Below are 115343 nucleotides of genomic sequence, written 5' to 3'. Positions count from 1 at the left end.
AAGCGTCTGGGCAAGTTCAAATACACCTTTTGCTTCCGTTAGCCTGCCAACAAATGTAATAATCTTTTTATCCTCAGGGAGCCCAAGCAGCCGTCTCATTTGCTGCTTGGTTTGTTCCGGCTGCTGAAATTGGGAAAGATCAATCCCAATTGGGAGTACAGCACTTTCCCTGCCTGCCAGCTCCTTCGTTTTCCTTTGTAAATTTTCGGCAACCGTTAAAACCGAATCTGCCATATTGACTGATTGAAGAAATGCCTTTTTTGCACTAGAGCTGTAATGCGGATATACGTTTACATCACTACCGTGTAACGTTAAAATCCATGGCAGACCTTTTTCAGAGGCAACAATTCTTGCTGCCCCGCCAGATGGCATCGCAAAATGAGCATGAATTAAATCCGGAGCAAGCCCATAATCTTCTATGGTCTTCAGAACTGCTGCCGCAATCCGCCTGTCTGGCTGCGCCCATCTAAGCTGTCCGGGCAGTGCTAAATAATTTGGCCGATAAACCTTCACTCCATTTCGCTCATAGACCGCAGGGATTTGTTTATTGGCCTTATCGGCTTTACGAAAATTCCGAATAAATGTCAGACTGCGTGGTACCGGGCTAATGACCGTAACCTCTACTCCCAAACGGTGTAACGCCTGCACCTGCGTTTCATGAAAGACGCCGCTCCCTGGCTGACAACCACTTGGATACACACTTGTAATCCATAATGCTTTCATTCTTATCGCCCTCTAGCTAGTTTATTTACAATCCTCAAGAAGTAATTTGGATACACTTTTAACAAAAGCAGCAAGTATACTCCAGCACTAAATCCTACTGAAATCGTTAACGGCAAAATGGCAGTTGTTTGAAAAAACAAAGCGCTAAATACTTTCGTAACATACGCAATGGCTGTTATTAGAATCGAGAATAAAAGTGGAACCATAATGGTTTTCAGATAATGCTTCCATTGCAGCTGGATTAACCATGTTAATAACCACCTTCCAATTAGAAAGTTCACGATGCTTACCATTACATAAGTCCAAGCAACGACCTTCAAGCTGTTCGATGCAACGGCAAAATTTAACGATAAGCCATAAAGAACTAGCACACCAAGGTCCCAATAAAACGCAATATTGGCTTTGCCTTTTGCAAGAATAATAGAGCCATTCGGGTTCATCAAAACCCGAAGAATGCCGACGATCGACATGATTTGCAAAATCGGAACAGCATCCATCCATTTTTCACCAAATATGGCAGGAATAAAAACATTTGAAACTGCCGTTAGCCCCATTAAAAGCGGAAAAGTAACAAGACTTAAAAGCTTTGTCATGTGTAAGAAACCATCATTTAAAGCAGTATGACTTTGTTGATTTTTTGAAAAAACGGGAAAGGCCACCCTTGTAATAATGGGATTGATTTTCAATACCGGAATCGTAACGATTTGATAAACAAGGTTATAAACCCCCAATGCTTCTGCCCCCATAAACCTACCGATTAAAATCACATCGATATTTGATCCAATTCGGTTCACGATTCTTGAAAACAGCTGAAAGGCTCCAAATGAGAGAAAGCTTCTGCATTCTGAAAGATCAAATACCAATGAAGGTCGCCATACCCGTTGGTAACAGATAAAGTAAAGAATCCCTTTAAGCCCATAAAGCACTACTTGAGATATGACAAAGGCTTTTATGGGAGAAATCATAAAAATGAGGATGACAAGCGTAAAAAAAGAGATTATCGTTGCCGCTGCCTCAATTGCACCAAGCATGTTAAACCGTAATTCTTTTTGCATTAAATATTGGCTTTGCTGTCCAATGGGAGCGATCAGAAACATCATCGCAAGAATCTTAATAAGATCCGTTAGATCCTTGCGATGAAAGTAGTTAGCCAAAAACGGGCTTGTAAAGAAAAGCACTAAACAAACTCCAAGCCCCATCATCAGATTTAGCCAAAATAAAGTTGATAATGTCCTTTTATGGACCTCTTCCTTTTGGATGACGGCAGAACCAAGCCCCAAATCCAATACAATTTGTGCAAATACCACAATGGTAGTCAGCATGCCAACCAGGCCAAATTGGGATATACTCATAATTTTTCCAAGGATAGCAAACTGAAAGATTTGAATCCCTGTAATAAGTAGAGTAGAAATTCCTGTCCACTTTATCCCTTTATGCAGTTCTCTTCTAATTGCGGACATTTGTCTCCCCTGCCTCCATTACCGTGCACCTTCACCTGTAAAAACCACTCTAAAAGTTTTCAAGATAATTTTTATTTCAAGTGAAAACGAAAGATTTTGTATGTATTTCAAATCATATTGAAGCTTTTCTCTTGGGGAAATGTCATATCCCCCGCTAATTTGGGCTAGTCCTGTCAGCCCCGGTTTCACAAGCAGCCTATTGGAGAATCCTTTAATTTCCCGCTCAAATTGTTCGGTGAAACATGGCCTTTCGGGTCTTGGACCTATAATCGACATATCCCCTTTTAAGACAGAAATAAATTGCGGAAGTTCGTCAATCCTAGTTTTTCGAATAAACGCTCCGACTTTTGTAACACGCGGATCGTTTACCTCAGCCCACTTAGCCCCCTCTTTTTCAGCATCTATGGTCATCGATCGCAACTTGATCATGTTGAATATTTTTCCGTTTTTCCCCATTCTTTCTTGGACATAAAACGGGGAACCAGTTGTTTCTAGAACAATAAGGATGGCAAAAACAACAACAATCGGTAATGCGAAAATGATCCCTATTACAGCAAAGAAAACGTCTAAAGCTCTTTTTAAATAAAGATATTGCTCCGCTTCCTTCGATAAAAGCAGTTTAGGGGTTTGGGTCATAGTGTAATCATGGAAAAGATTTAAGCTTCTTTGTGTATTCACAATTAAACCCACCTTCAAAGATTATTTAATTCATTAAGCGGCCCGTTATGAAAGATTATAAGGAGGGAATTTAGAGGACTCGTTGAGCTGGGATTAAGAGTTAGTGAACAATTGTGAATCTTCGTTAAAATTGTTAATTTTTTGTAAAGAGAGTTACAAAAAATAGGTAAAACAACCCATGTAAAACTAAAACAATCTGGCTTACTTAAAAGCCAGATTGTTTAGAAGATGTTTTCTACTTATTTTCAGGCGTATTTGGATAAACTTTGCTCCTGGATGACAAGAAAATAATGCCCTAATAAATGTTCAAAAATCGTATCCCAGTTTTGGGATAATGCAAAATTTCTTCCCTCCCAACCCATTTGAATTCGCAAACTATCATGACTTAATAAATCCACAATTCTGTTGGTAAACTCCTTTACATTTCCCGGTGTGCATAAGAATCCTGTAACACCCGGATTAATAATATTTTTCACTCCACCTGCATTTGCTCCAATCACAGGTGTTCCGCTGGCTAATGCTTCAAGTACGACATTTCCAAACGTCTCTGTCGGAGAAGGAAATACAAACAGATCCGAAACCGAATAGATCTCTGCTAAATTTTCTCCTGTTAAGAACCCTGTAAATTTCATATTTGATGGAGCTTTTTCTTGAAGTTCTTCCTTTAACGGACCGTCACCAATTACCATCCACTCAATATTTTCGTTTATTTCAGCCGGTATAGATTTAGAAATAGCCAGCAGCTTATCGACGTCTTTTTCAGGCGCTAACCTGCCAACAAAAGTTAGGAGATATTTCTTTGAAAGTCTATATTTCTCACGAACAGTCTTTTTATGATAAAAAGGCTGAAAAACTTTACAATCTACCCCCCTTGGCCATATTTCTAGATTTGTAAAACCTTGTTGTTTAAGTTGGGAAAATGTTTCTTTTGAGGGAACGAACACTTTGGCACATGTGTGATGAAACCAATTCATGTATTTCCAGAGGAATTTAGAAAGAAATTGAAGGTCATAATAGTTTAAATATTGATTGAAATCCGTATGATAGGAACCAACAAGGGGTATGTTTAACTTTTTTGCAAAATAAACCCCAGAAAGGCCAAGACTAAATGGGGTTGTGACATGGATTAAATCCGGAGAAAACTTTAGTAATTCCGCTTTGATGTGAAGAAGATTTGGCAAAGCTAAACGGCATTCAGGATATAAGAAAAAGGATAGGCTTTTAAATCGATGAATATGGCTTGCAGCATAGTCCTCATTGTCAGATTCAGGCGCAAAGATTTTAAAGGTGATGTTTTTGGCTTCTAAATATTCGGTGAACCTTTTTAAGGTTCGAGCCACCCCATTAATGTCCGGATAAAAGGTATCTGTGAAAATGGCTATTTTCATATAATCCCTCCTCATCATACTTTCAAAAATAGAGTATATAGTAACTAAGAATACCAGTTAAACTTCCAAGGATGCCACCTACAAATACGTCTGAAGGATAGTGTAGACCCAAGTAAATTCTAGATACTCCTACACAAATCGCTAACGGAATAAAGACAAAAGCTAATGGAGGAACAAAAATTATAAATGGGGTGACAACCGCAAATATTGCAGTTGTATGACCCGAAGGAAAAGAATGGTCTTGTAATGGGTTATCAGGAAACTTTGTTTTTTCGATCATTAAATAGGGTCTTTTTCGTGGGAACATCTGCTTCACAATTTGAACAGGTATGTGACTAGCTGATAATGCAACTGCACTTGAAATAGCAATCAGTCTTGTCTCTCTAGGTGATAAAATCAGAAGGAGGAAAGTAGAAATGATGGTAAATTTCGCTCCTCCAAGGTGTGTAATGGCACGAAAAAAAAGATTTAATAGCTTCTTATCAAAATGACGATTTACCTTTTGAAATATTCTACATTCAAATCCATAAAACACATGAAACATTCTGCTCATAGTCCATTCCCCTTTTAACCGTTATCATTCTATCTCTACTCTACTGTTTAAGATTAAATTGCATATTTCATCATTTCTGCACCTAGGATGTCTGTGATGATGGTTGGGATTTTTAATGGCTCATAAATTTGTTTTATTATCGATGCAGACTCAAGGCTATCAGCCCCAATTACAATTCGTTCACCATAGAAGAAATCGTTAATGGCCGACCCCTTCCGAAGAAAATCTGGATTCGATACCACATCACAACGAAGATTAGGAGGTTTGCTTCTGTCGATGATTTTATTAATTAAATCATTCGTCCCTATAGGGACGGTGCTGATTATACATAAAACCACATTATTTTCAATAAAATGGGCAATCGTATTTGAAACTACATGTATGTTTCTTAAATCAATAGAATCGTCTTGTTTATTTTTTGTTCCGACTGAAATAAAAATGACTTCAGCATTTGAATAGGCTTGATAAGGGCTCATACTAAAATGTAGATTTCCGTTATTCAGATTTTTTTCTAAAAGAGGAGCAAGCCCAGGCTCATTAATTGGAGTACGACCGGTTTGAAGCAAATCAATTTTCTTTTTTTGTATGTCTATGCATGTCACCTGATGGCCTAATTCTGCTAATCCAGCGCTAGTTACTAATCCAACTAATCCTGCACCTGCAACGGTAATCTTCATCCAATCCCTCCAAACATTATTTATCTTTATTGTATTTGATTTTTCGGGAATTTTTCTAAACCTGGTGTAAAAGGATTGTAAATAAAATGTAAATAATACAGACGAAAAAAATCCCTGAATTTTTTTCAGGGATTAAGCCATTCCTATACTTTACTATTTATTGATTCAAGAAATTAATTGCTCATCTTTTCTATACGATACAGAAGAACCTTTTCGCAGTTGATATAACCAGCGAAAGCAAATTGGAATCATAAATAAACTGATAAAAGTGGAACTAATCATTCCTCCGACAACGACAATTCCAAGCGTTTGCGAGATCACTGAATCTGATCTCGAGGAAAATGCAAGTGGAAGCAGGGTTAAAACCGTTGTGAGTGCTGTTGTTAGGATTGGTCGTACACGAGACAGTGTTCCTTGTAAAATTGATTCATCTAATTTTATCCCACTTGCTAAATTCCTTTCAATTTTATCTACAAGGACAATTCCGTTTGTAACAACAATTCCTGTAAGCATCAAGAGTCCCACTAATGCAGCCAGATTCCATTCCAATCTAAACATAAACATACCAATCACTGAACCGATAAACGCGAATGGAATACAAAGTAATACCGATAGCGGCGCTTTCCATCCTCGGAAAACAGCACTAATGATGATCATTACAAGTAATATGGAGAAGAATAAAGCAAGTGCCATTTCATACATCATTTCATAAACCTGCTGCGGTGCACCTGCGAAAGAATAGTGAATCCCCTCAGGCAACGAAATCCTCTTAAGCGCGTTCTTAACCTCCTTCGTTACCTTTCCAATATCACTGGAAATGATGTTGGCCGTAACAACTGCATAAGGTTTTCCATCCTTCTCTTCGATCACGGATGAACCTGAAGGTATAAGGATTGCAAGCTGATCTAATGTTACTTCTTGTCCGTCCCTAGACTGAAATCTCTCCCCGCCCATCAAAGAAAAAATATCTTTCCCGGTGCTTTTTTGCACATCGGAATGAATCACAATTGGAAATGCAGCTTGGTTAATTGAGATTACTCCTTTTGTTCCTTCCGCGGTATATTGCTGGATTCGAGTTAATACATCGGTCAGTTTAATACCATATTTTTCAATTGCCTTACGATTCAGTGTAACCTCATACTGAGTGATCTGATTATCTGCATCGGCAACACCTTGTACAGACAGCCCCGGTACAAGCTTAAGCTGGTTTCGTATCGTTTGCGCCATTGTTTCCAATGTTTGACTATCCGACCCTGTAAGATTAATTTTTAATTGCGAATCATCGCCGGCAATACTTTGATTTGAAACTGTGTAAATAGCCTTACTAGATAGGGAGTTTAATTGTTTCTGCAGATTCTGCATAAAGGAATTAGCATCAATATCCTGCTTAACTGTTATCGATAAATTTGCAATATTTGGCTTCTGAATCCATCCTCCTCCTGCATCAAAAACATCATCGGACTGAGGTGTAAATGATGAGCCTAATCCAGAAGAGAATGAAGCGACTTTAGGGTTTGCTGCCAATAAAGCTTCCAATCTTTTTACTTCTGCATTAACCTCTGTTAATGTAGTATTTTGCGGCATTTCCACTTGAATTCCCAGTTGACCTGTACGATTAGTCGTTGGTAAAAAATTGACTGGGAGAAAAGCTGCTCCCAGAGATGTGAGCAAAAATAAAGCCAGCGTAATCAGCGCCACTTTCCCCTTTTGTTTGAACATCCATGTAAAAATTTTATGTCCAAATGGTTCTAGATTATCTTTTACGGCAACAGGTTCTCCCCTCCAAAAAAGATGATAAAGAGCCGGAACCACCATGATGGAAACAAACAAGGAAATCACTAATGCAATGACAACCGACCAAGCAAAACCGGAAAATGCCGCACTCACCATGCCGCCAATTAGGGCGATTGGGAGATAAACTGCAGTGGTTGTAGCCGTAGACGAGACAATCGCAGGAATCATTTCGGAAACAGCGCTCGTTAACAAATGAAGGCTATGTTTCTCTTTTGTCTCAAATACTTTTCGGTTCATGTTATCAAGAACGACAATCGAGTCATCGACCACTCTACCCATCGCAACAATAAGTCCTGATACGGTAAGCAGATTAAGACTGATCCCCATTGTTTTTAATAAGCCGGTTGTTGCCAATAAACAGATGGGTAATGAAATAGCGATTAATAGTGTTGAACGTACTTTACGGAAAAATAGATATACGCATATTACCGAGAATAAGCAGCCTAACACCCCTTCTTTTATGAGTCCTTTTAACGATGAATTGATCTGTTCTCCTTGATCAAATTGAATAGCAAGTTGTACATCCTTATTTTTCAATGCCGGAATATCCTTTATTCTGCTTTTAATGCGATTGGATACATCTGTAATATTGGATGAAGGTGTTTTCAAAATGTCTAAAAGGACACTAGGTTTCCCGTCCGTTCTTGAAATCGTCTGCAAATTGACAATCGAATTTGAGATGTCAGCTACAGAAGATAGAGGGACCGTTTTGCCTTCATTTGAATGAATTGGAAGTTGCATCAAGTCTTGCCTCGTCAACCCCCAACCTGAAACTTGGATGGGAATAGAAGTTTGTAGGTTTGACACCTGGCCCTCCAGTTCAGTTGTATAATTTTCTTCAAGTGATTGTTTTATGTCAGCAATAGATATACCTGATTTCTTTAAATCGTCCGTACGAAGATGAACCTCATAGCCTGCCATTCCACCACCGGAAACAAGAACATCTTTAACACCGGGAACAGTTTTTAAGCGATTGACAATATCTTCTTGAATGGATGTTCGGAGTGTATTTTCCGTAATATTGTCAGAAGAACTCATTAGACTTACTCTCATGATTGGAAGAGAGTGGGTACTTAGTCTGGTCACTAACGGTTTTTCAATGCCTGCCGGAAGCGAGGTCCCTTCTAAAGCTCTCGATACCTGTTCCTCAGCATTTTTCATATCAAAATTCATAGGAAAGTTGAGACTGACCAGTGATCCGCCATTAAAAGAATTTGTCTCAATATCTTGCAGGCCGTCCACTACCCGTACCGCCTGTTGGATTGGCTCCGTAATCTTTGCTCTTACTTGCTGTGCTTGGTAATTCTCTGCACGCACTGTGACCATCAAGGTTGGATTATTAATTTCGGGAAGATAATCCCGTTGAATATGTATGGCGGACATCCCACCCCAAACGAGGATTAAGACGATTAAGGTTACAATCAGAACGGCACGTTTTATTGTTTCATCTATAATTCGGCTCATTTTACTTTTCTCCGTGCAAGGCTGCCGGAAAAGTCCCCCCTTTTTTTGACTAAAACTACCAGATTTTTAAAATACAAATTATAACAATAGCTACCCGATTGGGCAGCTATTGTTATATTCGTTTAAATATCACGCCACATTAGTCATTATCAGCAGGTGATGGTGCAAAGCTTTCAGGCTGTTCTGCCACTTCATCCGGTGTGTGAACCTTTTTCTCACCAGGATATGGTTTATCAAATCCTTCTGTCGCGTACCAAACGGAATGGTTCAACATGTTTGCATTCACATCATCCGGTGATGCATGACGTCCAGTTAATTTCTTCTTGTTCTTATTGGACCATTCTGTCCATTTTTTCGAAAGTTCCTTTGCCTCCGGTGTAACCTTATCTGTATTAGCAAGTGCTGCTGTATTAGAATTTGGCGAACCATTTAAGGTATCAAGCGGAATTTGATTTGCTTCGAAATTGTACGGTGTAAAGTCAGGCTTATTGGTAAAAATCTCACTCATCGGTTCTGCAGCCGCATCATTTTGGTTCATGGCAGGAAGCCCGAGAATCTGCTCAATGCTGCGGACCATATTGATGACTGTCCAGTAATGGCTGTCCGTAATGCCTCTTTTTACCCAAGGGCTGATTACATACGCCGGTTCTCGATGGCCATCCACGTGATCTAAACCGTTTTGCGCATCATCCTCAGTAATAAAAATGACGGAATCTTTCCAGTACTTGCTATGGGAGATAAGGTCTACAATTTTACCAACAGCTAAATCATTGTCCGCTACCATGGCTTGCGGTGTGGGGGATCCTGTTGCGTTACCTGAAGTATGGTCATTGGTAATCCATAATGTATTCAATGCCGGTAAATCATCATTTTTAACATGCTTTTCAAACTGCTGCTTAAAAATTTCAAAACGATACTGATCTGGGATGTTCATATCAAAGGTTGGAAAGGTTTTATGCGTAATTGGTCCAAGCGACGGTATATCATAGGTTGCTTGATAGTTTCCAATTGGGACATGCAAGTCGCCTTCTTTTTGGCCAGAAAGCTTTAAGGCATCGTTATACCAATCTGTCCATGTTCCGAATGGTTCTGATCCAACAAAACTGATTGTATCTTCCCCAAAGTTTTCTACGGAAACGCCATGTTTAATCGCTTGGTCCCATAGATGTCCTGTAGGGGCATATGCCATCGGGTCTCCGGCACCGCCTGGGTAGCTTCGGATATTGGCTGTATCGGTCTCTTTATCTTCATAATCGGTATTGGTTCCTTGCATGACCCATTGATGGCCACTGGCGGACTGGATGCCTGAAACATACACATTATCTAAAAGCGGGAAGGTTTCGGCTAATTTATGAAAGTTTGGAGTCACAGCTCTAGGGAATTGTGTTAATGCCGGTTCCCCATTTCCTTTTCCTAAATCCCCGAGGACTTGGTCATAGGTACGGTTTTCTTTTATAATATAGAATACGTGTTTAATAGTAGAAGGCTCGCCCACCCGCTCAGGCATGGCAACTGGTTTCTTGTTATGTCTTGGCTTTGCATTCAGGTCTTTCAAGCCAAACCAATTGTTATTTGCATATACCTGCTTGGTTCCTTTAATGAGGGCCTCTTTTGTTGGGAAAGGAATTAACGAAAGAGAACCAATTTGTGCATAAGAAGAGTGACCTGATACTTTGATTCCTTGAATCGTTAAATCACGCGCTGGACCGCGGGAACCGATTCCGTCTGCATTCGCAACTACTAGATTTTTATTTTCCTGATCAACTGCTAAATCTACCGGGAACCATGCAGTAGGTAATAACCCTTGTAGTTCCGGAGTTTTATCTGGTCCCTGCCAGTCATATACGGCAACCGCATTATCCCGGCCAAGGCTGACCATTAACTTGTTATCGATTACCTTGACTGCATTCGGTGCTGCTCCTTTTGCTGCATCCGGGTATGGTTTAATATCAATAGTTTGGACAACTTTTTTTGATTTCGTATCAATAACAGAAACGGTGTCACTATTCGTATTGGTTACAAATATGTACTGACCCGACTGGGTCATCCGCTCTGGCTGGACGCCGACTTCAATATTTTTTTCTACCGTATTGGTGGCAAGGTCAATGACAGAAACAGTTCCTGTAGTAGTAGCACCTGTTTTCGGGTCAACAACCACTTGTGTTCCGGAGGAATCCACTGTCGTGTCGCTATTCTTTGCAATTCTACCACCCTGGTTGGTAACGTATGCCGTATTTCCATCTACTAAAACACTGGTTGGGGCATTTTCTACCGGAATTTTAGCAGTTAATGTTCCAGTTTGTGGATCTAAAACTCCAAGGCTGTTGTCCCGGTTGAGAGCTACTAGTAACTGGCCTTGCGGTCCCACTGCCAGATCAAGTGGGTTGATATTTCCACCTACAGCCGGCTTTGGAAGATTATAAGTTTTTTTAATTGAAGGATTACCATTTTCATCAATGGACATAACGACAACTTTACCTGTACCACTCTTAGAACCGGTTGCATAAAGCTGGCTTCCGTCTTTGGAATAAGCTAGTCCCCACATAGTAGTAAGGCCGATGGAAAAATCTGTTACGGCCATTTTTCCCGTTGCCAAATCTACAACATTGATACCTTTTCCGCCGTAATTATTTCGACCAACGATTGTTACAGCCGTCTTCCCATTTGGATGAATCGCAACAGAAATTGGGTTCCCGCCAAATTCAATTTGTTTTCCCGCAGGTGTGATCAATTGGTTTACAGGGGTCTGAACAGAACCATCTGCTTGTTCCCCTACAAGATTGCTTCCAAATGCCCCATCCTGTGCAGCATAGACACCTGCAGAACTAAGAAGGAAAGCTCCTAAGGTCAATCCAGCCAGAAGTCTTTTCTTTTTTCTAAACTTCTTTAACATTATCACCACTCCTATCTTTTAATACAAAAATAGATTACTCCTAATTTGTTAATCTCTTATGTAGTTCAAGTAAATTACAAATAAAGAAATTTCATCCTTTTAAACTATTACGATCGGACTAGTTTAGGTCGCTTAAACGAATAAAAAAGAGTAAAAAAGAACCCGATGTCAAAGATCGAGTTCCTGAATGATTGATTTAAAAACTATTTTTTTAAAAAGATGCTTTTTACATCACGATTTTTATTTTGTAAATCTTCTAGTGAAGGAAGACCCGAAATATAACCGACTCCACCCGTACGATTAATTCCGATTTGTTCTTCCATTGCCTTTTCTAAATCGCCTTTATCTACAGCTGTAATCTTCTTGCCATCAATTTCATCACCTGGATGTTGGAAATTGGACATGATATAGGAGAATCCGTTCCGGTTATCCGCTGCAAACAAACCTGTCGATTCAGCCCCGGCAGGAACCGATAGAATTCTCGATAATTCTTTTGTATCAACATTATAGGCCCATACAAAGTTATTCGTATGCATGCCGCTATCTTCTCCGATAAATAAGGTTCTTAATGCTTCGGAATAGCTTAAATTATCCGTATTGGCCACTGAATTTACATCTGCTGTATTCCCGTAAGCATCCGCTGACGGCATATCTTTACCAACGATTAAACCATTCATCGACGCGGCTACATACTTACTTTTAATTTTTTGTCCTTGACTGTCTTTTTGACCGCCTGCCAGATTTAATTGATAAGTTACACCCGATTTAATTTTTGGCAGTTGAATATCATCCGTTGGATCAGCAGCATTGGCCAGCATTCCATTGCTTTGGTCGGAGATTGCGATGTAAACTTTTTTATCCTTTTCGTTTAGTGTGACACCTTCCATTTTGTTAAATTCAGATGTCGCACCAAGCAGTGCTGCATATCGGCGTGATTCTAAAAACGCAGCCGCTTTTTCCATTCCAGGCTTTAACTTTAGGTACTCAGTTTTGCCATAGGAGTATTGTTTAATCGCTTTGAAACCTTCTTTCGGTTCGGCAGATGTTTCGAAAATATCGCTGAATTTAATGCCGCTATCGATAATAGCTTTTACTTCCTTGTCAGATGCATGACCTAACTTGATCCATTCCAAGTTTCCCGAACCGCCGTTTTCATTACCAGTTTGATGGAACTTTGCTGCATAAAGCGTTCCAGCAGAAAGATCTTTTGCTTTATCGGCTACATACATAAACATCGTCGTATAAGAACCATCGTCACCAAAGAACGCTGTCCGTTGATCCGGCATCATTTTCATTAATTCGTGAGAGAAACGGCCGATACTATAATGTTTTTCAACGGATGCATCCCCTTGTTTGTCGACTTTAATTTCGGGTACAAATCCATAGAAGTAAGGATTTGCTTTTGATTTGTCACCAAAATAAAGTTTTGCAAAGCTTTCCGTTTGAGTTCTTGCTGATGAATTTGCATCCATTTCAAAATTTCGAGCATCAGGTTCATATTCTTCTGAACCTAAATGGGTATTCCAAGGAGACAGTGAACCGTTACATGGGATCCAAAGTCCATTTACACTTGAAAAATCAATTTTCTTAACCTCTTTTGGTGTTAATTCCCCTGTTTTCTTACTTTGTTCAAGTGTTGATAAGGACATCGATGCAGGAACCACACCATATGCTGATTTACCTGCAGCATCAATGGTTTGATATTCATAATGGGTCACCATATAAAGTTGTCCATTAATTGGTTTCAATAAACTATTGGAGTCGGGAGCATCTGATACATAGTATGTAGGTTTTCCTTCTACACTGGTATCGATGATTGGATTACCGTTTACATCAATTGGTGTTCCTGCCGGAATTAGCTGCCCTTTATTTATTGCCACTTTATCTTCAGATTTAAAAAGCTTTTTATATGATAGTGGGAATTGCTTCACTTCACCATTGCTATACTTTACTTCAAGCGATGCGTTTGTATAGGTTTGAACCATCTGATCAATTGTCTTCGGTGCATCCATCCCATTAAAACGGACAGAGTCAATCGTCACATGCCCATTGCCTGCTGCGGCTGCAGGTGTTAAAGCTGGAATTGTTAGTGCGAATGCCAGTGCCAATGCTGCCCCTTTTTTATTAAAGCGTTTTTTCTTCATTTTTACTCCCCCTCGTAAAACGATTATTTATATATTCATTTAATAAAATGAATGTAAAGGTAGCATTTTCCCTTTGTAAAGATTTTGCTAACTAATTTTTAAGAGGGTGTAAATTTAAGAACTGAGGCGGTATTATATGGTTTATTGGCGACAATATAACTCCGTTTCCTTTTGGAATTGTCTTCTACCCGGGAAAATTCTCTTTAAATTAGGCTGTTGATTTTAAAAAACGTTGATTGGAGCGGAAGGTGCGAGACTCCTGCGGGAGCAGCGGGACAGATGAGCCTCCTGGAGCGGAAATCAACAACCAAGTTTAACAGAGCTTTATATTAAAAAAGCTGCGAGATTCCATAGTCCCGCAGCATTTATCTATTTCTCGTTTTGTTCATTCAGTTCATCCATCAACTGTTTTGTTCTTTTCGCATTTCCTTCTGCAAAATTTTCGAGGCGTTCTTTCAATTCTTCATCATCATGGACCCGCTCTGCTGCTATCAGATATGTACGCATTAGATCCTCTTCAACCTCAATCGAATGCTCAAGAACTTCTTCAAGTTTTTCCTTTTCTTCGCCCTTATCTCTATTAAATAAATTGGCACACATAGGGAAAACCTCCTTTACAGTTAGAGTTCTCCCTAAGATACCAGGATATTCATCTATAGTTATGGTATTTATCCATAGGGTAATGTCTTAAATAATGATTGCCAAACTGAGTTCACTAGTCTTTTAGTAAATAGCCCGAAGTTTATTTTCGATGGAAAGACCCTCTTTCTTATTCCCAAACACTACTAGATTTTTAAACTCGGCGTAAACTGTCTCCCCTTTTTCAAATGGTCCGATTTCCCGGTATTTATCCGTATTCATTTCTACTTCAAAAGAATCCTCCGAAAAAACTCGCCTTAATTCAATCCGGACAATGGAACCGACGGTATGAATATGCCTAACTTCAGATGGAACGCTGCCTGACTTCGCCACCTTGCTAAGAACAATTTCATGGGGCCTAATGTACCCTATTGCCTCCTCCGTTACCTCCATTTGATTACTGATATTTAATAAGACTTCTCCTCTAAATTCATTCACTCTGCCCAAAAAGCTATAAACAAATGCATTTACAGGATGATAATAGACATCTTCTGGTGAGCCTATTTGTTCAATTCTCCCGTTATTCATAACAACGACCGTGTCAGCCATTTCAAGGGCTTCTTCCTGATCATGCGTGACAAAAATGGTGGTAATGTTGAGTTTTTGATGGATTTCCCTTAACCAATGCCGAAGCTCGAGTCGAACTTTTGCATCTAATGCCCCAAACGGTTCATCCAGCAGAAGAACTTCCGGCTCGACAGCAAGAGATCTTGCTAACGCTATCCTTTGCTTTTGCCCTCCTGAAAGCTGGGATGGATACCGGTCAGCAAACTCCTCAAGCTTAACAAGTTTTAATAGTTCAAAGACCTTTTCCTTTATTTTTGTTTTGGACAAACGTAATTTTCTAGCTCTTACTTTTAGACCAAAGGCTACATTTTCAAAGATGTTCATATGTTCAAACAGGGCATAGTTTTGAAAAACAAACCCCACCTGACGTTCCTTTACGGTTTTATTAGTATAATCAACACCATGAAACAGAACATTTCCTGCATCGATATTCTCTAACCCGGCAATTAACCGAAGAAGAGTGGTTTTTCCTGAACCTGATGGCCCTAATAATGCGACAAAATCTCCAGTTTGCACTTCTAAATTTACATTATTAACTGCTGAAAAAGTACCAAATGATTTAGAAACAGCCTTTATGCTAATCCCCATTTTTTCATCTCCCAATTATACAAAAACATATACTTACCTTTTGGTCTTCCACTCCACGATGCTCTTTAGGACAAGAGTTAACAAGGCAAGAAGTGCCAGTATAGATGCAACCGCAAAAGCAGCAGAAAAGTTATACTCGTTATACAAAATTTCAACCTGGAGTGGGATCGTATTTGTTTCTCCTCTAATATGACCCGAAACGACGGAAACAGCTCCGAACTCCCCCATGGCCCGTGCATTACAAAGAATCACTCCGTAAAGCAATCCCCATTTTATATTTGGCAGGGTGACACGAAAAAACATCTGCCAACCGCTTGCTCCAAGCGTAATAGCTGCCTGCTCTTCTGATATTCCTTGTTCTTGCATGATTGGAATCAATTCCCGAACAACAAATGGGAACGTAACAAAGACAGTAGCGAGAACGATTCCAGGTGTACCAAAGATAATCTTGATATTGTTAGCTTCAAGAAAAGGACCTAATAAGCCTCTAGAACCAAACAACAAGACAAAAACTAAGCCTGCAATCACAGGGGAAACGGCAAAGGGGATATCAATCAGCGTAATGAGGATATTTTTTCCCTTGAAATTGAATTTTGCAATCCCCCAAGCTGCAATCACACCGAAAACGGTATTAACCGGAACAGCAATTACGGCTATGAGCAACGTTAACTTAATCGCGGCCAGTGCATCCGGCTCTATAAGGGATAAAAAGTATAACTGAATCCCTTTTTTCAATCCTTCAGAGAACACGGTCAGCAATGGCAGCAGGATAAATAAACCTAAAAAAACAAGGGCAATTCCGATTAGGAACCATTTTCGTAACTTGGCTGCCCAATCAGCCTGTATTCTTTTTTCATGAACTACTAATTCTTTAACCACCATTTATCATCATCACCTTTAGGTCAGTCGATGTTTTTTTGTTGTTTTCCACTGCCAAAAATTAATTAAGAATAATAGAATAAACGAAAAGACAAGCATGACACTGGCAATGGCCGCTGCGCCTGCATAATTAAATTGCTCCAGTTTCGTAATAATCAACAAGGGAACAATTTCCGTTTTCATCGGCATGTTACCGGAAATGAAGACAACTGATCCATATTCCCCTAATGCCCTTGCAAAGGCAAGGGCAAAACCCGTAAGGATGGCAGGGAAGATAGCAGGAAAGATTATTTTGAAAAAAAGCTGTATAGGATTAGCACCAAGTGATGCAGCTGCCTCCTCATATTGATAATCCAAATCCAGCAATATCGGCTGGACAGATCGGACAACAAATGGCAATCCGATAAAAGTCAGTGCAATCATAATTCCAAGCGGGGTATAGGCAACCTTCATCCCAATCGCAGCAAAATAATGTCCAATCCATCCATTTGGTGCGTAAATAGTCGTAAGAGCAATTCCCGCCACTGCAGTGGGTAAGGCAAATGGCAGGTCAACCGCTGCATCTATAATCCGATGACCAATAAATTCATATCGTACTAGAACCCAGGCAATCAAGGTTCCAAAAACAGCATTTATCAAGGCCGCGATAAAGGATGTATAGATGGTCAGTTTATAGGAAGCTACTACTCTCGCATCTGTTACAGTGTCCCAAAATTCCTTTATACTAAGTGTTGACGCCTTTAAAAAAAGAACCGCGAGTGGAATCAGGATGATTAAGCTTAAATAAATCAACGTATATCCCATAGAAAGACCAAACCCCGGCAATACCTGTTTCTGTTTGAATTTCTTAGCCATGAACATGATCTCCTTTATGGTTTATAGATTTGATCAAAAACCCCGCCATCATCAAAATAGGTTTTTTGTGCCTTTTTCCAACCGCCAAAAAGATCATCAATAGTAAATAGGTTGATTTTCGGAAATTGGGCAGCATACTTTTCAGCAACTTTTTGTGACCGTGGTCGGTAATAATTTTTTGCGGCAATTTCCTGGCCTTCATCTGAATAGAGATAGTCTAAATAAGCCTGTGCCACTTTTTCAGTCCCGTGTTTTTTCGCTACTTTATCTACAACAGAGACAGGTGGTTCTGCTAAAATACTTACGGATGGATTAACGATTTCAAATTTATCCTTCCCTAGTTGATTAATAGCAAGATAGGCCTCATTTTCCCATGCAATCAACACATCACCGATTCCTTTTTCCACAAAGGTAGTGGTTGAACCTCTTGCACCTGAATCCAATACAGGTACGTTTTTATATAGTTTTGCAACAAATTCCTTTGTCTTTTCAGGATTACCGTTGTTTTGCTTTAAGGCATATCCCCATGCAGCCAGGAAATTCCACCTTGCCCCTCCAGAGGTTTTCGGATTAGGCGTAATAACCGAAACGCCTTTTTTCACCAAGTCATTCCAATCCTTTATCCCTTTTGGATTGCCTTTGCGGACAAGAAACACGATGGTGGAGGTATAAGGCGAACTATTGGAGTCTAATCGTTTTTGCCAGTCCGCTGAAATTTTTCCGCTATCCGCAATTGCATCGATATCATATGCTAGCGCTAATGTTACAACGTCTGCCTCAAGGCCATCGATAACAGAACGCGACTGCGCTCCAGAACCGCCATGAGACTGTTTAATGGTTACTTTTTGTCCAGTTTGTTTCTTCCATTGAGCAGCAAAGCTTTTATTGTATTGTTCATAAAGCTCTCGTGTCGGGTCATAGGATACATTTAATAGTTCAATGTCCTTTTTGGCACCTTTTCCATGGTTCTCTTTGGTTGCCGTTTGGTTGGAGCACCCGACAGTCCCTATAAGAAGAAGGAATGTTAATAAAGCAATCCATGTTTTTTTCATGTTCATTTTCTCTCCTTTTAGGCTAAAAAAGCCAATATGTTTTATTACGGGCTTTCTTAAAATAAAAAAGCCCCATTAGTTACGTACATTATCACGTAAAACTAAAGGGCCTTCGGGCGTCCGATCGGCATCATATAATTAATTACCTACTTGTTTACCTGTTATAATCTGTGTGCTTTTTTTGCTTTGCAGCTGAAATCGATATTTTTCTAATCGATCAATTTGGGTGATTTGCGAATCATGGACCGTTATTTGAATAGACCCAAACTCCAATCCTTCTAATAAGCTAACTATTTTTTCCATCACTTCCTGATTAAAACGCCCTTTTACCATCAAAATATCATTCCTCTCTTTTTAATTTGGTCAATCATTGCAGTTCCCCTTTGAAGGTTAAAAAAAAGGGCACTTATCCGATGATGAGATAAGTGTCCTTCAGTTCGTCTGATCGGTCACAGTCTTTGTTTGATTCCAATTCCGATTAATCTTATATGATTACTTTTACATATCTTAATATGGATTTTTTGAAAAATCAATATCCTTTTTAAAATTTTTTCTAAACAAATAATTTTACTTGTTCAACTATTATAACCACATTTTAAACAACCCTTCTGCTATCCCTAAATTATACATGTAATAGATACCGAACACTGTACTGATTACTCCAGTAATTTGTGTAAGAGTTTTATTCAATCTTAATCGTTTGGCACTAAAAATAAACGGAATTCCAAGAATCGTTGTAAAGAAAAGCATACCAAACACAGTCCCAAAGCCAAAGATAACGATATAAACAGCTGCTTCCAAAACACTCTTAACGGTACTCATCGTTAAAAGCACCATTGCACCACTTCCGGCAAGACCATGAACGAGACCAATTACCATGGATTTTATATAGGATAGATTCCTTTGTTGGTTCCCATGTTTATTACGAGTATCACTATCATGTTCATGTTGATGAACGTGTATCTTTTTTAATGAAGTGATAGTCGATATACCAAGATAAACAAGCATTATACCTACCAAGAATTCAAATGACATAGCCCATTTTTCTGGTATTCGGCCTTTCAAAATCAGTAATATAATTCCAACTATTAATAATGTTGCAGTATGACCGATTCCCCAAAACACTCCAGCCAGAGAAGAACGGAATAACTTTTTACTTTGACTAGCAATAGTAGATACAGCTATGACATGATCCGGTTCAATTGCATGTTTAATTCCTAACACAAATCCTAATGCTAGAATGGATAAAAAGCTTACATCCATTTCGATACCTCCTAAAAATCATAAATAAACCATAAAACAAGGCATTACTAAGAGCAATGCCTTGTTTCCCTATTATTTCCTATTAAAATTGTAAGTTTATAAGCTGTTCCCGCTAAAGCAGATATAAAATTAGCATATATTACATCGGAAAGAAATAGCCTTCTTCATCAAACTTCATTTCATGTGGATTCTCTAATACCTCGATGTTTCCTTTGTCTTTCAACTCATTAAAAATTACTTCAGATACAAATAACTCCCCAATATGAAGAGTATTTGGGATCCTTACAATTCTTGCCTCTTCCCAAGCAATTCCCCAGTTAGCCCTTAGTGCAGCTTTTAGTGCTTCCTGGTCATTATCAAGGACAATTGGAATGCTTGCCCGTGCTAAAAATGTACTTGTTACAACATTTTCGTTCATTACTTTTAAATCGATACTTTCAAATAAACGCTTTGTTGTTAAATCAGCTAAGCCAATTCCCAGCGCATTGCCGTGGCTGACCTCACTTAAATTGGAGGCAATGACATATTTGATAGTTGGTTTTTTCGGCTCTTCTACGCCCAATACACGGATACGGCCGATGATGTTTGTATCCATACCAGTTCCGCTGTAGTTTTTGCCGATTTCATCGACGACCAAAATATCCATATCATCGACTGGAAGGCACGGCATTAAAGCAAATGCTTTTTTCAATAATTCTCTTTCGCGGTCTTCAATTTGATCTGGTTCGATGGCTTCAATGATGGCGGTTTCCTCATGAGCGTTTTCCACAATGGCAATACCAAATAAGGTGTTGGAATTCTTAATCGCCACTTTCCCTACTTCAGGCATCATTTCGCTGATTCCCTTAATGCCGTAAGTATGTAAAGCTAAGGCTTGTTTGTGCTTACCCATACCAATGGAAGCCATTTTTAAGACGCCGCTTTCAATTTTATTTTTAAAATCTGTATGCGGCTTCACACGGCCCATTACGATGATGCCATCTGCATTATAAGCAATCTTATCAACATAAACAGGGATCCCCTCCGACGTGATGCCAACTTCAACGACGTCCATGGAGGAACGAATTTCGCAGCCAGTATATTCTTCCGTTACACCCAAACTTTCCACCATTTCTTTTTGCCCTTCGGCTGTAGCGCCGCCGTGGCTTCCCATTGCCGGAATGATAAATGGAGTTGCGCCTCTCTTCTTAATTTCAACGGCAACACTTTTCACGATTAAAGGGATATTGTTAATCCCTCGGCTACCAACGGTTATGGCAATCTCCATGCCAGGCTTGATTTTTTCATCGGCATTGACAAGTTGAAATTGCTCTGAAATCGTTCCAGGGATATCCGTTAAACTTTCCACTTGAAATTTTTGTCTTATTTTTGCTATTTTCGGAAAAGACATCGTACTACTCCCCTTTCAAAAAATAAAAACTCTTACATACAAATGCAGCAAGAGATCATTTTAATAGAGACCTCTTGCTTGAAAACAAACATTCATTTTATTTTTCCAATTTCTCAGGAGCCAATTCAATCGCCATACGGATTGCTTCTTTTAACGATTGCTCATCCGCAATATTTTTTCCAGCAATATCAAAAGCAGTTCCGTGGTCTACGCTTGTACGGATTGTTGGTAGACCGACTGTGATATTTACTCCTGCTTCAAGACCTAATACCTTAATTGGTCCATGGCCCTGGTCATGATATTGTGCGACAACAATATCAAAATCGCCGCGTCTGGCTCTGAAGAATAATGTATCAGCCGGAAGCGGTCCTTGTACATTAATGCCTTCAGCTTGTGCTTTTTCGACGGCCGGAATAATCTTTTCTTCCTCTTCGCCATGTCCAAATAAGCCATTTTCGCCGGCATGAGGATTGATTCCGCAAACGGCAATGCGCGGAGATTGAATTCCTGCTTTTTTCAATGTTTCATGAGCAAGTTTGATAACAGTATATTGACGGTCAACATTAATTTTATTAATCGCGTCAAGAAGTCCAATATGGGTTGTAACATGAATGACGCGCAGTCCGGGCGCTGACAGCATCATCGCGAATTCTTTTGTATTGGTCAATTCCGCCAAGATTTCAGTGTGACCAGGGTACATATGGCCGGCTTTGTGAAGCGCTTCTTTATTTAAAGGAGCAGTACAAATGCCGTGAATTCTTTGTTCATTCGCAAAAGAAATAGACTTTTCTAAGTATCGAAATGCCGCATTTCCAGCATCAGCAGAAACTTGACCCCATGGTAAATCTTCTGATACCAAATCTAAATCGATAATATCGATTGTACCGTATTCGAACTTGGCATCTTCAGGATTTGAAATGGTGTTTAATTGAAGGCCAATATTTGTAACCCCTAAAGCTCTTTTTAAAATTTTTAGATCGCCAACTACAAATGGACGGCAATTTTCGTAGATGTTTTTGTCATTTAATGACTTAACGATAATTTCCGGTCCGACACCTGAGGGGTCTCCCATTGTTATTGCAATAATTGGTTTATTTGCTGCCATCTTTGTTTCCTCCTGTTATCACATCTTATTTCACCAAGCATATATCGAATGACAAATCAAAGGTTCCATATGACATATGTTTGGGATGTTCCTAGTTAATACTATTTCTTCAGCCAATATAATGTTTAGCTGCATACATAAGAAGTATCAGTATGGCGCCAATCGCAGTTTTTAACATGAGCATTTACATCCGTAATGGTCTGTAAAGCTTTGGCAAGGGCCTGGTCCGTTCCAAAGGCACCCGCTTTTGTCACAATCGGCATACCGTCATAGGTCCCTCCGAATAATTTCCCATAAGGAATACCGGCTTCCACCTCACCAATGACGCGAATTCCTTCACCGTTCAATACCTTACAGGCGGCTCCTGCGATATCTCCGCCTGTTAAAACCGCCCCGCAAATAGGCCTACTTTCAATCAATTCGCCAGCGATAACGCCCATCGATTCAGCAATGGTGTAACCTACATCAAAGTTCGATAATCGAAGTTTCTTCTGCAGGTCCTTCACCCGATTGATGGCCTCGCGCTCGCGATTGGTCGTGATCACTAAATCGCTTTTTCCAAGCAATGCTTGGCCAGCTTTCACAATCCGTTCAATTTCACACTTTCTCCTGTCCTTATAAAAGAATTCTTCCGGAGAAATGACAATTTCCTCGACTTGAAATTTGTCTCTTAGGACTTGAATTTGCCGGTCAATAACAGGATTCACACTGCCCGCTACGACAAGCACTGGAAGCCGTTGACCCGACTGTTGATGATGCAATGGGCTTTCACGCTGGCCAGTGTTAAACAGATGATAAGCAATTCCGGCTGAACCTACCCAAAGGAAATTCTCTTCTAAAAATTCCGCAGCCTCTACTATCATTTTTAGTTCTTCATCAGTCGTAGCATCAACGATGATAATTTTTGAAATGTCTCCTGAGGATAGCTCATTTATTTTTTCTGATAAATGGCTTTTTCCTTTTCGCACATCCGAAATGGAAATTAATGCGACTTCCCGATTACTTTGCTCTTGCAGCAACTTGGGCAGGTAGCTTTCTGTTACCGGGCAGACAGGATCCTGTGCAATGGGTGTTTCCTCTAAAAGGACACCATTCACATAATGATTTCCATTTATGGTCACTCGATTGCTATTTGGAAAAGCCGGAACCACAAACGAGGTTTTTAACTTAAATGCATCCATGACGGCATCAATTTCCGGACCAATATTCCCCCGCATAGTAGAATCAATCTTCTTGAAGACTTTTGAAACAGACAATTTATTCAATTGTGCGGCTAAATTAAAAACCGCTTCATAAGCCTTCTCAGACGTTAAGGCACGGCTATCAGAATTTAAGACAATCACATCTGCACCTAAATGTGCCGGCTGTAATTGCGTCTCGGAAAATAGCACTGCCGTGTTTAATCCTTGTTTAGCAAATTGGACGCCCGTATCATTGGCACCTGTTAAATCGTCTGCTATAACCGCTAGTTTCACCTGCATCCCGCCCCCCTTTTATGCTATTTCTAGTTTGTCTTGTATCGAGTTCTATTATTTTCATCCGATTTAAATCGCCTATTCTTATTGGTATGATAAATTCTGCAACACACCAATTTTTTATCTTAAAACGCTTTCAGTAATATTAATATTAAAACAAAATGTTGCATTTGGCAATACATATAGAAAAAATACTACAAGAAGTTTTTTTGTGTTTCTTTTTGCATCATTTAAGTGCATAAAAAAACGCAAGCTGTTATTTTAGCTTGCGCCACAGTGTGGAACGGTTAATACCTAGACGTTTGGCTGCTTTTGATTGGTTTAGCCCTTCCTCTTCCAAAACTTTGGTAATGACTTGTTTTTCGATTTCTTCTAATGTGCCGGATAAATCGATAGGAGTTAATGCTTCATCCTTTTTCTCAGGCTGCTCACATTTTGCTAAAACCGCCGCCACATCTTCTTTTTCAATATAATAAGAACTTGTTTGTTTAAACAATTGTTCGATTACTTGCTTTAGCTGCTCCACATTGCCCGGCCAATCATAACAGGCAAGCTCGTCCAAAGCATCATTGCGAATTCCGACGATAGCATTCCCATATTTCGGATGAAGATCAGATATAAAAACATGAACTAAATCCTCTATATCCTCCCGGCGCTCCCGAAGTGGCGGGATGTAAATTTTTTGTTGACCCAGTGTATAGTACAGGTCACGATCAAACGTGCCAGTTTTGACCTTTTCTTCCATATTGTTCCCGGATGACACTAGCCACTTTACTTTTGTATGATGGCCATTCTTGACGAAGTGGTATAGCTCTTTTTGCATATCCTCGCTCAATTGGTCAATGTTTTTTAAATAAATGACTCCATGAGCATATTTTTCAAAAAAGTCATTCATGAAGTCCTTCAGCTGCTCTGACCTTAAAATATCACCATGGAGCACAATAAATGGGGCGTACGCGTTATTCCTTTTCACATAAATCGTGTGGGCTGCTAATTGCTTTCCATTACCCTTTTCGCCTGAAATCCACACAGTTTCATCGTTTGCACAGTATTGATCAATTTGTTTTAACACCTTCTGAATCGGCTCGCTTTTTCCGGAAAAAAGGACATACGTAGCAGACGTATGGAATTCGATGGCATTTTTCGTTTTTCTCTCCCCATCCTGCACGGCAGCTTGGTTCGGAATATTTTTTTCGAAAAATAAAGCAATCGCACCATTTTGCGGACAAGCAGTGATATTCCAAAATGACTGATTAATGTGAATGGCTCTTGTTTGCTTTTCCTTCATTAACGCCGTTTCTTGAATCAGCTTTTTTATATCGTTGGAATTTTCAACAATCATCCAATGAAATTCGCGATTGAAACGTTCATTCCCGTAAACGAGTTTCTCCTCTCTGTTAAAAACACCGATTGGTTGTTCGTTACCATCGAGAATGGATTGAAATAATGAAACGTCCTGCTGCAGCTGCGAGAAGATGCGATGGGATCTTTTCGCTTCTTCCAATGCTTCCATAATCGCTTCCTTGCCGGAAGTGATCAGCACGCCCGTCAGTCCCAACTGCTTGGCAGCTTGTACCGTGACCACGTCACCGATAATCACTTCATAGCCATCCTTCTTTAAATTCGTTAAAATTTCTTTAACCTCAGTATCTTTTGAAATCGTTAGTGTTTTAATATCCAAATCAAGAATCTTACAGATTGTTGCAGCACCTTGGGTAATATTCGAAAATCCAACAATCGCTGATTTTCGAGAAAACCCTTTTACAAGAGTGATGATACGTAAAACATCATAGCCGGTCACCTGAATGTCAATCACGGGTATCGATACGGCCTCCTGAATCAAGGACGCTGTACCACCGCGGCTGATGATGACATGGTAGCCATTATTTTCGGCTTCCTTTGCAACAGCGACACCTTCATACAGGTTCCCTAATTCAATATCAAGTTGGAAATCTTTCACTTCCTGCTGTATCTCTTTCATCATTTCGTATAGCCCCTCATACGGGACAATAACCAACGCTTTAATCATATCCCCTCACCTACTAAATATCCTCTATTTTTTTATTTTCCATCAAGGACTCACCTTTAATAAAGCTTGGTGTTAGCACTTTATTCATGCTGCCGCTCACATAGCCTTGAAGATCAAGTGTGACATATTTATAGCCGAAACGCTGCAAATTTTCTTGGATTTCTTGATGGTTTGCTAAAATTAACTGCATATCTTGAGGTTCCACTTCAATCCTGGCAATCTCTTCATGAGTCCGGACGCGCACTTGTCGAATCCCTAGTAATTTCAGATAAGCCTCGGACTTTTCTACCTTAGTTAATTTTTCCTTGGTAATTCTTTCACCATAGGCAATACGGGATGATAGGCAGGCAAAGGATGGTTTTTCCCAAGTAGGCAGGTTTAATTGCTTTGAAAGCTCACGAATCTCTTCTTTAAAAAGATTCGCCTCCTGAAGCGGCCCGCGCACGCCATGCTCTCTCGCTGCGCGGACGCCAGGACGATGTTCACTCATGTCATCGGCAATTAAACCATAGACCACGTTTTGAAATCCCTTCTGGTGCATAATCGGTACGATTTCTTCGAACAACCCATTTTTACAAAAATAGCAGCGGTTTCGGTCATTTTCTGCGTAGCCAGGGATATCAAGTTCGGAGGTTTCAATCACTTTATGTGTGGCGCCAATCAGTTTGGCAAGCTTTTTCGCTTCTTCTAGTTCACTTGAAGGGTATGTTTCCGAATCAGCCGTCACTGCCAAAACGTTTTCAACACCTAAAACATCAACTGCTACTTTTAATAAAAACGTACTGTCGACACCGCCAGAAAAAGCAACGACCACATTGCCCATCTCATTTAAGATATCTTTCAAACGCTCGTATTTCTCGTTCATGCAGATTTCCACCTATCTATATTTTTCATATATATTTTATTGATCCAAAACAAGCTGTTTAAAAAACGTTTTTATTCTTTGCATTTTGCAACACATTTTAATTATAAGCAAATTTCTTCTAAAGTAAAAGAAATTACTAAAGCGATTTCAAGAATATATTTTTAATAAAAAAAGGGCCATTTCATAGAATCTCTATAAAACGGCCCCCTTCTGTTTTTTATAAGAACATATCTAATATTAAAGTAAATACTAATCCGCATACACCAACGATTGTGGAAAGAACTGTATAGGTTCCGAATGCTTCCTTCAAACTCATACCTAGCGATTCCTTAACCATCCAGAATCCTGCGTCGTTAACGTGTGATGCGATGGCACTGCCTGCACCTGTTGCAAGTGCAACTAGCTCTAAGTTAACATCAGGCATAGTAGCAAGCAATGGAAGCACTAAACCAGGAGTTGTTAAGGTTGCAACAGTTCCGGATCCCAGACAGACACGCAGTAAAGCTGCCACAATCCAAGCAAACAGAACCGGTGACATATGAGAACCTTCGAATAATTTAGCAACATAATCACCAACGCCGCCATCAACAATAACCTGCTTTAAGGCACCGCCGCCGCCGATAATTAATAGCAGCATTCCCAATGCATTTACTGCTGAACCACAGGAATCCATCAACGTCTTCATTGGAGTTCTTCTGCGCAATCCCATTGTGTAAATGGCGAATAAAACAGAAAGAATCATAGCCGTGTCAGAGTTTGTGATAAAGCGAATAATTGTGATGAACGTATTTTCTTTAAATCCTACCATATCGACAACGGCACCAATAGCCATTAAGATAACTGGGAATAAAGCTGTAAATACGCTGATTCCAAATCCAGGTGTTTCTTCTAATTTAAAAGATTTTGCAACACCAAAAGAGGCACTGCCCTCTCTAGTGAATGCTGTTGGGACAATTTTTTGAGCAATCTTTGGATACCAAATGCCAGCAATGATAACAGTTGGAATTGCAACAATGATTCCATAAAGTAACATTAATCCAACATTTGCATGATACTCTGCTGCAACTGCGATAGGGCCTGGATGCGGTGGCAAGAACGCATGTGCCACAAGAGCAGCGGTAACCATCGGAAGACCTAATTTTACAATAGAAACTTTTAATTCCTTTGCGATAGAGAAGATAATTGGAATTAATAATACAATCGTAACTTCAAGGAATAAAGCGATACCACAAATGAACGAAGCAATTAATACAGCCCATTGGATTCGTTTTTCCCCAAATCGGTTGATTAGCGTAGTCGCAATACGATTTGCACCACCGGAATCAGCGATTAATCGGCCAAGCATTGCCCCAAGACCAAATATGATTCCAATATGACCAAGTGTTCCGCCTAAACCGGTTTCAATTGATTTAACAACATCCTTCATTGGAATTCCCAATAATAAGGCAACGATAAATGAAACAATAATCAAGGATACAAATGTGTTCAATTTAAAGCGCATAATTAAAATAAGTAATAATAGTACCCCTATTGCAATTATTACTAAAGGCATAATTGATTCCCCCCAACTTCCTTGTTTAATTTTTAATATAAAAATGCTGATAATTGCTATTACACATGACGTATGGATGGTCTTTACATATAATGTTTCTTACTTAACCAATTTCATTTTCTTAGCAGAAGAACAAAATTGCAACACAATCTACCCAAAAGGATATCGATTCTAAAAAACTTGTTGTTTATCGCATCACATGTGAACGTTTTCATTTTATAATCTATGAATAATCTTGTCAATAGGACAGGGAGGATTATTTTTTGTCTCTTTTTTCAACATATATCTTAATTCACTGTTAGATTGCCATTTAATATGGCAATAAAAGAGTCAAAGATGTCTTGTTTGCAAGGACACTAGAGAGTTTCGTTTCTATTCTCTCCAAAAAAGTTCCAAGGCAATACGGCTTTTTTCACTCAAAAAAAATGCGGATAAAAGGCGTAAGCCTTTATCCGCATTAATCTTGATCTATTGTTTTCCATATATGTTCATACACATGTTTCAACGGGATGGTATGAAGCTTTGCCAATTCTTTGCATTCCTCATACTCTGGAGCTCTTTGCACAAGCTTGCCTTCGTAATATCCCTCCTTCACGGTGACAGGTCCCCACACTGTTTCTACACATTTAAACTGTCTTTCTAGCCTGTGGACCGTTAAGGGATAATAGCGTATACCCAATGTTGTTGTTTCTTTAAATAAAATCTCTTTCATTTTATCTAGTTTATGACGAGATGACAGGAGCTGAAGCAAAACTCCCGGTCGATTTTTTTTCATATAAATAGGTGTATAAAATACATCATTGGCCCCAGCTTCAAAAAGTAAATCCATGACATAACCGAGCCATTCACCTGGTATATCATCAAGATTTACTTCTATTTTAATCATTTCATCATCAATATGTTCGTTGTTATGAGGATGAGAAACCATTTTTACTCCTCCTATGGTCTATTCCCCAATGATAACACGAAGTACATTGGGATGGTCTTTAAAGGTTTTTGTTCCAGCACCATATCCAATTGATTCTACTTTCATAGAGGGAATCGGGCAATATTCTTCTGCCAGCACAGCAGCTATGGCTGCACCTGTTGGGGTTGTAAGTTCAAATCGTACATTGCTTTGTTCAATCGGTACACCCTTTAGTACTTCGAGTGTCGCTGGAGCAGGAACTGGATAAATCCCGTGATCAATATGTATTTTCCCTGCGCCGACAGGAACGGGTGAAGATTTTATTATCTTTATGCCCAACTGATGAATTAAAATGGCAGCTCCGACAATATCAATGATCGAATCTACTGCACCAACTTCATGAAAATGAACTTTTTCTAATGGCAAACCATGAATATGCCCTTCCGCTTCACCTATTTTCCGAAAGATTTTTAAGGAAGTCTCTTTCACTTCAGTTGCCAAGTCTGATGATTCAATCATTTTTACAATATCATTGTATGAACGGTGGTGGTGATGATGGTCATGTTCATGATGGTGATCATGCTCGTGATGGTGATGTACATGATCGTGGTCATGCTTATGTTCATGATGATGTTCATGATGGTGGTCATGCTCATGATGGTGATGTTCATGATCGTGGTCAGGTTGTGTTAACACTACATTAAACTTAGTACTGGTGATCCCGTTCTTCAAGATTTTCTTCCAAGTCAATTGATATTCATCTTCAAAATGAAGCTTTTTAAATTCTTCCACTAAAATAGCCGGATCTGCCCCTGCATCTAAAAGAGCTCCAATAAACATATCACCGCTGATCCCTGAAAAACAATCGATATATAGAGTTTTCATCCCTTTTTTGCTCCTTTTTTTGCTATGTTATCAATTAGTACAGCGTTGTAGGCAGCACCAAACCCATTGTCGATATTCACAACGCTAATACCAGAAGCGCATGAATTCAACATGGTCAGCAACGCGGACAAACCATTAAAATTGGCACCATAACCAACGCTTGTTGGAACTGCAATGAGCGGATGTGTTACGAGACCCCCAACGACACTTGGAAGAGCGCCTTCCATTCCTGCTACCACAATTGAAACAGTCGCCTGTTGAATTTGTTCAATATTATCAAATAAGCGATGAATCCCAGCGACCCCAACATCATAAAAACGACGAACTTCACTTCCTAATGCTTCAGCTGTAATTGCAGCCTCTTCTGCTACTCTTAGATCTGATGTACCAGCACAAACAATTGCAATATATCCTTGATAAGATTCCTTTCCATTTATGTTTTTTTTCCAGTAGAGAATCTGTGCGGTTTCATTATAAATAAATTCAGGATGTTCACGAAGGATATAATCAGCTTTTTCTTTTGAAATTCGTGTAACTAATATATTTTGATCTTTTGATCTGATTGCTTTTATAATGGAATGGATTTGTTCTTTCGTTTTCCCTTCCCCATAAATCACCTCTGGGAACCCTTGACGATTCTTCCGGTGGTGGTCGACTTTTGCAAATCCTAAATCCTCATATGTGGCTAACTTTTCTTTCGCCTCTGAAACACTTAATTTACCCGTCTGAACTTGCTGCAATATCTCTTCCAACATTTTTTTCACTCACCTTAAACGATCTTGTTCAATTCAAACCATATCAACTATTATTTTCTTTGGCCGTTCAAAAATACTATTTTTCAGCCCCTCCAATTATAGAATAATCTTTGCGTAAATGCATAGTTGACTTTATTATTAAATAAATATTAAAACCGTTTCTATTATGTATAACGTACCCGTAAGTATTTAAATATGTTTTTCTTAATGTGATTTTATGGTAATCCCTGTCGGTTATACAAGCCGATTTGGAATTTTGTTTACACTTAATTGAGCAGTAAATTTATAGAACAAAGCTTGTTCCAGTATTGTCACTGGAACAGGTTTTGTTTATTATTGTAGAATACTTTTTAACTCCCCAATAGATTCAATTGAAACAACCATTTCATCACCGGATTTTAACCAGTTTTGTTTTTCCTCTGGATATCCCAGGATGACACCATCAGGGGTCCCTGTAAAAATAAGATCTCCAGGCTTTAAAGTCATATGCTGCGAAATATAACTCACCAAAGTTGCGCAGTTAAAAATCATATCCTTTGTATTCGCTTTTTGGCGAACTTCTCCATTCACTCGGCATTCAATCGTTAAATGGTTGGGATTGATTTCATCACTTGTCACAACATATGGGCCAATAGGAGCGAACCCGTCCGGAGTTTTTCCAAGAAGCCATTGTCCAGTTTTGAATTGCCAATCTCTCGCAGAAACATCATTACCAGCTGTATAACCAAAGACATAGGACAATGCTTCTTCCTCTGAAACATTTTTGACTGTTTTGCCGACTACAAGAACAAGCTCCGCCTCATAATCCATTTTTCCAACACCTTCTGGAATAATAACAGGCTCTTGGTGGGCCGCTAAAGTATTATTAAATTTACTGAATAAAATCGGTGAAGTTGGAATATCCATATTAGACTCTTTGGCATGATTAATATAGTTTAAGCCGACACAAATAATTTTTTCCGGATTCGTCACAACTGGTGCGTAGGTTACAGCATCGTCCGAAATAAATAATTCATCATTTCTGTGTGATATAGACCGTTCTACTAAACTTGTAAGTTTAGCCAGCCCTTCCTCAGAATGAGAGATTACCTCTTTTAAGGTAACTGGAACGGACTGCTCGAAGGCTTGGGCTGCTTCTTTAATATCTAAAATCCCAAAATCTGTTTTCACCCCTAAACAAATCTCATCGTTTTTCTTAAATTGAAGCAGTTTCATCGTGCCACATCTCCTCTTAGTTTTATGACTTTTCAAATAATATATTGGTACATACTTTACTCAAAATCAACTTATAAAAAAATTTGCCCCCTCAGAAACTCACTTCTAAGGGGACAAGACTCAATTAACTTGCACCAATATGCTGCTCGATTTCATTTAAAATACTCTCAAGAGAAGTTACAACACCCTTTTCATCCTTGTAACTAATATGTCTAGGCTTAAAATGTACGGGTGAGTCAATACCGGCTGCGGCTGCAACCCGAAATAAACCCTTACGTAGTGTGACAAGATAGTTCACAACACGGTATTTCTTTTCATCGATTACAAGTGCCTTTTGCAGGTCGGGATCAGTTGTTGTAACCCCAACTGGACAGGTATTGGAATTACATTTTAAGGTCTGAATACATCCAACCGTTATCATAAAACCACGGGCAATATTCACCAAATCTGCTCCCATGGCAAGCGCAATCGCAATGCGGTCAGGGGTAAACAGTTTCCCTGATGCGATGATTTTCACCCGGTCGCGTACCCCATATTTATGAAGCGTGGAGACCAAAATTGGAAGAGCTGACTTTAGTGGTAATCCAACGCTATCAATCAGTTCCTGGTAGGATGCTCCTGTGCCACCTTCACCGCCATCTACCGTAATAAAGTCCGGGCCTTTTCCGGTTTCTTTCATATATCTTGCTAATTGTTCTACACTGTCATTCCCACCGACAACAATCTTCATTCCGACTGGTTTTCCTGTTGTATCGCGGATTTTTTCAATAAACTCACACATTGAAGGAACATCACTGAACTGATGGAAACGGTTCGGGCTATCTACCGATTTATACGGTTCAACCTTCCGAATTTCGGCAATTTCAGGGGTGACTTTTTCTCCGTCAATATGACCGCCCCGCGTTTTCGCTCCTTGGGCAAGTTTAAGTTCAAATGCTTTTACCTGCGGAATCTCACTCTTGCGTTTCAACTCATTCCAATCCACGCCCCCATCTTTATCACGTACTCCAAAAAGACCAGGGCCAATCTGCATAATAATATCTACTCCGCCCTCTAAATGGTATGGGGATAAGCCGCCTTCACCTGTATTCATCCAGGTCCCTTTTGCTAAGGCCAGGCCTTTAGAAAGGGCGGTAACTGCATTTTTTCCAAGAGCACCATAGCTCATCGCAGACATACCGATTAACCCCTTTAATACAAAAGGGTGCTTACAATTAGGACCTACCACTACGGCATCATCATCGTGCAATAAATAGGCAAGTGCCTCTTCATCCTCCCATTTTTCCTTTCTTTGTGAAAAAAGCGGATCTCGCAGTAATAGATACCTTTTTGTGTTCACCTTTGTTTCCCGATCCATTTTCTCTTCTTCCGCCAATTTTGGAAACATATCATTACGGACAAAAAGCCCTTCTTCCTCAAAATCACGTTTCGACCCAAAGGCAACAACATCCCGTTTGTACTTGGCACTTTTTACGATATGTTCATATTCATCCCTTGAAAAGGGCTTTCCCTCTGTATCGCTGTTGAACCAATATTGGCGAAACTCCGGACCGACTTTTTCTAAAAAATAACGCATCCTTCCTAATACCGGATAATTCCTTAAAATGGAATGCATCTTTTGATTTCGATCCAACCTTAACAAATAGACAAGTAAAATCAAAAGTCCAATAATAATAACAACAAAAACGATAAATCCAATAATCGTGAAGACATCCGCGATATTCATCCAAATCCTCCTTGACATGAGTTGAATTCTTTATAATTTGCTCTGTATTGGAAAAATTTATGCTTTCCTTTATTTATGTATTTAACCTTTAAGGACTGATTTTTATTCAATGCATGTGAAAACTTCGAAAGAAATTGTCTATGCGATATTTGCTGGTGAGGGGAGGGTACGGTAGGAGCTTTCTGATGGATGTTTTTCTTTATGATGAATAAGTTGCATTCCAAAAATATATTTTATCATCTGGTCCTATGCGGGAGCGTCGGATTCTCATAATAAAAGGGCTGATGGCGTTGTTATTACTTCACCATCAGCCCTTTTTATTAAGCAATATTTTGCTTTTTATTTGAATCCTCTAACGGAACACGTTTACCCATTTTAAAAAGATAAAAGCTGCCCGCAACAATGGCAAGGAATACCAGACCTACAATTAACGAAACACGAGTATCAGTATTGATCCACATTCCCACAAGGACGAATAGTAAAAATACAATCGTCAAATAATTGCTGATTGGAGAAAATGGCATCTTGAAAGAATGGCTGGACATTTCAGCAGCTTTTTCTTTTCTAAATTTAAGCTCACTAATGATTATGACAACCCAAGGCACCATTCCTGGGAGAACACTGGCACTATAAACATAAAGGAAGAGACCTTTTGGAGCAATATAGTTCAAAATTACCCCAATAAATAAGCCGATCAGTGTTGCGTAAATGCAGTTTGCCGGAACCCCACTTTTTGAGATTTTAGCAAAACTTTTTGGTGCTTGGCCGTTTATGGCTAAAGTATAAAGCATTCGACCTGCACTATAAATTCCACTATTTGAACCGGATAAAGCTGCTGTGATGACAACAAAGTTAATAATACCCGCAGCAGCTGTAATTCCTACCTTAGCAAAGGTCGAAACAAACGGGCTGCCAATTGTCCCTAATTGATTCCAAGGATACACAGTAACAATGATAAAAATTGCACCAATATAGAAAATTAAAATTCGCCAAATGATATTATTAATTGCCTTTTTTAAGGTTTTAGTCGGATTTTTTGCTTCCCCTGCCGTGATACCGATGAGTTCCACTCCCTGATAGGCAGCTACTACAAGAGATAATGCAAAGAAGAATCCTTTAAAGCCGCCTGTGAAAAAGCCGCCATGTTTCCAAATATTCGATAACCCGATGGCATGTCCATGGTTCCCTAATCCAAAAAATATTAAACCAAGACCTGCAATAATCATGAGGACAATCGTTACTACTTTAATAAGAGAAAACCAAAATTCAAATTCTCCATAAAACTTAACTGAAACTAGATTCGCAAGTCCTAAGATGACCATCGCAATGATTCCTGGCAGCCATTGAGGAAGATTCGGAAACCAATAATTCATATACATTCCTATCGCAGTAATTTCTGCCATTCCAACAAGAACCCATTGAAACCAATAACTCCATGCTGTCATATAACCAGCTAATGGATGAATATATTTATGGGCAAAAGTTGCAAAGGATCCGGTGGTTGGCTCTGAATAGAGCATTTCACCCATTGCGCGCATAATGAAAAAAATAAAGATTCCGGCAATCGCATAAGCCAGCATGACAGATGGACCTGTCCATTTAATCGTACTCGCTGATCCCATAAATAAGCCGACGCCGATGGTGCCGCCTAATGCAATCATTTCAATATGACGTGCCTCTAGTCCCCTTTTCAACTCTTTATTTGCCACACAATTCCCCTCCTGATGAATAAATTTAATTATTTAATTTTTATTAATTTCTGAAATTTAATGATATAAAAATAATATTTTTACCTTAATAAACGCTTTCAAAATTATCCAAAACACTAATCAAACATAGATAATTATTAAATTACCTACTTTTAAGATATTATATCAAAAGCAAAAAATAAAGACTTGAAATTTTTAAAGATAATAATTCCCCATCTTTATATAATTTCCGAGAATTCAAAATTTTCATTTTATAGATTTGCAAAATAGAGTAAAATAGTGGTACTAGCTAGAAAGAGATAACTTCAAGCCTATTTTGGGAAAGCATTCTTTCATGGAGGTGAAAGTCAATAATTAAAAATTGGAAAGTAAAAATGGCGGTTAAAAATTTAAAAAGGGAAGGGAAAATAAAATGAACGCAAAAAAAATGGTTCAAATTGTAGTCGGTTCCAATGTCCTTTTATTATTCGTCCTTGTTTGTCTTCCAATTTTTCTTGTTGACCCAGATTCTAATGTCATCCAGGCTTTTCTAAACTCTATTCAGGGAGAGTAGAAGTTCCTTACTACAAGATCTCAAGAATGAAAAACGGCTGATTCCCGTTTTTGGGAATCAGCCATCATGTTAAGATAGATCCAAACACTGAAGCCGCCAATAACTCAACCAATTAATCGACATCATTTATCTATCCTTTTTAACTTACATTTATGCTACTTTGGTATATTAGCTCGTGATGTACCAAAATAGTTACGAACTACTATCATTATCAGTACAATGACGGGCATTCCAACTAAAAGAGGGAACCCAATTAAGTAAGGCATTTTATTATAAAAAAATCCTTGATAAGTAACTTTATTGTTCGCCCATACCAAAGAGTAAATAAAGATGAGGGAAACTACGGGAAAAATCAAGGGCTGATATCGTTTAAATTTAAAAATATCTGTTAACCCAATCACTACTGCGTAAACATAGAGAATGATTTTAATGAAAAATCCGACAGCAAATGTCCCAACCACGATGGAGTCCATCCTCTGGATAATATGACCAACATTAATCTTTTCAACTGCACTAAGCAACGGGATTTCAACAGCTTGTGCTCCAATACCTATTACACTAATGATCAGGAGAAAGGTCCAAGAAAGACCTAAACCACTTAAAAAAATAGACAATAAACCAGATCTTTTCACCAAATCAGGCTTATTTAAATAAGGGAAAAACATAAGGAAAAGGAAAATTTCCCCAAATGGGAAAAAAATCATTAATGTGACTGAGTGCTTTAGAACTGGCAGCCAGCCGAATTCTAAAATGGGCTGCAAGTTCTTAAGTTTTATAATACTGGAAGCCACCACAGTAAAATTACCAGTTAAGCCAAAAACAACCATTGCAGCAAATAATATCTCCGCCGTTCTCCCTATAACTTCAATTCCTAAATAGCAGGCATAAGAAACCAGGACGAGACTGATGAAAACAATAACAGGAACCGGGGTATCCGGTAATATATAAGTTCCCATTGTATCCCCTAAATGCCGCGCATTAACTGAGGCTACAAAGAAAAAATAGCTAATATAAACCAAACTTAAAGGAATCCCAATATATTTACTAAATACTTTTACTAAAATTCCTGTAAAAGGAAGAGTAGGATACTGTTTAAATATCTGTAGGTATACCAAGAAAAATAGAATGAGTGCTCCGAACATGCCAATAAAGATTGATATCCAAGCATCTTGTTTCGCTTGCATCCCCATTCTTGTAACAATTCCCGTTCCTAATTGAAATAAAAACATGAGAGAAAACAATTGCTTTGAATCAATCTTCGCATTTTCCATATGGTTAAATCCTTCCCTACTCGTGCAACCAATTTACATTTATTATTTTCAACTATTCCCTGGTAAATTAAACCTCTTCATTCCTTCATATTTTTATAAATATGGAATCCAAATTATCCTTTTATAAATAGAATATGCCTCATTCAAGTGGAAATAATAACCTTAAATATAGCAGAAATATGAGGGAAAAAACTTTGAATTATTTAAAAATGAAAGGCAAAAAGTCGTTTAAGGACAAGTGGAAAGATTTACAGAAAAAAGCAACAGAACAAAAAATTCAACCTAAACAACCTGAAGAAAAACCTTTAGAGCCTGGTTTATTGGATAACATCCGAAGAATTAAAGAATTGTTTGGAAACAGTGACGATATTATTATGAGGGAAATCAGAATTGGTAAGGAAGGAAAGATTCGTGCTTGCATCGTTTTTACAGACGGTTTGATTGATAGTCAATCCATTCAAAATTTCATTATGGAATCGTTAATGATTGATTTGCGAACAACAGATAGACAATCAGAACCCTTCACTGAAGAAAACCTTTTAACCTATTTAAAAGAAATGGTTTTAACAGTCGGAGACATTCAAGATATAGATGATTTTACGAATCTGCTGGATTCGCTTTTAAATGGTAAAGTCATTCTTTTATTTAATGGATATACCCAAGGGTTCGCAATTGAAATGAAAGGGGGAAAAGAACGGTCAGTTGAGGAACCTACGACAGAAACGACAATCAGAGGACCCCGGAAGGATTTACAGAAAATATACGGGTTAACACTTCATTATTACGACGGAAAATTAGAGACCACAATCTATGGATTGAATCCAGAAAAATTGGAAAAGTATCAAAAACAAACCTATCCATCATGTATATAAAAGGAATTGTAAATGAAAAAATTGTCGAGGAAGTCCGCAGACGGCTTGATCGAATTAAGATCGATAGTATTTTAGAGACCGGCTATATTGAAGAATTAATTCAGGATGCGAAATGGTCACCTTTTCCTACCATGTACCATTCAGAACGACCTGATGCCATCGCCGCCGATCTGTTAGAGGGTCGTATTGCCATTCTAGTTGATGGCACACCTTTTGTGATGACAGTTCCTGTCATGTTCGCACAGTTTTTACAGTCACCTGAGGATTATTATAACCGGGCGGATATTACTACACTTCTTAGGATCCTTCGTTATGTCGGTTTTTTTATCGCATTATTAGCACCTTCCTTTTATATTGCTATTACCACCTTTCATCAAGAAATGCTGCCAACGCAATTACTCATTACTCTTGCTGCCCAGCGGGAAGGTGTCCCCTTTCCAGCCTTTATTGAAGCACTCGCAATGGAGGTCAGCTTTGAAATATTACGTGAAGCAGGGCTAAGAATGCCGAAAGCGATCGGCCAAGCAGTATCCATCGTCGGAACACTTGTCATTGGTTCGGCAGCTGTTGAAGCAGGATTTGTGTCTGCTGCCATGGTAATTGTTGTCGCCATTACGGCCATATCCAGCTTTATTGTTAGTAATTATGAATTAGCTATTGCAATCAGAATGTTACGCTTCCCTTTCATGGGACTCGCTGCATCATTTGGTTTATTTGGAATCATAGTAGGATTGATTGCCTTGGTTCTTCATATGTGCAGTTTACGTTCTTTTGGAATACCTTATATGGCACCGTTCGGTCCCTTCATTAAAGACGATCAAAAGGATGCCATTTTCCGCTTCCCAAGATGGGCAATGTCAAAACGGCCTAAATTAATAAGTCAAACCAATATAAGACGTGAAGATACCCCTGCACCTAAACCTGACTCAAATTAAGTAGATGGTCATAAAATGATAAAGCTGCCTTTTCTCCGAAAAGGCAGCTTTATCATTTTTTATCCAGATTTATTAACTTCCTTATTGCATTTATTGTTAATAAGAGTAAAGGAAGAACCAATCCGTACGTTGAGGCATATAGCGGCCAAATATAATTGCCAAATGCGGCGTAGCGGGTAACATTAGGATATAAAAACAAGGACATCACAACCAAAATCATCCCTAAGGGTAACGTAAATGGCCGATAATCTTTGATGTTCAATATTTGAACAAAACCTATAATAGATGCGTAGAAATAAATCGTCATCTTAAAAAAAATCGTTATTAACCACATAATCGCTAATATGGCTTCAATCCTTTGCAAAAAATCCCCTACATTTATCCTCCTAGCTAAAGAATAACTGGGGAACATTTGTCTCGAACTATTTTCAGGACCTAAAACTAAAATCGTTAATGTTGTAAGGATAATTAAACAGACTCCTGCTATGAATAGTGCAATATAAAAGTTTTTTTCAGCTTTCTTTTGTTGATTCACTGAAATAGGGAAAATCATCAATAATACAATCAAAGGTAAAGAGAAAATACTTATAAAAAGAAATACAGCACGGATCATCGGTTTTATTCCTGTTTTCAATATAGGTTGAATGTTTTTAAACTCCCATAAATCAGGCGTTAATATTAATGAAACCACTAATAATACGAATAAAAACATAAATAAAGGAAAGAACAATTCTGCAGAACGAGCCAACGTTTCAAGGCCTAGTCGAATGCCCATGATTAAGATGCATGCGAATAAAATATGGATTGACACGTGTGGCGTCTCTGGGATAATCTGAGTCGTTAAGAAAGTTCCAGCATAATACAATAAATCTGCGGCGTTGATAAATGAAAAGATAACAAACATAAGAGAAATGGCCTTACCTAACCATTTGCCGAGAAGTTTTTCAATGATTTCAACTAGAGTCATCGTCGGGAACATTCTCCCAATAGCGATATATAAAGCCACCGTCAAAAAACCAATCGCTGTACCGATTATAGCAGCAATCCAAGCATCTTGTTTGACCTCTTGTGCAAGACTACCAGGCATCACAAAGATGGTAGTGCCTATAGAAAATAAAATTACTAATATTCTAAATTGCCGTACACTAATTTTAAGATTGGTCACCATATTCTTTACTATACCTATTTCAGAAATCCGTATATAAAATCACTAAATGGTTTAAAAATATACGTAATTCCAATAAGTGGATTCGGAATGTGTAAATCTAAACTTTGTGCTATACCTAATCCAACAGCAATCAGCATTAAAATAGAAAATACCCATAATTCTTTCGTTAACTTGTTTTTTCTCAAGTTAGGAAGTTCAAAAGCAATCATCATAATCGCTGCCACTATTGTTCCTGCAACACCTAGCATTCGGAGGACTCCTTCTATTTAAATTCCATCACTGGATCTTCCCAATATTCTTATTAAAATATCCAATTCTTTACTGAACCATTCTTTACTATTCGAATACTTAACAAATTGTTCTAATCTATTTTAGACGGTTTGTCGAAGCACAAAAATTATTACTATTTTCAATTGCTTAAACAGCCATTTTTTGGGGAGTATATAACTAGCCTTAAAAGCCTAAAGGAGTATGGGCATGAACCGAAACTTCTTTTTTATCATCCTATCCATCTGCTCTCTTCTTGTCCTTACTTCATGTTGGAACCGAAAAGAATTAAATGAACTAGCCATTGTGTTTGGAATGGGGATTGATATAGAAGATGGTAAATTTATCGTGACTGCACAAGTCGTTAATCCTGGAGAAATTGCTGAATCACAAGGCAAAAGTGGAAACTCACCCGTAGTTGTTTATCAAGAAAAGGGGAATACATTGTTCGAGGCAATTAGGAGAATAACTACAGTTTCACCAAGAAAACTATATTTTTCCCATCTTCGGCTTCTCGTGTTTGGAGAGGAATTGGCAAAAAAAGGGATCGGGAAAACATTAGACTTTTTATCAAGGGATCCAGAGATGCGAACAGATTTTTATATTGCAGTAGCTAAAAATAATAAAGCAGGCGATATCTTAAAAATCGTAACTACCATGGAAAAAATACCAGTCCAACAATTATTTGAATCGCTTCTTACATCGGAAAAAGAATGGGCACCAACCCTGCCAATCACGCTGGATCAATTGATTTACGATATATTAAGTGAAGGCATGAATGCTAAGTTAACTGGAATTATGCTTAAAGGAAATGTTCAAACAGGAGAAAAATTAGAGAATACACAACAATCTAAACCAGCTGCATTTTTGCAATATGATGCGATTGGTGTATTCCGCAAGGATAAATTAATTGGCTGGTTAAATGATAACGAAAGCAAAGGCCTTAACTATGCTTTAGGGAATGTTAAAGATACTGTTGTAACCATACCCTGTCCCCAAAAAGGGAAGGCAGACATTGAATTAATTCGTACAAAAGCTGATTTAAAAACAAAGACTTTAGACCACAAGCCATATGGAATGATAAAGATAAAGGCAGAAGGTTATGTTGGGAATGTACAGTGTAAGACACTGGATTTAACCAAACCAGAGACAATCAGTCATTTAGAAATAAATACAGAGAAAAGAATTCAACAAAACATTCAAAAGGCTTTAAATGCTTCACAAAAGAAATATAAAATAGATCCATTTGGTTTTGGTGAAGCCGCCCGTCGTTCCAACCCGGATTACTGGCATTTAATCAAAAATGATTGGATACAAATCTTTGAAACCATGCCTGTCGAGATAGAAGTAACGGTAAAATTACATGACATAGGAATGATTAAAAACTCTCCTCTAAATAAAATTAAGGACAAACCTGCTACTTTATATGAATGATTTGCTTATGAATCTTTGATTGAGATTGGAGGATTTATATGGAACGAAAAATCCTTATGACCATTTTTTTCTGCTCTTTTATCCTCCTTACTGGTTGTTGGAACCGCAGAGAATTAAATGAACTTTCCATTTTATTAGGATTGGGAATTGATAAAGATAATGAGCAATATATTATAACGGCTCAAGTAGTGAATCCAAGTGAAATTGCATCTAAACAAGGCGGCAGCGGAAAAGCTCCAGTGGTCGTTTATCAAGGCAAGGGAGAAACATTATTTGAAGCAGTAAGAAAAGTGACAACTGTTGCCCCGAGAAAGCTTTATTTTGCCCACTTACGAATTCTTGTCTTCGGAGAAGAATTAGCAAAAGAAGGGATTGGCGAAATGATAGACTTTCTTTTAAGAAATTCAGAAATACGAAATGATTTTTATATTACCGTATCCAAGAATTCTAAGGCAGCAGATGTTTTAAAAATATTAACCCCATTAGAAAAAATTCCAGCGAATAGTTTATTTGCTTCTCTCCAGACATCAGCGAACTCATGGGCTCCAACCGAGGGGATTACATTAGATAAGCTAACCTCTAACATGGTAAGCGAAGGGATTAACCCTGTATTAACTGGTATACAAATAAAAGGAAACGTACATGAAGGTGAAATGAATACTAATTTAGATCAGACAAAACCAAAAAGCATTCTACAATATAAAGGAATGGCGGTATTTAAACATGATAAACTGATTGGATGGATGAATGAAAGAGAAGGTAGAGCCGTCCATTTCGCCTTAGGAAAAGTGAAGAGCAGCGTTGGATATATAAAATGCCCACAAGGTGGAAAAGTAGTAATTGAGGTGGTTCACACAAAATCCAAACTAAAGACAGAGATGATTAAGGGAGAGCCACATGGGTTTGTACAGGCTAAAATACAAGGAAATGTTGCCGAAGTTGAATGTCAGGGCTTAGATTTAACCAATCCAAAATCAATTTCCTATATAGAAAAAGAATCAGAAAAAGAGCTTACTAAAATCATTGAAAAGGCAATACACCATCTTCAAAAAGACTATCAATCGGATATTTTCGGATTCGGTGAAGCGCTCAATCGTTCTTCACCGAATGATTGGGCAAAATATAAAAAGGATTGGGACCAAACGTTTTCACAGATGCCTGTAACCGTCAAAGTTGATATGACGATCCGGCAAACTGGTACAATCAATAATTCTCCTCTTAATAAAATGGAAAATAAATAGGTCTTAAAGGGTTCTACCCCGATGGAAAAGTGAGGAACAAGTATGCTTGAGAAGGGTAAAATTTCACCTCATCAATTTACAATAATGGTTGCATCATTTATCGTCGGCGGCAGTATTTTGTATGTCCCATCCGGGCTTATACATAGTGCGAAACAAGATGCATGGCTAGCAAATATTCTTGCGGTCGGTTTGGGACTATTACTGGTATTACTATTCAATACACTAGGAAGTCGTTTTCCAACGATGAACCTTGCTGAGTATAGCGAAAAAATATTTGGAAAACCGCTTGGAAAAATCATTTCTCTTCTCTATTTTACTTATTTTTTTCTTAGTACTGCCAATTTTGTTCGACAGATCGGTGATTTCGTTATCATACAGATCCTGCCGGATACCCCTATTCTTGCGATTCATTTTCTTTTTATCATCATTATTATAATGGGCGTCCGTTATGGACTTGAACCTTTTTCACGCGCTTTTGAAATTTTCTTTCCATTTATTTTGTTACTTTTTATTATCTTCATCATTTCAATTTTCCCGATGTTTCAATTCCAGCAATTACAGCCAATATTAGGAAATGGAATGAAGCCTGTAATAGGAACAGCAATTAAATCCCTTGGAACACCTTATTTGCAATTAGTGTTGTTTTTAATGGTCTTCCCTGCTGTAAACCAAACAACAATCGCAAAAAAGTCCTTTATGCTTGGAACAGTAATAGGTGGAAGTGTGTTGTCACTGGTTACAATGGTTAGTATTTTGTGCCTTGGAACTTATTTTTCTGAAAGTCAGCAATTTGTAAGTTATGTCCTAGCACTAAAAATCAATATTGGCGGCATTTGGCAGCGTATTGAAGCAGTTATGGCATTCATATGGTTCACGACAACTTATATTAAAATCACACTTTATTTTTATGCATCGGTTTTATGTATGGGTCAAATTTTAAAACTTAAAGAATTTAAATGTTTAACTTTTCCACTAGGGTTCATCACGCTTATTCTCTCCCTTATTGTCAATAAGAATATTGTTGAGTCAGATCAGCAAGCTGAATGGTGGACAGCATTTTCCCTCCCTTTTGGTCTTTTTATTCCGCTATTATTGCTGGTCGTGGGAATGGTTAGAAAAAAGCGCTAGTTCCACTTATTCGTTTACCACATTTGCTTACATCGATATACTCAAAAGGCATCCGCAAATTTACCGCGGATGCCTTTCTTTAAATTTAGAAATAATTACGCTTATACTCTAACTGTCCAGCCAAATGGGTCAGGTTCAGTTCCATTTTGAATTCCGGTTAAGGAATCATATAGTTTTTGAGATAATGTACCGATTTCACCATTATTAACAATCATTTTTTCGTTTTTCCATAGTAGTTCCCCAATTGGTGAAATAACAGCTGCTGTTCCTGTCCCGAAAGCTTCCTCTAGAGTACCTTCATGACATGCCTGCTGAATTTCCTCGATTGAAATTTTCCGTTCAACCACCGGTACATTCCAATATTTTAAAAGCTCAATAATTGATTTTCTAGTGATTCCTTCTAAAATGCTGCCATTTAATTCAGGGGTAACAACCTCTCCATTGATTTTAAAGAAGATATTCATACTTCCGACTTCTTCAATGTAGCGCTGTTCTTTCCCGTCCAGCCAAAGCACCTGGGAGTATCCATTCTGATAAGCAATTTCTCCAGCCTTTAAACTGCTTGCATAGTTACCAGCTGTTTTCGCATTCCCTGTTCCACCTTTTACTGCACGAACATACTCACTTTCAACCGCAATTTTAACCGGGTTAATTCCTTCTTTATAATAAGCACCTACTGGTGAAAGAATAATCATAAATCGGTAATTTTTGGAAGGTGAAACCCCAAGATGTGGTTCTATTGCAATCATAAATGGACGAACATAAAGGGATGTGCCTTCAACCCCAGGAATCCACTCCCGGTCAATGCTGATCAATTGCTTTAATGCGCTTAATGCCAATTCCTCATCAATTGACGGCATGCATAATCGGTCATTTGAACGATTTAACCTTTTCATATTTTCATCAGGTCTGAATAACAAAACCTGCTCATCTTTTGTTAAATAGGCTTTTAGTCCTTCAAAAACTGTTTGACCATAATGAAAAACCATTGCCGCAGGATCGAGAGTGATTGGTTGATAAGGAATAATTTGCGGATCATGCCAGCCCGTTCCCTCTGTGTAGTCCCAGACAAACATATGGTCCGTAAAGACCGTTCCAAACACAAGGTTGTCAAAGTCTGGTTTTTGTTTTCTTGTTGAACTAAGTGTAACTTCAATTTGTAATTCTTTCATCTTCCTATCTCCTATCCAGGTTCCTATCCTACCATTAATCTTTTATCATGAATTATATTTACATAATAATGATAATCTTATGACTATTTTACAACATTTAATTCATTTCGTGTTAAAAAATAAATCAAACTAAAATTAATAGTTTTTGGAAAAAGAAAAAAGAGCAGACACACTCCATAAATACGTGAGAAATTAAATTCTTCTCCCTATTTTACTCATATTTCGAACGATCAATCACAGCGGTGTAGATTAAATAGATGACTAAGCAAATGGCCGTTGTCAAAAATCCCCAGCCAAGAGTTAACTGATCAATAATCAAATAGTTATTACATAATTGCACGGGTGTTTCAATATATAACAAACCCATGCCAAAATATTTAACAGTAAAAATGATAATAACAGTGTTTTTTCCCATCACACTAAGTTTTTTCCAACTATCACGAAGCGAGATTCCTCCAATGAATGGCAAACTGATAAATTTAAATATTTCAGCGCTCTGGATTGTTAAGGTTTCATCCATGGTTTTCGGGATCGTCCAATAAACAGCAACGATTAAAAATAACATAATTCCCGGAATACCATTGCCATTCCACTTTTCAAAAAAACGAGGGAATTTTATTTGAAATAATCGTGCCATTAAAAATCCTGAAAAGACCAAAAGCGGCATTTGCATATGCATATGGACAATCATAATCGACTCTAAAAAATGAGCAACAGGGGGAATCATTAAGGTTATATATAAAAGCAAACCATAAATAAACTGTTTCATTGATTACTCCCCCGTTTTATTTTCAAGTATGTTTTCAAGTGTTCTTGCTGCTTCATTAATTTTTTTAAAATCCATTACATTGACTAAACTGCCCTTCGGATCCACTAAGTAAAATGCAGTATTATGAGTAAAATTCCCCTTTCCATCAGGAATGACAATCACTCCAAACTCTTTTAACAAGGCATCCAGCTCCGCCTTGTTTGGAATTCTCGCCATCCTCCATGTTTCCCCATCACTATGAAAGGCGTTCTTATATCTGTCCAAGGCAGCAGGGTCATCCCTTGTTGGATCAAAACTGATACTTAAGAAAACAATGTCCCGACCGATATATTTCTTCGGCAGCTTTTGATAAACCTGAGACATGTTCATTTCTAATTGCGGACAAACACTCGTACATGATGTATATAAAAATGTAATAAATACATATTTTCCTTCAAATTCAGAAATTGAATATTTCCTTCCATTGCTATCCTCTAAGGTAACATTGGGGAATTTCGGTTTATTTTCGATTAGTTTATTTATTCTTGCTGTTTCGGCAGTAAATGCATGAAACCCATCTGTACCTGCGTAGAACAAAACAAAACCAAATATGATAACAATAGAAACTGCTACTTTACTATGCCAATGCTTGATCACGGAGATCACTTCCCAAACCTTTTGTTTTTACCTTTGTGCTTTTTCCGATAGAGTAGAAAGAGATAGCCCAACCCTCGAGCTATCTCTTTTTCAACCTGCTTTTTACCAAGTTCTAAATGGTGGTGAACCCGGAGGTGCGTTTACAATAAATTCAGTTAACGGGATGACATAGGCCATCGCAACAACAATTAGCATGATGACAATCCATAGTCCCCAACGCTCTGTTATATAAGGGGTTTTAGTTGCGTTTTCTTCCTCTTCGGCAATTGGAAATTCAGTTTCACCTTTTGGCGCCAAGAACATCATATTAAATACGGCAACTACTTGGAGAATAACACCAATCATTAACAATGTTCCGCCAATTGCCAAGAAAAGCAGATACGGGCTCCAGCTTAATGCTGTTGCATTGTCACCATAGGTCGTAAAAGAAGTTCTCCGTGGAGAACCGAGTAAACCTACCCAGTGCATGGCTCCTGACATACAAACCATTCCAATGGTCCAAACCCAAGTTTGGATCAAGCCTAATCGATTGATTTGCGGAGTTAGAACACGTTTTGAGATATATGGAACTAACCAATAACTAATGCCAAAGAAAGTCATGACAACAGACATTCCGAGAGTTAAGTGGAAGTGTCCTACGATCCACATTGTATTATGAACTACTTGGTCTAACTGGTTTGTGCTTTGGGCAATTCCCCCAGCACCAGCTGGAATAAAGGCAACCATCGCGATAAATGGAGCAAGGAAGCGAACATCTTTCCAAGGCATCATTTTATACCAGCCAACTAGTCCTTTTCCGCCTTTCTTTCTTGCAGTACGTTCAAATACCGCAAACAATGCGAATGCAGTCATTAAAGATGGGAATCCAATTGCTAAACTCATAAATACGTGCATGAATTTAATGGATTCTTTAATACCAGGGTCAACAATTTGATGGTGGAATCCACCGGTAATATTCATGATGACTAATGCAATTATAACAACACGGGTTAATACGTCACTCCAGCGTTTACCGCCGATAATTTTCGGAACACAGACATACCATGCAGAAGTTGCAGTTAAATACCAGATGTTCACCAATGTGTGTCCAAATGCCCAGAAGAGTGTACGAGCCACCATAACGTTAATCGTCTTAACCCATCCGAATGACCAAGGGATAATCATGACGATTACTTCGATCGCTACTGGCAGGGTACCAAAGAATAAAAGAACGAAAACTCCCGTTGCAAAGTATGAAAGAATGGGAACATGCTGTCCTTTGTGATTCTTTCTCCAATTAGCCACTTGGATAAAGGCTCCAAATGCGCACGTCCAAACGCCTACAACAATTAATGCTAATCCAATATAAAACATTGGTGCAGCCGCCATTGGAGGATAGAAGGTGTACATGACAGATGCATCGCCCATGATGATCGGAATAACAGCTAAAACAAATCCAATAATTTTCAATCCAAAGCCAATCCAGGCCATCATTCTTACTTTCGGCAGAAGCCCGCCTAAGTTATGTGATAGTGCTGCATAGAAATAGCCAATGGTAAAGAATGCTGTTAAAACAACTACTAATAATAATCCATGTGCGGTTAAAACTTGATAATAGTTCACCCATGATGGCAATTCCAGTAGTCCTGCACGATTCAGTCCTTGTACAAGTCCTAAAATACCACCGAGAAGTATTGCAGCAAACGCGACAAATATATATGATTTTGACAGCCTTGCATCCTCAAGGCTAATCCCCATTACTTTGTTAATTTTTCCATTTACTGTTTTTGAATATCCAGTTTGCGGTATCCCTGTTTCCACTTTACTTCCCTCCTTTATTTCACCTTAATCGTTGTACTCATCATTTGGTGGCCGGCTCCACAATACTCATTACATAAAACTAAATAGGTACCCGGTTTTTCAAATTTTTGTGAGATTTTTTGAATATGTCCCGGTACAATCATTGTGTTTAAGTTTGTTTCTGCCACTTCGAATCCGTGAACCACATCTTTTGAGGTTAGGGTAAAATGTACAGTAGATCCAGCAGGTACTTCGATATTTCCAGAATTAAAGCTAAAAGCTTGTAACGTCATTACGACTTCGTATTCTTTTTCGCCTATTTGCTTAATACCCGGTTTATCGAATGGCGCTGTTTGATCTACTTTTTGAGGGTCAATCGTTTCCATATTACTTGGTGGTCCCATTTCCAAGGCAAATGCTTGATATCCGGTAATTAACATAAAAATCATTATCATTCCGAAGCTTAAGGTAAGCCATATTTTTTCATCAAGATGCATCTTCATTTTTTTCACCCCTTATACTCTGGACATATAGAGCCCATATAATAGTAAATAAGTTGCAAGAATGACCACTCCAACGACACCAACGGAAATCCATGTTCCTTTTAGTGGTGCCTCCTGCTCTTTTTTCTGGTTAACTTTTTTAACTCCCACCTAAAATCAACCCCTTTTTGTTTTCTTACATACATCTTAGTTTGGAATTCATTTTACAGATATGAGTTGAATCACACATTGATTGTAATTCTCAGCTAGCTTGGAAAAATGAGGGGATTTTTTAATTTTCGAGGATATTTATTCTCTTTAACCGGGGTAGACCAAAGCCGCGTTATTACACGTTTTTAAGACTTTTTAAGGTGATAATATTATTAAAAGAAAAGTAAATTGGTTCTCGTTTGCAAAATTGACAAATTGATGAACAATAATTTTGAAGATCGTTGGAGGACTTTTTTAACACGTTTTTTGTCCTGATCACAGGGGGCGGCTCTTGATTCCCATGTTAGTGAAATTTAAGAGGTCTCGGGCATCTAGAAAGACTCTTGATTCCCATGTCTGTGAAATTCAAGCTTCCACGGGCACCGAGGACGGCTCTTGATTCCCATGTTAGTGAAATTTAAGAGGTCACGGGCATCAAGAAAAACTCTTGATTCCCATGTCTGTGAAATTTAAGCATCCACGGGCACCGAGGACTGCTCTTGATTCCCGTATAAGTGAATATTCCTATCCGCAGGGCAATTAAACCACTAACTTTCCATCTCACAACAAAAAGGCCCTATCAATATAAATTGATAAGACCTTTTCTTTACTTAAATATCGGCAATGTCACAATAATCATTAAGAGATACATGATCGTTATATAATTGACTGAATAAAGAAATACGAAATGAGCCCATTTATGGTCATTTTTAGTGAAAAACCCGGAAATACTCACACCAAGCCACCCTAAATTAAGCAGTGTGGCAATCACAATAAAGGATACGCCAAGCGACCCTAAATAAAATGGCAATGGCAACAAACAGGCACTATAAACAAAAATTTGCCGCTTCGTCATTTCAAATCCACGAACCACAGGAAGCATCGCAACGCCTGCTGCTTTATATTCATTATATTTCTTCATTGCAATTGCAAAGGTATGCGGCATTTGAAAAATAAATAAAATCAGAAATAAAATAATCGGTACGATATGATAACTAGTTTCAATCGTTGTCCAGCCGATTACTGGAGAAACGGCACCTGAAATAGCACCAATTACAGTATTAAGCGTATATTTCCGTTTTGACCACATCGTATACAAGATAACATAAGTAAACCAACCGATAAATGCCCAAATAGCTGCTTCAATGGAGGTAAAAAGTAAAAGAGCTAAACCAAGTACGGTTAAAATGATTCCCATTGCCAGTACCGCTTTCAGTGAAAAATGCCCCGTTACGGTTGGACGATTTTTCGTTCTGTCCATTACAGAATCAATATCAACATCATACCAGTTATTGATAATAAGCGCTCCGGCCATTACCAATGTGCTGCCAATCATGGTTAGTAAAAATAACCCCCAATGATTGGTTAATGATTCATTGGTAAAATAAAGTGCCAGCCAAAACCCAGTAAAAACAGGAAGTACATTTGCGATTAACACCGGTGCCTTTATAATCAACCTTAAATCCGCAAACAAAGTAGAAGTATTTCGTTCTTTCGCTAAAATAGTGTTCATTTAAAACCGTCCTCTAGTAAGTGTTGGAAGAAATTAACATTAAAATCGAAGCTAAAATAAATAGTCACTCCTCCATAGTAACATATTTTAATTCAAGGCTCTCTATATTCTGTTTCTAACATCCCCACCATTTTCCAATGTTGTGACTTTGGATATGATAAAATGATCAAGAGATTATTAGTAAAGGAAGATGAATATGGGTATCCATTATGAAGTTATTTCTGAAGATAATATTAGTTGCATTAAACATTTATGCAATGAATTAATGACTTTTCAAAAATCTAAATCTTATATTCATACTGAGCTGTTTGATAGTATGAATTTTGAAACAAGGATGGTCCCATCAGTTAAAAATGCAAAAGCAAACTATATTGTGGCAGCTAAAGATGATGAGAAAATTGTAGGATATGTATACTGCAATATTTCACGAAAGGAAACATATTCGAATGATTTTGCTACCTTTTTTGACCTTGATTCTATAAAAGATGAGGATGTAGGCTGTCTCTCACAGTTTTATATAAAAGAAGACTACCGGAATATGGGCATTGGTTCCGTTTTATTCAAAAAATCGATGGATTGGTTGCATTCCTTTCCTTCCATCACTGATTTGTTTATCTTCGTATCAAATGGAAACGACAATGCCTTAAAATTCTACCAGAATAAAGGCTTCAAAATCAGTCATCAAATTCTTGATGGGTTTATTACAGTATTGAAAAATACTTAGGATATGATAGTAACAAAGGCATGGTTACACCATGCCTTTGTTAAAACATACTCAACCGATAATTTTTTGATAAAAGTTCTAATAGTCTGATCCCTGCAATGCTGTTTCCTTTTTCATCCAATGCAGGACCAAAAATTCCGATTCCAAATTTTCCTGGAACAGCTCCCATGATCCCACCGGAAACACCACTTTTTGCGGGAATCCCAATTTTTATAGCGAATTCACCTGAAGCATTATACATTCCGCACGTTACCATAAAGGTTTTACAAATACGGGCAACATCATCTGGCATAATCCTTTTCCCTGTAAGTGGATCGACACCATCCATCGCAAAAATCATTCCAATCCTTGCTAAATCCAAACAGTTCATTTCAACGGCACACTGCTTTGTGTATAAATCGAGTAATGTCTCGACATCCTCTTGAATGATTTTATGCTGCTTTAAGAAATAACATAATGCACGATTTAAATTAGCTGTTTCAAATTCGGAACGGGCTACTCTCTCACAATAGCCAATAGTATCGTCCCCGATCAATTCGCGGATAAATGTTAATAGCCGATGAAACCTCTCCTCTACAGTATCCCCTTTAATCATATGTGTCACGACAAGGGCCCCAGCGTTGATCATTGGGTTTAACGGTTTGGCTGGGGCCATCGTCTCCAATTTTGCAATTGAATTGAACGGGTCTCCGGTTGGTTCCATCCCCACCCGCTCAAACACATAAGGAGAGCCTCTTTCCATTAGAACAAGTGCTAGGCTAATAACCTTCGAGATACTTTGCAATGTAAACTTTTTATCTATATCTCCAGCTGAGATACATCTTCCGTCAGGATAGTTAATCGCAATGGACAAATCGTTAGGGTTCGCTTTTCCTAGCTCAGGTATATAGTCTGCAACCTTACCGTAATTTGTACATACTTTTGCTTCTTTTACCAATAGCTTTAATTCGTCACTTGATTGACATGGCATATCCATCACCCATAGTAGTATGAGCAAATGATATGGCGATTATGAAAAACAGAATAAAAATGGGCAGCATGCGAACGGAAAAACTCTCCACCAGTTAAAACGATGGGGGTCAGACCCCTTAACAGAGACCCCATTATGCAATCTGCTTCTTCCTTATCAAAGATCTTGCGAGGAAGATGGATAGAGAAAGAGTTAGGGCCGACACCATAATTCCGATATATGGAGCAAGTACAGGGAACCCGAAAATGTTCACCGAAACAAAATTCATATACATATCTTCTACCTTCATAATGTTGGTAAGGGTGAACATCAATACCTTGTTAAGCCATATCGAGTCAACATCCATTATACTTTGTGTAAGAAGTGGTACACCGAAAAGGAATCCAGAGACGAAAAAGGAAATAACCGTTGATTTTGATAGAGTCGATACAAGCACCATCACTCCTGCAAAAGCAAGGGCCGCAAGTAAATGGATGCCAATTTGAATCAGGTGATATTCCATAAACGTCAAGCTGCAAGGAGATGTAAAGTATTTATTCGAATACTGAATTGGAAGGCCCCAACCTTTTGTTCCATAAATAAGGGTTCTCATTATAAGATTAAAACCCTCCCAGCTGAAAACTACCACCGCAGCAAAAATAAATGCGGCCAAAAACTTTGCCCTCATTGTCTTCACTCGGCCATTTTTTGTGCTGAGGATATAATTTTCAACTCCTGAAGAATGCTCATTCGAGTAAATTCCGGATAAACCAATTAACAAGAACACCCCTGATATAATCAGCCCAAAAACATTCACAAAATCGATTGCTTCCCTCGGGGCAGCCGAATAAGAAATTCTGTCTAATTTCACTTCATTGTACATCTTTTTCTGAAGTTCAAGTTTGTTAGCTAAGGAGGTATTTCCTTTTTCACGAGCCTCTTTGATTAATTTATTAAGATCCTGATTCCATTCCTTAATCCTTGTTTTAATATTTTGGCTATACACGATATTTTCTACAACCGCAGATTCCGCAGATTTTCGTTGATCAGGAGCAGGCTGTTTCGAAAAAAATTCTGTTAGTTCACGGTTTACCTTTTCCGCCTTTTCTAGCTTTTCGGTTGTAATCGGACCCTCCCACTTCTTATAGACCTCCTGTGTCATTTTCGGATTCTCTACATCCATGGCTATCATCGTAAACCAGCTAAACAAAATAATCCCAATAATATAGAGACTTTTTTGTTTAAAAATCTTCATTAGCTCCCATTTAAGCAAACTCATGCCCCCACCCCCTCATCAAAATAATAGAGATATAGATCTTCTAGATTAACAGGGACATTGACAGCGACATCGGCCGGTTTCTCCTCAGAAATAATTCTTAATTCAATTCCTTCTGGTTTCCTTGCGATATTCCCCACTTTAAAGGATTCCTGGAAGGATGGTATTTCTGCCTCCTCTGCAGGAACACTCCAGACGATATTCTGAATCTGACCTAATAGATTTCGAGGCGTTTCTTTTTTAATCAGCTGTCCGTTTTTCATAATCAGAATTTCCTTTGCAATGTACTCAATGTCGGACACAATATGGGTCGATAAAAGAACAATCCGATCATTAGCGATTTTTGCTAGAAGATTGCGGAAACGAATTCTTTCCTTCGGATCAAGCCCGGCCGTCGGTTCATCCACAATCAATATTTTCGGGTCATTTAGCAGCGCCTGGGCAATACCGACACGCTGCTTCATCCCACCAGACAATTTCCCCATCTTCACTTTTCTTTTATCATGCAGATTTACAATCTCAAGTAACTCCGCTACTCTTTGCTGCGCCTCATTTTTTTCAATTCCCTTTAGGCTGGCAATATAATAGAGAAACTTTTCAACGGTAAAATTCCTGTAATAACCAATATGCTGCGGGAGATATCCAAGAACATCACGATAGCGGTCACCCATTTTTGTGATATCTTCCCCGTTAAATGTAATCGTTCCTGATGTCGGTCTCGATACGGTCGCGAGCATCCTCATCAAGGTTGTTTTACCTGACCCGTTGGCTCCTAGAAATCCGTAAACTCCATTTGTCAGTTCTGCACTGACACCATCTACCGCTCGTTTATCCCCAAATACTTTGGATAGGTTATTTATTTTAAGTTTCATAGATTTCCCCTCTCATTTCCATTCTTTTTATTTTCATGATCTGGAATGCCCAAAGGAATACTCCAACTAGAAGAATTCCGATCATTTCCCGGATATTCATATTTAAAAGAATTTCCCTTACCGCTTCAACTTGCATCATTCCATAACAAACAGCAAACCAAACAGCAAGCAAAATTCCACTTGCCACATTCCCTTTTGTTTTCATGGCAAAAAGAAAGGCAAGACCTGATACTGCAACAAAAGGAACCGTCCAAGACATAAGCAGTCTTGTATAAATAATATCCGGGTTCACAATGGAGGAAATGAACGATATGGTTAGATTAATCAGTAAGTTAAATCCCCCAACCACAAGAAGCCGTGAAACAAAGATTTGCTGAGTATTGTATTTTAAGGTCATTTCAAGCTCGATTAACCCTTCATCTTTACTTTTCAGAATTTCGAATATCCCTACAATAAACGGCAAAGGAGCTAGAGTAAATACTGTTATATATGGATTGGCCCTCAACTGGATAAGGCTGATAACGCCAAGCAGGACAAACATTCCATTAAGCCCCCAAAATAGCAAGCCGAAATTCAACATTTCACGTGTACAGTTAACAATCAGTGATCTTGCTCGTTTTTGAAAAACAAATGCCCTGGTTTCAATCGGCTTAACATTAGACATGATATATTCAATCGATGCCTCCATTTCCTCCTCATTGGGGAAGTCGACTTTATAAGAATCGAGAAATTCCTTGATTTCCTTATCCATTTCGATGTTGTTCATCTAGGTCACCCCGTTTCAAGTAATGTTCGAGTTTCTTAAGACCCTGCTTTAGTCGAGATTTCACGGTTGGAACGCTCGTATTCGTCACTGCGGCAATCTCCGAAATCTTCATTTCATTGTAGTATTTAAGCAGGATCGCCTCTCTTTGGAAATCAGGAAGCGTCTCAAGTGCCCGCTTCATCTCTTTTCTCTTTTCATTTTTTTCAAATATAGAGGAAACACTTTTCACAGTTCTCGTATCATCATTTTCATACAACTCATAGGTATTTTGGCTTTCCTTATGAGCCTTGCTCTTTAAAAAGTCCTTTGCATGATTACTCGCTACCGTTAAAAGCCAGCTTTTAAAATCGGAGGATGGCTGAAATTTTGTTATATTGTTTAAGAGTTTAATAAATGTCTCTTGCGTCAGATCTTTTGCCAGCTCCTTATCCCCCATCATTCGGTAAAGAAAACTATAGACCAGCTTATAATGTCGCCTCACCAATATTTCCTGGCTAGACCTGCTGCCCTTCTTCACTTCAGCAATCAGTTCTAAATCGGTCATCTCTACACCTCCGATAAGGTAACGAAATTGAGTTAAAAAAAGATTTAAGAAATCGAAACCTTTTTCACATTTCTATTAAATACCAAAATTTGGCGATGGGTCAAAACATAATAACTCTCACTTTTAAAGATTAAGATTTCGGCATTCAAAAGGTTCTCGTTTTATAGAAATTAAGAATAATTTAGGGTTTTTTTAGTATAAAATGAGAGTCTTTTTATCGGTATATGTAAGGAAGGTAGTTAATTATCCAAGGGGAGGTTCCACCATGAAGCAAAAATGAATTAAACTAATACTTTTTCTTACTGCTCTAGGGCTGGTTGCTCATTTTATATTTAAGGATTCCACTCCTTCTAATAAAAAAGTCACTCATCAAGCGGTTCCTTTACCGACTGAACTCCAACCGGTAGTTAAGGAACAAAGCAACAATTTAATCCAACAGGCAGCAAAAAAAGGAATTGTGGTCGTGATTACAGATGGCTTTCGCAGTGTTGCGGAGCAAAACCGTCTTTATGAACAGGGACTGGCCACTGAGGGGAATATTGTCACGAATGCAAAAGGAGGAGAATCCTATCATAATTATGGGTTAGCAATTGATTTTGCACTTAAGAACTCTTCAGGAAATTTCATTTGGGATCGGCAATACGATGGCAATAAAAATGGAAAGGCTGATTGGAACGAGGTAGTCAATATGGCAAAGTCATTAGGCTTTGAATGGGGTGGAGATTGGGCTCAATTTAAAGATTATCCTCATCTGCAGATGGACTTTGGACTGACAATTGCCGATTTGCAGAATGGGGAAAGACCCGATGAATCATCCGTAGTAGCGGATAACCGCTGACATTCCATGCCATCTCTCATCATCGAATCTATTTTTCGTATCTCCATGGGATTAGCCGCATGAAGGGAGCCTCCACCATTTTCGCGATGGGAGGCCCCCTTTTATTGAAATGCTTATAAACAATGCATCATTCCTTCGGCTTCATCCCATTTTACGGTAAAGCCTTGTCCCTTTGAACAAAAGATTGAGGAAGAAGTATAGTCTGGATCAGCATTTTTATCATATCCGATGTGTTCGATTACCTCCTCTGCATTATGACAGAGGTGATAACCAGCAAAGGTTAGACTCATTCGCCCTTTCCCTTGGGTAAAAGAGGCTAGTTCCATGCTGTAGTTCATAAAGGTCGCAACAGGAACGATTCCAGTTAAGATGGCTTTATCGCCATCAGTCATTGGGGAGTCAATCCGGCCATGGGCAGCCTGCACATCTGATAAGACACGTCCCATTTGATTACTCGTAACGATAATTTTAAAGTGGTAAAAAGGTTCGAGCAGGATGTTATTTGCCTTTTCCAATCCCTGCCTCAAGGCACGAAATACTGCCTCCCGAAAATCTCCGCCATGAGTATGCTTATTATGTGCTCTTCCCGTTAAAAGCGTTACTTTTAAATCAGTAATCGGTGAACCGGTTAAGAGACCGTGATGTTCCCGTTCAACTAGGTGCTGTCCTACCAGGTTTTGCAGGCCAATGGATAAATCGTCGGTATGGCAGCTGCTTTCATAAAGAATTCCGCTGTTTCGTTTTCCAGGTTCGATTTTTAAATGCACTTCTGCATAATGCTTTAATGGTTCAAAATGACCGTACCCAATTACTTCGTTATCAATTGTTTCCTTATAAAGAATCTCTGGCTGTTCAAATGCGATCTTTAAATGAAATCTTTCGAATATGATTTGCTCAAGTACTTCTAATTGAATGGCGCCCATGACATGAAGATGAATTTCCTGCAGGCGCTCCTCCCAAATTACATAGAGCGAAGGGTCCTCACTATCCAGCATAAGAAAATATTTTAATGCTTCCTTTGGATTCACTCCGGGGTCAAATACGACCTTAGATTTTAGTGTTGGGACCATATCATATACGGCTTTTTCCTCTAGGGCGCCTACCCCGTCACCAACAGAAGCATTTGTGATTCCGGTAACAGCAAAAAGCTCGCCTGCAGAAACTTGGTCGATTTGCCGGTATTGACTGCCATTATACATACGGATTTGCGTTACCTTCTCCATCCCACCATTTCCACATGCAATCCCATCGCGTACCTTTAACGTACCGCTTAATGCTTTTATAAAAGTGACTCTTGTGCCGGTTTCATCATAACGGATTTTATAAACGCGGCCTGCAAAAGGTGCATTGCTATCAAAGTCTGTAACCGTTAATAAATCAAACTTTTCCAGGAAGTTTTTCACTCCGATATCCTGCAGTGCTGAACCGCTTGCACAAGGATAAATTTCCGCGGCTTGAATCATGGATTGCATTTTTTCCAGCCATAATTCTGGTTCATACCCATTTTCCATATAATACTCAAATACTTCTTCGTCCCTCTCGGCGATAAATTCCATCAATTCTTCTGACATTGTTCTATCTGATAAGGATGCTGATATATCACAAAGATCCTTGGTGAAATTACTGCGAATCTCCTCAAGTACCTCTTCAACATTTGCACCGGTACGATCAATTTTATTGATAAAAAAGAAGGTGGGCACATGGTGTTTTTTTAGTAGATTCCAAACCGTTTCTGTATGACCTTCAATGCCTTCAACCGCACTAATCAGGATAATTGCAAAATCCATCACTTGGATGGCCCTCTCCATTTCTGGGGAAAAATCTACGTGCCCTGGTGTATCAATTAGATAATAGGTTGAATTTCCGTATTCAAACATACCTTGGTCAGCAAAAACGGTAATGCCGCGCTGCTTTTCAATCTCATGACTATCAAGAAAGGCGTCTTGGTGGTCCACCCGCCCAAGTTTTTTAATACTTTTTGTATGAAAAAGCAGCTGCTCAGAAAAAGTGGTTTTTCCTGCATCCACATGTGCTAAAATTCCAATTGTTTTATTCATATTCCGAGGTGCTCCTATTCTATCACTACAGTTATCTTCCTCACTATTATATCAGTATTATCAGGGTTTCACTTGTAATGTAAAGTATAAAAGAAGTCCTTTTGGTACAGTTTCTTTATCTTATGGTTCATTCAGGTATTATTAAAAATGGTGACCAGGTTTCTGTCCTTTCCCACCATTTCCTCTTTTATTTACAGTGCTTCGTTGGACGTATTTTTGGTTTTTCCTAAATACATTGACAAAGAGGCTAATATTTGGAAGGAAAACTCCTACCTCCTATTAGCCTCGATTTTGTATATTGCCAAGCTACAAATTTTTAGAACATAATTTTGTTGCAATCCCTACAAAATAATCGACCCCGTATAGTAATGCGGACTCATCGATTTTAAATTTTGGATGATGAAGCGGATAGGCTTCACCAAAATCTTCATGATGAACACCAATAAATTGCATTGAGGAAGGAACTTTTTGGGCTATGGCTGAAAAATCTTCACCGCCAAATAAAGGCTCCTTCGCATGGATTACATTTTCTGTTCCAAAAATATCTACTGCTACTTCTCTTGTAATCTCAACTGCCTTTTTATCATTTACCACACTTTCATAGCCATCATGCCAAACAATTTCATATTGAGCGCCGTGTGCTTCGGTAATTCCTTTTACAATTTGGTTGACATAGTTTTTAGCCTTTATACGGATCTCAGGGTCGATTGCACGTATGGTACCACCAAGCTCTGCCGTCTCTGGGATAATATTGAGTGCACTCCCTCCATGGAATTCCGTAATAGAAATAACCGGTGAATGTAAAGCTGGTAGTTTCCTTGATACAATATGTTGAATGTTGGAGGCAATTTCTACCCCCACCGCAATCGGGTCCACTGTTAATTCAGGTGTGGATGCATGTCCCCCATAACCGATGACCTTGATCTCGAAGTCATCATTAGACGCACAAAGCACACCTTCCCTCATACAGATCGAACCGGATTGTTCATATGGTGTGACATGAAGGGCAAAAGCATAATCAACACCATCCACAGCGCCTTTTTCAACAAGCTCGATTGCTCCGCCTGGAGGCATTTCCTCAGCATGTTGGAAAATAAATCTGATTTCGCCGGCTATTTCATCTCTCTTTTCGGAAAGAATTTTCGCTGCACCTAACAGCATAGCGGTATGTGCATCATGCCCACAGGCATGCATGACTCCAGGATTCTTTGATTGAAATTCAATATCCGCTTCCTCTTGAATTGGAAGTGCATCCATATCTGCACGAAAAGCAATAGTCGGCTGTTTTTCCCTCAATTGTTTTCCGCCTTTTAACACTCCCAAAACACTTGTTTTTGTTGGTCTTGTTACTTCTAATCCTGTAAAAGATTTTAATAGATTATAAACATATTCAGATGTTTGAACTTCCTTAAAAGAAAGTTCTGGATTTTCATGTAAATTCCTTCTCCATGTAATCACTTCATCTTTTATAGTAATTTGTTTGGCTATCAATTTATCTCTCTCCTTTAACTTTTCACCTAAACTGTGAAGCATGATTAAGAATTAACATCCACATTTTCAAGTTGATTTTCTGAAACATTTTTTACTCTTGTTATAGCGCTAACTCCTATCGTAACAATCAGGTTAACTCCCAGCGCTACGATTCCACTGTCAATGTCCTTAATGACTTGTGGCCAGTGAGGAAATAATGTCGCAATAGTAGAATTTGTAATGGTCATTAAAGCCACTGTTACGGCACCTGCGATGATTCCCGCAAATGCTCCTTGCAATGAAACAGGGTTCTTCTTCCATAAACTGAAAAATAAAGCTGGAAACAACTGAGCTACAAATCCATAGGCCATGATTAATAACATGAAAATCATTTCCCCGCCTCTAAATGTAAAATAAACAGACAATAGGGCAAGGATTGGTACAGACGTGCGGGCAATACGGGCAATCTGTTGATCCGATGTATCCGGTTTCAAAACTTTAACTACATTTTTCGCTACTAGTGTGGATGCAGTCATTAACAGCATTGAACTTGGTACAAGCGCCGTTAATAATCCGGCCCCTCCAATGATTCCGATAAACCATGGGTCAAATGATTTTTTAGCTATTTCAAATAGGGCTAAATCTGGATCTTTTAATCCGGGAACTACTAGAACTGCAGCAAAGCCAATAAATAAAACTAAAATTAGGACAATCTGGTAAAGTGGCGTTAATGCTGAATTACGTCGCAAAATATGTGCATTTTTTGCCGTTAAACTAGCTGCAAACAAATGCGGCCACATCGATGCACCAAGGGCAAAAAGGATGCACGTTGAAATATACCAAGACAAACCGTAACCAGAATTAGGAAGAGTTAAAAAGTTAGGTTTAGCAGCATTAATTTTTTCAAACATGGGCGTAAATCCACCATAATAATGGTAGGGTAAGTAAATAGACATAACTAAAATGACAACTAACATCAAGATATCCTTTACAACCGCTGTCCACGCAGAACCATGTATCCCTGAAATCGTTACATAAATTGAAACGGAAACCGCTCCAATCCATATGGCAACCGCCGGTGAAATCGCCCCGTAAGAAGCCTCTGAAACAATAATCCCTAACCCTTTAAATTGCAAAACAAGGTATGGAATAAGAGAAATAATTCCTACAACAGCCGTAAGAACACCTAATTTTGTGCTATTATACTTGCTGACAAAGAAATCAGATTGGGTCAAAATATTGTTTTTCTTTGCATATTTCCAAATTGGAGGAAAGAACCAATACATGACAATGTAGCAAAGCGAACTAAATACATAGATCATTGGGCCGCCAAGACCATATGCCCCGCCACTTCCCCCAAGGAAGGTATAGGTAGTAAAGTTTTCACCGGCCATTAACAGGAACACAAAAATCGTTCCAAAGGCTCGGCCACCTACTGCCCACTGATTTAGATTCATTTCTTTTCCCTTTTTTGCCCGAATTCCTATATAAATGGAAAAAGCGAGAAAAACTAAAATAATAAGTAGAGAAACATTCATGATTCCTCACCATCCTCTTCAATAGGGTAAAGTAAATTACTAATCCCCATACCTATGGCAGATAAAACAAGCCATAGAGTTGCCCAGAACATGACAAAGGGCATCCCTAAGACATAGGGCTCTACCTTATTAATAACGGTCAGCGAGCCAATAAATGGGATAATCGATAACAAAATACAGATTTTCTTCATAGTTAACCCCCTCAAATTTTTTTAAAAGCATCATTTTAAATTATTTTAACTTTTCTGTATAATTAGTTTAATAAATAGGGTTAACACAATTGCAAGCGCTATTTTTAATGAATTTATGATAAAAAAGTGGAGTAACTCCATTTTTTGTTTTAACGGAATCGAGCAGGAGGAATCTCTATGAAGATTGGACAGTTCGCTAAAGACTTTAATGTTTCAATTGATACAGTAAGACATTATATTGACAAAGGACTATTGATTCCCGAAAAAATAAACACACAATATCAGATGAACACCATCTGTCTTGAAGATATGGCATTGATTAATGAACTTAAGTTGTATCGATTTTCGTTAAAAGAAATTCATAAAATCTTATCTCTTAAACGATTAACAAACAATGGGAATAATGAAGATATGAGCTACTTTAGAAACTTGCTCGTTGAAAAAAAGAAACAGCTAATTGAAGAGAAGGATCAAATATTGAGGGCAATTCATTCTCTTGATGCAAAAATTAATACGGAGACAAATGAGAATATCGAACAAGATAATAAGAAAAAGGGTGTTCCATTACTTTTTGTTCCAGTCCTTTCTTGTCCCTATTGCCAAAGTGGATTAAGTTTGCAAAATGCCTCCATACTTGTGAATCAAATCTTTGAAGGGAATCTGTATTGCAGCTGTGGCTATCAAACGGAAATCAAAGATGGCATTCTGTTCACAAACAACCTCCAGTCGTCCCCTTTTAAATATTCCATTTATGAGATTGATGTCGAGAAATGGAATCCTAGTTTTGTAAGTTTAATTGAAAAAAGTAAATTATGGATGTACAACGAATTAACCCAACATCAAATGGAAAATAAAATGGTGCTAGAAACAAATATTGAAATTTTGATGATGTTGCCAAAATATCTTTCTTCCCTTTCTAAAAATACATCCTATATTTTTACGTGTTACTCTCTTGAAACGATTAAAACATTAAAGCAAAGCATTGAAAAACTTCATCCAGATTTATCGGTATTATACATTGTCAATAGTGATTTACATCTACCACTAGCACATCATTCGATCGATTTTTTCATCGATAGTTTGTCTCTTACTCAGTATTCCTTGATTTATAAGGAATCACCGATTCAAATTTTAACCAAGTATCTAAAAGATAATTCTTACATAATAGGGAATGCTGTTTTTTATGAAGCGAATTCAAAATCATTGAAAAGAATTCAAACAATCTATCCGACGCCAAACCCGAAGGCATTACAACTAAACTTGTTGGAAGAAGAATTGCATGAACATCATCTCACTAACCTTATTAAGGAAATAGTAGGCTTTACGAAAAACCCTGGCAGCTATTTCTCCTATCATGATGAAAATGAAAAAATGAACTTATTGGCGTACAAAGCAGCATATTCGACTGCAAAATAAAAAAAAATCCTCACCAATTAGGGAAGGCACTGAAAAAGTCCCTTAAATTTAGGTGGTATCTATAACTTGGCTGTTGATTTCCGCTCCAGGCGCTTCGCTTTCCGCGGGCGTGCCGGTGAGCCTCCTCGGCGCTTTAGCGCCTGCGGGGTCTCCCCAGCCCCGTACTCCCGCAGGAGTCTTCGCGCCTTCCGCTACAATCAATAGAGTTCTTTTTACCTAGGTTAAATTTTAAAAAAGGTATAATACCTCTTTGTTAGAGGAATTATACCTTTTTTGTTGTACTTTTATAGTATCAATCTCAAACGGGTGGGTACTATGATACAAAATCAACAATCAATGATTTTCAGTCCATATATGGATATTTATGATTTAGTTGTACCGAAGGATAATCTTTTGCGTAAAATAAACGATTCAGTTGACTTCTCTTTTATTTATGAAGAACTTAAGGATAAATATTGTCATGTAAATGGTCGAAACGCTATCGATCCTATTCGCATGTTTAAATATTTATTCTTAAAGACCGTCTATGACCTATCTGATGTGGACGTGGTGGAGCGTTCAAAATACGATATGTCCTTTAAGTATTTTCTTCGTATGGCTCCGGAGGAGCCGGTAATTGAACCAAGTTCCTTAACCAAGTTTAGAAAACACCGTTTAGAAGATATAAACCTTTTGGACATGCTTGTTAATAAAACCGTTGAAATTGCAATCGAAAAGGAGATCATTAAAAGCAAATCGATTATTGTAGATGCCACCCATACCAAAGCCCGCTACAATCAGAAATCACCTAGAGAATATTTGATGGACCGTTCTAGAAATCTGAGGAAAGCCGTATATAAGATAGATGAAAATATGAAAGATAAGTTCCCTGCTAAAAACACTTCAGATGATCTGGAAAAGGAAATCGACTATTGCCATATCCTCATCGAGGTAATTGAAAATAAAGATACCCTAACCCAGTATCCTAAGGTGAAGGAACAGTTAAACCTTTTAAAAGAAACAATTGCTGACGATATTGCACATTTACAGATTTCCGAAGATATAGATGCAAAGGTAGGGCATAAAACTGCCGATTCATCGTTTTTTGGATACAAGACTCACATTGCAATGTGCGAAGAAAGAATTATTACAGCCGCAACAGTTACAACAGGAGAAAAGAATGACGGAAAGCAATTAGAAACACTTATTGAAAAAAGCATTAAAGCGGGGGTGAAAGTTGAAACTGTTATTGGTGATACAGCCTATTCGGAAAAAGGTAATATCGAATATACCAATGAAAATGATATAAAATTAGTAGCCAAGTTAAACCCATCTGTAACGCAAGGTTTTCGTAAAAAAGAGGACGAATTTGAATTCAATAAAGATGCTGGAATGTACGTTTGTAAAGCTGGTCATATGGCTATAAGAAAGGCACGCCAAGGTAAAAAGGGTGTAGCTGTTAATCAAGTTGACACTTATTATTTTGATGTAGAAAAGTGCAAAAACTGTCCATTTAAAGATGGTTGTTATAAAGAAGGCGCTAAAAGTAAAACTTATTCTGTGACTATCAAATCAAATGTCCATACTGAACAGGAAAATTTTCAAGAAAGCGACTATTTTAAGGAAAAGTCGAAAGAACGATATAAAATAGAAGCTAAAAATAGCGAACTAAAACACAGACACGGGTATAATGTTGCGAAAACCTCGGGTCTATTAGGCATGGAATTGCAAGGTGCAATGGCTATCTTTACAGTAAATTTAAAAAGAATATTGAAACTAATAAACCAATAATAAGGGGGAAATAGGCCCCAATACACACAAAAAACGACTCAGAATTCAATTCTGGGTCGTTTTTTGATACACATTTTAATCTCTCCAAACAAATCCGAAGGATTTTCAGTGCCCTCCCAATTAGGTGAGGATTTTTTTAGCTTAATTCCAAAATTAAACTTGTTCTATAAAATGGTTTTACAATTTAGTCATTCTCCAACTTTAATATTGTCAGCGTTTTATTTCTATTAAATGATATTTGGCGAATAAATGGAATCACCCAGCGATCAAGACCGAGTTTTCCGGCGTTAAATCCCGCAAAGAGGATGATAACTCCTAGTAAAATATCCATTGGATTAGAAGAAATGGTTCCAGCAATCAGATAAGAGAAGTTCATTAAAAGACCGAAGAACATCGCAGCAGTTGTTAAGCAGCCCAAGATTAATCCTAAACCAACTAAAAACTCTCCTGCAGGAATAACCTTATTAAAGACATCAACATTAGTCAACGCTACATGTTTTAAGAAGTCAACATACCATCCAAAGACAACCGCCCCGTCCGGTCCTTTAACCGGGTTGGCAATCGCTCCTTTTAAGAATCCTGAAGCATCGAAACCACCACTTAATAATTTTTGCCAACCTGCAGTAATCCATACAGAACCAATATATATACGAAGAACTGTTAAGAAACCCGATGCTATTTTGTTTTGTCTTAACCAATCTACTACCATTTGCAACACTCCCTAGGAAATTAGTTTAAAGTACCTCCTTAACTTAACAGATTTATTTTGGCAAAAGGGGGGTTTGTTCATGATTTAATATTCTCTTAAAGACAACTTAAATAATTTATAATTTTTAAATATTTGTTACACAAATGTAGTGGAAACTCCATTTTATAGGTAAAAGAAATATGATGATATTAAAAAAGCCTCACCAATTAGTGAGGATCTTTACCTTATTATCTGTATTGAATTGCTAATCCCTTTAAGAAATTTCTAGCAAATTTATCCCCACACACTTTGTAATTTTTATGTCCTTCTTTTCGTAATAGTGCGCTTAATTCTCCTTTTGTAATCGTAACACCTGCATCTTCTAATATTTCAATCATATCCTCACTTGTTAACGATAGTGCAATTTTTAACTTCTTTAGCAATACATTATTAACACTTCCATGATCTTTAATAGTCATGGCTGGTCTGTCCGGCTGTCCAGGTTTTGGGTCTTGTTTTCCTCTTTTAAAGATTATAAGTCCATTTAAAAATGATTCGAACATGATATTATTGCATTTGATAGTATTTTCATCTTCCTCTATATCTCCATCATTGTAATCGTCCTTTGATTTTGTTAGGACCTTTAGCACTTCTTCCTTTGTTAATTCAATGCCGCCAAGTTTAAATATCTCTACCATATCTGTATTTTTAATATCTAGAGCATATCTTAATCGAATTAAGATATCATTATTTGTCATACTCATTATGAAACCTCCTCATACAATCCTTACTATTATATCTCCAGCTCTCGCCATTATAAAGGGATCACTAGAATAATTTAGTTTGCCTGGTAGCAGAAAGCATTAACAGCAAAACAAATTATAAACAACAAAAAAACAAGGTGACATTCGATTTTGCACCTTGTTTTAAATGTTTTATAAGCTAAAACTTTGTTTGTCATTTAACTTGTACCATTAGTAACAATGGTTACGAAAGAGCTCTTAGATAACAGCATGTAAAGAGTTGGGCTTTTTGATGAATAAAGACAGTACAGCATTCAGCACTGCTAATACTAAACTGATTGTAAACACCAGTGAAGACCCTGCTGCTGCTGCTTGTGTTGATTCATTCGCAATGTCCACTAAGTAACTATTCTCTTTAGCTGAGAAAATCGATACCATTACGGCAATACCAACTGCTCCGGCTACTTGTTGGATGGTTTGAGTTAAAGCAATTCCGTCTGGATAATACTGTCTCGGTAGAGAATTTAGCGTGTTTGTTTGGACATTCGCAAGTACCGCCCCTATACCTAACATCATAACAATATGTGTTATCACAACCATCCATAAAGCCTTGTCTAAATCGAATTGTGTATAGAAAACATAACCAATCGCAACTAAAATGGTTCCAGGTGTAATGATTGCTTTCGGACCATATTTGTCAAATAAACGGCCAATGGTTGGAGCTGAAATACAGTTAAGCAAGCTGCCTGGCAGAAGAATAAGACCAGTTGTAAATGCAGCAATTAATAACGCCATTTGCATATACATTGGTAGAATGACCAGCATGGACAACATATTAAAGAATGTTATAAAACTCATAACGATACCAAGCACGAATTGTGGGTAATGAAATGCTTTTAGGTTCAGCATAGGAGTTTCCATTTTCGTTTGACGAATCGCAAATAGAATGAGTGACGCAAATCCAATAACGATGCATCCAATAACCGTTGAACTTATCCAACCGAGGTCACCAGATACACTTACTCCGTAAACAATCCCACCGAAACCAATCGTCGAAAGAATAACAGATATTGCATCAATCGAAACCTTACGGATTTCATTTACATTCGGTAAATACACGAGCCCGAAAATAAGCGAGAACAATAAGAATGGGACGGTAACCCAGAAAATCCAATGCCATGATAATGTATCCAATATTAGTCCTGCTAAGGTTGGACCCAGCGCCGGGCCTGCTAACATCACTAAGCCCATGACCCCCATGGCCGCACCTCTTTTATTTGGAGGGGAGATCGTAAAAATAACATTTTGTGTTAAAGGTAAAGTAATCGCTAATCCTGCTGCTTGTATGATACGCCCCAACAATAAAAAACTAAATACGGATGCCGCTGCCGCTAAAATCGTACCGATAATGAATAGAGTTACAGCTGTAATAAACATTTGACGTGTTGTAAACTTTTGCATCAGTATACCCGTGACCGGTACTAAAATTCCTAATGTAAGAAAATAAGCTGTTGCCAGCCATTGAATCGTCGTTGCATTGACATGGAATATTTGACTTAAATCTCCTAAGGCAATATTTAATGCCGTTTCACTAAAAAGACCAACAAATCCTGCAACTAAAAGAGCAGCCATGATCGGGCCTGTTTTAATTTCTTGTTTCGGGATTAGAACTTTGTGAATTTGATGTTTCTCTATCGATTCTGTTTTGATTTGTGTATTCACTTATTAAACTCCTTCAATAAAAATTTCTGCTGAAAAGATTTTTTGTGATTTCGATTATCAGCGGGTATCCATTTCCGTAGTACACCCCCACATACTAACGGACCTGTTAACTATATCAAAAATTTTTCAAAATGGTCAATTAGGTTGACAATATTTTTTTATTCAGTTATTATCAACTTAGTTAACAATGTATATAGGGAGTGAGCAAATGTTTAATATTGGAGATTTGATCATTTATTCCGGACATGGCATTTGCCGAGTTGATGATATTTGTGAAAAAACAGTTTCGGGTATTACAAGAACGTATTATGTGTTACATCCTATGGAGAATAATCATTAATTAACCATAAGTACTCCTGTTAATAATGATAAAGTGGATATGCTTAAAATTATCCATCAGTAAAAATGTCCTTCCAAAGCAGGTGGAAGGACAAAAATAGAAGCAAGCCCAGTAAAAGTGTCCTTCCAAAGCAGGTGGAAGGACAAAAATAGAAGCAAGTCCAGTAAAAATGCCCTTCCAAAGCAGCTGGAAGGACATAAATAGAAGCACGCCCTGTAAAAATGTCCTTCCAAAGCAAGTGGTAGGACAAAAATAGAAGCACGCCCTGTAAAAATGTCCTTCTAAAGCAGGTGGAAGGACAAAAATAGAAGCAAGTCCAAAAAAAATGTCCTTCCAAGACAGCTGGAAGGACAAAAATAGAAGCAAGCCAGTAAAAATGTCCTTCCAAAGCAGGTGGAAGGACAAAAATAGAAGCAAGCCCCAAAAAAATGTCCTTCCAAGACAGCTGGAAGGACAAAAATAGAAGCAAGCCAGTAAAAGTGTCCTTCCAAAGTAGCTGGAAGGACAAAAATTGAAAAAGGCCAAGAGGAAGCCAATGAAATCCTTGAATCTTTCAAATATCCAGGTATAAAATGGGCTGACAATCCTAGCACACGTTTAAATTTATATTCCGATACTGTGAATACAGGTGATAGAAAAGAGATTGCTAAAGTTGTAAATACACTCATGGGGAAAAAAATCGAAGCTGAACTTCATGGAAAAAAACTTTATGAACAAGATCGTAAACTTTTGAACAATACACAAAATATACTATTTAAAGAATTAGCAATTTCATTGAATACCACTTTTGAGGAAATAAATGAAATGGTCATAAGGTTGATTAAAGAACATAAGCAGGAAAAAATTTTCACCATCTAAAAAACCTCCTCTTCGTCAATCATCTTGACAAAGAGGAGGTTTTTCTTATTTCAACACCCTTTGTTATTCGATGCCCCAATCTAACTTTAATAAATCTTTAAGAATCTTTACTTGCTCAACACCTAATTTTTCTGCAATTTTATTCTCAAGTTGGGCTTTTAGAAACTCATTTTTTTCGTAGCAATCTTCCCCTAAAGGCGTTAACTGGATACACTTGTCTTTCTTGTTATTTTCGACATTATTGATTTCGACTAATCCTTTTGCAGACAGATTTTTGATAAACTTATGGATCGCCTGGCGCGAAATTTCTACATTTTTTGTAACATAGGAAATGGTAGGCCGCTTTTTATAAATCCTGGCCATGATATACCATTCCGAATTTGAAATATAAATCTCACTTTTATTGTTCCATGCTTTCTCTGCGATTTTCCGAACCAAACTATGACGCTCGCTGATTAAATCTATAAGATCCAAATTTTGTAATTCAGAGTTTGAAATCAATTGATTCACTCCAATCATCATCTTCGCCACCAACTATACAAAATCCGCTATTCGAAGTCAATCTAGTTGACTAAATAGGTATGATGCAGATACGGCCCTACAACCTCGAGGTGCTGGACGCTTGCGCAGGAAATATAAAAAAAGTAAGCAGTCTTTATACTGCTTACAGATAGTTTTTGATGAGATGTTCTTTAAATCGGTTAAATTCATGCTGATAAACAGGTCTGCCGACAGTACCATAAATCACTTTTACATCCAGAATGCCGATTTCTTTTAAAAAATTTAAATATTTCCGTACGGATACGCGAGAAATCCCAATAAGGTTTACAATATCCTCAGTTGAAAATGGTGCATCCTTTAGCTCCTCAATCGCTTCCCAAATTTGTTTCAAAGTATCTTTTGTTATCCCTTTTGGAAGTTCCTCAATCAGCGTTCTATCCTCGCGGTGCAAAAGCTGTGTATCAAGCACCTCCTGGTTGGCCACAGGCTGTGTTTGAATAACCGTTACTTGATCTTTATAAGATGACAATGCCATGTTAAACCGTTCAAATTCAAAAGGCTTAATTAAATAATCAACAACACCATATCTTAGCGCCTTTTTGATCCGCTCCATATCCGATGCAGCCGATATGATTATAACATCTGTCTCTTTATCCTTTTCACGAAGATAGGTTAACAGTTCCAGACCTTGTTTGCCCGGCATAAAAATATCCAATAGAATCAGATCGATCTCTTGTTTTTCCAATAAAGGTATTGCCTCATTCACTGATGGTGCCATTGCGGTTAATCTAAATCCCTCCACTTGCTCAAGGTATCGTTTATTTAATTCCGCTACCATAGGGTCATCTTCAACAATCATCACGGTGATCATTCTGCTGCTCCCCCCTTACTTTATACGGTATATATACGGTAAAGACGGTTCCCTTTCCACGTTTAGATGAGAGAATTAATTCGCCTTCCAGCTTGTTAATTGCTTGTGTGACAAGATACAGTCCTAGCCCCCGATTTTCCCCATTGGTGGAAAAGCCCTTTTGAAAAATTTGGTTTTGTAACTCTTCACCCATCCCTTTTCCCGTATCTTTTACTTCAATGGTTAAAATATCATCTCCATAATCAAAGTCTACGGCTATTTTTTTGGTTGGACAATCATTTACAGCTTGGATCGCATTATCGACTAAATTTCCTACAATGGTAATCAGTCCATGGCTAACATTAGCATTCGCCGGCAGCGGAAGCGGGAGATCACAGGAAACTGATAATTCCACGCCTGACTCTCTAGCGTAACTCAACTTTCCAATGATAAATCCGGCTAGCACAGGATCCTTTACCTTATTTGTCACAAAGCTGAATTCACTTTTACGGTGACCTACCATTTCATTAATGTAGTCAACGACTTTTTCATAATACCCCATATGGACCATTCCCATAATTACATGGAGCTTATTCATGAACTCATGTGCCTGGGCCCGAAGTGCATCAGCGTATATCCGCACTCCTGTCAATTGTTCAGCAAGCAGTTGCATTTCTGTCTTATCACGAAAGGTCGCAATTGCTCCTACTTCTTTATTGCCAACAATAACGGGGACCCGATTGATTAATAGGGTAATGCCATTTAAATTTTGTTCTTCATCCAACTCGGTTTTACCTTTTTTTAATAGATCGCTTAAGCGGTGGGAGGACATATACTCCTCTATACTTTTACCAATTGGATTTCCTTGAAGGCCTGCTTTTTCAAACAACTTTAAAGCCGCCCGATTTACGAGAGTTACCTTCGACTCCTGATCAACAGCGACAATACCCTCGTGTACGGATTGCAGCATAGCACTACGTTCTTCCAATAACTTAGATATCGCAAACGGCTCAAGTCCTAGTAGGATTTTTTTAATATACCTAGCTAGAATAACCGCCCCTAATATACCAATTAAGATGCCTATCACCGTCCCGATGTAGACCCCTGTTCGGCTCTTATGAACGGCCTTTTGAACATTATTCAAGGAAATCCCAACAGCTACCGCACCAACCTGTCTCCCAGCTGCGTCTTTTATTGGCGTAAAATAGCGTAAGGACGGTTTGAGGGAACCTTTTGAAATAGAAGTATACTCTTTTCCTTTCAGAACAGGCCCCTGATCCCCGCCTTTAAAGGGTTTCCCTACCATTTTAGATTCAGGATGAGACTTACGAATCCCATTCATATCCATCACTACAATAAAGTAGACTTTTGTTACCTTTCTCATTTCATTTGCAAACTTTTGGATTTCCTTTTCATCCCGTTTTCCACTCAATGCCTCAATAACAAGTGGACTATGTGCAACCATCCGTGCTATATTTCCCGCTTTTTCTGCCTGACTCTCCTTCGTCCCTGAGGCCACCCTCGAACTAATAAGCATGTCCGTTATTAAAAGCGAAAGTGCAACCACCACACATACGAAAACAATAATGACCGACTGTAAGCTCCATCTTCCTTTTTTCATATTCCCCTCCATCGCATCTGGCAGGCTTCCCCAACATTTCATACTAATTCTAGTATGTCGGTAAATCTCTTAGAAAACACAAAAAGGCCGCGAAGCTTCCTGTTAGGAGTTACTTCGCAGTCTTTTAGGTCGTCTTTACTTTATTAGCAGAATGGCCCCTGCCACAATGGGTGTAAGAACCATCGCACTTTTTAATACCGGTTGTGGAGCTAGTCCCGTAAACTTTGCCCCGGCATATGAACCAATCATCGTTCCTGCTACCACTTCCAGTAACAATCCGAAGTCGAGTAACCCCTCGAAGTAGTAACCAACTCCTCCTGCCAATGCAATTGGTAAAATCACAAGCATGGTTGTACCTACAGATTGTTTAAGCGTGAGACCCATGATGACCAAAAGCCCAATTTGGATGAAGGGTGCAGCACCAATCCCAAATGTACCAGATAACAAGCCAGTAATAATTCCTACAAAGGCGGCTTTCCTAATATGAAGATGATCTGGGACAGTCTTTTTGATATTACCCGTTATTTTTTGAACCATAAACAAACGTACCAAAAGAATAACGGCGGATAGAAACAACATCCCAGCTGTTAACCAATGCATGGAATGTACTGGAATTAAGCTGGCCAGCTTTGAACCAAAATAGGAAGCCACTGCCCCAAAACATCCAACTATAAGTCCTGTTTTTACGGAAATATTCCCTTGACGGAAATGACTATAGGCTCCTGACAATGTTGTAAATACCATTGCTGCAAGCGATGTACCTAAAGCGGTATGAATCGGAACTCCAAACAAAACCGTTAGGATCGCAATGATAAAGCCGGATCCTCCTGCCCCGACAAATCCTAGTAAACCCCCTAAACCAAACATCGTAAGCGCAATCGCCAACTCTTTCCCCTCCGCGTGTTACAACCTTATGATCCTGGTGTCAATCAATCCAAGATAGACCATTTTTCTATTATACTAAAACATTTTACAATCATAATTTTAAAAACTATCCCACAGCAGAGGTGAGATAGTCCACTAAAAAAACTATACAAGCACTGGTTCTTTTTCGTTAACCTGCTCTAATAAACGATGCTTGATTTCTTCCGGATTGATATTTCTTTGAGCAACCCCGCTTTCCATTGCAGCAGATGCAACGGCTGCGGCTACGTGCGCTGCAACCCTCGGATCAAATGGATCCGGAATCACATAATCTGCATGAAGTTCTATATCAGAAATTAAATCGGCGATCGCATAAATTGCCGCAAGTTTCATTTCTTCATTAATTTCTTTTGCCCTAACATCTAATGCTCCACGGAAAATTCCTGGGAAAGCAAGCACATTATTGACTTGATTCGGAAAATCGGAACGGCCTGTTCCTACTACAAGTGCTCCTGCTTCCTTTGCTTCATGCGGCATAATTTCCGGTACCGGATTGGCCATCGCAAAAATAATTGGATTACGCTTCATCGAATGAACCATTTCCTTCGTTACTGCCCCTGCTGCCGATACACCAATAAATACGTCAGCACCCACAAGGGCATCTGCTAATGTTCCTTGTTTTATCTCACGATTAGTTATTTGCGCCATTTCTTCCTTGAATGGATTCATTCCCAATGTCCGGCCTTCATAGATAATCCCTTTTGTATCACATAAAATGACATCCTTCACTCCCATATGTAATAAGAGTTTCACGATCGCTACACCGGCTGCACCGGCACCATTGACAACTACTTGGATGTCTCCAATTTTTTTATCTGCCAGCTTTAATGAATTAATTAAACCTGCTACTGTTACAATCGCAGTCCCATGTTGATCGTCATGAAAAACAGGAATATCACAAACTTTACGCAGGCGGTCCTCAATTTCAAAGCATTGCGGTGCGGCAATATCCTCCAGGTTGATTCCCCCAAAGGTTGGTTCAAGCAGTTTAACCGTCTCCACTAATTTTTCGGTATCCGTTGTTGCTAGACAAATAGGAAATGCGTCCACATCCGCAAAGGATTTGAATAGCACGGCCTTTCCTTCCATTACCGGCATTGCCGCTTTTGGTCCGATTTTTCCAAGCCCGAGAACCGCTGTTCCATTTGAAACTACCGCAACAAGATTCCCCTTTGAGGTATAATCATAGACCTTAGTTTCATCTGCATGAATGTCCAAGCAAGGCTCGGCCACACCAGGAGAATAGGCTAAACTTAAATCGTTTGCATTCTGTACGGAAACTTTTGAATAAATCCCAAGCTTCCCTTGATTTTCCTTATGCATTTTTAATGCTGCATCTCTTAAAGTTGACATTTGATGTTCCCCCATAAAAGTTTATTGTAGCGATGTTTTAACAATGTTTATAATCCCACCGAGGTAAACGTTTCCAATTTAAGTGACCCCTTGTTTTTCTACCTATATCTTAGTCTCCTCAGACACATTTTGATAGATTTTGTAATTAAAAAAAGCAAATGATTCAGAATATGGTTTTCCAACACCGTTTTCTGTTCTTTTTTACACTTTACATATTAGCACCAAAAGAAAATGCGATTCTTAGTTATGAAAGAATCGCACTTAATGTCAAATAAATGTTGCCCAAATCAGTTCTAAAATCTCTTCAGGTAAATACCCCCGCACTTCCCTTTGAAATAAATAGGAATCACTTTTTATAGCGGCAAGTAACATATCTGCTCTAAAAACATTATTCGGTTTACCTTCTTTTGTTGCAGCCATCTCATCAAATAGACCAACAAAATATTGATGCAACTCATGATATAACGGGCCTGGTGTTCCCGACTTCGATTGTTTGGCAGACTCGAATACTTCTACACCTTTAAGCAATTGTGACTTGCTTTCCCTAAAACGAATAAATATGCTAAGAATTCCTCTTAATCGTTTACTTGGCGGCTCTTTCTGGTTTTCCTCCAAATACGCTTCCATATCCTCAAAGCATAAAACAACATTATCTTTAATTAAATCTAAACATATTTCTCCTTTATTTCTGTAACGGCGATAGAGCGTCCCCGGTCCGATTTGAGCTTCTGAGGCAATTTGATTCATACTAACTTGTTCAACACCAAATTGTTCAAATAGACTAGAAGCCGTATCTAAAATGCGCTGCCGATTCTCGGCAGCATCTCGTCGTTCTATCCGTTTGTAGATGATATTCCCGTCCTTCATTATTTTCACTCCCCTTCATTTTAAGATAAGTAAATTGACAAACGGAGATTTCTCCGTTTACTATAAATGATAGAGTTCTCCGCTTAATACTAACGTAAGGAAAAGGGGTTTTCAACACATGCAAAATCATACTGAAAAAGCTGCATTATTAGTCATGGATATGCAAAACGGCATTGTATCACGTTTTGCGGAAAACAAGGAAGTACTACTTCCCATTCAGAAGGCATTAGCAAGTGCACGCAAACACAATATTCCGGTTATTTTTGTACGAGTTGGATTTAGCGAAGGCTATCCTGAAGTTAGCCCACGAAATAAGGCGTTTACTAGTATTGCCAATCAGGGAGGCATGACCACCTCGGACAAAGCAACGCAAATTCATGAATTGTTTAAGCCCCAGGAAAATGAACCCGTTGTAACCAAGTACCGATTTAGTGCGTTCACCGGCAGCACGCTCGAATTGATCCTCCGCTCACGTCAAATCGATTCGCTTATTCTTAGCGGAATTTCTACAAGCGGCGTCGTTCTATCAACATTGCGTGAAGCTGCAGATAAAGACTTTTCATTAACCGTACTAAGTGATGCATGCATTGATGGCGATCCTGAAGTTCACCGCGTACTTACCGAGAAGGTTTTCCCTCGTCAGGCAGATGTTCTGACTGTCGATTCCTGGATTAATACATTGAGTTAAAATCATGAGGGTCTATTCCGATAAAGCGGAACAGACCCTATCTTTTATTATTTTAATCGCTCTCTAAAATCTTATAACCTAATAGAAATACAGAAGGAAGGAATAGATTTGTCTAAGTCTATAAATCAAAACTTTTTTAATCAAAAACTGATTGCACCGATGATTTTAGGGTCGATTCTAAATCCTATCAACTCTTCTATTATTTCAGTTGCCTTAATTCCGATTGGACATGCGTTTGGTGCACCACCTTCGCAGACAGCCTGGCTTATTTCTGCTCTATATCTCGCTACAGCAATTGGGCAGCCAGTCGTCGGAAAACTAATTGACCTTTACGGTCCAAGACTCCTCTTTTTAATCGCAACTTCTTTAGTAGGCATCTCTAGCCTAATCGCAACCTTTGCCCCTGATTTTTGGTGGTTAGTAGTCGCAAGAGTCCTTCTTGGTTTTGGGACCTGTGCAGGGTATCCCGCTTCTATGTATCTGATCCGTAGTGAAGGAGAACGAACAGGTGTCGAAAGTCCAACAAGTATTCTTACATTATTAGCGATTTCCAACCAAACCATTGCCGTTATAGGACCAACTTTAGGAGGGTTACTGATTGAAGTTGGAGGCTGGCAAAGCACCTTTATTGTCAACATTCCTTTGTCACTCGCTTGTATTTTTTTAGGCTACCTCCACTTCCCAAGGCTTCCAGCCAATTCTGTTAGAGAGAAGAAAATAGCCTCCTTTGATTTTACTGGTATGTTCTTTTTTGGAGCCACTCTAATTTCTGCTCTGCTTTTTTTAATGAGCCCAAGTTTTCATAGGATTTATTTGTTCATAATTGCAATCATTATGGGTGTTATTTTTGCGATTCTTGAGTTTAAAATTAAGAATCCTTTTATCGATGTTCGTCTATTAAGCGACAATTCATCGTTGTTATTGACCTATACTCGTAGTTTGCTTTCAGCGATTGTATCTTACAGCATCCTTTATGGATATACTCAATGGTTAGAAAAAGGCAGAGGTTTATCCCCTTCTCATACCGGCTTGTTGCTATTACCTATGTTTTTAATAGCGATTATCGTTTCTAGATTGACAGGAAAAAGTCCTGCAATCCGTTTGAAGTTGATTGTTGGCAGTATTGTTCAATTTATTGCAATGATACTGCTTCTTTTTACAAATCATAATAGTCATCTTATTTTTCTTGCAGCTATTGTTCTGCTTTTTGGGATCCCCCAAGGCTTACTTAATTTAGCCAACCAAAATGCTGTCTATTTTCAAGCTTATCCAGAACAAATCGGTGCGTCAGCCGGTCTGTTAAGAACATTTATGTATATGGGGGCTATGATTGCTTCTGCCGCAAACGGTTTATTTTTAAAATCAGATGCAATGACAACAGGGATTCATCATATTGCGCTATTTACCGGCGGTACTAGCTTCATACTTATATTAATCACTCTATTAGATCGTTCCCTAAACAGAGTCGGCAATAAAAATCGATTAAAAAAGGTATAAGGTTAATAATCTTCAAATAGATAGAAACATTTTTGACACTTAAAGAAAGAGCGCTAGAGTACAGATGAACAAACATTTTACTAAGTATAGACACCTTCATAGATTTGAGTATTAAAAAAATAGGGGCACGAGCATCTTATTCAGATTCTCGAACCCTTATTAGGAAAACTATTAATCACTTGCTATGTAACTCATTCCATTTCTTAACCAATCGCTTTGGTGCCGCACGTAAATAGGCTTCCTGCAATAAATCGGTCAATTCAACCCAAACATCTCCATGAGGATTTTGGATCGATACCCATCCGTGATGACCAATATAAGGAGTTTTGAAAAAATACTCCTTCTGCAGCAATAAGCCCTGAGTTTCCCGGTCTGATTTGAACGACAAGCTGAATCCGTTATCGCTTTCGCCTGTTATTACGAAGGATTTTCCATTGATTTTAAACGTAATGTGTCCAAAGCCGTCGATATGTTCTACCGCTTCAGGGAGTGCAAGACAGATTTTCCGCACACATTCAAGCATGCTTGCCGTTTCCTGTGTTTTCATACTTTCATTCACCTATCTTGAAATCTATTTCGCATTCGCATCTGGCTGATGAATTCCAATGATATTCCCTTCGGTATCGATATAGTATCCCTGCCACGCCATTCCAGGCAGGGCATATTTAGGCATTGCGACCTTGCCGCCATTCTCTAAGATTTTGGTTTCCGTTATATCATAGTCTCCCACTCCCATTGTACAAACAAAACCATTCACCGCCTGATTGGCTTCCGGTTTGACCCCTTGGCGCTGCATCAAAGCACCATTAATCCCCATATCATTTTCATCACCCGTAACAGCTCCAAAGTAAGGCATGCCAGCATACTCACTCCAATCTTGAAAGGACCATCCGAATACCTCTCCATAAAACTTCTTTGCCCGTTCCATGTCATCCACATGAATTTCGAAATGAATTAATCTTCCCATATAGACCTCCTATTTTTTAAAAAAATATTCGCTTTAAATCAATTCGTTTATTCGCTTTCAATTTCCTCTCTATTATCGTGAAGAATATGGAAAAATATTCATCGCTCATCATTCACTTTTGAATTTTTAGTTAATATTTTTTAACCATTTTTAAGGAAATAAATTGATTTAACTTAAATATAGTAATATAATCGTTACTAATTTAAGGGGGTTTATTTTTGATTGAAGAAATAGCTAAAGAATACATTGCTCTGATACCGAATCTCTTTGGTAGTTTTAGTGAATTAAACAAGGATTCTGTGGAATTATCCCATTTACAGAATCACGTTATAGAATATATGTACATGCAGAATAAAGCTCTAAATCTTAAAGAAATCAGCATTGGTCTAAATATTGCTAAGCAGCAACTAACGAATATCGTGAAGGATTTAGAAGCTGGCGGATATTTAATTAAAATGCCTGACATCAAGGATAAACGGGCAGTCTTAGTTTCTCTCACACCAAAAGGAAAAGAAATTGAAGATAAGAAATGGACGAAGATTTATCAAACATTTAGTAAAAGTATTACTAAGTTAAATAAGGAAGAACAGTTGGATTTACAATTTTCTCTTCACAAGGTGAATGTAATGTTAAAAAAAATGAAGGATTAATGTTTTTCGAATAGAAAATAACAGGAGAGAGAAAGATGTTTTTAAACGGAACCCATAAAATAAATTTAACAGAAGAAAAAGAAACTCTTCTGATTACCTTATATGCAAAGGCATTAGACAGTCATTCAAAACATCCCATTCTTCATGATAATAAGGCAGAAGAAATCCTGCAGAAAATTGACTATGACTTTGAAAAAATCAATCATTTTGGCAACGAAATCATGGTCCTTCGAGCTAAACAATTGGATACATGGCTGCAGGAGTTCCTAAAAAAGAAGCCCGAAGCAACGGTACTTAACCTCGGTTGTGGTCTGGATACAAGAATATCAAGAATAAATCCACCATCGACGGCAAGTTGGTTTGATGTAGATTTCCCTGAAGTTATCGAATTACGAAAGCTCTTTTTTTCAAATCAAGAGGGTTACGAAATGATCTCTTCTTCGGTTACCGAACTGACCTGGTTGGATCAAATCCCAAGAAACAAGCCAGTAATGATCATTGCTGAAGGCATGTTGGAATACCTGACAAAGGATGAAGTAAAAAAACTTCTTAATCGGTTAACTCGCTATTTCCCACATGGACAGATTGCTTTTGACGTAATGAATTCATTTGCAATAAATTCAGGTAAAGAACGTCTAAAAGAAACGACCGGAGCTGTACACAAGTGGATAGTTAATGATATTCAGGATGTTGATCGCTTAAACTCCAAATTGAAAAGAATATCTGCCTTTTCTGTTTTTAAATCAAAGTACGTTCATAAACTTCCTTTAAAAGTTCGCTTGATTTATGCAGCAATGACGGTCTTTCCTAGTTTAAGAAATATGATGCGTTTGCTTTTGTATAGGTTTTAAACGTCTTAATAAAGATACACTCACTTTCAAATTGAGGAGATATTTTAAAATGACCACTTCAGAAAAACATTTAAGAACCTGCAACAAAGGACATAAATACTATAAAAGCAGCGACTGCCCAACCTGTCCAACTTGTGAGAAAGAACGCAAACCTAGCAGCGGATTTCTTTCCCTCCTATCGGCTCCTGCAAGACGGGCATTAGAAATCAACGGAATAACTTCTTTAAACGAACTATCAAAATTAAGTGAGAAAGAGATTTTGGAATTTCACGGTATGGGTCCAGCTTCTTTACCTAAACTTAGGTCCGCTTTAATAGAAAATGGGTTATCATTCAGGAACTGATCTCAAGAATTGAAAGGAAAAGGGTTCGAGAATTTTACAATTTCTCGAACCCTTCTTATCTAAATTAACGCATACTAGCCATTTTACTGAATTTTTTTATCTAATGTATCTCAATCATAAGAAGCCATTGTTTGTAATTCTTCACTTGCTTGTGGAGTTACATAAATGGTCCGGCTTGGAAAAGCAATTTCTACTCCCTCTTCCTCTAAGATCCCCATGATTTCTAAATTGATTTCATGTTTAATCTTAACGTGTTCTGCCCAAACGGTTGAATTGGTGAAAAAATAGACAAGAACATCGAGACTGCTCTCATTATAATGGTCAAATGCAACCATCACCGTTTCCGGATGAATTTCTTCATGATTGTTCAACATAAATTCAATTCGATGAACCACTCTTTGAATTTGTTCCTTGGTGGTTCTATAATTGAGTCCCAAGTCAAAAGAAATTCGTCTTTTTCCCATGCGGCTCCAATTGGTAATCGCTTCATTTGCAAGTGTTGCATTAGGAACAGTAACAAGTGCTTGACTAAACGTGCGAATTTTAGTACTTCTGAAATTGATATCTTCTACGATTCCCTCTACGCTCGGTGTTAAGATCCAATCCCCAATCGAAAAAGGCTTTTCTGTTACAATAACGATTCCGCCGATTAGATTACCGACCGCCTCTTTTGCAGCTAAAGCAAACGCCAGTCCCCCTAACCCAAGACCTGCGACCAAGCCATTTACGTCATAATCAAATTCCTGACCAATGATACTTAAACTAATAGCAATCATGATGACACGGATAGCTCTTGAAATAAACGGAATAAGAATTAAATCAATCTTATTATTAATTTTTTCATTAACACTAATTAAGATTCCCGAGGTTGGAGAGGACAAATTAAACAATCCCCATGTGATTAATACGATGACCATTGAACGTAAAAATTTTAAAAAGAATGTATTGTGTTGATCGATATATGGGAAATAATCCATTGCGAGGTACAAACCGAAAATAATAAAGAACCATCCTAAAGGACGTTCAAAACTTAAACAGATTTGGGTAATAAAATCTGTTGGTGTTTTTTTAGCTAGTTTTAAAATCAATTGAAACACATACTTGGTAAATAGGTTTCTAAATAAAATAAATAAAAGTAAAATCCCTATCGAAATTCCAACATTTTCTAACTTGTCGTAGTCAATATCCGACATTGAAAAAGCCATTACAAATGAATCAAAAGACATTTCTAAAATACCTTCTCCCTTTTTGCGATCTAATTTTTTAAACCATTACATCGAAATATCATAACTTTTTTAACAGGATATTTGAATACAACAAAAGTCACAGATTATAGGAAAATATCTGTGCTAAAAAATGGAAAGCTGTAAAAAGGGAAATACCGTGCAACTGTTACCAAGTAACATGTTAAAAACTGAAAGGAAGACTGATAAAGTTCTGCACAAAAAGGAATCCTGCATAGATGGTCTGACCAACTAGAGTCAATCCTAAAACAACCGACGGAACAAATTTTGTTTGAACAAGAGCCCCTTTCCTAGCAGGGTACTCCTCGACATCAACACTTGTTTACACACTTGAATGGTCCACATTATATCCCTCTCTCTTTGCCGGATAAGAAAGAGAAGCACCCAGCCTATAAGGTGCTCCTCGTCTTTGAATTATAATGCGGCCACTTTATCTTTTTCACTCTTTAACTTTTCAAGTTCTTTACTGAGTTCTTCCTCACTCACATAGTTAGAGTATGCTGCCTCAAACTGAGCTAATGGAGCTGTAAACTGGTTGCCTGCCTGGACCTCTGCTTCCATTAATAAAATCTTTTCCTCTGCACGTGCTACACCTCTGGCAATATCATCGGTATGGAAAGAAACCGTTACATTTTGAATTTGTTTCATCGATTGAGCGACATTCGCACGAGAAGCTAACAAAATTTTCTTTTGCTGCATTTGGTTATACGTTTCTTTCAGCTGGTCTAATTTTTCTACAAGGATTTGAGTTCGTCCCTTAATGGACTCTAATTGATCTACATATAGTTGTAATTGGTTTTCCTTGCTGAGCTTTTCTTGTACCGCTAGTTTTGCCATTGCCTCTTCACCTTGTTCAAGTGCCAGTTTCGCCTGGCGAGTACGCTTGTCTACTAATGATTTCGTATCAGCAATCAGTGCTTCCTGTTTTTTCTCTACAAAAATTTGTCGAGCTAAGGCGTTTTGACCTTTTACAATTTCCTTTTCCATTTCTCTCGAATATTCATTTAACATCGCAATTGGATCTTCCATTCCATCTAATAGTCCATTTATTTCTGCCATTGTAATTGTCTTTAATCGTTTAAAAATACCCATTTTTATTCATTCTCCTTTTTAATTAATAGATTTTTTTCCCATTGATCTAGAATGTTAGCATTTTGGTTTGTTACTGGAATTTGTGAACCTGTAAGTGAGGTATCAATAAATTGTTGCATGGAAGAGGCTTTTGACCTTTTTTTAAACCATCTTACTAATAGAACTAAAACAGCTAGTCCACTAATAAGGAAAAGCCAAGGGACCCCGCCTCCATGGTGAGCACCATGCATCATTGGGTGGCCGTCAAAACCGCCGCCGTGCCCCATTTCACCATGACCACGTCCTCCTTGCGGGACTCTAGCATACGCGCTCCTACCTCCTATATGAAAGTGAAGTACGTTTACTACTAGTACTGAAGAGGCAATGATGACTCCCCAGAAAATACCCTTTTTTACTTTTGTATTCATTTCTTTATCCTCCTTTCGTTACCTGATGAAATGAATATTAATAGAGAATGGTGAAAACTTGGTGAAAAGAAAAAGATTAGAAGTATTTTTTAGAGAAATATAAAAAAATGCTAAGACCACGGTATATAAGATCAAACGCAAAAAAAGACCCAGAAATCGGAAATTTTTTTCGCGAAGTCTGGATCAGATTCATTTATTTTAAATTATCTCTTAGCTGAGAAATTTTTATATTAGTTATCATATTGACTTATAAATTCAAAAATCTTATTAACAGCCTGCTGATATCCACCCGATTTTTGTAAGGATTCCTTCATTTTTGCCGCAGCATTATGGAAGGATGACTGGTTCAACACATGGTCAGCAGATTCACGCAGCTGATTTGCCGTCAGACATTTCATTTGTAATTGAATACCTGCGCCTACCCTTTCTACTTGCCCGGCAATGATCGGCTGATCCGCACTTTGCGGGATTACAATGAGGGGAACCCCATAATAGAGCCCCTCATGTGCACTGTTCATTCCACCATGTGTGATAAATAATTTAGCGTATTTTAGCACTTCAGTTTGTGGGACATAATTTTTCACAATGAAGTTTTTAGGAATCTCCCCCAAATCGGATATTTGAACTTTTTCACCAATAGCCATAACAACGTTATGGTCCGTGTTGCCAAAAGCCTTAATACAAAGCTTATAGAAATCAATTGCTTGGTTAAATACAGTACCCAGTGAAATGTAAATTGGACTTTTTCCCTTGATTTCAGTAAGGTCGAAGTTTTCTTGCGTTAATCGTGAAGAAATGGATGTACCTACAAATTTATAAGTTTGGTCAAATTCATCCCCGAAAGGTTGAAACTCCCTCGTAGTATAAACAATTGTAAGTGGTGCAGGGTTACAAAATACTTCGTAAGGAGAGTGGATCTCCACACCATATTTATCCTTCACCCTTCCTGTCAGTCTTTGATATTCAGCAAATGTTTCTGCAGGAATGTTTTTAGAAATCTGTTCGAACATGTTATCGAACGATCGTTTCGTCTCCGCGAAAGAAGAACAAGAACAGATTGCAGGAAGATGAAGGATTTGGGCAATTAATCGGCCGCAGCCAAACATCGAATCGTGGATGATATAATCAAAATGCTCACCCTCGATTTGCTCCAGAACACTGGGTATCATAATCTCTACCGTATGTAAAAGACCATTGATTCTTTCGAGTAAATTATTTCTTCCGCCTGAGATAAAGGCTTTTATAAATTTTTGAGCGTCGATGGTTCTTACCATTGCCCCTGTCTTCTCAATACGCGCCCGAAAATCTTCGATTGTAAAGTACACTACCTCTTCTTCACGCGATATAAGTTCTTGCACAACACCAATTGTTGGATTGACATGTCCTTCTGATCCAGCATTAATAAATAAAACACGTGCCATTATAACCACTCCTAGATAGATTTTGAAAACGATACCAGATAGATAATCAGAAAAAACCCCGACGGTTATCGGAGTTTTGCAACACTATATGAATGTCAGTGACTGAAAGTCGCTTCTTCTAATCCTAATGTTCATGTATGGGGCCTAATTCGTTTTTAACATATTCTCTATTTTCTTTAACTCATTTTCGATATAAGATTTACTATGGTCAAACCCAATAATGGCTAAAACCTTTCCGTCATGGTCTATTATAGGAGAAAAGCTTGTTTTCCATTCTCCGTAAATATCTTCATATAAAGGGGTGACTCCTGCTATCCCATTCATTGCCTCAAATGCTACTTCCATCATCTCAGGCGGACCATCGTATAAAACTCCGGGTGGAATCACGAAATCCTCATCGGCCACAATCGTCAGCAATTTGTTATGATCAACAGCTTTAAAAATGTAGACCCATTCAATGATTCCTTCTTGTTCTCGTATTTGGGTTAATTTTTTCTGCACCTTTTGAAAAGTTGGATTCGAGGATGAAGCATTATGATTTACTAATTCAGAGATATCTTCTGGATGAATGGCAGCAGATGTAACAATAGCCATTGATCGTAATTGTTTATTTAGATGTTGTTCCAGGATTTTTCTTTTATTTGAAGGAGAGAGAGTTTCCTCTTGAATTTTCTCACGTATTTTTTTATATTTTCTACTCATTGTTGGTTGACTAATATCGAGTACCTTCGCTGCAAGCTTAACCGATTTATATTTATCCATGGCCATTTTAATCAACTGTTCTTCAATCATATCCACTGCTTCTTCTAGAGGCATAATGTGATTAATAATAGGCGGTTCCTTTATAGTATCCTTTTTCCAAGGAATACAATGATAAACTAAGCTTGCATTCACGTTCAATTCTCTACTAGTCACAACGATTCGTTCAATTGTATTCTCTAATTGCCGAACATTTCCCGGCCAATCGTAAATACACAATAAATCAATAGCATCTGGTAAAATATTGATGTTTCTATTATATAACGTATTATACTTTGCTGCGAAATGATAGATTAAGTAAGGAATCTCTTCTATTCTTTCCCTTAATGAAGGGATTTCAATTGGGACTACATTTAAACGATAATATAAATCTTCTCTAAATCGTCCCTCTCTGACCATTTTTTCTAATGATTGATTTGTTGCAGCGATAATCTGGACATCAATATGAATCGACTTTGAGCTTCCTAAAGGGGTAACTTCTTTTTCCTGTAAAATTCGGAGTAATTTGACTTGCAAATTCATTGGCATTTCTGCAATTTCATCGAGAAAAATAATCCCTTCATTTGCTAATTCAAATTTACCGGGAGCACCATTTTTGTTTGCGCCACTAAATGCTCCACCAACATAACCGAATAATTCACTTTCTAATAAATTTTCCGGAATTGCCCCACAGTTAACGGCAATAAAAGGTTTTGAGCTCCTATTTCCTAATTGATGAATGGTTTTAGCAATCATCTCTTTTCCGACACCGGATTCCCCTAATAAAAGGACAGTTGTTGGAACTTTTGAAACCATTTCTATTGTGTTAAGTACATCTCTCATTTTTGGACTATGGACAACGATTGAAGGAGTGTGTTTTGTAACCTCGCCATCGGAAATTTCTGTTGAATCATCTAATTGATCAGAAATACCTTTTAATCCCCATATAATTAATTCTTCACTATCACTATTTGATGTGTACACGGTTATTAGCATATGACTGCCATTCCAAGCCTTTAATTGAAGAGAATGTACCTCTCTATTTAATAATTGTAAAATGGGATCCCCAAAGAAAGAAATTTCCTCTAGTTCAGTAAACATTCTTCCTTTAAGTGAGATAGAGTTTGTTGACCAAAAATTTTTCAGTTCTCCACTTCGAAATAAAATCATTCCCTTTAAGTTGGTTACAATAATTTCATCGTAAATAGATAGAATACTTGATTGATAAGCTTGAAGTAGTTGTTCATTCGATAAAATCATGGACACACCCATATAACACTTCCTTATATAAAGTTAAAATGATTTGATTTATTTAAAAATTATTCCATATTCAAATAAAAATTTCAAATATGAATTTTTTGAATATAACAATTTCCCTTTACCAGCTTTGTAAACTTTGAGAGTCAGTAAGGATTTTAATTTTGAATAAAAATTTTATAAATGAAATATTCGGAATATAAAATAAATTAAAAATATAAGAAAAGGGCATAAAATCAACGTTTATATACTTGGCACACTTATTGCAATATCATTTAGTAAATATCAAAGGAGGAGTTTATATGTACGAATCTACTAATCTTGATCTGTTTCCATACCCTTTTCATACCATTAAGGAAGGGACCAACTATCGGTATTCAAATGATTTAAGAAAACTTGAAAAGGATCGAATGAATTGCGTTAAAATTACACCAGAATATGAAAAACAAATCAAAAGAAAAAGAGAACTACTTATTGAACAACCTGAAGTAAGGTTCCAATCCTATCCACATACAATGGAAATGCAATGGGAAGTAGCAGAAATGCTCATGAATATGGCGGTTGATGCCTACCCTGAGCACTTCCAGCTAGAAAAGAACGGCAATCATTGGACTTTTCATAATTTAATCTTAAATGAAACGGAATCTTTCATTTTTGGTGATGCTTCTAGCATCGAGCTTGAACCGCTTGATTTAATTGGCCGTCATTTCACTACTGATTTTGTATTAATGGTGGTGAGAGATGACAATCTTTATTTAGAAGTTGCCCAGGAATCCTATGCAGCCTTATTCTCCCCGCACTGGAATAAAGGGATGTCATTTGACGAAATTCACGGACCTGTACCATTTGTGTCGCGCACAGGGGTACCGCTAGCTGAAAGAGTTCGTAATTTCTTAATCCGTAATGTTTTACCAGGTGAGCCTTGGACGAGAATCAACTGGAATCTAATGGCAAATCGTTGGGATGTTAACTATGAAACATTTGATACATGGGGACCAACACGCTTTTTAGTTAATTCAGAAAACGCTGGTGAACTAGTAAGACTTCGTGTAGAAGAACAATTTTTCTATCGTATGCCAAGAAGTAATGCTGTTTTATTCGTCTTAAATACTCAATTTCTGGCAATGAAAGATTTGCCATTAAGACCAGAATGGCTAAAGCAGACCTACTCGATTTTATCCGATATTCCAAAGCCTATGGCTGATTATAAAGGATTTACACCATTTATTGAACCAACAGTAGAATATTTGAAAAACTTAGTTGAAAAAGTAAGTTTGCAAACTAACTAGGGTCGCAAAGATGGAGGTATGTAAAAGTGGTATACAACAGTCCGGTATTATACGATCAATCAAAAACCATTGTAGAAAAATTCACTGTAAGACAGGATAGAAGAAAATTACTTATTATTTCTGCAGAACCAAAAGAAGCAGAAAACATCCAATCATTTATTAATGAAATAAATGGGCAAAAAGATTATGAGCGAATTGAATTGAATGATGAACTCCAATTAAAGAATATCAAAGAAGTATTTGATAGGCAAAAAATGGGGGCACAACTTTATATTTCAGCTAAATGGGATGATGCCGTTACAATTTTCACAGCGGCAATAGAGGCTGGTTTTTCAGAAGATGAAATTCAACTGCTAATTTCAGGTAAGAGGAGACGTTATGTTTATTGCATAAAATGTTTTCATTTACAAGAAGTTGAGGCAAAAGAAACGGACACCATCTGTCATCATTGCCAAATCAGCTTAGAAATTGGCCCCTTTTACTCGAAAGAGCGAAAAGGATATATTGGATATCCTTACAATCCTGCTTTCGTCCTATCAAAGTAAATATTAAATGAAAAAATTATTACAATGGGAGAGAGGTTTATGAGAGCATTTGGAAATATTGAGGTATACGTAGGAAACATAGTTCAGGAAACAAATTTTGTAAAGCGCTTCCACTTGTACCCGGTTGATCAAGAATCACTTCCCTCGTTTACGGGTGGATCACATATTGCAACATATGTAAAAAATGGCGATGAACTAATTGAAAGAAATTACTCACTAGTCAGTCATCCAACTGACCGTACTCAATATGCCATTGCAATTCGTAAAGATGACCATTCAAGCGGAGGATCTGTTTATTGGCATGATCAGATCAAATTGGGGGACCGTTTAGAAATCAGTTGGCCTAAAAACCACTTCCCTCTTGCCTTCCAAGCAGCTAAACATCACGTGTTCTATGCAGCGGGAATTGGAATTACTCCATTCATGACCATGATGGAAGATTTAACAACGGAAGGTAAATCATTTGAATTACATTATGCTGCAAGAACGAAAGAAGAATGTGCGTTTTATGATGATTTGAATGCAAAATATCCTGGAAAATGCCACTTCTATTTCTCAAGAACGGAAAATCCTAAAAAATTGACGCCAGTAACAATGGCTGATAATCGGATTGGCTCACATGTGTATTTCTGTGGACCCGTTTCAATGGTAAAAGAATTTAGGGAAGCAGCAGAATCTTATGGTTACCCAAGCCATTCCATTCATTTTGAATTATTTGCTTCGGCAGACGAAGGTCCAAAAAATCCTTTTGTTGTAAAATTTCCCAACAGCAAAAGAACAGTAGATGTTTCCGAAGAAGAAACGTTATTAGATGCGCTAATAAAAGCCGGGGTACAAGCACCTTATTCTTGTAAAGTAGGTGGATGCGGAAGCTGCGAAGTAGAGGTAGTTGAAGGAGATGTTGATCACCGAGACCACTTTTATAGTGATGAAGAAAGAAAGTCGAAGAAAGTGATTTTAACTTGTTGCTCAAGAGCAAAAGAATCTGAAAAAGAGCTCATTTTAAACCTGTAATAGCACCTTTATTTTGTAACTACGCTTTAAGCGTGCATTATATCAACTTACTATAAATAGGAGGCAATTCATATGACAACAGCCACTCAAGTATTAGAATTAAAAATGTTTATTAATGGTGAATGGAGACTTTCTACTAATCAAGATTCCAATAAGGTAATTAATCCAGCAAATGGTGAATTAATTGCTATAGCTCCTAGAGCAACAATTGAAGAAACACAAGAAGCGATTAAAGCCGCAAAAGAAACCTTCGAAAGTGGTGTTTGGTCTAAGATAAGTGCACAAGAACGGGCGGATTACCTACTGAAAATTGCAGACAAAATTGATGAAAAACACGATGAATTAGTAGAACTTGAGGTAAAAGATAACGGAAAAATTAAAGCTGAGGCTGATATTGATATATCTGATGCCGCATCATGTTTCCGCTATTATGCAGGTCTAATTAGAACCCCAGATGGAGCAACTTATCATGTTGCGGATCCTGTGCAAGCAATGGTCGTACGTGAACCAGTTGGAGTTACAGGATTAATTGTTCCTTGGAATTTCCCATTCCTGATGAGTGTGTGGAAATTTGCTCCTGCATTAGCAGCCGGTAACACCATTGTCTATAAGCCAGCTGAAGTCACTCCAATCACAGCAACAAAATTAGTTGAAATTATTGATGAAGTTGGAGTTCCAAAAGGTGTTGTGAATTTGGTATTAGGAAAAGGATCTGTCATTGGTGACGTCATCGCAGCAAGTCATGATGTTGATATGGTTTCGTTTACAGGAAGTACTGAGGTAGGAAGAAGTATCATGCGAAGTGCTGCAGGCAATTTGAAAAAAATCTCTCTTGAACTAGGTGGAAAATCACCAAATATTATTTTTGCTGATGCTGATTTTGAAGCTGCCATTGATAATGCATTAGTGGGTATTTTCTATGGATCTGGCCAAGTATGTTCTGCCGGAAGCCGAATTATTGTGGAAGAAAGCATTTATGACCAGTTCGTTAAAGAGTTTGTAAGACGTGCCAAAAATATCAAAGTAGGACCAGGACTAGAAGAAGGTTCCGAAATGGGTGCAATTGTAAGTTCAGCTCAGCTTAATACCATTCTAGAATATATTGAGATCGGTAAAAATGAAGGTGCAACATTAGCTTGCGGTGGAAATCGCCTAACGGAAAATGGTTTAGATAAAGGATTCTTTGTTGAACCAACTGTATTTATTGATGTGACGCCAGAAATGCGTATCGTAAAAGAAGAAATCTTCGGGCCTGTTGCCGTTATTCAAAAGTTCAAGGATGAAGAAGAAGCCATTAAACTAGCAAATGACACAATCTATGGTCTTGCCGGCGGTGTATTCACCTCTGATGGTGCAAAAGCAATGCGTGTAATTAAAGAAGTCCGTGCTGGGATTACTTGGATTAACACTTATGGCCCGACCTATAACGAAGCTCCATGGCACGGGTATAAACAAAGTGGTATTGGTTCGAGCCTTGGAACATTTGGATTAGATGAATTCCAAGAAGTGAAGCAAATTAACATTAATCTTGCTGTAGGACCAACAGGCTGGTTTTCAGACAATAAATAAATAATATTATAATGAGGGTGATTTAAAAGTCACTATGTTCTAAATCGCCCTCTCCTTTTGCTAAAAATCCCTCGATCCTATGAAGTTATGAATAAATTATGCACTAATAACTATAAAAATAATTATCAATCCATCACCCTTCTACATTCACAGCACTAGACTCTTCTAATAATAGAATGGTTGATGAATCTTGATAGACCATCTATGTTAAATAAACAATTCACCTTTTTCGGCCCATAAATATCAATATTTAACACATGACTTTACTGTAATTTTGTGGTATAAAACTCCTAACGCTCATCTTAAATTTATTTTAAATTTGAATACAAAATATCAAAATTGAAATTTAGTTTTGAGTATAAGAATCTTTTTAAATTGAATTTACTGAATATTTTCAATAGTCTTATACTGGCACAGTAATTGCATATAAGAATGTATCTACTATTTTAAGGAGGCTCAAATATGCAAGAAAATCTAAATAAAAATGCGTCAGAACACCATGATAGTGATGCTGCACAACTGGCATCCCTTGGTTATGAATCTGAATTTCGCCGCGACATGAGTCCATGGGCAAACTTTTCACTTGGATTCACTTACCTTTCTCCCGTAGTAGGTGTATATTCACTATTTGCCTACGCACTAGCACAAGGTGGCCCACCAATGATTTGGAGTTTTCTCATTGTTGGCCTAGGGCAATTACTAGTTGCACTTGTCTTCAGTGAGATTGTTGCGCAATACCCTGTTGCTGGGGGAGTTTATCCTTGGGCACGAAGATTATGGGGGCGCAAGTGGGCATGGATAACGGGCTGGGTTTACTTAATGGCTTTGCTTGTGACAATTGCCAGTGTTGCATACGGAGCTGGACCTTATCTATCACAAGTGATGGGTTTTAATCCTTCGGTGAATTCCACGATTCTATGTGCATTAGTTCTTCTTGCACTTTCGACGATCATTAATTTTCTTGGAACAAGGGTTCTCGCAGCTGCAGCAGTTATTGGTTTTGCAGCAGAACTAATTGGTGCGCTTGTAGTTGGATTTTGGTTACTTTTCACACAAAGGGTTCACGGCCTTGATGTGCTTTTTGATTCTTTCGGAGCTCAAGGTAGTCATAGCTATATGTATGCATTTGCAGCTGCTGGATTAATTGGAATTTTTCAATATTATGGGTTCGAAGCTTGTGGTGACGTTGCAGAAGAAGTACCAAATCCGGGTGTTCTGATCCCAAAGGCAATGCGTCGGACGATTTACATTGGCGGTGCTGCAGCAACTTTTGTTTGCCTTGCTTTAGTACTTTCAGTTGCTGATATCCCGGCAGTTATCGCTGGTAAGGATGTAACCCCTGTTGATACTTTACTAAACGCTGCATTTGGTGCTGTTGGCGCCAAGATTGTACTGGGTGTTGTGTTGATTTCTTTCCTTTCATGTGTAATGAGTCTACAGGCAGCAGCAAGCAGGCTTGCCTATTCGTATGGACGAGATGACATGATTATCGGAAGTCGTTTGTTAAAGAAGTTTTCGGCTGCTCGTCACATTCCACCATATTCTCTGCTTCTTGCAGCTTTTGTCCCAGCCCTTATTGTTCTTGGTTCAAAAGTGTCTACAGATGCACTTACAAAGGTAATCAGTTTTGCTGCATTTGGCATTTATCTTGGATTCCAACTGGTTGTCTTTGCTGCACTTCGTGCTAGATTAAAAGGATGGAAGCCAAGTGGTAAGTATCAGTTGGGCAAATGGGGATTACCTGTAAATATCGGTGCGCTTGTTTATGGAATCATTGCAATGGTCAACATGTGTTGGCCAAGAACGCCGGATGCACCTTGGTATGATAACTATATCGTGCTCCTTTCAGGAGTTATAGTTGTGGGTATTGGTTTACTGTATATGATGATTCATCGCAGTTACGGACATAGCGATGTGCCGTATGATATTGCGATACCAAAAAAAGATAAGCTGGATAACGTGTCTATTGGCCTTGACGTGCCGGCGGATTCGGCAAATCAGTAAATTATTAGAAAAAATAAAACCAAGGGACTGTCCCTTGGTTTTACTTTTTCTAGGGTCAGTCCCCTGGCAAAGAATCAAATTTTATATTCACTCTTTATAAACTTCTCCAATGCCGGCAGTGAGCGTTCCACTTTTTCTGTGTCGATGCAATAGGCCATTCGGAAATAGCCCGGACACCCGAAACTATCGCCCGGAACCAGAATCAAATCATATTTTAATGCCTTCTGACAGAATACTTTAGCATCTTCCTCAAGCGCATTTGGGAAAATATAGAATGTCCCGCCCGGTTTCACACAGGTAATTCCCAATTCTACTAATTTGTTATAAATCAAGTTCATATTTGTTTCATAAACAGACATATCACTCGTTAAATCCACAACTTCGGAAACAGCAAGTTGAATAATGGAAGGCGGGCAGTTATGTCCTATGCCCCTTGAAATCTGTCCGCACATACTGACAATTAGGTCAGAATCTATGCAGGCAGGATTTACCGCAATATAGCCAATCCGTTCCCCCGGCAGTGAAAGGGATTTAGAATAGGAGTAACAGGATAGTGTGTTGTCATAATAGTTTGACACATAAGGAGCTTCTACCCCTTCAAATACAATCTCCCTGTATGGTTCATCAGAGATAATAAAAATTTCATGTCCGTATTCTTGTTCCTTTTTGCGAAGAAGATCTGATAGTTTTTGAATGGTTGCCGTTGAATAGATCACTCCCGATGGATTGTTTGGAGAGTTAATCAAAACGGCAGATACTTTCTCCGTCAACATTTCTTCGAACAAAGAAAAGTTTACCTGAAAATCTTCTGAATTGGGAGGAACTACTTTCAGTACCGCATCTGTTATATCTATATATGGATGGTATTCTGGGAAAAATGGAGCAAATGTCAGAACTTCGTCCCCAGGTTGTGTTACGCAGCGTACTGCATGGGCAATTGCTCCCGCAGCACCACTTGTCATAAAAATATGATTCTCAGTGTAATTCATATGAAACCGGCGATTCAATGATTGGGCTATTTTTTTTCTGACAGAAGGAATTCCTAAACTAGGACTATAGCCGTGAAGTTCTGCAGGACTTTTACTGGTCAACAAATCCATCATCGTCTTCGTAAATTCTTTCGGAACGGGGACAGATGGATTTCCCAAACTGTAATCAAATACATTCTCATAACCTATTTCTTCACCGCGGGCTGCGGCAAATTCAGCTAGTTCTCTAATAATAGATTTACCTTTTAACATATTCTTGTATTGTTCTGAAATCATTCTTCTCCTCCTAGTTTGTTAAGCCTTTTTCATATAGTTATTTTAATCCATAAATTGACTTTACGACCAGAAAATCAATATTTCAAGAGATTCTCCAAAATACTTTTGCAAAAGCCCTAATTAGAGAAAAAGAGACCCGCCCAGGAAGCAATCTGCTTTTGAGTTGGTCTCTATGTGCCAATAGAATCCCCGTGGCATCGGTGGCTTCTTATTGAATTTTTTCCAAGTGACGGACAATTTGTCCATAATGCCCCAAAAAATGCTTAACAATTAAGTGGTCGACTAAAAATGATAACGGTTTTCCGTCAAAGTTTGGATTATAACTTGGAGCTGTTTTCACTAGATCCTCTTCTTTAACTTTTACAAGTGCTTCTTCTACTTTAGGGACTAAGTTTTGTAATGCATTTATGGCATCATCTTTATTTATACGGGATACAATCTCTTCATTTACTGCAGCTAAACGACGCACATGTTCATGATTACGTCCCCATTTTGCTCCTGGAACTACCAACAGTGCTTCCAAATCTGCAACCCAAAAATCTACAGCTTCTAAAATATGAGAAACAATTTGCATGGCTGACCATTCATTTTCAGAAGGTTTCACATAAAGTGTCTCCTCTTCCGTATTTTTCAATATTGCTACAATATCCTCAATACCCTTTTTAAACAATTCCAATTTTTCATTTAGTACCGCTGTTGTCATAGATATGTCCTCCTTCAATTAGGTAAAAAATGTTCAGAATATACGGTTGCAAAGAAAATGCGCTAGAGTTAGCTCTAACGCGTTTTTCTTTGCGAAAAGTTGTAAATTAGCTATCTACACGCTGATAATTCTTATTGAAATAGCCATATAGGAAATCAACATTGTGGTAATCCGTTGGTTTGTGCTGCTCGAAAAGACGGTCACGAAGCAGGATGGTAAGCGGATCCACTGCGTGAATCGTTTCGCCCCATTTCCGAGCCGATCTTTGAACCATTGAAGCACGTGGAATTCGAACTTCCTGGTATGTTTTAAAGGCTTCTTCGTAAGAATTATGTCTTTTTAGTTCTTCTCCCAGTACGAACGCATCTTCAAGTGCTTGAACGCCGCCTTGAGCTAAATATTGAAGCATAGCATGACCAGAATCACCTAATAATGTAATTTTGCCTTTTGTCCAATTTTCGATAGGTTCACGGTCATACATTTGCCAGCGGAATTGGCGGTTAATGTAATTTAATGCATTTTGCACTTTTGGATGACTATTTTCAAAACGACGTGCCATTTCTTCTGGTGTTCCCCAGTCTTCCACTGTAGCATCATATGATTTAAATACTACTACCTGATTATAAAGCTCACCACGGCGAACTGGGTATTGTACCATGTGAAGGTTTGGTCCAATCCACATGATTACATCATCTAAGTCTAAGTTTGTGCCATGAGCTATTTCTTCAATTGGAATGGCCCCACGGTAAGCTACATACGCTGAGTTTACTGGTTCATCATCAATAAACAGTTTGCGAAGCTTTGATTTTACCCCATCTGCACCAATAACTGCCTCTGCGCTAAACGTTTCACCATTTTGGTTGACAACAGTTACGGTATCACCATTTTGTTCGGCAGTTTGAATACATTGGTTTGTAAAAAATTGAATATTACCGCGTTTTTGGCATGCTTCGTAAAGGACTCTGTGCAAGTCAGAGCGATGCAATACGATATAGGGTTGGCCGTATTCTTTTTGGAAAGCTTCCCCTAAGTCTAGAGTTGCTAATTCTTTTGCAGTATACACATCTTTTAGTACAAGACGTTTTGGGAACACCGCATATTTCACAATTTCCTCCTTTACACCCAGCCGGTCTAAAACTTCTAACGCGTTTGGTGCCAACTGAATCCCTGCACCTATTTCCCCAAATTCAGGTGCCTGCTCAAAAACTGCGATTGATTTTCCAGTTTCCTGGATTGATAGAGCTGCTGCTAAACCGCCGATTCCTCCACCGACGATAATGATGTCGCTTACATTAGCCATTGAAAATTACCCCCAATTAAGTTGTTACTTTCTATAAATAGAGAACAGTGTTCCTGATAAGTAAACTTTAAATCATTTTTCACTATTTCGTCAATACAAAAGTTGAAAAATTTAGAAACTTCTAATCCTTACTTCTATATTAAAGTCCAATCAAACTAGTTATTTTTCTGAAAGCATATTTTTCTGAAAACAAATAATATTGACAATCCTTAAAAGTTGAATTATATTTTTTATAAATAGTGAACAAAGTTTACAATTGGTGGAAACGAGGAGGATAACAATGAAACTTATAAATTTTACAGCCGCAGGGCATACACGTGCAGGGGCAATCGTTGATAATAAAGTGATCGACTTAAACTATGCTTATCAAGCACAGTTAAAAGCAGAAGGAAAATACCGATACGAAGCGATCGCAAAAGCATATGTACCAAATAATACAGATGAGTTATACCAAGGTGGTAAGGAATCACTGAAACTAGCAGAAAGTGCCGTTGATTTCATTTTAGCTAATCCTGAAAGCTTTGATAAAAAAGTGGTTTACAATCTCGATGATGTTAAAGTAGAAGCACCTGTGCAGCGTCCAGGCAAAATTATTTGCGTTGGTCACAACTACCGAGAGCACATTTTAGAAATGGGCCGGGAAATCCCTTCGAACCCAGTTATCTTTGCGAAATTTGCTAATACCATCTTAGGACCAGAGGACGCTATCCCCCACTATCCAATTTCTGACCAGCTTGACTATGAAGCAGAGTTTACTTTTGTTGTAGGAAAACAAGCTCGCAATGTTTCCGAAGAGGATGCATTAGACTATGTAGCAGGTTATACCATTACAAATGACGTAACCTATCGTGATATTCAACGTCGCACTCTTCAATGGCTGCAAGGAAAAACAGTAGAAGGCAGTGCACCAATGGGACCATATTTAGTAACTGCCGATGAAATACCTAATCCATCCGGCTTAGATGTTGTCTTAAAAGTAAATGGTGAAGTACGTCAAAAAACGAATACTGCCAATCTAGTATTCACCGTTCAAAAATTAGTAGCTTTCTTATCAAATTTAATGACGTTAGAGCCAGGCGATGTTGTATTAACAGGAACTCCTGGGGGCGTTGGAGTTGCGATGAATCCTCCGCAATTCTTAAAAGATGGGGATGTAGTTCGGATCGAAATCGATCAAATTGGCGCTCTTGAAAATAAGGTAAAGGCAACAGAAGTGGTAGCCACTGTTTAATTAGAAGATACAAAAGGGTTGAGTAGCATACACGCTACTCCCCTTTTCCCTATATATTTGAATAGTAGAGGAGAATGTGAAATGGCTGAAGTAAATCAAGAAGTTCAGGAATTTATGAAAAGTTCAATTGTAACCGATTACACAAAAGATATTCAACAATACAACTTAGGACCTCTTTGGGAAGCAATTCCAGCAATTATGCACAAAACGCCAAAGCCTCAAGCACAAGCTTATCTTTGGAGCGATGAATTAATCAAAAAGAAAATGACTGAAGCAGCTCAAATCTTCACACCAGAACGCGGCGGTGAACGTCGTGCGATATATTTCCAAAATCCTGGTTTAACATATCGTGAACCTTGGGGATGGGGATCTACAACTCAAACGATTTATGCTGCGGTACAAATGTTATTGCCTGGTGAAAAAGCTCCATCTCACCGTCACTCACAAAGTGCATTGCGCTTCATTTCTGAAGGATCGGGTGCATACACGATCGTACAGGGTGAGCGTATTTTCATGGAGGAAGGCGACTTTTTAATTACGCCAAAGAACTTATGGCATGGGCATGCACATTTGGGTACAGAGCCTATGTATTGGATGGATGCCTTAGATATTCCGACTATTTATTCAATCGGCGGTACATTCTTTGAACCTTATGAAGATGGCCTGCAACAACCAGATATTCCAGATAATTTTACAGAGAGACGTTATCGCGGCGGCATGGTACGTCCTGTTGGTGATGATAAGTTCACGGTTGCACCACTTGCTAATTATAAATGGGATCGCACTGTAGAAGGAATTAAAGGCCTGATGGAATTCGATCCAAATCCACACCATGGATATGCAGTTGAATACATTAACCCCTCTACAGGTAAATCTGCTAACCCGACACTTGGCACTAGAATGCAGCATTTGCCAAAAGGTTTCCAAACAAAGGCATTACGTCATACACACTCAACTGTATACCAAGTACACAAGGGTGAAGGTTTCACAGTAATTGACGGCATTCGCTTCGATTGGAAAAAAGGCGATTACTTCGTTGTTCCTAACTGGGCTTGGTATGAACACTCTGCATCAGAAGACTCTTACCTATTCTCAGTTAACGATTTACCGATTATGAACCGTTTCGACTTAGAACAAGAGCAATCATTTGAGGAAAATAACGGCCACCAAAAAATTACTGGTGAATTTAAAGCAGACTTCCGTTAATAGATTAGGCATGGTTAAATAAGGGTAGAACTAAGATTCTTTCAATTCAAAGTAAGAATAAGAGACCATCTCAGGTCGCCGTAATGATGGCTTTTGAGATGGTCTTTTTTATCAGCTATTATAGTTTCTTATCAAAATCATTTTAAAACCTATTTGGTTGTTTAACCAAATGCTTGGTCCACATACTGACAAGTACAAACACAAGAAGTGATACAACGATAGGGATTGTTACACTATTCATACCAAATAAATTAATATGGAAGTGATAAATATAAACATACGAAACAAGTCCGACAATCATCGAAGTAATCGCTCCGTATTTATTGGCACCTTTCCAATAAAGACCTAACACCACGACCCATAAAAATGCCGATTCTAGCCCGCCAAATGCAAATAAGTTTAGCCAAATTAATAGATTTGGCGGATTTAATGCAAATAACACAACGGCAATTCCGACAACTGTTGTCACAATAAAGCTCATACGTTTAATATCAGCATCTTTTGCACTTGGTTTAATAAAATTTAAATATACATCTTTTACAAGCGTCGAGCTTACTAAAATTAATAAGGCGTTTACCGTTGACATAATGGCTGCCATTGGTGCAGCTAATACAATTCCAGCAAGAACAGGCGGTAAAATATCGAGCGTTAATGTTGGCATCACTTTATCGCCAATTTCAATCCCTGGAATCACCGCACGTCCGAATACTCCAATTAAATGCATCCCAAACATAATGGTCCCAATCCCAATGGTTCCAATAATGATTGCCCGATGCATTCCTTTTGAATCTTTATAGCTCATAGCACGAACGGCAATTTGCGGCAAGCCAATTACACCGATTCCAATTAAAATCCAGAAGGTTGATACATAAAGCGGTGAAAGGCTTGAATCTGCACCATATGGCGAAACAAAATTTGGATTTTCTGCAACAAGATTTGCCATAATGGCAGAAACCCCGCCTCCTTTAATGGTAACCGCTACAAGGAGAATGACTGTGCCTATAATCATAACGGAACCCTGCAGTGCATCTGTTAATGCAACAGCCGCAAAGCCGCCAATAATTACATATACAAGTACCGCTACGGCAAAGATGAGCAAGGCACCCCGGTAAGGTAACCCAGTTAAGGACTCGATTAATCGTGCTCCACCAACCCATTGCGCTGTCATCGATGCGAATAAAAAAACAAAAATAGCAATTGCAGAAAGCAGCACAATCGCATTGGATTGATAACGAGCTTTTAGGAAGTCAATTAACGTAATTACCTCATATTTACGTGCAATAATCGCAAACTTTTTCCCTAGAATCATCAAGACAAAATACCCTGCAGGTAATTGAGCCATTGCAAGCAGCACCCATCCTAGACCTGTTTGATACGCTACACCAGGACCACCAATAAAGCTTGACGCACTTCCATATGTCGCCATCATGGTCATTGCGAGCAGGAAGCCACCCATTTCACGTCCACCAAGGAAATAATCCGATAGGAACGAGTCTGATTGTCGGACACGCGCATTTGCCCAAAAGCCAATTAAGAAAATAATGACAAGGAATAATGCAAGTGGAATGATTACTTGCCAGTGCATTCTTCATCTTCCTCCTCAAGTGAAACTTCGGAAAAGAAGAATTTCATGACGATGGCGATTAACACTATCATAAAGATTGTACCAGCAATACAGCTATAAAAGAACCATGCCGGAAAACCGAGGATGTATGTATATGTCGTCGGGTCCTGCCTTCCAAGACCGTACGCAAATCCATACCAAATAGCAAAGTTAATTATCACAAGAATGACACCTATCTTTGCTTCTCGGTGTGCAATTCTAAAACGTTTATCTTCCATAAGTTCACACCTTTCCTTACTTTATTTTAAGTTTAATTTACTGAAAGACAAGTATTATATACAATAAACTGCCAACACTAGCATTTTCATCAATGAAACTTGCGATGCCCAACCTATATGTTCCAGTCGGGCAAATAGTATTGCAGACTTTATATAAAAAAGGGGAACCTCAAAAGTTATTTTACTTTGAGGCTCCCCTTTTTATATTACCCTGTTATTTTTGCTTATAGCACCTTACTTAAGAAAGCCTTCGTTCTTTCATGCTGTGGGTCACCGAATAACTGATTCGGTTCATTTTCTTCTACGATATACCCTCCATCCATGAAGATAACACGATCTCCAACTTCACGGGCAAATCCCATTTCATGTGTAACAACTACCATCGTCATTCCTTCTTTAGCAAGCTGCTTCATAACCTCTAAAACATCCCCGACCATTTCCGGGTCAAGTGCAGAAGTCGGTTCGTCAAAGAGCATGATTTTTGGATTCATTGCCAATGCTCTCGCGATGGCAACCCGCTGTTTTTGTCCACCAGATAGCTCACCTGGATAGCTGTTTGCTTTTTCTTTAAGCCCAACCTTTACAAGTAATTCAAGGGCTGTTTTTTCAGCTTGCGCTTTATCAATAGAAAGAATTTTAATAGGTCCTAAAGTGATATTTTCTAAAACGGTTTTATGAGGAAAAAGATTAAATTGTTGGAATACCATTCCAACCTCTTGTCTTACTTTATTGATATTAATTTTGGGGTCCGTGATATTATGTCCGTTTATGACTACCTCACCACCTGAGATCTCTTCTAGGCGATTTAGGCAGCGAAGGAATGTACTCTTACCTGATCCAGAAGGACCAATTACACATATTACTTCTTTTTCCTGTATTTCTGCATTAATATCTTTTAATACCTCTAGATTCCCGAAGGATTTTCTTAAGTTTTTCACTGTAATAATGCTCATCTAACCTGAATCCTCCTTTCAACAAAATTAGCAAGAAGGGTTAACAAATAAATGATGATAAAGTAAATTACACCTACAGCCAGCCAAATCTTAAATGCTTCAAAAGTTGCTGAAGCCTGAATTTGACCCTGCTGTGTTAAATCTGCAATACCAATAACGGATAATAGGGAAGTGTCTTTTAAACTAATAATGGATTGGTTCGTAATGGTAGGCAGCATTCTTCTGAAAGCCTGAGGCAGGACTACGTAGCGCATGGTTTGCGCTCCAGTAAAACCAATCGATCTAGCTGCTTCAGTTTGTCCCTTATCGATCGATTGAATTCCTGCTCTGATAATTTCTGCAAAATATGCCCCTGCGTTAATGGCAACGGTGATGATACCGGCCGTTGTACTGTTCAAGGAAATCAAATGTAGGGAATTCACTCCAAAATAAATAAAAAATAGCTGTACGATGAATGGTGTTCCTCGAATTGCATCAACATACACCTTAGCAATCCAATTCAAGATTTTAATAGGTGCTAGCCTGAACAAGGCCATCACTAGACCAATTAAAAAACCTAGAATAATGGCAATAACAAATATATAAATTGTGACTTGAAGTCCTTTTAATAATATCGGTAAAGATGCAGTAATTACGTCCACTGTTTCATCCCCTTTCAAGAAGAAAGCGCGCTTTTATGCGCGCCTTTTAACTATATTATTCACCAAGATAAGATTTCACAATTTTATCATATGTTCCATCTTTTTTGAGTTCAGCAAGACCTTTATTAATTTTTTCAATTAAATCCTTGTTTTGGCCTTTCAAAACAGCAATTCCATATTGGTCGCCATTTAATCGGTCACCCACAATTTTCAAACCAAGATCCTTTTGAGCAATAGCGTAAGAGATAACTGGGTAGTCTTCAATAAGTGCATCTGCATTTCCATTAGAAACTTCCTGGAACATTGCAGGGCTGTCGTTAAATTGAACAACTTTAATTCCTAGTTTCGATGTATTATCTTGTGCATATTTCGCACCTGTTGTACCTTTTTTAACAGCAACAGTTTTTCCTTTAAGGTCATTAACTGACTTAATAGTTGAATTATCTTTTTTAACAACAACAGTTAAGCCCGCATCAAAATACGGAGTTGAGAAGTCTACTACCTTTTTTCTTTCATCTGTAATGCTCATGCCAGCAATAGCTACATCAAGCTGGTTAGCTTGCATCGCTGGAATAATTCCGCCAAAATCCATTGGATTAAGTTCAATCTTAAAGCCCTGATTTTTCGCAATTGCATTGATCAAATCAATATCGATACCCTTATAATCATTTCCATCTTTATATTCAAATGGAGGGTAAGTGGTATCCACGCCTATTTTATATACCTTTTCACTATCCGCTTTCTCTCCTGTTGTTTCCTTACTTCCGCAAGCTGCGATAAAGATAGTAAGAATTAAAAATAAACTAAATAAACCAAATTTCTTCACTCAAAGCACCCCTATTTTTTAGATTATTTTTAATAGAATAAATATTACTTTATTAATATATCACAAGTATTAAACTTTATTAAAGTATTAATTTTTGGCATTTAAATTCAGCCTATTTAATAAATATAAAAACTCCTCCATACTGATAAGTTTGCAATGCAAATATGTAATTCTATCAATGTAATATGAATATTAGCAAATAGAAAATTCGGAAAAATCTATTATATTTTTATTTTCCGACATTTTAATTAAATTATTTAAATATAACAAACCTCTTAAAAAAGGACAGTTATACTATAGCAAAGAATTTTCGTTCGGAGTAATTGTTATCCCGCCTTAACAAAAAAATCCCCCAAACTAATTAGAATGAGGGCAAATGAGGGAATAACGACCAAAATCATTTTCATTGATAAATCAAGGCAAAATGTCCCCCCATTTCATTTTTTATTTATTATCTTTTATGATGAAGAAACGCTGATCAGGTATACACCGCGTTGCCTAATTAAGTTTAACGAGTTCTTACTTAGTTATCTTCAACTGTGTACGCGTTGAAAACATCGGATAAATCGTACTGTGAATCAAACTCCATAACATTTCCAGAGCAAAATATGCCATCGCCAAACTCGATAATGTAAAGATCCCGCGCAAAAGCTTCTCTCCAATAAATTTCCGGGACCAAGCGACCAACAAAGATATTCCAACACACCATGCAAAAGCACCAGCAGCAAAACCAACAAACAAAATCACCAGCTTATCCATTAACGGCATGCCTGTAATACGAGCTGCAAATCCTCCGCCAATCCCGCCCCAAAACGCAATTCCAAATGGATTGGCAATTGAAAACACAATCCCCGTCAAAAAATCCCGTTGTTCTTTCGTTCCTGATTGATTCAAATCAATGGGTTTACGAGCGTCCAAAAAGGACATCCATGCCATTCGGAGTAAAAAGGCGGCACCAGCAATCCCCAAAATGATTTGTACTGCCAAAAAGTGAAAAACTAATGCCACACCTGTTAGCCCGACAACAGCCCAGAGCAAATCACCTAGTAAAGCTCCAATCTCCACGGAGAACGCTGGCATAAATCCCCTTTTTAATCCCCTTCGTAACGCTTCTGTGTTAACCGCTCCAGGGGCTGCACTGTAAACAAATCCAAGAACACAAGCCGTTATAATTAAACTAATCATTCAAACAACCCTTTCCATTGCTCACGCATCCACTCGGCAACTTGAATTTCCGCTTGTTCATCTGATTTTTCAAGTTCCGTAACAAATCTTTTGTAATCAAGAATGTACACAATAATCATCCTTTCAACTTTTAAATTAATTTTAATAAAATAAGCTTCCGATAAAAAAATAATATTATACAAACTGACATAAAAAAAGGTACAATAACTAACAAATATACATGTCAGAGGGAATGCAAATGAATAATACCATTTTTACTTTTAAAGATAATTCCCCAAAATACAAACAAATCTACGAGAAATTTAAATCATTTATTGAACAAGGAGACATTTTGGCGAATGAGCAAATGCCCTCCATCCGGGGGCTTGCTGATTCCTTACATGTAAGCCGTAATACAACATTAATGGCATATGAACAACTTGTTGCTGAAGGGTATATTCGTGGAGAGGGCCGAAAAGGGTATTTGGTAAATGAGTTAGAACCCCTAATATCTCAGGACGCATTAATCTCTCATAATAAAAAGCAAACAGAGTCCAAGAAACCTCCGATAGTGAATTTCAGGGCAGATGCCGTTGATCAAACACATTTTCCACTGAAAATTTGGAGAAGAATTGCCAATCAAGTATTAACATCACAGGATAGTTTTCGATATGGAGAACCATTTGGGGAAATAACCTTGCGCGAACAAATCTCCACGTATTTATTCCAATCACGCGGAGTGAAAACAAATGCAAAAGCAATTATTATCGGAAGTAGTACCCAACAAATGCTTGTATACCTTGGACATATATTGAAGGATGAATTCCAGAGTATTATAGTTGAAGACCCTGGTTACGATGGTGCAAGGGAAGCTTTTCAATTCCATCATTTTATGTTTGAAACTTTGCCAGTTTATGAAACAGGAACTGATCTTTCACAATTAGAACAAACGAGGTCACAGTTAATCTATGTAACCCCCTCCCATCAAAGTCCAATAGGAGTCAGCATGTCCATTCAGCAAAGACAAATGCTTATACATTGGGCTAACAAGATGCATGGATATATTATTGAAGATGATTATGATAGTGAATTTCGCTATACGCAACAACCATTTCCAGCACTTGCTTCCATGGATTCAAAAAAAGTCATTTACCTAGGGAATTTCTCAAAATCCTTTCTTCCAGGAATCCGTCTAAGTTATATGGTGCTACCAGAGGAACTTTTAAACCGTTATAAAAATCAATTTCTTCATTTCGAGAGTACCACTTCACTTCTTAGCCAGCTTACAATGGCTAAATTTATGGAGGAGGGAGAATGGAATCGCCATATTAAACGAATGCGTCTTGTTTATAAGCGAAAAATGCAGTACTTAGTTTCAGAATTAAAGGAACATTTCAAACAAAATATATCCATTATTGGGGAGCAGTCTGGATTGTACGTATTAGTTAAGGTACATCTAAATCGTTCAGAAGAATGGTTAATCGAGCGCGCTTCCATTTATGGGGTTAAAGTGTTTCCTACCTCCATCTATTTCATAAAAAATCATTCCAATGAACCAATTATTAAACTTGGGTTCAGTAATCTTACCAATGATGAAATACAACTAGGAGTGAAGCTTTTAAAAGAAGCTTGGCTATAAAAACACCCCTCCGTCGTAAGTCGAGTCTAACGATTGAGGGGCGTTCCAGCTATTTAATTAAATCGATCAACGCACAGCACTCAACATGCGTGGACTATAATTGGCAATACAAATAGATGTTGGTGGGTTTACCATCTCTTTCACTAGAATGGACTATCTTAGCTATAGTTTTTCTGTAACAGCAAATAAATTTTCATACGGATAAAAACTATTTATTTTGAAGCATCTGTTAATGTTACGACTTCCTCTCTTTCCTGTAATTCAGAATAGTTTTAGTACCGACAAAGCCAATCAAAAAGTTGGATAAAAGGCAGCATGTAAAACAGTTACTAATTTTGATTATCCATTAGTTTCTTAACTTCTTCCATGCAAGGCATGCTTAATATCGCACCTTTCCTTGTTGTAACAATTGCTCCAACTGCATTTCCAAATATAATAATTTCTTCCATATCATTCATATTTAAATCAGCAATAGATTTATTTTTTTCTAAATATTTATATAAAACACCACTAAAGAAGCCATCACCCGCACCTGTTGTATCAACTGGATTCACTTTGAAGGATTTAAATTTCCCTACGTTCTCCCCTTTTCGATAAAAACATCCTTCTGCTCCTAAAGTGACAAATATAAGTTCTGTGTTATACTGTTCAACGAGTTGTCTTGTTCCTTTTTCTAAATCTGCCTTTCCAGTAATGAATTCCAACTCTTCCTCCGAAAGCTTTACGATGTTTGCATATTTAAATCCCTCTTTAATCATTTTCTTTGCATGCTCTAGATTCTTCCAAAGCAAAGCCCTTAAATTAGGATCATAGGAAACAACTTTCCCTTGTTCTTTTGCTACTTGGACTGTCTTTAGAGTGGTAGTGGCGGCTGGTTCATTAGTTAGAGAAAGAGATCCAAAATGAAAAATTTTGGTTTGAGCTATAATATTTTCATTAATGTCATCCTCTGTTAACTTGGTATCCGCGCCGGGATTTCGATAAAAGCTGAATGAACGGTCACCATTTTCATTTAAATGAACAAATGCCAGCGTAGTATTTGCATTTTGGGTAAAGGATAATCCTTTGCAGCATATGTTTGTATCTAATAAAACTTGCTTTAAATAATGTCCAAATTGATCATCTCCTACCTTACCAATGAAACAAGTCTTCTTGCCTAATTTGGTTAAGCCCGATAACACATTGGCCGGGGCACCACCAGGATTTCTTTCAAAGACAACTTTACCAGACTGAGAAGAGTTATAAGGAGTTAAATCAATTAATAACTCTCCAAGAGCTACTACATCATACATTTGAACCTCTCCTAAATTCTAGAATTTATTAAGCCAGAAGACTACTCTTCTGGCTTTTTATTTGGAAGTAACTATTTAAGTTCTGCTTCGTAATCTATCAAGAAGCACGGCAATAACAATAACGATCCCTTTTACAACTTGTTGCCAGTAATATTCCACGTTAAGCAAAGTCATTCCATTCGTTAACACAGCCACAATCAAAACCCCAATGATTGTTTCTTGTATACGGCCACGTCCTCCTACAAAACTAGTACCACCTAGTACAACAGCTGCTATCGCATCTAGCTCAAATCCTATTCCTACCATGGGCTGACCTGAGAACAATCGTCCTGCCATCACAACGCCACTAACACCGGCCAATAAGCCACTGATGGAATATACATTAATCAGGGTGCGATTAACTTTAATCCCTGTAAGATGGGCAGCTTCTTCATTACCGCCAATAGCATAAACATGTCGCCCGAACATCGTATACTTTAAAACGATTAACATAATAATATAAACAATCGCCATCACATAGATAGGAGTAGGAATCCCCAGAATGTCACCTGCTCCAATAAACTTGAACTGCTTTGATGCCAAAACTACAGGATATCCTCCGGTTATAACATAAGCCAACCCCCTCAGGTAGGTCATACTTCCAAGCGTCACGATAAAGGAAGGCAACTTAGGTACAGCTGTTAAAAATCCATTAATAGCCCCAGCAACATATCCTACAGCAACTCCTGCTAACATAGCGATAACTGGAGGAGTTCCGGCATTTGATAGTAATACAGATATAACACCGCTCAATGCAAGGGTTGAGCCTACCGATAAATCAATTCCTCCTGTTAATATAACTACAGTCATCCCAGCTGCCAGAATGGCAGTGATTGAACTCTGCTTTAGTACGTTTAAGATATTACTTGAGTCCGTGAAATTCGGGGCAACAACAATCATAACTATGATTAATAAGGCAAGAATTATAACCATGCCCAGCTGATTAAAAATCTGTTTTGACCGTTTCTTGAATGAAACTACGGATGGACTTGACATTTGTAAGTTTGTATTCATTGTTTAACCTCTCCTGTAGCATAGTACATAATTTTTTCTTGTGTAGCTTCATCACGAGATAATTCAGCTCTGAGTTTCCCCTCGTGAATCACTAAAATCCGATCACTAACTCCTAATATTTCTGGTAATTCAGAAGAAATCATCAATACAGCAAGCCCTTGTTTTGCCAATTTACTTATGATTTTATGAATCTCGGTCTTTGCACCTATGTCTACACCACGGGTTGGTTCGTCAAGCAGCAGTATTTTAGGACCAATAGATAACCATTTAGCAATAACAACCTTTTGTTGATTTCCTCCGCTAAGGCCCATAACATTTTGTTCCTTTGATGCCGTTCGTATTCCAAGTTCTTTAATATATCGATCCGCATCACGATTCATTTGCTTATACTGCAATAGTTTAAATTTACGATAGGTTGGCAATTGTGCCATCAGTATATTTTCTTTTACAGATAAATTTGGTAATAACCCCTGTTCCTTCCTGCTCTCAGGAACATGAGCAATGCCAAGTTTTATTGCGTCAATAGGACTTTTTATATGAACCTGCTGGCCATTCAAAATTATTTGGCCCTCAGACAGTTCGGATAGTCCAAAGATTGTTCTTACCAACTCAGTCCGTCCCGCACCGACAAGGCCTGCTAAGCCCACAATTTCACCAGGGTAAATTTTCAGCGATATCCCCTTTACAAACTTCTTATCAGAAACATTTTTTAACTCAAGGGCAGGTTTTTGTCCAGACCTAACAACACTTTCGGTTCTTTCTCTTACAAATAGTTCATTTAACTCTCTTCCTACCATAAGTTTTACTAGATTCTCGGGATTTGTATCCGAAATTGGTCCACTTGTCACCCATTGACCGTCTCTAAGCACTGTAAAGCGATTTGAAATTTTAAAAATCTCATCCATTCGATGAGAGATATAAACAATAGCTACGCCTTTTCTTCTTAATTCTTCAATGATGCCAAAAAGCTTTTCTATTTCTTTATCTGTCAGAGATGCCGTCGGTTCATCCATAATTAAAATCTCAGAATTAAGTGATAAAGCACGAGCAATTTCTACCATTTGTTGTTGGGCCACACTTAAGGTGGAAACATCCGCCCGAGGATCTAAGGAAGATCCTATGGATTTTAAAACTTGGGCTGCATTTTCATAAATATCATTCCATTTTATTAAGCCCAGCCTATTTTTCTTAAATGTTGTCCCCATCATAATATTCTCACCAATGGACAAATTTGGTGAAAGGCTTATTTCTTGGTGAATAACACTGATCCCTTTATTTCTTGCTTCCATTGGATTATTCCAATGTACTTCTTGACTTTTATACTCAATCGTTCCTCCATCAGGCTGATACACTCCAGCCATGATCTTCATTAAAGTAGATTTTCCTGCACCATTCTCCCCCATCAAGGCATGAACTTCCCCTTTATAGAGTTCGATATTAACGTTTTCCAACACCTTGACACCGGAAAATCTCTTCGAAACCGCCTTCATCCTAAGGATGGGTAACTGACTCTCTGGTAGATGACGATTTATGTGTTCTTGTAACTGAAATACTGCCATTAGTGTCACTCCCTTAGTCTCTTTTTAAGCCCTATTTTACTTGGATAAAAATATAGTGCACTTGAAAGAGCACCATATTTTACTTTCACTAGAGGGAAAATTAATTACCAGCCACTATAAGAAGCAATATTATCTTTAGTGATAAATTTAGTTGGAATAAGAACTTTTGAGTCAACTTTCTTTCCATCAATGATTTTTAATGCTAAGGCAACGCCATCAAGAACCATTTGATTCGGGAATTGTGCTGAAGTACCAGCAATGCTTCCGCCTTTTTTCATAGCATCAATTGCAGAAGGCGCACCGTCGACACTTACGACAAAGAAATCATTTTGTCTACTAGCTTGTTGTTGAGCAATTTGTACTCCAACAGCCTCTTCATCATTTATTGTAAATACTGCATCGATTTTCTTGTTTGCTGTTAGTATACCTTCCATTACGGTAAGACCCTTTTCACGATTACCCTCACCATTTTGTTTAGCAACAACCTTGATATCTGGATATTTTTTAATTACTTCGTTAAAGCCTTTAATTCGGTCTGTCACTGCTGAAACAGGAGGTCCGTCAATAATAACAATATTACCTTTTCCATTAAGTTTCTTTACAAGGTACTCGGCGGCTAATTTACCTGCTTGGACGTTATCAGACATAACTACTGTGTTAATGCCGCCTTCTGCAAATCCATCAAGAGCAACAACAGGAATACCGGCTGCTTTTGCCTCACTAATTGCACCGGCAATACCAGCAGAATCAAATGGGCATAATAATATTAAATCAACTTTTTTTGTGATAAAGTCTTCTATTTGTGCAGTTTGTTTAGCAAGATCTTGATCCGCACTTACAGTCGTTACATCAGCATTATACTTAGAAGCAACTTCTTGAGCCCCTTTAGACATCGCTACAAAGTATGGATTACTTAAATTTGGAACTGTTAACCCAATCTTTAGCTTTTTTTCAGTATTAGACTTGTCATTTGCTTTACCTGTATTAGAAGCGCTTTCATTATTGCTGCATGCACCTAAAAAGCATAAAGTTAAAATTAATAATACTATGTTAAAAATTTTAAAGTTTTTCATGGTTTGTAATTCCTCCTAAATATAGTTTTGTTAAAGTAATAGACACTTCTAGCAAAACACAATCCTTTAAAAAAAATCTGTAATACAGTAATATAAAAATGAGTGCTAAAATTAGTATTAATTTTAGATATACTCATGCAGGGTTATGATTTTGGGCTTTTTTCCATTTGGTCGTGGTTGCCCTGAATCGTAACCTTTTTTTGTGATTCTTCATTTTTCTCCCTCAAAGAACAAGTTATTAAAACGATTAAAATCTCTTCTATTATTTTCACAACTCTGTAAGCATCACCTCTTAAAAATGATGTGGATACTTTTTAAAACGTTTTCATTTAAACGCCTTCGCTTTTTGCTTTTATCTGATATTAGATCCTTACCTATCGAGGAAAAGTCAGACTACGCGAACAGAAATTCCTGATTCCTCAATGCGGTTAAGTAAGGTCTTTTGTGCAGCACTATCGGTTATTAAATAATTTATCTCATGAATATCCGCAAACTTCGCAAAGCTTACTTGTCCTATTTTGGTATGATCAGTAATGAGAATAACCTTTTCCGCACAATCAATCATCTTCTTTTTCGTTGATGCCTCAATTAAATTTGGGGTGGTTAAGCCATTTTCTACATCAACGCCATTCGTAGCAATAAACGATTTGTCTACACAAATTTGATTAAAGCTCATTTCAGCCAAAGGACCTACCAACGCTAATGTTTCTAAACGCAGAGAACCACCACATAATAAGACTTCAATTCCAGATACATCCTTTAATTCGTTGGCACATAATATTGAATTGGTAACTACCTGTAAGCTCGAAAAGTTTCTTAGTTCTTGAGCAAGATAATAAGTTGTCGTACCAGAATCGAGCAAGATACTTTCTCCGTTCTTAATAAGCTTAGCCGCTTCCTTCGCAATAGCCCTTTTCTCTTTTTGAAACTGCACTTCTTTATCAATGTAAGTCGGTTCGAAGGTCACACTTTTAAAAAAGACTGCCCCACCATGCGTTCTTTTTAACAATTGTGCTTCCTCTAGTTCCTTTAAGTCCCTACGAATTGTTGATTCAGACAAGTGGAAGTGTTGACTTAATTCTTGTACATCCACTCTAGCATTCTTGTTTAGTAACTCTAATATGGCCGACTTTCTTTCTATACCGTACACAGAATCGTTTCCCTCCAATTCATTTGAAATGGGACACTTGACCGTTTTTTGCTCATTTTTGAGTGAATTTGATTTTTTATGCTCGCTTTTGATTATATGTGTTATTTTACCAACTTACAATATGAATTTCGTAATAATTGTGAAAATTTTAAAATTAATAAAATAAAAAAACTATTGTTTTTCGAAGATTAGAATACGTTAGACTATACTTATTATTTATTAGGGGAACACTTTGACTAAGTAAAACTTAGAAGTAAACACAAGTAAGTGCTTCGAATGTTATTGATTTGAGAGAAATAAAAGTAGTAGTTTTGAAAAGGAAAAATTGAAGTATAAATTCAAAAATAAAACTAAATGGGAAAAAGGAGTTTCTCCATTTAGGGAGTAACTCCTTTTTTGTGGTCCCAAAATTGAATAGAAGCAGCTTACTTGGTTCCTGCTTCTTCTTTTAAAATCATAGCCAAGACGCATTCGACATGTGCCGTATGCGGAAACATATCTACCGGCTGAATATATTTAACTTCGTATTTAGCACTTAATGTGTTAATATCCTTCGCCAATGTCGACGGATTACAGGAAACATAAATCAGCTTTTCCGGTTTCACGTGCAAAATCATTTGCAGCAATTGGTTATCAAGGCCAGTCCTTGGCGGATCCACAACCATAACTTCCGGCTTCCACCCTTTTTTGACCCACTTCGGCAACACTTCTTCTGCTTTACCAGGTACATACTTTGTATTCGTGAATCCGTGGCGTTTGGCGTTTTTCTTTGCATCCTCAATCGATTCTGGAATAATATCCATCCCGCGGACTTCCGCAGCCTGATCTGCCAGCCATAACCCAATTGTACCCACGCCGCAATAAGCATCGACCACTTTTTCCGTACCGGTAAGCCCCGCCGCTTTCTTCACTTCATTATAAAGCTTGACGGTTTGCGTTGGATTCAGCTGAAAAAAGGTTCTTGCTGAGAGTTCGAACTGCAGGTCCCCCAACGTTTCTTGAATGACTTCACTGCCGGCTAACGAAACGGTCTCCTCGCCAAAAATGAGGGAGGTTTTCTGGCCGTTAATGTTTTGTACAATCGACTTCACATTCGGGAGCTTTTTTTGGATTTCCGATATGATAAGCTCCTTTTTAGGAAGTTCCTTTTGTGAAGTGATTAAAACAATTTGGATTTCCCCTGACTGCACACCAACACGCGTGACAATCGTTCGAACGATTCCTTTACGAGATTTTTCATTATAAATCGGAATCTTTAAATCCTCTAAAATTCGTTTCACCTGCGCTGTGGCTTCATTTGTTTGTGAATGCTGGACAGCACATTGGTCAATATCAATTAACTGGTGAGAGTTTAAGCCATATAATCCGGCAAGGACCTTTCCATCTCTCTGCCCTACTTGGAAACTGCTTTTGTTCCGGTATCCCCACGGATCTTCCATGCCGATTGTTTCACGGATGTCCAATTTGTTTACGTCCAGTTTTGTATGGCGTTCAAGCGATTGAATGACAATATCGCGTTTTTCTTTAAGTTGTTGGTCATATCCTAAATGCTGAAGCTGGCAGCCGCCGCATTGATCATATACTGGGCAGAGTGGCTGAACACGATTCGGTGATTTTATGCGGATTTTTTTAATTTTTGCTTCGGCAAATTTCGGATTAATTTTTGTCGCCTCAACAACTACCTCTTCTCCTGCAGCGCCCCCGGTACAAAAACTACCTGTTTTTTAAAATAACCGACACCCTCTCCATTGATGCCCAGCCGTTTTATGGTCAGCGGGAAGGTTTGATTTACTTGTATTTTAATGTTTTGATCTGTTTTCATGTTTTTTCACGATTCCATCCATTTTTATTTTCACCGTATTATAGCATGTTTCCAGATTAATTGTCGGAGATTCCTTTGCCGCCTATGGGTAAAATTTCCGTTGCCTCAATACCAGCAATAAGTGTTTTGGCCCGCTCAATCATTGCTTTTGACTCTTCTAATAATAGTGATCTTTTGTGGGCTTCCGCATTTGTCCAAACCTCTGTAACCCATATTACTTCCGGCTCACTTTTTGATTTATTGACGATATAGATTTCACACTCATCAATACTTTTCATAGCTTCTGCTGCGTTTAACAATATTTGTAATAATTCATCATTTTTCCCCTGGATTGCGGTAAATTTAACATACATACCATATTTATTCATAAGTTCCTCCCTCAAAAATATCTGATATAAGTATGGTCATACATCGTTATATTGAATACAGGTTCTTCATGAAAAAACCGAACTCCTATTGGAATTCGGTATTTGGTCTTATTTTTTATAGTCATCAAGACTTTTGAATTTATACCCTTTGTTTTTTAAATCCTTAATCACTTTTTCTAATGCATCCGCATTATCTTTTGAAACGGTGTGTAAAAGCATGACACAGCCCGGATGAATTTGTTTCATGATATTATCGTACGCATATTGCGCACCTTTTTGCTGATTAACATTCCAATCCACATAAGCGAGTGACCAGAATACATGGGTATATCCCGCTTCTTTGGCAACTTTCATCGTTCTCTCACTAAAGACACCTCTAGGCGGACGTAAATATTTCATTTCTTTTTGACCAGTTAATTCCTTTGTTTTGATCTTAACGGTATCCAGTTCCTCTTTGATTTTCGCATCATTGATGGTTGTCATATCGGGATGATGCCAGGAATGATTGCCGACAATATGACCTTCTTCCACCATTCTTTTGACGAGATCAGGCTGGGAGGTTAGGTAATGACCAGTGACAAAAAATGTTGCTGGTACCTTTTCTTTTTTCAGGACATCGAGAATTTTCGATGTGTAGCCATTTTCATAGCCGTTATCAAAGGTTAGGTATAAGGTCTTTTTTTGAGGATCCCCTTTATAAAAGGCCCCGTACTTGGCAAGAAGTTGATCGTACAGTGCCCCAGCCTCCGGCGGCTGTTCATTCACAGCTTTTTTGAAGCCCCAATGAATCGGTTGATTCGAAACAGCTCCATATGTAACACTTGGAACGAGCATCAACAGCATCCCAAGCATCGGCAAGATCTTTTTCATCCATGTTCCCCCTATTTTGTTTTTTTTAGTGTTTGTTTTAAAAGGGAAAACATAATTGGAACTTATAGGAAGGATTTTGGTTGGTGATAGATACGGCCTTTGTTGGTACCGGAATGCGGGAAATTCAAATGAGAAAATAAGTAAGCTGCGGCTCTTGGCGACGGGAGCTGGAGAAACCAACATAATTCTGCGTTTGTGATAAAGGGCTTGATAAGGAGAAAGAAGTCATTGAGTGCGGAAAGATGAGCATCTATTGAAATGGTATTACACCC

General features: G+C 38.1%; 101 protein-coding genes and 3 pseudogenes (2 of these 104 only partly in view). 24 read left to right on the top strand and 80 right to left on the bottom strand.

From position 1 onward, the window contains the following. The 27 genes and pseudogenes from tuaC to RCG21_RS06885 all read right to left on the bottom strand — a co-directional run. Positions 1-723, bottom strand: partial view of a teichuronic acid biosynthesis protein TuaC gene (gene tuaC, locus RCG21_RS07015; protein ID WP_133337415.1) — the 5' portion only. 453 nt of this gene lie to the left of the window's left edge; only the first 723 of its 1176 coding nucleotides appear in the window; the start codon lies at positions 721-723; the stop codon falls past the left edge of the window. Between the two features lie 2 nt (positions 724-725). Next, a complete protein-coding gene (gene tuaB, locus RCG21_RS07010) occupies positions 726-2183 on the bottom strand; it encodes a teichuronic acid biosynthesis protein TuaB (protein ID WP_133337417.1) in 1458 nt (485 codons plus the stop codon). 18 nt (positions 2184-2201) lie between these two features. Beyond that, entirely contained in the window at positions 2202-2819 is a 618-nt protein-coding gene (locus tag RCG21_RS07005) for a sugar transferase (RefSeq protein ID WP_133337625.1), read from the bottom strand. Positions 2820-3106: 287 nt separating this feature from the next. Continuing rightward, positions 3107-4249, bottom strand: a complete 1143-nt coding sequence (locus RCG21_RS07000) for a glycosyltransferase family 4 protein (RefSeq protein ID WP_133337419.1) — start codon at positions 4247-4249, stop codon at positions 3107-3109. Positions 4250-4271: 22 nt separating this feature from the next. Beyond that, a complete protein-coding gene (locus tag RCG21_RS06995; protein WP_235824896.1) occupies positions 4272-4793 on the bottom strand; it encodes a phosphatase PAP2 family protein in 522 nt (173 codons plus the stop codon). A 62-nt stretch (positions 4794-4855) separates the two neighbouring features. Then, positions 4856-5479 carry a nucleotide sugar dehydrogenase gene (locus tag RCG21_RS06990; RefSeq protein ID WP_308913025.1) on the bottom strand — a complete coding sequence of 208 codons (624 nt, stop codon included), beginning with the start codon at positions 5477-5479 and terminating at the stop codon, positions 4856-4858. A 165-nt stretch (positions 5480-5644) separates the two neighbouring features. After that, entirely contained in the window at positions 5645-8737 is a 3093-nt protein-coding gene (locus RCG21_RS06985) for an efflux RND transporter permease subunit (protein WP_133337425.1), read from the bottom strand. A gap of 139 nt (positions 8738-8876) precedes the next feature. After that, positions 8877-11630, bottom strand: a complete 2754-nt coding sequence (locus tag RCG21_RS06980; RefSeq protein ID WP_308913024.1) for a bifunctional YncE family protein/alkaline phosphatase family protein — start codon at positions 11628-11630, stop codon at positions 8877-8879. A gap of 203 nt (positions 11631-11833) precedes the next feature. Continuing rightward, positions 11834-13774, bottom strand: a complete 1941-nt coding sequence (locus RCG21_RS06975; protein WP_133337429.1) for a PhoX family protein — start codon at positions 13772-13774, stop codon at positions 11834-11836. A gap of 369 nt (positions 13775-14143) precedes the next feature. Beyond that, entirely contained in the window at positions 14144-14374 is a 231-nt protein-coding gene (locus RCG21_RS06970; RefSeq protein ID WP_133337431.1) for a hypothetical protein, read from the bottom strand. Between the two features lie 123 nt (positions 14375-14497). Beyond that, positions 14498-15568, bottom strand: coding sequence for a sulfate/molybdate ABC transporter ATP-binding protein (locus tag RCG21_RS06965; RefSeq protein WP_133337433.1), 1071 nt, complete (start codon positions 15566-15568; stop codon positions 14498-14500). 33 nt (positions 15569-15601) lie between these two features. After that, positions 15602-16450 carry a sulfate ABC transporter permease subunit CysW gene (gene cysW / locus RCG21_RS06960; RefSeq protein ID WP_133337435.1) on the bottom strand — a complete coding sequence of 283 codons (849 nt, stop codon included), beginning with the start codon at positions 16448-16450 and terminating at the stop codon, positions 15602-15604. Between the two features lie 15 nt (positions 16451-16465). Next, positions 16466-17302 carry a sulfate ABC transporter permease subunit CysT gene (gene cysT / locus RCG21_RS06955; protein WP_133337437.1) on the bottom strand — a complete coding sequence of 279 codons (837 nt, stop codon included), beginning with the start codon at positions 17300-17302 and terminating at the stop codon, positions 16466-16468. Positions 17303-17316: 14 nt separating this feature from the next. Then, positions 17317-18354 (bottom strand): sulfate ABC transporter substrate-binding protein, encoded by a 1038-nt coding sequence (locus RCG21_RS06950; protein ID WP_372512594.1) that lies wholly within the window; start codon positions 18352-18354, stop codon positions 17317-17319. Positions 18355-18492: 138 nt separating this feature from the next. Then, positions 18493-18687, bottom strand: coding sequence for a YezD family protein (locus RCG21_RS06945; RefSeq protein WP_133337627.1), 195 nt, complete (start codon positions 18685-18687; stop codon positions 18493-18495). Positions 18688-18936: 249 nt separating this feature from the next. Then, a complete protein-coding gene (locus RCG21_RS06940; protein ID WP_133337441.1) occupies positions 18937-19617 on the bottom strand; it encodes an urease accessory protein UreH domain-containing protein in 681 nt (226 codons plus the stop codon). 139 nt (positions 19618-19756) lie between these two features. Continuing rightward, a complete protein-coding gene (locus RCG21_RS06935) occupies positions 19757-21007 on the bottom strand; it encodes a nickel pincer cofactor-dependent isomerase, group 22 (RefSeq protein WP_133337443.1) in 1251 nt (416 codons plus the stop codon). Between the two features lie 97 nt (positions 21008-21104). After that, the gene (gene pdxA / locus RCG21_RS06930; RefSeq protein WP_133337445.1) at positions 21105-22112 is read right to left on the bottom strand and encodes a 4-hydroxythreonine-4-phosphate dehydrogenase PdxA; all 1008 of its coding nucleotides are present in this window, start codon (positions 22110-22112) and stop codon (positions 21105-21107) included. A gap of 125 nt (positions 22113-22237) precedes the next feature. After that, positions 22238-23593, bottom strand: a complete 1356-nt coding sequence (locus tag RCG21_RS06925; protein ID WP_235824886.1) for a four-carbon acid sugar kinase family protein — start codon at positions 23591-23593, stop codon at positions 22238-22240. 250 nt (positions 23594-23843) lie between these two features. Beyond that, a complete protein-coding gene (locus tag RCG21_RS06920; RefSeq protein WP_133337447.1) occupies positions 23844-25616 on the bottom strand; it encodes a PrpR N-terminal domain-containing protein in 1773 nt (590 codons plus the stop codon). Positions 25617-25629: 13 nt separating this feature from the next. Further along, positions 25630-26481 (bottom strand): ATP-dependent sacrificial sulfur transferase LarE, encoded by an 852-nt coding sequence (larE, locus tag RCG21_RS06915; RefSeq protein WP_133337449.1) that lies wholly within the window; start codon positions 26479-26481, stop codon positions 25630-25632. A gap of 217 nt (positions 26482-26698) precedes the next feature. Then, positions 26699-28033, bottom strand: coding sequence for a gluconate:H+ symporter (locus RCG21_RS06910; protein ID WP_133337451.1), 1335 nt, complete (start codon positions 28031-28033; stop codon positions 26699-26701). Between the two features lie 457 nt (positions 28034-28490). Beyond that, positions 28491-29780: pseudogene (gene larC / locus RCG21_RS06905) on the bottom strand (nickel pincer cofactor biosynthesis protein LarC). Positions 29781-29821: 41 nt separating this feature from the next. Next, complete coding sequence (gene larB / locus RCG21_RS06900) at positions 29822-30580, bottom strand: nickel pincer cofactor biosynthesis protein LarB (protein ID WP_133337457.1); 759 nt, start codon at positions 30578-30580, stop codon at positions 29822-29824. Positions 30581-30913: 333 nt separating this feature from the next. Next, positions 30914-31795, bottom strand: coding sequence for a fumarylacetoacetate hydrolase family protein (locus tag RCG21_RS06895; protein WP_133337459.1), 882 nt, complete (start codon positions 31793-31795; stop codon positions 30914-30916). A gap of 124 nt (positions 31796-31919) precedes the next feature. Beyond that, complete coding sequence (locus RCG21_RS06890) at positions 31920-33521, bottom strand: FMN-binding glutamate synthase family protein (protein ID WP_133337461.1); 1602 nt, start codon at positions 33519-33521, stop codon at positions 31920-31922. 320 nt (positions 33522-33841) lie between these two features. Further along, the gene (locus RCG21_RS06885) at positions 33842-35230 is read right to left on the bottom strand and encodes an amino acid permease (protein WP_133337463.1); all 1389 of its coding nucleotides are present in this window, start codon (positions 35228-35230) and stop codon (positions 33842-33844) included. Positions 35231-35642: 412 nt separating this feature from the next. Here RCG21_RS06885 and RCG21_RS06880 point away from each other — a divergent pair, with 412 nt between their 5' ends. Then, positions 35643-35783 carry a hypothetical protein gene (locus tag RCG21_RS06880; protein ID WP_155925514.1) on the top strand — a complete coding sequence of 47 codons (141 nt, stop codon included), beginning with the start codon at positions 35643-35645 and terminating at the stop codon, positions 35781-35783. 155 nt (positions 35784-35938) lie between these two features. Here the strand turns inward: RCG21_RS06880 and RCG21_RS06875 are convergent, their stop codons facing one another. After that, positions 35939-37054 carry a GerAB/ArcD/ProY family transporter gene (locus RCG21_RS06875; RefSeq protein ID WP_133337465.1) on the bottom strand — a complete coding sequence of 372 codons (1116 nt, stop codon included), beginning with the start codon at positions 37052-37054 and terminating at the stop codon, positions 35939-35941. A gap of 209 nt (positions 37055-37263) precedes the next feature. On the opposite strand from RCG21_RS06875, the pseudogene RCG21_RS06870 reads away from it, so the two are divergent. Further along, a pseudogene (locus RCG21_RS06870) lies at positions 37264-38861 on the top strand (spore germination protein). A 52-nt stretch (positions 38862-38913) separates the two neighbouring features. On the opposite strand, the gene RCG21_RS06865 reads toward RCG21_RS06870, so the two are convergent. Further along, on the bottom strand, positions 38914-40029 hold the full coding sequence (locus RCG21_RS06865; protein WP_133337467.1) for a GerAB/ArcD/ProY family transporter: 1116 nt from the start codon (positions 40027-40029) through the stop codon (positions 38914-38916). Between the two features lie 14 nt (positions 40030-40043). Continuing rightward, on the bottom strand, positions 40044-40277 hold the full coding sequence (locus tag RCG21_RS06860) for a hypothetical protein (RefSeq protein ID WP_133337469.1): 234 nt from the start codon (positions 40275-40277) through the stop codon (positions 40044-40046). A 229-nt stretch (positions 40278-40506) separates the two neighbouring features. Between RCG21_RS06860 and RCG21_RS06855 the strand changes: the two genes are divergently transcribed. The 3 genes from RCG21_RS06855 to RCG21_RS06845 are packed head-to-tail and all read left to right on the top strand — an operon-like array spanning position 40507 to position 44099. Beyond that, a complete protein-coding gene (locus RCG21_RS06855; protein WP_133337471.1) occupies positions 40507-41730 on the top strand; it encodes a Ger(x)C family spore germination protein in 1224 nt (407 codons plus the stop codon). 38 nt (positions 41731-41768) lie between these two features. Beyond that, positions 41769-42971, top strand: coding sequence for a Ger(x)C family spore germination protein (locus RCG21_RS06850; protein WP_133337473.1), 1203 nt, complete (start codon positions 41769-41771; stop codon positions 42969-42971). Positions 42972-43013: 42 nt separating this feature from the next. Then, complete coding sequence (locus RCG21_RS06845) at positions 43014-44099, top strand: GerAB/ArcD/ProY family transporter (protein ID WP_133337475.1); 1086 nt, start codon at positions 43014-43016, stop codon at positions 44097-44099. A 101-nt stretch (positions 44100-44200) separates the two neighbouring features. On the opposite strand, the gene RCG21_RS06840 is transcribed toward RCG21_RS06845, so the two are convergent. The 7 genes from RCG21_RS06840 to cyoE all read right to left on the bottom strand — a co-directional run bounded on the left by RCG21_RS06840 (position 44201) and on the right by cyoE (position 50660). After that, on the bottom strand, positions 44201-45271 hold the full coding sequence (locus tag RCG21_RS06840) for a branched-chain amino acid aminotransferase (protein ID WP_133337477.1): 1071 nt from the start codon (positions 45269-45271) through the stop codon (positions 44201-44203). Positions 45272-45482: 211 nt separating this feature from the next. Beyond that, positions 45483-46040 (bottom strand): hypothetical protein, encoded by a 558-nt coding sequence (locus tag RCG21_RS06835; RefSeq protein WP_308913022.1) that lies wholly within the window; start codon positions 46038-46040, stop codon positions 45483-45485. Positions 46041-46043: 3 nt separating this feature from the next. Continuing rightward, positions 46044-46676, bottom strand: coding sequence for an SCO family protein (locus RCG21_RS06830; RefSeq protein ID WP_133337481.1), 633 nt, complete (start codon positions 46674-46676; stop codon positions 46044-46046). A 102-nt stretch (positions 46677-46778) separates the two neighbouring features. Beyond that, complete coding sequence (locus tag RCG21_RS06825) at positions 46779-48476, bottom strand: cbb3-type cytochrome c oxidase subunit I (RefSeq protein WP_133337483.1); 1698 nt, start codon at positions 48474-48476, stop codon at positions 46779-46781. Between the two features lie 14 nt (positions 48477-48490). After that, positions 48491-48958, bottom strand: a complete 468-nt coding sequence (locus RCG21_RS06820) for a cytochrome c oxidase subunit II (protein ID WP_133337485.1) — start codon at positions 48956-48958, stop codon at positions 48491-48493. 12 nt (positions 48959-48970) lie between these two features. After that, positions 48971-49108 (bottom strand): cytochrome c oxidase subunit 2A, encoded by a 138-nt coding sequence (locus RCG21_RS06815; RefSeq protein WP_133337487.1) that lies wholly within the window; start codon positions 49106-49108, stop codon positions 48971-48973. 646 nt (positions 49109-49754) lie between these two features. Further along, a complete protein-coding gene (gene cyoE / locus RCG21_RS06810; RefSeq protein ID WP_133337489.1) occupies positions 49755-50660 on the bottom strand; it encodes a heme o synthase in 906 nt (301 codons plus the stop codon). Positions 50661-50856: 196 nt separating this feature from the next. Between cyoE and RCG21_RS06805 the strand changes: the two genes are divergently transcribed. Further along, positions 50857-51384, top strand: coding sequence for a GNAT family N-acetyltransferase (locus RCG21_RS06805; RefSeq protein ID WP_133337491.1), 528 nt, complete (start codon positions 50857-50859; stop codon positions 51382-51384). A 40-nt stretch (positions 51385-51424) separates the two neighbouring features. Here the strand turns inward: RCG21_RS06805 and glsA are convergent, their stop codons facing one another. The 5 genes from glsA to RCG21_RS06780 form a co-directional block, all read right to left on the bottom strand. Then, positions 51425-52354, bottom strand: coding sequence for a glutaminase A (gene glsA, locus RCG21_RS06800; protein WP_133337493.1), 930 nt, complete (start codon positions 52352-52354; stop codon positions 51425-51427). A 133-nt stretch (positions 52355-52487) separates the two neighbouring features. Next, positions 52488-53612 (bottom strand): ABC transporter permease, encoded by a 1125-nt coding sequence (locus RCG21_RS06795; RefSeq protein ID WP_133337495.1) that lies wholly within the window; start codon positions 53610-53612, stop codon positions 52488-52490. Then, positions 53609-54481 (bottom strand): ABC transporter ATP-binding protein, encoded by an 873-nt coding sequence (locus tag RCG21_RS06790; RefSeq protein ID WP_133337497.1) that lies wholly within the window; start codon positions 54479-54481, stop codon positions 53609-53611. The genes RCG21_RS06795 and RCG21_RS06790 overlap by 4 nt, the downstream gene beginning before the upstream one ends. Then, the gene (locus RCG21_RS06785; RefSeq protein WP_133337499.1) at positions 54471-55247 is read right to left on the bottom strand and encodes a hypothetical protein; all 777 of its coding nucleotides are present in this window, start codon (positions 55245-55247) and stop codon (positions 54471-54473) included. The genes RCG21_RS06790 and RCG21_RS06785 overlap by 11 nt, the downstream gene beginning before the upstream one ends. Then, positions 55225-55791: an RNA polymerase sigma factor gene (locus RCG21_RS06780; protein WP_133337501.1), complete on the bottom strand. Its 567-nt coding sequence runs from the start codon at positions 55789-55791 to the stop codon at positions 55225-55227. Before RCG21_RS06780 ends, RCG21_RS06785 begins: the two co-directional genes overlap by 23 nt. 328 nt (positions 55792-56119) lie before the next feature. Between RCG21_RS06780 and RCG21_RS06775 the strand changes: the two genes are divergently transcribed. Continuing rightward, the gene (locus tag RCG21_RS06775) at positions 56120-56629 is read left to right on the top strand and encodes a M15 family metallopeptidase (RefSeq protein WP_308914253.1); all 510 of its coding nucleotides are present in this window, start codon (positions 56120-56122) and stop codon (positions 56627-56629) included. Between the two features lie 113 nt (positions 56630-56742). Here RCG21_RS06775 and RCG21_RS06770 read toward each other — a convergent pair whose 3' ends face one another. The 4 genes from RCG21_RS06770 to RCG21_RS06755 form a co-directional block, all read right to left on the bottom strand. After that, the gene (locus RCG21_RS06770) at positions 56743-58686 is read right to left on the bottom strand and encodes a GTP-binding protein (protein ID WP_133337505.1); all 1944 of its coding nucleotides are present in this window, start codon (positions 58684-58686) and stop codon (positions 56743-56745) included. 306 nt (positions 58687-58992) lie between these two features. After that, complete coding sequence (locus tag RCG21_RS06765) at positions 58993-60177, bottom strand: M20 metallopeptidase family protein (protein ID WP_308913021.1); 1185 nt, start codon at positions 60175-60177, stop codon at positions 58993-58995. 44 nt (positions 60178-60221) lie between these two features. Continuing rightward, entirely contained in the window at positions 60222-61694 is a 1473-nt protein-coding gene (locus tag RCG21_RS06760; protein WP_133337509.1) for a sodium:solute symporter family protein, read from the bottom strand. Next, complete coding sequence (locus tag RCG21_RS06755; protein ID WP_026573395.1) at positions 61691-61885, bottom strand: DUF3311 domain-containing protein; 195 nt, start codon at positions 61883-61885, stop codon at positions 61691-61693. Before RCG21_RS06755 ends, RCG21_RS06760 begins: the two co-directional genes overlap by 4 nt. Positions 61886-62062: 177 nt before the next feature. Between RCG21_RS06755 and RCG21_RS06750 the strand changes: the two genes are divergently transcribed. Together RCG21_RS06750 and RCG21_RS06745 are read left to right on the top strand one after the other, a co-directional pair. Beyond that, complete coding sequence (locus RCG21_RS06750) at positions 62063-63301, top strand: MerR family transcriptional regulator (protein WP_133337511.1); 1239 nt, start codon at positions 62063-62065, stop codon at positions 63299-63301. Positions 63302-63616: 315 nt separating this feature from the next. Then, the gene (locus RCG21_RS06745; RefSeq protein WP_308913020.1) at positions 63617-65071 is read left to right on the top strand and encodes an IS1182 family transposase; all 1455 of its coding nucleotides are present in this window, start codon (positions 63617-63619) and stop codon (positions 65069-65071) included. A 184-nt stretch (positions 65072-65255) separates the two neighbouring features. On the opposite strand, the gene RCG21_RS06740 is transcribed toward RCG21_RS06745, so the two are convergent. The 3 genes from RCG21_RS06740 to RCG21_RS06730 form a co-directional block, all read right to left on the bottom strand. Beyond that, positions 65256-65780, bottom strand: coding sequence for a DoxX family membrane protein (locus tag RCG21_RS06740; RefSeq protein ID WP_133337513.1), 525 nt, complete (start codon positions 65778-65780; stop codon positions 65256-65258). 227 nt (positions 65781-66007) lie between these two features. Beyond that, entirely contained in the window at positions 66008-66523 is a 516-nt protein-coding gene (locus RCG21_RS06735; RefSeq protein WP_133337515.1) for a YehS family protein, read from the bottom strand. Positions 66524-66760: 237 nt separating this feature from the next. Beyond that, positions 66761-68134: a DHA2 family efflux MFS transporter permease subunit gene (locus RCG21_RS06730; RefSeq protein WP_133337633.1), complete on the bottom strand. Its 1374-nt coding sequence runs from the start codon at positions 68132-68134 to the stop codon at positions 66761-66763. Positions 68135-68411: 277 nt separating this feature from the next. Between RCG21_RS06730 and RCG21_RS06725 the strand changes: the two genes are divergently transcribed. Next, entirely contained in the window at positions 68412-68564 is a 153-nt protein-coding gene (locus RCG21_RS06725; protein ID WP_308913019.1) for a CarD family transcriptional regulator, read from the top strand. A gap of 510 nt (positions 68565-69074) precedes the next feature. After that, entirely contained in the window at positions 69075-69422 is a 348-nt protein-coding gene (locus RCG21_RS06720) for a hypothetical protein (RefSeq protein ID WP_372512749.1), read from the top strand. Between the two features lie 63 nt (positions 69423-69485). Here RCG21_RS06720 and RCG21_RS06715 read toward each other — a convergent pair whose 3' ends face one another. From RCG21_RS06715 to RCG21_RS06690, 6 genes are all read right to left on the bottom strand, one after another. Continuing rightward, positions 69486-69941 (bottom strand): MarR family winged helix-turn-helix transcriptional regulator, encoded by a 456-nt coding sequence (locus RCG21_RS06715; RefSeq protein WP_133337635.1) that lies wholly within the window; start codon positions 69939-69941, stop codon positions 69486-69488. 145 nt (positions 69942-70086) lie between these two features. Next, positions 70087-70794, bottom strand: coding sequence for a response regulator (locus RCG21_RS06710; protein ID WP_133337517.1), 708 nt, complete (start codon positions 70792-70794; stop codon positions 70087-70089). Next, on the bottom strand, positions 70772-72394 hold the full coding sequence (gene dcuS / locus RCG21_RS06705; protein WP_308913018.1) for a DcuS/MalK family sensor histidine kinase: 1623 nt from the start codon (positions 72392-72394) through the stop codon (positions 70772-70774). Before dcuS ends, RCG21_RS06710 begins: the two co-directional genes overlap by 23 nt. A gap of 135 nt (positions 72395-72529) precedes the next feature. Then, positions 72530-73279, bottom strand: a complete 750-nt coding sequence (locus RCG21_RS06700) for a sulfite exporter TauE/SafE family protein (protein WP_372512592.1) — start codon at positions 73277-73279, stop codon at positions 72530-72532. 144 nt (positions 73280-73423) lie between these two features. Then, the gene (gene ystJ / locus RCG21_RS06695; protein ID WP_133337521.1) at positions 73424-74671 is read right to left on the bottom strand and encodes an NADP-dependent malic enzyme; all 1248 of its coding nucleotides are present in this window, start codon (positions 74669-74671) and stop codon (positions 73424-73426) included. 267 nt (positions 74672-74938) lie between these two features. Next, entirely contained in the window at positions 74939-75538 is a 600-nt protein-coding gene (locus RCG21_RS06690) for a TetR/AcrR family transcriptional regulator (RefSeq protein ID WP_133337523.1), read from the bottom strand. A gap of 118 nt (positions 75539-75656) precedes the next feature. Here RCG21_RS06690 and RCG21_RS06685 point away from each other — a divergent pair, with 118 nt between their 5' ends. Beyond that, a complete protein-coding gene (locus tag RCG21_RS06685; protein ID WP_133337525.1) occupies positions 75657-76226 on the top strand; it encodes a cysteine hydrolase family protein in 570 nt (189 codons plus the stop codon). 108 nt (positions 76227-76334) lie between these two features. Then, positions 76335-77723: an MFS transporter gene (locus RCG21_RS06680; protein ID WP_235824889.1), complete on the top strand. Its 1389-nt coding sequence runs from the start codon at positions 76335-76337 to the stop codon at positions 77721-77723. 175 nt (positions 77724-77898) lie between these two features. On the opposite strand, the gene RCG21_RS06675 is transcribed toward RCG21_RS06680, so the two are convergent. Then, positions 77899-78270 carry an MmcQ/YjbR family DNA-binding protein gene (locus RCG21_RS06675; RefSeq protein WP_133337527.1) on the bottom strand — a complete coding sequence of 124 codons (372 nt, stop codon included), beginning with the start codon at positions 78268-78270 and terminating at the stop codon, positions 77899-77901. 24 nt (positions 78271-78294) lie between these two features. Next, the gene (locus RCG21_RS06670) at positions 78295-78690 is read right to left on the bottom strand and encodes a VOC family protein (RefSeq protein ID WP_133337529.1); all 396 of its coding nucleotides are present in this window, start codon (positions 78688-78690) and stop codon (positions 78295-78297) included. Positions 78691-78908: 218 nt separating this feature from the next. On the opposite strand from RCG21_RS06670, the gene RCG21_RS06665 reads away from it, so the two are divergent. The 3 genes from RCG21_RS06665 to RCG21_RS06655 are packed head-to-tail and all read left to right on the top strand — an operon-like array spanning position 78909 to position 80534. Beyond that, complete coding sequence (locus RCG21_RS06665; protein ID WP_133337531.1) at positions 78909-79340, top strand: MarR family winged helix-turn-helix transcriptional regulator; 432 nt, start codon at positions 78909-78911, stop codon at positions 79338-79340. Between the two features lie 35 nt (positions 79341-79375). Further along, entirely contained in the window at positions 79376-80191 is an 816-nt protein-coding gene (locus RCG21_RS06660; protein ID WP_133337533.1) for a class I SAM-dependent methyltransferase, read from the top strand. A gap of 49 nt (positions 80192-80240) precedes the next feature. Beyond that, positions 80241-80534, top strand: coding sequence for an RNA polymerase alpha subunit C-terminal domain-containing protein (locus RCG21_RS06655; RefSeq protein WP_133337535.1), 294 nt, complete (start codon positions 80241-80243; stop codon positions 80532-80534). 110 nt (positions 80535-80644) lie between these two features. On the opposite strand, the gene RCG21_RS06650 is transcribed toward RCG21_RS06655, so the two are convergent. From RCG21_RS06650 to RCG21_RS06630, 5 genes are all read right to left on the bottom strand, one after another. After that, the gene (locus RCG21_RS06650; RefSeq protein ID WP_235824890.1) at positions 80645-81760 is read right to left on the bottom strand and encodes a mechanosensitive ion channel family protein; all 1116 of its coding nucleotides are present in this window, start codon (positions 81758-81760) and stop codon (positions 80645-80647) included. A 432-nt stretch (positions 81761-82192) separates the two neighbouring features. Beyond that, positions 82193-82870 (bottom strand): PspA/IM30 family protein, encoded by a 678-nt coding sequence (locus RCG21_RS06645; RefSeq protein WP_133337537.1) that lies wholly within the window; start codon positions 82868-82870, stop codon positions 82193-82195. Between the two features lie 2 nt (positions 82871-82872). Continuing rightward, entirely contained in the window at positions 82873-83277 is a 405-nt protein-coding gene (locus RCG21_RS06640) for a hypothetical protein (protein WP_133337539.1), read from the bottom strand. A gap of 230 nt (positions 83278-83507) precedes the next feature. Further along, positions 83508-84698, bottom strand: coding sequence for a macrolide family glycosyltransferase (locus RCG21_RS06635; protein WP_133337541.1), 1191 nt, complete (start codon positions 84696-84698; stop codon positions 83508-83510). A 144-nt stretch (positions 84699-84842) separates the two neighbouring features. Continuing rightward, on the bottom strand, positions 84843-86708 hold the full coding sequence (locus RCG21_RS06630; RefSeq protein ID WP_308913017.1) for a sigma-54 interaction domain-containing protein: 1866 nt from the start codon (positions 86706-86708) through the stop codon (positions 84843-84845). A 287-nt stretch (positions 86709-86995) separates the two neighbouring features. Between RCG21_RS06630 and RCG21_RS06625 the strand changes: the two genes are divergently transcribed. The 5 genes from RCG21_RS06625 to RCG21_RS06605 all read left to right on the top strand — a co-directional run bounded on the left by RCG21_RS06625 (position 86996) and on the right by RCG21_RS06605 (position 93114). Further along, on the top strand, positions 86996-87982 hold the full coding sequence (locus tag RCG21_RS06625; protein ID WP_035424073.1) for a heme-dependent oxidative N-demethylase family protein: 987 nt from the start codon (positions 86996-86998) through the stop codon (positions 87980-87982). A gap of 26 nt (positions 87983-88008) precedes the next feature. Then, a complete protein-coding gene (locus RCG21_RS06620) occupies positions 88009-88527 on the top strand; it encodes a dimethylamine monooxygenase subunit DmmA family protein (protein ID WP_308913016.1) in 519 nt (172 codons plus the stop codon). Positions 88528-88566: 39 nt separating this feature from the next. Next, positions 88567-89541, top strand: coding sequence for a PDR/VanB family oxidoreductase (locus tag RCG21_RS06615; RefSeq protein ID WP_308913015.1), 975 nt, complete (start codon positions 88567-88569; stop codon positions 89539-89541). A gap of 72 nt (positions 89542-89613) precedes the next feature. Next, positions 89614-91110, top strand: a complete 1497-nt coding sequence (locus tag RCG21_RS06610) for an aldehyde dehydrogenase family protein (RefSeq protein WP_308913014.1) — start codon at positions 89614-89616, stop codon at positions 91108-91110. Positions 91111-91572: 462 nt separating this feature from the next. Further along, on the top strand, positions 91573-93114 hold the full coding sequence (locus RCG21_RS06605; protein ID WP_133337549.1) for an APC family permease: 1542 nt from the start codon (positions 91573-91575) through the stop codon (positions 93112-93114). A 74-nt stretch (positions 93115-93188) separates the two neighbouring features. On the opposite strand, the gene RCG21_RS06600 is transcribed toward RCG21_RS06605, so the two are convergent. The 3 genes from RCG21_RS06600 to RCG21_RS06590 all read right to left on the bottom strand — a co-directional run bounded on the left by RCG21_RS06600 (position 93189) and on the right by RCG21_RS06590 (position 96382). Next, entirely contained in the window at positions 93189-94379 is a 1191-nt protein-coding gene (locus tag RCG21_RS06600) for a pyridoxal phosphate-dependent aminotransferase (protein ID WP_308913013.1), read from the bottom strand. A 208-nt stretch (positions 94380-94587) separates the two neighbouring features. Beyond that, positions 94588-95082, bottom strand: a complete 495-nt coding sequence (locus RCG21_RS06595; protein WP_133337553.1) for a DinB family protein — start codon at positions 95080-95082, stop codon at positions 94588-94590. Positions 95083-95188: 106 nt separating this feature from the next. After that, a complete protein-coding gene (locus RCG21_RS06590; protein ID WP_308913012.1) occupies positions 95189-96382 on the bottom strand; it encodes an FAD-dependent monooxygenase in 1194 nt (397 codons plus the stop codon). Between the two features lie 280 nt (positions 96383-96662). Here RCG21_RS06590 and RCG21_RS06585 point away from each other — a divergent pair, with 280 nt between their 5' ends. Both RCG21_RS06585 and RCG21_RS06580 read left to right on the top strand, forming a co-directional pair. Further along, positions 96663-97613 carry a fumarylacetoacetate hydrolase family protein gene (locus RCG21_RS06585; RefSeq protein WP_133337557.1) on the top strand — a complete coding sequence of 317 codons (951 nt, stop codon included), beginning with the start codon at positions 96663-96665 and terminating at the stop codon, positions 97611-97613. Between the two features lie 81 nt (positions 97614-97694). Beyond that, positions 97695-98819 (top strand): cupin domain-containing protein, encoded by a 1125-nt coding sequence (locus RCG21_RS06580; RefSeq protein WP_308913011.1) that lies wholly within the window; start codon positions 97695-97697, stop codon positions 98817-98819. A gap of 142 nt (positions 98820-98961) precedes the next feature. Here the strand turns inward: RCG21_RS06580 and panF are convergent, their stop codons facing one another. The 6 genes from panF to RCG21_RS06550 form a co-directional block, all read right to left on the bottom strand. Further along, a complete protein-coding gene (gene panF / locus RCG21_RS06575; RefSeq protein ID WP_308913010.1) occupies positions 98962-100404 on the bottom strand; it encodes a sodium/pantothenate symporter in 1443 nt (480 codons plus the stop codon). After that, on the bottom strand, positions 100389-100661 hold the full coding sequence (locus RCG21_RS06570) for a YhdT family protein (protein ID WP_133337563.1): 273 nt from the start codon (positions 100659-100661) through the stop codon (positions 100389-100391). Before RCG21_RS06570 ends, panF begins: the two co-directional genes overlap by 16 nt. 224 nt (positions 100662-100885) lie before the next feature. Then, complete coding sequence (locus RCG21_RS06565) at positions 100886-101614, bottom strand: amino acid ABC transporter ATP-binding protein (RefSeq protein WP_133337565.1); 729 nt, start codon at positions 101612-101614, stop codon at positions 100886-100888. Next, positions 101611-102255 carry an amino acid ABC transporter permease gene (locus RCG21_RS06560; RefSeq protein ID WP_026573918.1) on the bottom strand — a complete coding sequence of 215 codons (645 nt, stop codon included), beginning with the start codon at positions 102253-102255 and terminating at the stop codon, positions 101611-101613. The genes RCG21_RS06565 and RCG21_RS06560 overlap by 4 nt, the downstream gene beginning before the upstream one ends. Positions 102256-102310: 55 nt before the next feature. Continuing rightward, positions 102311-103081, bottom strand: a complete 771-nt coding sequence (locus tag RCG21_RS06555; RefSeq protein ID WP_133337567.1) for a transporter substrate-binding domain-containing protein — start codon at positions 103079-103081, stop codon at positions 102311-102313. Between the two features lie 519 nt (positions 103082-103600). Continuing rightward, a complete protein-coding gene (locus tag RCG21_RS06550; protein ID WP_133337569.1) occupies positions 103601-104266 on the bottom strand; it encodes a LysE family transporter in 666 nt (221 codons plus the stop codon). 238 nt (positions 104267-104504) lie between these two features. On the opposite strand from RCG21_RS06550, the gene pdxR reads away from it, so the two are divergent. Next, complete coding sequence (gene pdxR, locus RCG21_RS06545; RefSeq protein WP_133337571.1) at positions 104505-105884, top strand: MocR-like pyridoxine biosynthesis transcription factor PdxR; 1380 nt, start codon at positions 104505-104507, stop codon at positions 105882-105884. 329 nt (positions 105885-106213) lie between these two features. Here pdxR and RCG21_RS06540 read toward each other — a convergent pair whose 3' ends face one another. The 9 genes and pseudogenes from RCG21_RS06540 to RCG21_RS06500 form a co-directional block, all read right to left on the bottom strand. Further along, positions 106214-107176, bottom strand: a complete 963-nt coding sequence (locus RCG21_RS06540; RefSeq protein WP_308913009.1) for a carbohydrate kinase family protein — start codon at positions 107174-107176, stop codon at positions 106214-106216. Positions 107177-107251: 75 nt separating this feature from the next. Then, positions 107252-108211: an ABC transporter permease gene (locus tag RCG21_RS06535; RefSeq protein ID WP_372512590.1), complete on the bottom strand. Its 960-nt coding sequence runs from the start codon at positions 108209-108211 to the stop codon at positions 107252-107254. 14 nt (positions 108212-108225) lie between these two features. After that, positions 108226-109788: a sugar ABC transporter ATP-binding protein gene (locus RCG21_RS06530; RefSeq protein WP_308913008.1), complete on the bottom strand. Its 1563-nt coding sequence runs from the start codon at positions 109786-109788 to the stop codon at positions 108226-108228. A gap of 104 nt (positions 109789-109892) precedes the next feature. Beyond that, positions 109893-110861, bottom strand: a complete 969-nt coding sequence (locus RCG21_RS06525) for an ABC transporter substrate-binding protein (RefSeq protein WP_308913007.1) — start codon at positions 110859-110861, stop codon at positions 109893-109895. Between the two features lie 388 nt (positions 110862-111249). Further along, entirely contained in the window at positions 111250-112011 is a 762-nt protein-coding gene (locus RCG21_RS06520; RefSeq protein ID WP_308913006.1) for a DeoR/GlpR family DNA-binding transcription regulator, read from the bottom strand. Positions 112012-112436: 425 nt separating this feature from the next. Beyond that, positions 112437-113833, bottom strand: a pseudogene (gene rlmD / locus RCG21_RS06515) (23S rRNA (uracil(1939)-C(5))-methyltransferase RlmD). Positions 113834-113889: 56 nt separating this feature from the next. Beyond that, the gene (locus RCG21_RS06510; RefSeq protein WP_308913005.1) at positions 113890-114201 is read right to left on the bottom strand and encodes a putative quinol monooxygenase; all 312 of its coding nucleotides are present in this window, start codon (positions 114199-114201) and stop codon (positions 113890-113892) included. A 108-nt stretch (positions 114202-114309) separates the two neighbouring features. Continuing rightward, positions 114310-115044: a delta-lactam-biosynthetic de-N-acetylase gene (gene pdaA / locus RCG21_RS06505; protein WP_235824898.1), complete on the bottom strand. Its 735-nt coding sequence runs from the start codon at positions 115042-115044 to the stop codon at positions 114310-114312. An 89-nt stretch (positions 115045-115133) separates the two neighbouring features. Continuing rightward, on the bottom strand, positions 115134-115343 hold the end of the coding sequence (locus RCG21_RS06500) for a nuclease-related domain-containing protein (RefSeq protein ID WP_308913004.1). 756 nt of this gene lie beyond the right edge of the window; 210 of the gene's 966 nt are visible here — the last part of the coding sequence; its start codon lies off the right edge, out of view — the gene reads right to left on this strand; its stop codon occupies positions 115134-115136.

The sequence above is a fragment of the Bacillus salipaludis genome (assembly GCF_030938565.1).
Lineage (GTDB): Bacteria > Bacillota > Bacilli > Bacillales > Cytobacillaceae > Neobacillus > Neobacillus salipaludis_A.
The sequence above is the reverse complement of the archived record's forward strand: the minus strand, read 5'-3'. Positions and strand labels throughout refer to the sequence as shown.

Coding starts and splice junctions, on each gene's coding strand:
- tuaB (WP_133337417.1), bottom strand. CDS start 2,183: ATGTCCGCAATTAGAAGAGAACTGCATAAAGGGATAAAGTGGACAGGA.
- RCG21_RS07005 (WP_133337625.1), bottom strand. CDS start 2,819: ATGACCCAAACCCCTAAACTGCTTTTATCGAAGGAAGCGGAGCAATAT.
- RCG21_RS07000 (WP_133337419.1), bottom strand. CDS start 4,249: ATGAAAATAGCCATTTTCACAGATACCTTTTATCCGGACATTAATGGG.
- RCG21_RS06995 (WP_235824896.1), bottom strand. CDS start 4,793: ATGTTTCATGTGTTTTATGGATTTGAATGTAGAATATTTCAAAAGGTA.
- RCG21_RS06990 (WP_308913025.1), bottom strand. CDS start 5,479: ATGAAGATTACCGTTGCAGGTGCAGGATTAGTTGGATTAGTAACTAGC.
- RCG21_RS06985 (WP_133337425.1), bottom strand. CDS start 8,737: ATGAGCCGAATTATAGATGAAACAATAAAACGTGCCGTTCTGATTGTA.
- RCG21_RS06980 (WP_308913024.1), bottom strand. CDS start 11,630: ATGTTAAAGAAGTTTAGAAAAAAGAAAAGACTTCTGGCTGGATTGACC.
- RCG21_RS06975 (WP_133337429.1), bottom strand. CDS start 13,774: ATGAAGAAAAAACGCTTTAATAAAAAAGGGGCAGCATTGGCACTGGCA.
- RCG21_RS06970 (WP_133337431.1), bottom strand. CDS start 14,374: ATGTGTGCCAATTTATTTAATAGAGATAAGGGCGAAGAAAAGGAAAAA.
- RCG21_RS06965 (WP_133337433.1), bottom strand. CDS start 15,568: ATGGGGATTAGCATAAAGGCTGTTTCTAAATCATTTGGTACTTTTTCA.
- cysW (WP_133337435.1), bottom strand. CDS start 16,450: ATGGTGGTTAAAGAATTAGTAGTTCATGAAAAAAGAATACAGGCTGAT.
- cysT (WP_133337437.1), bottom strand. CDS start 17,302: ATGGCTAAGAAATTCAAACAGAAACAGGTATTGCCGGGGTTTGGTCTT.
- RCG21_RS06950 (WP_372512594.1), bottom strand. CDS start 18,354: ATGAAAAAAACATGGATTGCTTTATTAACATTCCTTCTTCTTATAGGG.
- RCG21_RS06945 (WP_133337627.1), bottom strand. CDS start 18,687: ATGGTAAAAGGGCGTTTTAATCAGGAAGTGATGGAAAAAATAGTTAGC.
- RCG21_RS06940 (WP_133337441.1), bottom strand. CDS start 19,617: ATGGATGTAAGCTTTTTATCCATTCTAGCATTAGGATTTGTGTTAGGA.
- RCG21_RS06935 (WP_133337443.1), bottom strand. CDS start 21,007: ATGTCTTTTCCGAAAATAGCAAAAATAAGACAAAAATTTCAAGTGGAA.
- pdxA (WP_133337445.1), bottom strand. CDS start 22,112: ATGGCAGCAAATAAACCAATTATTGCAATAACAATGGGAGACCCCTCA.
- RCG21_RS06925 (WP_235824886.1), bottom strand. CDS start 23,593: ATGCAGGTGAAACTAGCGGTTATAGCAGACGATTTAACAGGTGCCAAT.
- RCG21_RS06920 (WP_133337447.1), bottom strand. CDS start 25,616: ATGATTAAAGCGTTGGTTATTGTCCCGTATGAGGGGCTATACGAAATG.
- larE (WP_133337449.1), bottom strand. CDS start 26,481: ATGAACGAGAAATACGAGCGTTTGAAAGATATCTTAAATGAGATGGGC.
- RCG21_RS06910 (WP_133337451.1), bottom strand. CDS start 28,033: ATGCCTTTAGTAATAATTGCAATAGGGGTACTATTATTACTTATTTTA.
- larB (WP_133337457.1), bottom strand. CDS start 30,580: ATGTTGGAAGAGATATTGCAGCAAGTTCAGACGGGTAAATTAAGTGTT.
- RCG21_RS06895 (WP_133337459.1), bottom strand. CDS start 31,795: ATGAAACTGCTTCAATTTAAGAAAAACGATGAGATTTGTTTAGGGGTG.
- RCG21_RS06890 (WP_133337461.1), bottom strand. CDS start 33,521: ATGAATATCGCGGATGTCTTCACGATTATTGGATTTATCGTTTTTGTT.
- RCG21_RS06880 (WP_155925514.1), top strand. CDS start 35,643: ATGAACGCAAAAAAAATGGTTCAAATTGTAGTCGGTTCCAATGTCCTT.
- RCG21_RS06875 (WP_133337465.1), bottom strand. CDS start 37,054: ATGGAAAATGCGAAGATTGATTCAAAGCAATTGTTTTCTCTCATGTTT.
- RCG21_RS06865 (WP_133337467.1), bottom strand. CDS start 40,029: ATGGTGACCAATCTTAAAATTAGTGTACGGCAATTTAGAATATTAGTA.
- RCG21_RS06860 (WP_133337469.1), bottom strand. CDS start 40,277: ATGCTAGGTGTTGCAGGAACAATAGTGGCAGCGATTATGATGATTGCT.
- RCG21_RS06855 (WP_133337471.1), top strand. CDS start 40,507: ATGAACCGAAACTTCTTTTTTATCATCCTATCCATCTGCTCTCTTCTT.
- RCG21_RS06850 (WP_133337473.1), top strand. CDS start 41,769: ATGGAACGAAAAATCCTTATGACCATTTTTTTCTGCTCTTTTATCCTC.
- RCG21_RS06845 (WP_133337475.1), top strand. CDS start 43,014: ATGCTTGAGAAGGGTAAAATTTCACCTCATCAATTTACAATAATGGTT.
- RCG21_RS06840 (WP_133337477.1), bottom strand. CDS start 45,271: ATGAAAGAATTACAAATTGAAGTTACACTTAGTTCAACAAGAAAACAA.
- RCG21_RS06835 (WP_308913022.1), bottom strand. CDS start 46,040: ATGAAACAGTTTATTTATGGTTTGCTTTTATATATAACCTTAATGATT.
- RCG21_RS06820 (WP_133337485.1), bottom strand. CDS start 48,958: ATGAAGATGCATCTTGATGAAAAAATATGGCTTACCTTAAGCTTCGGA.
- cyoE (WP_133337489.1), bottom strand. CDS start 50,660: ATGAACACTATTTTAGCGAAAGAACGAAATACTTCTACTTTGTTTGCG.
- RCG21_RS06805 (WP_133337491.1), top strand. CDS start 50,857: ATGGGTATCCATTATGAAGTTATTTCTGAAGATAATATTAGTTGCATT.
- glsA (WP_133337493.1), bottom strand. CDS start 52,354: ATGCCATGTCAATCAAGTGACGAATTAAAGCTATTGGTAAAAGAAGCA.
- RCG21_RS06795 (WP_133337495.1), bottom strand. CDS start 53,612: ATGAGTTTGCTTAAATGGGAGCTAATGAAGATTTTTAAACAAAAAAGT.
- RCG21_RS06790 (WP_133337497.1), bottom strand. CDS start 54,481: ATGAAACTTAAAATAAATAACCTATCCAAAGTATTTGGGGATAAACGA.
- RCG21_RS06785 (WP_133337499.1), bottom strand. CDS start 55,247: ATGAACAACATCGAAATGGATAAGGAAATCAAGGAATTTCTCGATTCT.
- RCG21_RS06780 (WP_133337501.1), bottom strand. CDS start 55,791: ATGACCGATTTAGAACTGATTGCTGAAGTGAAGAAGGGCAGCAGGTCT.
- RCG21_RS06770 (WP_133337505.1), bottom strand. CDS start 58,686: ATGAATAAAACAATTGGAATTTTAGCACATGTGGATGCAGGAAAAACC.
- RCG21_RS06760 (WP_133337509.1), bottom strand. CDS start 61,694: ATGAATGTTTCTCTACTTATTATTTTAGTTTTTCTCGCTTTTTCCATT.
- RCG21_RS06755 (WP_026573395.1), bottom strand. CDS start 61,885: ATGAAGAAAATCTGTATTTTGTTATCGATTATCCCATTTATTGGCTCG.
- RCG21_RS06750 (WP_133337511.1), top strand. CDS start 62,063: ATGAAGATTGGACAGTTCGCTAAAGACTTTAATGTTTCAATTGATACA.
- RCG21_RS06745 (WP_308913020.1), top strand. CDS start 63,617: ATGATACAAAATCAACAATCAATGATTTTCAGTCCATATATGGATATT.
- RCG21_RS06740 (WP_133337513.1), bottom strand. CDS start 65,780: ATGGTAGTAGATTGGTTAAGACAAAACAAAATAGCATCGGGTTTCTTA.
- RCG21_RS06735 (WP_133337515.1), bottom strand. CDS start 66,523: ATGAGTATGACAAATAATGATATCTTAATTCGATTAAGATATGCTCTA.
- RCG21_RS06730 (WP_133337633.1), bottom strand. CDS start 68,134: ATGGCTGCTCTTTTAGTTGCAGGATTTGTTGGTCTTTTTAGTGAAACG.
- RCG21_RS06725 (WP_308913019.1), top strand. CDS start 68,412: ATGTATATAGGGAGTGAGCAAATGTTTAATATTGGAGATTTGATCATT.
- RCG21_RS06715 (WP_133337635.1), bottom strand. CDS start 69,941: ATGATTGGAGTGAATCAATTGATTTCAAACTCTGAATTACAAAATTTG.
- RCG21_RS06710 (WP_133337517.1), bottom strand. CDS start 70,794: ATGATCACCGTGATGATTGTTGAAGATGACCCTATGGTAGCGGAATTA.
- dcuS (WP_308913018.1), bottom strand. CDS start 72,394: ATGAAAAAAGGAAGATGGAGCTTACAGTCGGTCATTATTGTTTTCGTA.
- ystJ (WP_133337521.1), bottom strand. CDS start 74,671: ATGTCAACTTTAAGAGATGCAGCATTAAAAATGCATAAGGAAAATCAA.
- RCG21_RS06690 (WP_133337523.1), bottom strand. CDS start 75,538: ATGAAGGACGGGAATATCATCTACAAACGGATAGAACGACGAGATGCT.
- RCG21_RS06685 (WP_133337525.1), top strand. CDS start 75,657: ATGCAAAATCATACTGAAAAAGCTGCATTATTAGTCATGGATATGCAA.
- RCG21_RS06675 (WP_133337527.1), bottom strand. CDS start 78,270: ATGAAAACACAGGAAACGGCAAGCATGCTTGAATGTGTGCGGAAAATC.
- RCG21_RS06670 (WP_133337529.1), bottom strand. CDS start 78,690: ATGGGAAGATTAATTCATTTCGAAATTCATGTGGATGACATGGAACGG.
- RCG21_RS06660 (WP_133337533.1), top strand. CDS start 79,376: ATGTTTTTAAACGGAACCCATAAAATAAATTTAACAGAAGAAAAAGAA.
- RCG21_RS06655 (WP_133337535.1), top strand. CDS start 80,241: ATGACCACTTCAGAAAAACATTTAAGAACCTGCAACAAAGGACATAAA.
- RCG21_RS06650 (WP_235824890.1), bottom strand. CDS start 81,760: ATGTCTTTTGATTCATTTGTAATGGCTTTTTCAATGTCGGATATTGAC.
- RCG21_RS06645 (WP_133337537.1), bottom strand. CDS start 82,870: ATGGGTATTTTTAAACGATTAAAGACAATTACAATGGCAGAAATAAAT.
- RCG21_RS06640 (WP_133337539.1), bottom strand. CDS start 83,277: ATGAATACAAAAGTAAAAAAGGGTATTTTCTGGGGAGTCATCATTGCC.
- RCG21_RS06635 (WP_133337541.1), bottom strand. CDS start 84,698: ATGGCACGTGTTTTATTTATTAATGCTGGATCAGAAGGACATGTCAAT.
- RCG21_RS06630 (WP_308913017.1), bottom strand. CDS start 86,708: ATGGGTGTGTCCATGATTTTATCGAATGAACAACTACTTCAAGCTTAT.
- RCG21_RS06625 (WP_035424073.1), top strand. CDS start 86,996: ATGTACGAATCTACTAATCTTGATCTGTTTCCATACCCTTTTCATACC.
- RCG21_RS06615 (WP_308913015.1), top strand. CDS start 88,567: ATGAGAGCATTTGGAAATATTGAGGTATACGTAGGAAACATAGTTCAG.
- RCG21_RS06610 (WP_308913014.1), top strand. CDS start 89,614: ATGACAACAGCCACTCAAGTATTAGAATTAAAAATGTTTATTAATGGT.
- RCG21_RS06605 (WP_133337549.1), top strand. CDS start 91,573: ATGCAAGAAAATCTAAATAAAAATGCGTCAGAACACCATGATAGTGAT.
- RCG21_RS06600 (WP_308913013.1), bottom strand. CDS start 94,379: ATGATTTCAGAACAATACAAGAATATGTTAAAAGGTAAATCTATTATT.
- RCG21_RS06595 (WP_133337553.1), bottom strand. CDS start 95,082: ATGACAACAGCGGTACTAAATGAAAAATTGGAATTGTTTAAAAAGGGT.
- RCG21_RS06590 (WP_308913012.1), bottom strand. CDS start 96,382: ATGGCTAATGTAAGCGACATCATTATCGTCGGTGGAGGAATCGGCGGT.
- RCG21_RS06585 (WP_133337557.1), top strand. CDS start 96,663: ATGAAACTTATAAATTTTACAGCCGCAGGGCATACACGTGCAGGGGCA.
- RCG21_RS06580 (WP_308913011.1), top strand. CDS start 97,695: ATGGCTGAAGTAAATCAAGAAGTTCAGGAATTTATGAAAAGTTCAATT.
- panF (WP_308913010.1), bottom strand. CDS start 100,404: ATGCACTGGCAAGTAATCATTCCACTTGCATTATTCCTTGTCATTATT.
- RCG21_RS06570 (WP_133337563.1), bottom strand. CDS start 100,661: ATGGAAGATAAACGTTTTAGAATTGCACACCGAGAAGCAAAGATAGGT.
- RCG21_RS06565 (WP_133337565.1), bottom strand. CDS start 101,614: ATGAGCATTATTACAGTGAAAAACTTAAGAAAATCCTTCGGGAATCTA.
- RCG21_RS06550 (WP_133337569.1), bottom strand. CDS start 104,266: ATGATTAGTTTAATTATAACGGCTTGTGTTCTTGGATTTGTTTACAGT.
- pdxR (WP_133337571.1), top strand. CDS start 104,505: ATGAATAATACCATTTTTACTTTTAAAGATAATTCCCCAAAATACAAA.
- RCG21_RS06540 (WP_308913009.1), bottom strand. CDS start 107,176: ATGTATGATGTAGTAGCTCTTGGAGAGTTATTAATTGATTTAACTCCT.
- RCG21_RS06535 (WP_372512590.1), bottom strand. CDS start 108,211: ATGTCAAGTCCATCCGTAGTTTCATTCAAGAAACGGTCAAAACAGATT.
- RCG21_RS06530 (WP_308913008.1), bottom strand. CDS start 109,788: ATGGCAGTATTTCAGTTACAAGAACACATAAATCGTCATCTACCAGAG.
- RCG21_RS06525 (WP_308913007.1), bottom strand. CDS start 110,861: ATGAAAAACTTTAAAATTTTTAACATAGTATTATTAATTTTAACTTTA.
- RCG21_RS06510 (WP_308913005.1), bottom strand. CDS start 114,201: ATGAATAAATATGGTATGTATGTTAAATTTACCGCAATCCAGGGGAAA.
- pdaA (WP_235824898.1), bottom strand. CDS start 115,044: ATGCTGTTGATGCTCGTTCCAAGTGTTACATATGGAGCTGTTTCGAAT.